Genomic DNA, 113,664 nt, shown 5'->3' on the forward strand with positions numbered 1-113,664 from the left:
GCTGGGTGCGCGCACTCAGCCCACCGTCGACGGAAGAACGCGCATCGCGCCCGCGCTTCATCTACGACCGGGCGGTGGGAGATCCGTCGAATGCGTTGTTGCTGGCGCAGCGAGAATGCGAGCGCCTGATGAGCCTGATCCCGGGCTTGCTGCCCGACCTGGATCAGCCTGACGAAGACCGGCAGTTACGGGTCAAGCAAACGCTGGGGCACGCCGCGATTGCGCTGGAAACCGAGAGCTTCATGGTCGAGCTGATCGACCGGCATCTGCACCGGCAAGACCTGGACACTGCCTTGCAGGTACAGGCAACGCTTGCGCTGCTGCGTTCCTTGCAGCAAGCGCTGACGGACTTTGCAGCGGTGGTGGACAGTTTTTCTCCACCTCCACCGCTGGTGTTCCGTCTGTCGGAATCTCTGCGAACCTTGAGCATGCTGCTGGCCGATGCCAGCCAGCCCTACGCCGATGTTGACGATGCCCGCACGCTGGTTGAGCTGACGTCCGATCGTGGTGATCTGCTCAATCGCATTCGACAGGATTTGGCCGCGTCACGCGAAGAAGGCGAACACATTCGCCGCTTGCTGCTGGCCGCCAGCCTGTTCGAGCGGTCGGTCTGGCTGTTGGGCAGACTGGCGGGATCGCTGATTGTGCGACCTTCCGAGCGTTGATTAACGGAATGCCGCACGCGACAGCAAATACTCAAGACTGCGGTTGAACCACTGCGGTCTTTTCCTTCACATCGAAGCCGAAAATATCACCGATCAGTGGAACAACACCGATACGTGACGCGTAGAGAATCAACACGAAAAGCGCGGTGACGGCGATCGCCAACATATTCGCCACAAGGTTTTCAACAACGGCTTTAGAGAAAGATTTGGATTCTTTCAACTGCCGGACCAGCTCCCTGTTCATCTCGTCCTGAAGCTGTCTGAGCGTGACGTCCAGCACAGCTTCGGAAAAACGTTCCAACAATTGCTCGGCCTCAGTCCGATATGACTCCACTCGGGTGGGCAAGTTTGCCGAGTGAATGAACACGTCCACCTCGGAGGCAGAAGCTGGCCGTTGATGTAAGGCGACGATGGAATCGCAGAATTTAAGCTTGTCTCGCTTGTAAAGCGCATAGGCGACGTGACCAATCATGTCCTCATCGGCATTGACCAATGAGGCATAGGTGGTGTGAGTGTTTAGAGCAAGCGGAGCGGGTTGAGGGCCAGACGTCGTCTGACTACTCATCTTTTCTTATCCAGGGAGCCAGCTCGCATAGCAAATGCACCAGCTGCCGCCACATCACCGCGTACCGGCGAAATGGTTCGACTGGCTATGGTGACAACCTGACCAGTGGACGGTGCGCGAGTGATTACGCGTGCATTAGCTTCGCGTACTGACTGCACGGTCACCCATGTTTTCGTCTTAGATGTAGGCATCGCTTTTCCTCAGCCTGTAGCCGCAGCTTTCGGGAATCTGCTACCCAAGCAGCACTCATGCGCGGAGCGGTCAATTGAAATGATCCACTTGAGTGTCGACGCTCATTGATAACGTTCGTAACAGAAAGTGTTAAACGAGTATATCAACCACAGCAGTGATGGCTTAGGACAAAAACCACTCAACTTCCCCGCAAGACACCCGTCAGCACGTCGCCGAACCGGCGCGCATTCTGGAAACCGATCACCCGGGATTCGTGCAGTTCTCGGCCATTGGCATCGAAGAAGATGATGCCGGGGGGGCCGAACAGGCGGAAACGCTTCAGCAGCTCGCGGTCTTGCGCGTCGTTGGCGGTCACGTCGGCCTGGACCACCCGCATCTGCGCCATCTGCGCGGCGACATTGGGATCGGGGAAGGTGAAGGCTTCCATTTCCTTGCAGGACACGCACCAGTCGGCGTAGAAATCCAGCATTACAGGGCGGTCGGATGCCGCCACGATGGCATCCAGATCGGCTACGGATTTGATGCGGGTGAAGACGGCATGCTGACCGCTGGCGGGCTGCTGACCAGTTGCGGGCTGTGTGGGTGTGCCTTTCAGCAACTGGTCCAGGGTAGGCGCTGCACCTGGGGCGGCACTGGAGGCAGCGCTGTCAGCCGAGGCTGATCCACCCGCCAAGGCTGACGCAAAGGGGCTTGCTTTGGCGCTACCTGCCGCAACGGGCGGCAACGCGGCGACCCGCTCAACCCGCGTCAGATGCACCAGCGGCTGCCACGGATCGCGGCCGCCGCTTGCCAGTCCGACGGCTTGCAACACGCCAAGCAGTGCGAACAGAATGCCCAGGGCCTTGCCCACGCGACGACCAAAACCGGCCTCTGCCGGCAGGCTGTCAAACGCGCGCAGCAAGGTGGCGGACAGAATTGCCAGTGCAGCCCAGCCGCCCATCGCCAGCCATGCGGGCAGTACGGGGGCCAGCATCCACCAGGCTACGGCCAGCAGCAACACGCCGAAGAATCGCTTCACGCCGTCCATCCACGCGCCTGCGCGCGGCAGCAAGGCACCGGCCGATGCACCTGCTACCAGCAGCGGCACACCCATGCCCCAGGCCAACGCAAACAAAGCCGCGCCGCCCAACACCACGTCGCGGGTCTGCGAGATGTACAGCAATGCACCGGCCAAGGGTGCAGCGACGCAGGGGCCTACGATCAAGGCAGATATCGCCCCCATCGCGAACGCGCCGGTGGCGCGTCCACCCGGAATGGCAGACGCCCGTGCCGACAAGGCGGTCTGCCACGATGCGGGCACCTGCAAGGTGAAGACATCGAACATGGCCAGCGCCAACACCACCAGCAACGCGGCAAAGATGCCCAGCACCCAGGGCGTCTGCAGGGCAGCCGCCAAGCCTTCTCCGCTCAAGCCGGCGGCCACGCCGGCAAGCGTGTAGACCAGCGACATGCCCAGCACGTACAGCGCGGCCAAGCCCAGGCCACGCAGACGCGGCCGGCTGCTTTTCACCCGGTCACCCACCAGAATGGCCGACAGGATAGGCATCATCGGCAGCACGCAGGGCGTCAGCGCCAGCAACACGCCGAGCACGAAGAACACCAGGATGGTTTGCGCCGCGCCCTGGCGCGACAAGGCGTCAGACAGGCTGATGTCGTTGGCCCCCAGCAAGCTGCCGAAGGTCGACCACACAGAGCGACCATCGTCCACCTTGCCACCGGCCACCGGCACGCGATAGTCCTGCGGCTGATAGCACAGGCCGGCATCGGCACAGCCTTGACCACGCACCAGCAGCGTGAAGGGCATGGCCGACATATTGACCGGCACCATGATCGTGATGGTGTCGCGCAAGGTCTCGACGTCTTTCTGGAAAGTCTCGTCAAACTTGATCTTGCCGGCAGGAATGCGCGCCGGGCCGGTCATCGCCGCAGCGGGTTCTGTACTGAACGCGAACTGTTCGCGGTACATGTAATACCCGGGCGCGATCTTGAACTGCACTTCGATGTCGCCGCTGGCACCCAATTGGGCCGAGAAACGGAAGGCCTCTTCGGGCGGCAGGAAGTCTTCGGCGCGGGCCAACGATGCGGTCATTACCCCGACCACCAGACACAGCAGCATCAGCGCCGCAGACAGCCGCGCGGCAAGTTGCTGGAACGGTGCCCGCAAAGGGCTGGGGGATGGCAGAAGTATGTCGGGCACTGTCGTCATGCGGCGATATCAAAGTCCGCAAGGCGCACGGACATGAGGTGAGCAGGAAGGTTGACCGGCGATGTCACGGCAACCCACGCCAGCACGCCGGGGACGGTAAAGGTCTGAACGGCGAGAGTCTGAACGGCAAAGGTCCGACCGGCGCGGCGCGAAGAAGTTCGTGGCCGATGATACGCGGAAAGGCCGAGGCGGCTGCCAAATCACGCGCGATGTGCGTGGATGCGCACGTCTGTACGCCGGTCTGCGCGCACTTCCTCGCGCTTATCCCCACGCAGAACTGCGCGTACAAGCTTGCGCACAAGTTCACGCACACGCAGCTACGTTTTACGCGCCTTCGTCCAGCGGCGGCTGGCTCAATTCGTGGCGCACCCAGTCCAGGTACGCAGGCAAACCGTCGGTCACCGGGACCACAATAATCTCGGGTACTTCGTAGGGGTGGAGTTCTTTCAGGCGCTGCATCAGCGCGTCCTTGCGCGCCACGGTGGACTTGATCCACATGGGCACTTCCTCACCGCCTTCGAGCTTGCCCTGCCACGCGTACATGGAGGTGACCGGCGCGCCAATGTTCACACAGGCGGCAAAACGCTCTTCGACCAGGTGATGTGCAATGCGCATGGCCACGAGTTTGTCGGGCGCGTTGCTGAGGACAAGAATAAGGTCGGCGGCGGACGGCGGAGCACTGGCAGGCGAACTGGACATTCGACAATCCCTGAAGCGGCGCGGCGGCAAGCCGCAAGCCCGCCATCTTAGCGCTGACGGATCGGGCGCTTAATGACGTGGCGCAAGCGTCGGCGTTGACACGCTTTCGACAGGCGCTTTGACCTGTATAACCAGCAAGTGTGGCCCCGCCGCCTTGTCGACTGATGTTGACCGTCGATACGGCTTGCCATCCGGGCCACTGATCCGGGCTGCGGTTGCGGCCGACACCGCTGACCACCACTACGGCATACCGGTGCCGCTGATCAGCACCAATGCTATTGCCGATGACCGATCAGGGATATCCGCCGCCCAGTGGGTAGCTCAGTGGACGGCCCAACAGGCGGCGGCTATCTCGGTCAGCGTCAAACGCCGGCTTCTTCCTGCTCGAAGGCCAATGCCACGCCGTAGGCCACACTGGCCGGCACGACCAGGCGTTCGCCGATCTGCTGCACGCCGGTGATGCCACCGTCCTGGAATGCACGCGCGGCATCGGCCAGCGAGCGGGTGCGGATCACCAGCGCCACCTTGCGATCCTTGCCGTTTTCGTCGACGACCACCGTGTCACCAAAGCGCGCCTGAACCGCTTCCGGCGTCAGGAAGTCGATTTCCGTCTCGGAAGCCGTCACGCGTTTGCCGCCTTCGATATCGCTGACCACCGCGTCACCGAAGCTGCGCGCCAGCAAGGCTACCGACTTGGCCGGGTCTTTGGCGGCGATCACGAATTGCGAAATACCGGTCGCGCCATTGGCATGGGTCTGCCACTCCGAGCGCCACACCAAGTCCGGGTCCAGATGCTGGCAGAAGAAGATGCGGCCGTTGTCGATGCCGGCCGGGTCGATCCGAACCGTGCGGAAACGCGCTTCACGTTCGCTGCCGTCGGGCAACTCCACCGGGCGGAAAAACGCCTTGGCTTCGTCGCCGTCCAGCTTTACGCCACGGGCAGCCAGGTCGCGGTACAGCGCGTCAGCGTTGTCGGTCTTGAAGGCCAGGCCGCTCAGGCCGATGGCGTTCAGCTCAGGGCCCCAGCGCTCGGCAGCGCGGTCGGCGTTCTTCGGTTCGTAGCCCAGCAGTTCCAGGTAATCGGTGCCGAAGATCGCCAGGTGATTGCTCGACCCCAGCGAGTGATGGCCGCGCGGCGTGAGCTGGAAACCCAGTTGCCGATAACGGGCCAGCGACTCGTCCAGTTGGTCGGCAACGCTGATCACGATGTGATCCAGGCGGGGGGAAGAAGTGCTCACGGAAACTCCCTGATGAATTTTTTGAAACCGCTGACAGTGAAACTGACGACGGTGCGATCCGCAACGGTGAATACCACGACGGGCAGTGGCCCTGACGCAGTGACCACCGTTGCTATCAGCACCGACAAAACTGCGAAATGATGCGACGGAGTGAAGCTACGAACTGAAGCTGAAAACCGCAGCGACAACGTGAAGCGACGAACTCAAACCATACCCCGTGGCTACCCGTTCAAGCAGCCGCCCGATCCACGGCCGGCGGTTGCCACCCGCGTCCCGGCACTGCCGCCAACAAGGCCTGCGTGTACGGATGACGCGGCGAGCCGAACACCTCGGCCACCGTGCCGGCCTCAACCACCTTGCCGTCTTTCATCACCGCAATGCGGTCGCATATCTGTGCGGCCACCCGCAAGTCATGCGTGATGAACAGCAGGGACAAGCCCAGTTGTACGCGCAGTCGCGCCAGCAGGTCCAGCACCTGGGCCTGCACGGACACATCCAATGCCGACACCGGTTCGTCGGCGACCAGAATCTTCGGTCCCAAAGCCAATGCACGCGCCAGGCCCACCCGCTGGCGTTGACCGCCTGAAAACTCGTGCGGATATCGGTGCAGTGACTGCGGGTCCAGGCCAACCAGTTCGAACAATTCACGCGCGCGGGCCAGCGCCTGTTCACGCGGCACTCCGTGCACGATGGGGCCTTGCGCCACCAGTTCGCCAACGCGCTTGCGCGGGTTCAAAGACCCATACGGGTCTTGAAACACCATCTGCACATCACGGGTGTGCGTACGCTGATCGCGCTTGCCCAGCTTGGCCAGATCGACGCCCTGAAAATCGATGCTGCCCAGGTCGGTCTTCAGCAGGCGCACGATACAGCGCGCCAGTGTCGACTTGCCCGAGCCGCTTTCACCCACGATGCCGAGCGTGCCGCCGACCGGCAGCGACAGGCTGACATCCGACACCGCGTGCGTCACGCGACGCCTGCGCCAGCCACCCGTGCGGTAGGTCTTCGACACATGCTTCAAGTCAAGAATGATGTCTTTGCTGATATCGCGCGCAGGCGGTGGCAGCAAGGGCGGCACGGCAGAAATCAGCGCGCGGGTATACGGGTGCACAGGGTGATTCAACACTGCATCCACGTCGCCCTGTTCCACCAGCACACCATGCTGCATGACCGCCACGCGATCGGCGATCTCGGCGACCACACCGAAGTCGTGCGTGATGAACAGCACCGCTGTGCCCTTGCGCTGTTGCAGGTCGCGGATCAGATGCAGAATCTGCGCCTGGGTGGTGACATCCAGCGCAGTGGTCGGCTCGTCGGCGATCAGCACGGCGGGTTCCAGCGCCAGGGCCATGGCAATCATCGCGCGCTGGCGTTGCCCACCGGACAGTTCGTGCGGATACGCGCGGATCGCCTGTTCCGGCGACGGAATATGCACGTCGGCCAACAAGGCCAGCACACGTTGTTCGATGTCTTTTTTGGACAGCGTGGTGTGCGTGGTGAACATCTCGCCGATCTGATCACCGATGGTGCGCAGCGGGTTCAGCGCGGTCATCGGTTCCTGGAAGATCATGCCGATGCCGGCACCGCGCACGCTGCGCAGCTCGTCGTTCGACAGCGCCAGCAGATTGCGCCCTTGGAAGATTACCTCGCCTGCCGTGGCGTTCACGTGTTCCGGCAGCAGGCCAAGAATGGCCCCGGCGGTCATGGATTTGCCGGACCCGCTTTCGCCCACCACGCACAGAATGCGGCCGGCTTCCAGGTCAAGCGATACGTCGTGCAGCGCATGGCGGCGGTCCGCGTCGGGCGGCAGTTCCACCGTCAAGCCACGCAGGCTGAGGATGCTGTTGCGCACAGTAGGAATCTTGGCATCCAGCACTTTCTGCGGCCCGCTCATCGGTGCCTCAATCGTGGATTGAGCGCGTCGTTCACGCCCTGACCAACCAGTGACACCCCCAGCACCGTGCACAGGATCGCTACGCCGGGAATGGCGCTGACATACCACTGCACGCGCAGCACACCACGCCCACCACCGATCAGGTTGCCCCACGACGGCACGTTGGGATCGGACAGATTCAAAAAGGCCAAGGCGCTTTCCAGCAGGATGGCCACCGACATGATGACGCTGGCATAGACGATCACCGGCGGCAGCGCGTTGGGCAGGATTTCCTGGAAGATCAGGCGAGCGTCGCGCAGGCCCAGCGTGCGGCCGGCTTCCACGAATTCGCGGTTGCGCAAGGACAGAAACTCGGCCCGAGTCAGCCGTGCTGCCGGTGGCCATGACACCACACCAATCGCCACGATCACCGTAGGCAACGTCGATCCGAACACCGCCACCAACACCAGCAGCAACAGGAAATTCGGCAGGATCTGGAAGGCTTCGGTGACTCGCATCAGCATGTCGTCCAGCCAGCCGCCGTAATAGCCGGACAAGGCCCCCACCACCACGCCGATGGCAATCGAGATCACCGTGGCAACCAGCCCGATCACCAGGGACACCCGTGCACCATGAAAGATCTGCGCCGCAATGTCGCGGCCGGTCTGGTCGGTGCCCAGCCACAGGTTGGGGTTGGTGAACGGCCACTGCAAAGGCCGTCCGGCAAGGCTCAGCGGATTGCGCGGGAAGAAGATGTCGGCGGTCAGCGCCAAGCCGATCACGCTCAGCAACAAGACCAATCCGACGACAGCCGCTGGATTGCGTCGATAACGTTTCAGGAAGTCGCGCATGTCAGTCCTGCTCGGCTGCCCGAAGGGAGCGCGTGCGCCTTTGAAAGGCAATGAACAACGTGAACGTGGCGCAGATGCATGCTCAGTGCCCCGCCGTGATGCGCGGGTCCAGCCGCGCGTACAGCATGTCCACGATGAAGTTGATGACGATCACCAGCAACGCAGACACGAACACCACGCCCAGCAAGGTATTCAGGTCGCGCTGTACCACCGATTCATAGGCGAGCCTGCCCAGACCCGGCAGCGCAAACACGCTTTCCACCACGACCGAGCCACCCAGCATGGTGCCGGCTTGCAGGCCGATCAGCGTGACCATCGGCAGCAAGGCGTTGCGCAAGATGTGACGGGTGACCACCTTCGTGTCACGCAGGCCCTTGGCGCGTGCGGTGCGGATGAAATCCAGGTTGGACACTTCCAGCATGGACGTGCGCATGATGCGCAGATAGATCGCCAGGAAGATCAGCGCCAGCGTCAGCGTGGGCAGAATCAGATGCCAGGCGATATCCAGCACCTGGGCAATGCCGGTCAGGCCTGCACCCACCGAGCCGTACCCACCCGCAGGCAACCAGCCCAGGTAGATGGCAAACACAAAGATCCCCATCAGGCCGAACCAGAACGATGGCGTGGCGTAGAACACCAGACCCAGGGTGGAGATCAGCGTGTCGGGCCAGCGATTCACGCGGCGTGCAGCAATCACGCCAAGCGCCATGCCCGCCGCAAATGCAATCGCCAATGACGACCCCATCAACAGCAGCGTGGCCGGCAAGCGTTCCAGAATGACGGCAGCTACCGGCTTGCCGTAGATCGCGGACTGGCCCAGGTCCAGATGCACCAGTCGCCACAGGTAATCGCCCAGCCGCACCGAGGTGGACTGGTCGAGCGCGTAGTGTTTGCGCAGCTGCTCGATCATGGTCGGGTCGCTGCCGCCCATCTGCGCCACCAGTGCATCGACGGTGTCGCCAGGAGCCAGTTGCAGCAACAGGAAAAGCCCTGCCAGGATGATGAACAGGGCGGGCAACGCGGCAGCGAGCCGCCGCGCAGCAAGAGAGAGAATGCGCATGAACTCGGTACTGCCCGTCAGGCACCCACCCAGGTGTCATGCCAGCTGCTGGACGGCCAGCGCGCGGTGTTGTGGGTGTTGTGCACCTTGCGATTCACCACGGAATAGAACTGGCGTTCGGTCACGAACAGAATCGGCAACTGGTCGTTCACTTCGCGCACGAATTCACCGTACAGCGCACGACGCTTGGCCGGATCGATTTCGCTTGCGGCATCGTCGATCAGCTTGTCGACCTTGTCGGATTGCCAGCCGTATTGGTTGGTCCACGGCGCACCTGCCGGGCTGCCCGAACGGAACCACACGGTGGTGGACACGGCAGGGTCGCCCCGGTACTGGTGCCAGCCGGTGGCGATGTCGAACTTGTGTTCCTTGTAGACCGCGCTGAGCGCACCGGCGATGTCGTAGTTGACGATCTCGACCTTGATGCCGACTTCGTCCAGCGATTGCTGAATGAAGGTAGCCAGCAGCGGCACGTCTTCACCATTCTGAATCGGCACCAGCGTCAGCGTGAAGCGCACGCCACCTGCGCCACGCTTGTAGCCGGCTTCGTCCAGCAGCGCTTCCGCACGCTTCTTGTCGAAGGGATACGCCACCTTGCTGCCATCGGGATAGAAAGCGGCAGACGTAGACGGAATCGGGCCGGTGGCGGGCTTGCCCTGGCCATACAGGAAGTTCTCGATGAAGAACGCGGTGTCCAGCGAATGCGCAATGGCGCGGCGCACGCGGATGTCGGCGATTTCCTTGCGACGGAAATTGAACTCCAGCGTGTTGTTGAACTGGTTGGCTTCCAGGCCCTTGCTGGTAACCAGGAAGTCCTTGTTCTTCGACAGGCGGTCCAGGTCGGACAAGGTCAGCTGCGAGTACGAGCTGAGTTGAACCTGTCCGGTTTCCAGGGCGGCAGTCGCTGCCGATTTGTCGGTGATGATGCGCCACACCACGCGGTCCAGATACGGCTGACCGGCACGCCAGTAATTCGGATTGCGCTCGGCAATGATGTGCTGGCCGCGCTGGTATTCCACGAACTTGTACGGGCCGGTGCCGATCGGTGCGGTGTTGGCCGGGTTCTCCAGCACATTGGTGCCTTCGTACACATGGCGCGGCACCACGTAACCCAGATCGACCAGCGCACGCAGCAGCAGATCAAGCGGAATCGGGCGCGAATACTTGAAGACGGCAGTCAGCGGATCGGGCGTGTCCACGGCAGTCAGGTTCAACTGCAACGCGGTGCCGAAGTTCAGATGCTTCTTCCACAATTCCAGCGCGTTGTATTGCACGTCGGCCGAGGTGAAAGGTTTGCCGTCATGCCACTTCACGCCTTCGCGCAGCTTGAAGGTCACCGTCTTGCCGTCGGGTGTGCTGCTCCAGGAGGTAGCCAGCTGCGGCACGATCTTGCCATCGGCATCCAGGTCGACCAGCGATTCGATCAGCTTGCTGGTGACGATGTAGACACCGGTGGACGCGCGCAGCGACGGGTTCAGGATGCGTTGCTCGGAACCCAGGTGGACGGTCAGCGTGCCGCCTTTGACCGGCGTGCCGGTGCTGGCTTGCGCGCGCAGCGCGGGCGGGAAGATCGACGCGACAGCAAGCGCGCCAGCAGACAACAACAGTTCACGACGAGTGACGTTCATGGATGGCTTCCGAGGGGTGTGCGGAGTGTCGGACAAGGACGCGTCAAACACGCAGGGGTGTGCGCGCTGAAACGGCGTCAGCAAAAACCCTTGCATGACAGGTCTCGCATTCTGCGGTGGACGCACGCGCGAACGAACAGCCGATTCCTTATATCCATATGCAGGAAAAAATCGACAGTGCGTGTTGAAACTCGCTTTTTGCACGTGAAGATTGGGCAGTCAGGTGGGGCAGTCAGTGCTTTCGGATACGCCAGCCATGTCTTCCATCCGTCATGTCGGACTGTCACGACCCGGTCAACTACGGCCCGTAGAGTTGCGTTCAAGTGAACCCACCCGTTTTCATTTGAACGTGACATGCCCGCTGCCCACTCTGCTGCCCCATCGCCCGACCAACAGCTGCTCGACCTGATTACCGCCAGTGGTTTTGTCGGCATCGAGGAGTTGGCACGCCGCTTTGAGGTCACCCCGCAGACCATTCGCCGTCGCGTGAATCACCTGTGCGAGCAGGGCTTGCTGCGTCGTGTGCATGGCGGTGTGTCGGTGCCGGCCTTGAACGCGAATGTGCCGTATACCCGCCGCCAGGTGCAGAACCTGGCGGCCAAGCAGCGCATCGCAGCGGCGGTGGCTGAACACATTCCCGATGGCTGTTCCGTGTCGATCGGCCTGGGCACCACGCCCGAGCAAGTGGCACTGGCGCTGCGTGCGCGTCGCGATCTGCGTGTGATCACCAACAACATCAATGTGGTGAACGCGCTGGCCGGACGCAGCGACATCGAGCTGACCATGGCAGGCGGTGCCTTGCGTACTCATGATCTGGACGTGATCGGCAGTGCCGCCGCGCGTTGCTTCAACGCCTTCCGTACCGACTACGCGATCTTCGGCGTGGGTGGCATCGATGAAGACGGCTCACTGCTGGACTTCGAGACCGGCGAGGTTGTCGCACGCCGGGCCATGGTCGACAACTGCCGCCAGGCGCTGCTGGTACTGGACACCAGCAAATTCGGTCGGCGCGCGATTGTGCGGGGCGGGCATGTTGGCGATGTAGGCCATGTGTTTGTCGACGCGAACCCGCCACCGGGATATGCGAGCCTTTTCGCCGGAGCAAAGCCGGTGCTGCATGTCGGGCCGATGCTTGCGGTGTGCAGCACAGAGGCCGGAGTGCAGGCAGGTGGTGCAGAGACAGAAAGTACACAGGCAGGTAGCGCACAGACCGGCGCTGCACGAATCATTGACACTCAGGAATCCACGTCATGAGCCAGATCGTGCTTGACCATGTCAGCAAGCGCTGGAGCGCGGCGGCCGGTGTCGATGACATCTGCCTGCAGGCGGAATCCGGCAGCTTCGTGGCCTTGCTGGGTCCGTCGGGCTGCGGCAAGTCCACCACCTTGCGCTTGATCGCCGGACTGGAACAGGTGGGCAGCGGCCAGATTTTGATCGGCAACAAAGACGTCACCCAGCTGGCTCCCGCGCGCCGTGGCATTGCGATGGTGTTCCAGAGCTATGCCTTGTTCCCCCACCTGACGGTGGCCGAGAACATTGTGTTCGGCCTGTCGGTTCGCGGCGTGCCCAAGGCGGAACGCAAGAAGCGCCTGCTTGATGCCGCCACGCTGCTGGGTTTAGAAACCTTGCTGGATCGCAAGCCTGCGCAGTTGTCCGGTGGCCAGCGTCAGCGTATTGCTCTGGGTCGCGCCATCGTGGCGCAGGCCGACGTGTGCCTGATGGATGAACCGCTGTCGAACCTGGACGCGCAACTGCGTCAACAGATGCGCAGCGAAATCCGCGCCTTGCAGCAGCGTTTGGGCATGACCATGGTCTACGTGACGCACGATCAGACCGAGGCCATGACCATGGCCGACAAGGTGGTGCTGATGCGCGGTGGCCGTATCGAGCAACAGGGCACGCCCGCCGAGCTGTATGAACGCCCGGCCACGCTGTTTGCCGCTGCCTTCATTGGCGCGCCCGCGATGAACCTGTTTGCCAGTGGCCAGGCCGGTGCACAGCAAGGCGTCACGCTGGGCGTGCGGCCTGAACATCTGCGGGTGGTCGCGCCTGGTACGGGGTTGTCGGCAGCAAGTTCGGCGGCAAGTTTGTCCGCAGGCTTGTCCGCACGCGTGGAAGCCGTCGAATACCTGGGTGCCGAGTCGATGCTGGTGTGTTCGCACAACGGCGCGCGCATAGTCGTGCGCCAGGCCGGGCGCACCACGGTATCAGCAGGCGACAACATTGGCCTTGCCTGGCAACCCGGCGACGAACACCGATTCGACAGCGCAGCCGGCCATCGCATCGATGTGCCATTGGCTGCCTGACAGCAGCAATCGCTGAGCGCATCGCTTACTTGCACCACCACGCCTTTGCAATTTCCCCGCCATCCCGGTATCCCCCACCCTGCAAGGAATACGTTGATGACTTCCTGGTTTACTCCCCTGCGCCGCTTCGCAGCCTGCCTGGGCGCCACCACCCTGCTGTCGGCCGCCCTGCCCGCCTCGGCCGTTGAACTGAGCTTCTATTACCCGGTCGCCGTCGGCGGCCCGGTGACCAAGACGCTGGACGACATGGCTGCCAGCTTCGAGAAAGAAAACCCCGGCATCACCATCAAGCCGGTGTACGCAGGCAGCTACCAGGACACCATCGCCAAGGTGCTGACCGCCGCCAAGGGTGGCGCTGCGCCCAACGTGGCCGTGCTGCTGTCGACCGACATGTTCACGCTGATCGACGAGAACGTGATCACACCGTTCGACAAGGTGGCAAATACGCCCGCCGACCAGGAATGGTTCAAGAGCTTCTACCCCGGTTTCATGGCCAACAGCCAGACCGGCGGCAAGACCTGGGGCATTCCGTTCCAGCGTTCCACCGTGGTGATGTACTGGAACAAGGACTTGTTCAAAGAGGCCGGTCTGGACCCCAACCGTGCCCCCAAGGACTGGAACGAGCTGGTCGAATTCGGCAAGAAGCTGACCAAGCGTGACGCCGCTGGCAACGTCACCACGTGGGGCGTGCAAGTGCCGTCTTCGGGCTTCCCGTACTGGCTGTTCCAGTGCTTCACGACCGAGAACGGCGTGGAACTGATGAACTCGGCAGGTACCGAAACGTATTTTGATAAGCCCGCTGTGGTCGAAGCGCTTCAGTACTGGGTTGACCTGTCGCGCAAGCACGCCATCCACCCGCCGGGCGTCGTGGAATGGGGCACCACGCCCAAGGACTTCTTCGAGCGCAAGGCCGCGATCATCTGGACCACCACCGGCAACCTCACCAACATCCGCGCCAATGCCAAGTTCGATTTCGGCGTGGCCATGCTGCCCGCCGGCAAGCAACCGGGTTCGCCCACCGGTGGCGGCAACTTCTATCTGTTCGACAAGAACACGCCGGAACAGAACGCCGCGGCCCTGAAGTTCGTGAAGTGGATGACAGAACCCAAGCGCGCCGCCGAATGGGCAATTGCCACGGGTTATGTCGCTGTGTCGCCGGCTGCCTGGGAAACGCCGGAAATGAAGAAGTACGTGGCCGACTTCCCGGCACCGATCGTCGCGCGTGATCAACTGAAGTACGCCGTGGCCGAGTTGTCTACGCACGAGAATCAGCGCGTCACCAAGGCCTTGAACGACGGCCTGCAAGCGGCGCTGACCGGAGCCAAGACGCCTGAAGCCGCGATGAAGGATTCGCAACGCGAAGCCGATCGCATTCTGCGCAGCTATCGCTGATTCTCAAGTGTTGGTCACCAAGCGCTGAGCACCTGGCAATACGCGCTTGGTGCCTGGCGCTGGTGCCCAACATTTGAGTCCGGCATTTGTGCCTGGTGACGGCAGCTTGATGACCAGCACCTAGCAACCGGCACTCGACACCTGCCCCACGCCCCGACGACAACCGCAACCTGCACCCGTATGAGCAAACTGCTGAATCCATCCCGACGCACGAACATCACGGTCGGCTGGCTATTGCTGCTGCCCTCTGCGGTGCTGCTGGTCGCGTTCACGCACTACCCCGCGCTGGCCACTTTCTGGCATAGCGCGTTTTCCACCCCCAAGGGCATTCGGCCTGCGCGTTTCATTGGTTTCGACCAGTACCGTGCAATGGCAGACGACCCAGTGTTCTGGACAGCGCTGGTCAACAATCTCTGGTATGCAGCGGGCACCATCGTGCCCGCTATTGCGCTCGCGATGTTGATGGCGCTGTGGGTCAACGGCAAACTCGCTGGCCGTGGTTTTTTGCGGCTGGCCTTCTTCACGCCCACAGTGTTGCCGATGATCGCCGTCGCCAACATCTGGCTGTTCTTCTACACGCCCAGCTACGGGCTGCTGGACCAGATTCGCGGCCTGTTCGGACTGTCCGCCTACAACTGGCTGGGCTCGCCCGACACGGTGTTGTGGTGCCTGATGTTCGTGTCCGTCTGGAAGGACGCAGGCTTCTTCATGATCTTCTATCTGGCCGCCTTGCAGCAGATGCCGCCAGAGCTGCGCGAAGCCGCCGAACTGGAAGGAGCCAGTCGCTGGCAGATCTTCCGTCGCGTGACTTTCCCGCTGCTGATGCCGACCACGCTGTTCGTGTTTGTGAACGCCGTGGTGAACGCCTTCCGCCTGGTCGATCACATCGTCGTGATGACGCGTGGCGGGCCGGACAACGCCAGCAACCTGCTGCTGTATTACATCTACGAGACTGGCTTCAAGTTCTGGGATTCGGGCTACGCCGCCGCGCTGACTGTGGTGCTGCTGATGATCCTGGCGCTGGTCGCGCTGTTGCAGTTCACGGTGCTGGAACGTCGCACCCATTACCAGTAGGCCACCATGCAACATTCACGCACTGATTACTGGCTGAATTCCGCAGGTGCCTGGTTGCTGGGCGTGCTGTGGGTGCTGCCGCTGCTGTATGCGATGTGGAGCGCGTTTCACCCCTCGGAATACTCGGCCAACTTCACCTTGTCCGCGCCCTGGACGCTGGATAACTTCCGCGCTGCGTGGGCGGCTGCACCCTTCCCGCAATATTTTTTGAACACCTTCCTGCTGGTCACCAGCATCCTGATCGGGCAACTGGTCTTGTGCACCCTGGGTGCCTACGCATTCGCGCGCTTTCCGTTCCCGGGCAGCAATGTGGTGTTCGGTCTGGTGCTGGTGCAATTGCTGGTCATGCCAGACATCGTCATCGTCGAAAACTACCGCAGCCTGCACTGGCTGGGCATGTCCGACAGCATCGCGGCCATGGCCTTGCCGTACATGGCATCGGCCTTCGGCATCTTCCTGCTGCGACAGACCTTCAAGAGCTTGCCGCGCGAACTGGAAGAAGCCGCGCGCATCGAAGGTTGTGGTCCGCTAGGGGTGTTGTGGCGGGTGTATGTGCCGCTGGCCAAGCCGACGTATGTGGCCTATGCGCTGGTGTCGGTCAGCTACCACTGGAACAATTTCCTGTGGCCGCTGATCGTGTCGAACTCGGTGAACACGCGTCCGCTGACGGTGGGGCTGGCGGTGTTTTCGGGTACCGATCAAGGCATCGACTGGGCGATTATCAACGCGGCCACATTGTTCGCAGCCGCGCCTTTGCTGATCGCATTCCTGCTGTTCCAGCGTCAGTTCGTGCAAAGCTTCCTGCGCGCGGGGATTCGATAAATCCCCGCGCCACCATCACGCCATTTCGTGTTCGCTGACCGGTGCCAGCGGCCATGCCCAATGCTCGGAAGCCGGGTCCGACAAGTTGGCAAAGTGCGCGCTGATCCTGCTGATCAAGGCCGCATCCCTGGTCGCGTCCAGGCCTTGATAGACCTTGCCGTTGTACGGCCCCGACCAGGTCAACACGGCCGCGACTGAACGATCTTTTTCGTACAGTGCCTTGATGCGTTTGCACTCCTCGTCGTCAGGCGTCAGCAGGCGTACCGCGTACAGAATGCCCAGCGCGATGCCGAACTCCAGCATCGGGGTAGGAATGTCGCGTTTGGCCGCCAGGTCGATGCTGCCCAGAATGCGTTCCTTGCGCTGAAGCTTGCGCAGTGGGTCGCGCCCGACGCGATTGCACGGGTCTTTGAACGAAGCCTTGCAGCGCTGGATGAATCGCCCCACGAAGCTGCCGACGTGTGTGGCCAGGCGCGGGCTTTCCAGCAGCATGGCGGGCTTGATTTCATCGTTGATCAGGCGACGTACCAGCGCATTGACCCGGTCGTCACCCATGCCCTGCCCGATGGTCTGATAACCCAGCAGGCTGGAATACCAGGCAATGATCGCGTGCGTGCCGTTCAGCAGCTTGTTCTTGATCGCCTGGATCTCTGTGATGTCTGCCACCGTGTGCACCTGGCGCAGACGCTCCAGAATCTTGCTGCCTTTCTCGGCATACAAAGGCATGTCGGGGCCACTCTGGAACAGGCCCATGTGCAGCTTTTCCAGTGCGTGGGTCAGCCGCGAAGCCTGGCCCAGTCGGTCGGTAATCAGCTTCACGCTCAAGTCAGCCGGCAAGGCTCGTCCGGCTTCGGCCTTGAGCGCGGCGGGATAACCGTTTGCACCCAGTTCATGCTCGAAGGCACCGAAGTTGATGCGCACCTGCTTCAACAAGGTCTCGCGTGGAATCTTCGACACGATGCGATTGACCACGGTTTCGGCAAACACCGTCTTCTGCATGATCTCGTCGGCCAGCTCGGACGACACCCGCTTCAGCAAGGCGTCGTGTACCTGCTTGCGCACGAAGGCCGCGCCCGACACCTTGTTCAACACCACCAGCACGGTCAGCTCGCGTCCATGCCGTTCATGGCGTGCAATCAAGCCTTTGGCGATCACCCCAGCCTGCTGTTTGATGGCAGATTCAGGCAGGCTCAGGCCCACGATTTCCGACACGGCATACATATCGCAGATGGCGGCCTCATCGGCGCTGTCGATGATGCGAACGCGGTCGATGGTCTGGTCAAATGCCAGGTCGCCGTAGTGCACATCGAACTTGCCGAAGGCATTCACCAAGCCACGCAAGGTGGCGTTGCCGGTTACGCCGATGATCTCGGTCGGACGTGTATAGCCGTCCCAGTGGGAGAAGATCTGCGTGAGGTACCCGCCACCGATGGCACCAAAACCGTGGATACCTGCCACCACATCGTTCAGCGCTTGCGGAAACGGTTCGGTCAGTTCAGGGACCGGCAGGTTGGGCGTGAATTCCACCAGGTCGGCCAGGAAACCGGTCATGGCTTCGTAGAACCGGAAGGCCTGCAGCTTGATGTACGGCGCGGGTTCCTTGATGTCGCGGATCAGGATCGGCAAGCCACCGGCCCCGGCTGCAGACAACAAGCCGTTTTCGGAATCTTCGAACATCAGGCACTGCTCGGGCACGCAATTCAATTCGCTGGCAGCCGTCAGGAAGATTTCCGGGTGCGGCTTGCCCTGCGTGACTTCGTCACCGCAGACCGTGATGTCGAAGTACTTCATCACGTTGGCGTTGATCAGGTATTCCTCGGCAATCGCGCGGCGGCTTGATGTCGCCACGGCCATCAGCAAGCCGTTTTTCTTCAGACGTTCAAGCACTTCGCTCAGGCCATCTTTCACGGGCACGCCGTGGGTGCGCACGTGCTGCAACTCCAACTCGTCAGCGCGTTTGCGGATCTCGGCATAAGGGTAGGCCTCGCCATAACGCTGCTTGGCCAGTGCCTCGGCCTTCTTTGCGCTCAGGCCCAAAGAGCCCAGCAAGATGTCTTCGCCGATGGGTTCACCAAAGAGTTCGGTCGACGCCTGTGCCAGCGTTTTGAACCGGAGTCGTTCGGTGTCGAACATGGTGCCGTCCATATCAAAAATGGCGGCCTGGATCTGTCTCTCTTTAAAAATCATATGTGTTCTCCTCCCTTTGCTTTCTCAGTCTGCGAACACGAGGCGCGCAGGCTGTTTACATGCACCCGGGCAGAGGCCCGGGTGCCTTGTCTCGCATTGGCTTGCTTGGCTTGGCTTGCTTGGCTTGCTTGGCTTGGCTTGCTTGCGGTCTGAACGGCCTGCTTACAGCGCGGCTTCGACGCGCTGTGCGACATCCGCAGGCACCCAGGTCTTCCACACGGCACCATGCGTCTTCAGGAAGTACTTGGGCACATCGGCAAGCTCCGCGTTTTCACGATCCAGCCAGCCCAGCGTGTCGTTGATGGCCGCATCCGGGATCGACACCTTGGTGAAGAAGGCGGTCAAGGCGGGAGCCTGCTGGGTGAACTGCGTGTTCAAGCCGGTCACGATCGGATTGGGCTTGTAGTCCGTCGGCGTGGGGCTCGCGCACTCGGGGTCGACCAGGCAGGCATAGGCCTTCTCGTCCAGCGGTGGCATTTCCAGCTTCACCAAGTCGAGTGCGCCCATCAGCGGCGTGGGCGTCCAGTAGTAGAAGACGATGTCTTTCTTGCGCTTGTACGCCGACGTGATCGCGGCTTTCTGCGCGGCGCTGTTGCCGGGCGCGTACATCACGTAGTCCTGATCCAGCTTGAGCGCTTTCATCAGGTTCTCGCTGGATGTTCCGCATACCCAGCCCACCGGGCACCCGTACAAGCGGCCCTTGGCCGGGTCTTCCGGGTCAACGAACTTGTCTTTGAAGCGGCCCAGGTCCGTGGCTTTCTTCAGTTCCGGATAACGCTCGGCGGTGTAGCGCGGGATGTACCAGCCTTCGCGGCCGGTGAACACCTGGCCAACTGCCTTGACCTTGCCGTCGGCCAAGGCCTTCTGCCAGACGTCGCCCATCATGTTGACCCAGATTTCGCTGTTCACATCGACGTCACCGCGTTGCAGCGCGGTCAACATCGGCAACGTCTCGCCAGACTCGACCACCGTCTTGCAGCCGTAGCCCTTTTCCAGAATGAATCGTTCGATACCAACCAAGGTCAGATTCGATTCCCAGTTCATGCCGCCAAACCGGACCGGGCGGTCTAGTTCGCACTGAGGATCGGCAGCCTGTGCCGTGGTGTGCAGCCCTGCGCTCAACGCAAGTGCCATGAAAGTGGTCGAAAGTTTCAGTCTGGAAAGACGATGCATCTACGGGGGGTTCCTTGTGTGGGTGTTGATGTGAGCGTGGATGTGGCGACGACAGTGCTGCACGCACCTGACAGCAGATTCAACCCACCCCGGATCGACACACAATCACGAGCGGAAAACACCGAGCGAGAAGCAGGCCTGCGCAATGCGAAGGCAAAAGTGCGGAGTGGGTGGGCGACTCGATGTCAGAAAGGTGTTGACCTCACTGACTACAAGTGCCGTCGGACAAGAGCAGCTTTTTAGGGTAGCCGATAGATTTGTGCAGCGCAAGATAAAAGCTGGATGAAAGCCATTGATGAACGATGCAATCAAGATGGCAGAAATTGCCGATTATCCCGATATAACAGGGGAATGGCCGGTTTGATACATGCGTTTTTTGGTCAAGATTTCACTGCATCAAAATTCTGTGATTGCGCTATTATTCATATACGTTTTATATATGTTTCGTATAGCAGTTACAGGTAGGTAGTGATGGGCATCGTCAAGATTTCAGACCTCATGCACGAGAATCTTCGGGTGGTTGGCAACGCACTCAGCCGCTCGATCAATGCCCAGGCAGAGCACTGGATGCGCATCGGCATGCTGGCGGAATTGCACCCCGAGCTGTCTCATCAGGACATCAGCAAACTGCTGATTCGTGTCGAACAGGCGGGCGGTTTTGATTTGGCGACGGTAAGTGCGCTGATTGATGCGTCGCCCGCAGCAGCCTCGCAAAACCTGGCCACCCAGCCATGATCGCGGCGGTTCCGCTGCGCACTGCCGCCGAGATCGACAAGTCACGTGCGGCAGGCATGCTGGCCGCAGAGGTGTTGGCCATGATCGCGCCGTTTGTGAAACCCGGCGTCACCACCGAAGCACTGGACAAGCGCTGCTACGACTACATCGTCGACGTGCTGCAGGCCACGCCCGCCAATATCGGCTACCAAGGCTACGAGAAGACCGTGCTGACGTCCGTGAACCATGTGGTGTGCCACGGCATCCCCTCGGCTACCAAAACGCTCAGAGACGGCGATATCGTCAATATCGACGTGGCCTTGATCAAGGACGGCTGGTTCGGCGACACGAGCCGCATGTATTTCGCGGGGGAGCCCAGCGTGCTGGCAAGACGCCTGGTCGACACCAGCTTCGAAGCCTTGCGCGCGGGCATTCGGCAGGTAAAGCCCGGGGCAACACTGGGCGACATCGGTCACGCCATTCAGACCGTTGCCCACCGCGAAGGCTTCAGCGTGGTCCGCGAGTACTGCGGTCACGGCATTGGCCAAACTTATCATGACGAGCCCGAAGTGCTGCACTACGGCCGCCCCGGTCAGGGTCTGCGACTGAAGGCAGGCATGATCTTCACCATAGAGCCGATGATCAACGCCGGCAAACGCGACATCCGGCAGTTGGCCGATGGCTGGACGGTGGTCACCAAGGACCATTCACTGTCGGCGCAGTGGGAACACATGGTGGTGGTGACCGACACGGGGTTCGAGGTACTGACGCCCTGGCCGGATCAGGATGGGACGTATCCGGCGATTGCGTAAGGTCTACCGCTGGAGGCTGATGGATGCGAGCACAGGTGATGTGATGAGCGGGGCAGTGATCCGTCGTCAAGGGGCCGTGAGCCCTTATCTGGTCACGGCCCATCAGATGACCACGAATGAGCACGACCCATCAGCACGCACGCGCCAATAGCCTTGCGGCTGCCTCTCAGGGCGCTGCGCCAGGAAACTGCGGCAGATCGTCTGCGATCGTGTGCCAAGCCGCTTTGCTGGCAGTATGCACATGCATCTGCGGCCGCAGCTCAGGATCGTCATCAAGCAGCCCAAGCGGCAAACCATAGACGTCGGGATAGTCGTCGAAACGACTCAGCACTGGCGAACCGCAGACCTTGCAAAAGACGCGATACGTGCCTGGTGAAGACGCGTAGAACGTAAGCAAGGCCTCGCCTTCAAGCAAGTGGAAGTCTTTCACCGCAACGCCGGCCCGTGCTCGAAAGGCAGATCCCTGCGCCTTCTGGCACATGGTGCAATGGCAATACAGCGCACCAGTAAGCGGCCCGCGAACTTCGTAGCGTATGCCGCCGCACAGGCAGCTTCCTTTTATTGTCATGTTCGGCCTCGCTTTCGAATCGACTGTTGAACGTCCAGACTGTTGAGCTTCAGTTTCCCATGCCGGAAATAGAAAAAGCCCCCGTCTCCGAGGGCTTTCATCTTGTCTTGCCTGCCGCTACGCGCCTTGGCGCGACTGCGGCATCTTTTGCGACAGCTTACTCAGCGTCGACAGCCGATTCAGCATCGGTTTCTTCAGCGCGGTCGGTCAGCGCGATGTAGCACATCGGTGCGTTGTCGCCTTGGCGGAAGCCGGCCTTCAGGATGCGGGTGTAGCCGCCCGGACGGGCTGCGAAACGCGGGCCGATTTCGGCGAACAGCTTCACGACCAGATCGCGGTCGCGCAGACGGGCGAATGCCAGACGCTTGTTGGCAACCGAGTCAACCTTGGCCAGGGTGATCAGCGGCTCGACGATGCGGCGCAGTTCCTTGGCCTTCGGCACGGTGGTCTTGATGACTTCATGGGTCAGCAGAGCGACCGACATGTTGCGGAACAAAGCCTGACGATGGCTGCTGGTGCGATTGAGCTTACGGAGACCGTGACGGTGACGCATGGCAAATCCTTTACTGTGAATCTAATGAATGACAGCCAATATGGCTGCCGAGGGTCCAGCTCTTCGATCGACGCTGAAATAAAAGCGTCGCGGGCCGGTAATCGAGGGGTGCGAGGATACCATCCCCGCCCCGTCTTGCGGGTGCCACGCAATCAAACGCGGCACCGGTACGACAACTTTCTGACTTGCGGCTGGCGCAAGCGTCCTATTACGGACGCTCGAGGCCCAGCGGGGGCCAGTTCTCAAGCTTCATGCCCAGCGTCAGACCACGTGCAGCCAACACTTCCTTGATTTCGTTCAAGGACTTGCGGCCCAGGTTCGGGGTCTTCAGCAGTTCATTTTCGGTACGCTGGATCAGGTCGCCGATGTAGTAGATGTTTTCGGCCTTCAGGCAGTTGGCCGAACGCACCGTCAGTTCCAGATCGTCAACCGGACGCAGCAGGATCGGATCGATCTGCGGCGTGCCACGAGCAGGTGCTTCGATGGTTTCGGTCGAGCCTTCCAGTGCAGCGAACACCGACAGCTGTTCCATCAGGATGCGAGCCGACTGGCGCACGGCTTCCTCGGGCGAAATCACGCCGTTGGTTTCGATGTCCAGAACCAGCTTGTCCAGATCGGTACGCTGCTCGACGCGAGCGCTTTCGACCGAGTAGCTGACGCGGCGGATCGGGCTGTACGAGGCGTCCAGAACGATACGGCCGATTGCACGGCTGTGGTCGTCGGCGAAGCCGCGCAGGTTACCCGGGACGTAGCCACGGCCCTTTTCGATCTTGATCTGCATTTCCAGCTTGCCGCTGTCGGTCAAGGTGGCAATGACGTGATTCGGGTTGATGATCTCGACGTCGTGCGACAGCTCGATGTCGGCAGCGGTGACCGCGCCAGGACCTTGCTTGCGCAGCGTCAGCGAGACTTCTTCACGGTTGTGCAGCTTGAAGACGACGCCCTTCAGGTTCAGCAGGATGTCGACCACGTCTTCACGGACGCCATCGATCGTCGAGTACTCGTGCACGACACCGGTGATCTGCACTTCGGTGGGGGCATAGCCGGCCATCGAAGACAGCAGGATGCGGCGCAGCGCATTGCCGAGCGTGTGGCCGTAGCCGCGCTCGAACGGTTCCATGATCACTTTGGCGTGATTGGGGCCGACGGCTTCGACGTCGATGTTGCGCGGCTTCAAGAAAGCGGCATTCGCCATGAGACAGTTTTCCTTTTCAATACCCTCGGCTCGTTACACCGATAAGGCTGGGGGCAAACTTGGTGTGCAAGATTTTGCGGACTACAAAAACCAACGCCGCGCCCAAAGGCGCGGCGAAGACTAACCGGTTACTGCTTAGCGCGAGTAAAGCTCGACCACCATCGATTCGTTGATGTCGCGGGCGACATCCGAACGATCGGGGTATTGCTTGAACTTGCCTTCGAGCTTGTTAGCGTCCAGCTCGATCCACTGGGGCAGGCCTTGGCCGATTGCCAGTTGCAGCGATTCCTGGATGCGAGCTTGCTTCTTAGCCTTTTCACGCACGGCGATGATATCGCCCGGCTTGATCTGGATCGAAGCGACGTTGGCGGTGTGACCGTTCAACTGGATCGAGCGGTGGCTCACCAGCTGACGCGCTTCAGCGCGGGTCGAACCGAAGCCCAAGCGATACACGACGTTGTCCAGACGCGATTCGAGAATCTTGATCAGGTTTTCGCCGGTGTTGCCCTTCTGGGCATCAGCTTGTTCGAAGTACTTGCGGAACTGCTTTTCCATCAAGCCGTACATGCGCTTCAGCTTTTGCTTTTCGCGCAGTTGCAGGCCGTAGTCAGAAGTACGGGCACCCGAGGTGCGGCCGTGCTGACCGGGCTTGCTGTCCAGCTTGCACTTGGATTCCAGCGAACGACGCGAGCTCTTCAGGAAGAGGTCGGTGCCTTCGCGGCGGGAGAGCTTGCATTTCGGGCCAATGTAGCGTGCCACAATTTTTCCTTTCTCTGTCAGGTCCGGGGCGGCTCTTGCGCCGGACGAGGAGTCTGCCCGCAACATGCATCAAACGTACGTTGATTACGTACGCGGCAGACGGTGGTCTTAGACGATCAGGAAGCACCACCAGGGCGGTACGACCAAGATTACGTATAGAACGTGACTTACTGGTCTTGCGTGTCCTGCGCAACCGGGTTACTTGCCACATCGCGCCAGGCGCGACGAGGCAGGAAACTCAGATGCGACGACGCTTCGGCGGACGGCAGCCGTTGTGCGGCACGGGGGTGATGTCAGCGATGCTGGCGATCTTGATACCCAGTGCGTTCAACGCGCGGACCGACGATTCGCGACCCGGGCCAGGGCCCTTGATGCGAACTTCGAGGGTCTTGATACCGTACTCGATCGCCACGCGACCAGCGGCTTCCGCTGCAACCTGAGCTGCGAACGGCGTCGACTTGCGCGAGCCCTTGAAGCCAGCGCCGCCCGACGTTGCCCACGACAGAGCATTGCCCTGACGGTCGGTGATCGTGATGATCGTGTTGTTGAACGAAGCGTGGACGTGTGCGATACCGTCCGAAACGTTCTTTTTGACTTTCTTGCGAACGCGCTGCGAAGCGCTGTTGTTCTGTGCCTTAGCCATGTCTGAGTCCTTGCCTGGTCAGCCGATTACTTCTTCTGCGCCACGCCGGCCTTACGGGGGCCTTTGCGGGTGCGAGCGTTCGTGCGGGTACGTTGACCGCGCACCGGCAGACCGCGCTTGTGACGCAGACCACGGTAAGTTCCCAGGTCGATCAAACGCTTGATCGACAACTGGATTTCGCGACGCAGATCGCCTTCAACAGCGAAGGCGTTCACGTGTTCACGGATGCGCTCGAGCTCAGCGTCATTCAGCTCACGAACTTTCTTGTTAGCGGCGACGCCAGCGGCTTCACAAATCTGAAGCGCGCGGGTGCGACCGATACCGAAGATAGCCGTCAGACCGATAGCGGTGTGCTGTTGCGGCGGGATGTTGATGCCAGCGATACGGGCCATTACCTGTCCTTGTATTCCAAACGCGAGGGCTTAGCCCTGGCGTTGCTTGTGGCGCGGATCCGTGCAGATCACCCGCACGACACCCTTGCGCTTGATGACCTTGCAATTACGGCAAATGCGCTTGACCGATGCCATTACTTTCATGATTGACTCCTAAACTTCCACCCGGCGGGCCGGGCTCACTTCGAGCGGAACACGATACTTGCTCGGGAGAAATCGCGAGAGGTCGATTCGACCTTCACACGACTCTCCCGGCAGGATCCGAAATAACGTCGTCTTTGGACATGCCTTCACGCTCATCGAGCCGGAAGTTTGCCACCCTTGAAATTAGCTTTCTTGAGCAGCGAATCGTATTGATGCGACATCACGTAGGCCTGAACCTGCGCCATGAAGTCCATCGTTACTACCACCAGGATCAGCAAGGAAGTGCCACCGAAGTAGAACGGCACGTTCCAGCGCAGAACCAGAAACTCGGGCAGCAGACACACGAGAGTGATGTAAATCGCTCCCGACAAGGTCAACCGCGTGAGAATCTTGTCGATATAACGCGAAGTCTGTTCACCAGGACGAATCCCCGGCACGAATGCCCCGCTTTTCTTCAGGTTGTCCGCAGTCTCGCGACTGTTGAAGACAAGCGCTGTGTAGAAAAAGCAGAAGAACACGATAGCGACGGCGTACAGCGCGATATACAGCGGCTGTCCCGGCGACAACGCGGCTGCGATGTCTCGCAACCAACGCGTGCTGTCACCTGTCGAGAACCAGCTTGTCACCGTTGCCGGGAACAAGATGATCGACGACGCGAAGATCGGAGGAATCACACCGGCCATGTTGAGCTTCAAGGGCAGATGCGAGCTTTGCCCGCCATACACCTTGTTGCCCACCTGACGCTTGGCGTAATTCACCACGATCTTGCGTTGACCCCGCTCGACGAACACGACGAAAGCGGTCACGAGAACCACCAACACCATGATCACCAGCGCCGACAACACTGCCATCGCACCCGTGTTGACCAGCTCGAAGAGCCCCGCCATCGCGCTCGGGAGACCCGCTGCGATACCGGAGAAAATCAGGATCGAGATGCCGTTACCCAGCCCACGCTCCGTGATTTGCTCGCCAAGCCACATCAAAAACATCGTACCGGTCAGCAGCGACACCACGGTCGTCACGCGGAAGATCACACCCGGGTCGATGACCAGACCAGGTTGCGATTCCAGTGCGACAGAGATACCTACTGCCTGAACCAGACCCAGCAACAACGTGCCGTAGCGCGTGTATTGCGTAATCCGTCGACGACCAGCCTCGCCCTCTTTCTTGATCGCTTCGAGCGACGGCACGACTACCGTCATCAGCTGCATGATGATCGATGCCGAAATGTACGGCATGATCCCCAGCGCGAAGATGGAGAAGCGCGACAACGCCCCGCCCGAGAACATATTGAACAGACCGAGAATACCGCCCTGATTCTGGCGAAACAGGGCAGTCAACTCGTTCGGATCGATTCCCGGGACCGGGATGTGTGTGCCGAGGCGATAGACCACGAGGGCGAGCAGCAGGAAGACCAGCCGGCGCTTCAGATCGCCGAACTTGTTGCCAGTCTTACCCAGTGCGTTCGCAGTAGCCAAAGCGTCAGTCCCCGATTCAGGCTACGGAGCCGCCAGCGGCTTCGATCGCCGCCTTGGCACCAGCCGTCGCCGAAATACCCTTGAGGGCAACCTTGCGCGACAGTTCACCCGACAGGATGACCTTGACGTAGCGCACGGGCTGGCCGATCACGCCGGCTTGCTTCAGTGCTTGCACATCGACTTCGTCGACGGGCAGCGCTTGAAGGTCCGAGAGACGGATTTGAGCGGAAAGATGACCACCCAGGGGCTTGAAACCACGCTTCGGCAGGCGACGTTGCAGCGGCATTTGACCGCCTTCGAAGCCAACCTTGTGGAAGCCGCCCGAACGGGACTTCTGACCTTTGTGACCACGGCCCGAGGTCTTGCCCAGGCCAGAGCCGATACCGCGGCCAACACGACGCTTAGCGTGCGTTGCGCCTTCGGCGGGCTTGATCGTATTGAGTTGCATGATGTGTTCCTCAGGCTTCCGCTACGGTGAGCAGATAGATCACCTTGCGGATCATCCCGCGCACTTCCGGCGTGTCTTCGAGTACGCGGCTGGTGTTGATGCCGCGCAGTCCGAGGCCACGGACCGTGGCGCGGTGCGATTCGGGCGTCCCGATCGGGGAACGCACGAGCGTCACTTTAATGCGCTTGTCTGCCATGATTTACCCCAGAATTTCTTCAACGGACTTGCCGCGCTTGGCTGCGATATCAGCCGGCGTCGACACGTTCTTCAGACCGTTGAGGGTGGCGCGGACCAGGTTGTAAGGGTTGGTCGAGCCGAGGCTCTTCGCAACCACGTTACGCACACCCAGCACGTCGAAAATCGCGCGCATCGGGCCGCCGGCGATAACGCCAGTACCTTCAGCGGCCGGCGACATCAGCACCGTCGAGGCGCCATGCTTGCCGATCACGGTGTGATGCAGCGTGCCGTTCTTCAGGGGCACCTTGATCAGACCGCGACGGGCCTGTTCCATTGCCTTCTGAACAGCGACAGGCACTTCACGCGACTTGCCCTTGCCCATGCCCACGCGGCCGTCACCGTCGCCAACCACGGTCAGTGCAGCGAAGCCGAGGATACGGCCGCCCTTCACGACTTTGGTCACGCGGTTCACGGCGATCATCTTCTCGCGAAGACCGTCGTCGTTTTGTTCCGCTTGAGCGTTCTTGTTACCTTGCATCTTGGCCATTTGATCCTCGCTTAGAACTTCAGGCCGGCTTCGCGGGCAGCGTCAGCAACAGCTTTGACGCGACCGTGATAGCGGAAACCGGAACGGTCAAACGCAACCGTCTCGATGCCTGCAGCCTTGGCTTTTTCGGCCACGCGCTTGCCCACCAGGGTCGCTGCAGCGACGTTGCCGCCCTTGCCCGACTCGCTGGAGAGTTGCGAACGCACATCGGCCTCGACGGTCGACGCGCTCACCAGCACCTTGTCGCCTTCCGGCGAGATGATGTTTGCGTAGATGTGCGTGTTGGTGCGGAACACCGCCAGGCGATGAACGCGCAACTCGGCGATCTTGCGGCGGGTTGCCTGCGCACGGCGCAGACGACTTTGCTTCTTGTCCATGATTCGTCCCGGCCTTATTTCTTCTTGGTCTCTTTGATGATGACCTTTTCACCGGCGTAACGGACACCCTTGCCCTTGTAGGGTTCGGGTTCACGATACGCGCGGATCTCGGCCGCCACCTGACCAACACGTTGCTTGTCGGCGCCCTTCAGAACGACTTCGGTCTGCGTCGGCGTTGCCACCGTCACGCCAGCAGGCATCTGATGCACGATGTCGTGCGAGAAGCCCAGCTGCAATTTGACCGAGTCACCTTGGGCGGTAGCACGGTAGCCCACGCCAACCAGCGTCAGCTTGCGCTCGAAACCCTTGCTGACACCGGTGACCATGTTCGCGACCAGCGCGCGCACGGTACCCGACATCGCCTTGGCTTCCCGCGAGTCGTTGGCTGCAGCGAAAGTCAGCTTGCCGTCGGCTTCGGTGATCGTGACCTGGCCGGTGAGCGGCTGGGTCAGCGAACCCTGGGGGCCCTTGACGACGATCTGGCTGTCGGTGACAGTGGCCTCGATGCCCTTGGGCAGCTCGACCGGATACTTGGCAATACGTGACATCGTTGTCCCCTTATGCCACGTAGGCGATGACTTCGCCGCCCACGCCATTGGCGCGTGCTTTGCGATCGGTCATCACGCCACGCGAGGTGGACACAATGGTCACGCCAAGGCCGTTCATCACTTGAGGGATGTCGTGACGTCCCTTGTAGATGCGCAGGCCAGGCTTCGAGACGCGGTCGATGCGCTCGATGACCGGACGACCGGCGTAATACTTCAGCGAGATTTCGAGTTCGGGCTTCGCGCCATTGGCGTTGACCTTGAAATCGTCGATGTAACCTTCTTCTTTCAGCACGGCGACAATAGCCACCTTCAGCTTGGAAGAGGGCATCGTCACTGATACTTTTTCGACGCGTTGCGCATTACGAATGCGCGTCAGCAGGTCGGCGATCGGATCGCTCATGCTCATATGAAGTGCCTCTCTTACCAGCTTGCCTTGGTCATACCGGGGATCTCGCCGCGCATAGCCATCTCGCGCAGTTTCATCCGGGACAGACCGAACTTGCTAAACACGCCACGCGGGCGACCAGTCACCATGCAGCGGTTACGCTGACGGGTGGGGTTTGCGTTACGCGGCAGTTGCTGAATCTTCAGACGTGCCTGATAACGCTCTTCGTCCGTCTTGGACGAATCGTCTACGATCGCCTGGAGCTCAGCACGCTTGGGAGCGTACTTGGCAGCCAGTTTGGCGCGCTTGGCGTCGCGATTGATGAGTGAGAGCTTAGCCACTACATCACCCCTTAGTTACGGAACGGGAAGCGGAAGGCGGTCAACAGTGCCTTGGCTTCTTCGTCGGTCTTGGCGGTGGTCGTGATGCTGATGTTCAGCCCACGAAGCGTGTCGATCTTGTCGTATTCGATTTCGGGGAAGATGATCTGTTCCTTCACACCGACGTTGTAGTTCCCGCGGCCATCGAAGGCACGGCCGGAAATACCACGGAAATCTCGTACGCGCGGCAGAGCCACGTTCACCAGGCGATCGAGGAATTCATACATGCGTTGACCACGCAGCGTAACCATCACGCCGATCGGGTAGTTTTCGCGAATCTTGAAACCTGCGATTGCCTTGCGGGTCTTCGTCACAACCGGCTTCTGGCCGGCAATCTTCGTCAGATCGCCAGTAGCGTGCTCGATTACTTTCTTGTCAGCGACGGCTTCCGAGACACCCATGTTCAGGGTGATCTTGGTGATGCGCGGCACTTCCATGACACTCTTGTACCCGAACTTGGTAGCCAGTTCCGGTGCGATGGTGTCGCGATAAACGTCTTGGAGACGAGCCATTTATGTTGCCCCTTACGCCTTCGAACCGACGGCTTCGCCGTTGGAACGGAAAACGCGAACATTCTTGCCGTCGACGAGCTTGAAGCCAACGCGATCGGCCTTGCCGGTCACCTTGTTGAACACAGCCACGTTCGAGATGTGGATGGGCAGGGTCTTTTCGACGATGCCACCGGTCTCGTTCTTGGCCGGATTCGGCTTCTGGTGCTTCTTGACGACGTTGATACCTTCGACCAGCACGTGGTCGGCATCAACGCGAGCAAGCACAACACCGCGCTTGGTCTTGTCACGGCCCGTCAGGACGATGACTTCGTCACCCTTGATAATCTTGCTAGGCATCTTTGGCTCCTTACAGCACTTCAGGAGCCAGAGACACGATCTTCATGAACTTTTCGGTACGCAGCTCGCGCGTGACCGGTCCGAAGATGCGCGTGCCGATGGGCTCGAGCTTGGCGTTGAGCAGAACGGCAGCGTTCGTGCCGAACTTGATGAGCGAACCGTCTTTGCGGCGCACGCCCTTGGCGGTACGAACCACCACAGCGTTATAGATCTCGCCTTTCTTGACGCGTCCGCGCGGGGCCGCATCCTTGACCGTGACTTTGATCACGTCACCGATGCTGGCATAGCGTCGCTTGGAGCCACCGAGAACCTTAATGCACTGCACATGGCGCGCACCAGTATTGTCGGCCACGTCCAGCGTGGTCTGCATTTGAATCATGATTGGCCTTGTCCAACTTAAACGAAAGCCGCGAAGTTCACGGTACCCGCCCTTAGAACGGGGCCAGCCAAATCTGGCTTTCGATCAGTTTTGGTCCCGTCAGAAGCTTTTTTTGAGGCTTCCTGGGGTGGTACCCCGAAACTCGCGTCCCGGGTCGGCGGCGAACACCTCGAACTGTGACCAGCCCAAAGTCTTCCCCGTGAATTTTGCGTCTTGCCAGGGGTATTGCTTATCAGTGCTTTCAGTACCAGACACATGGTGCCGGACACTTTTCTTACCGTCTTGCCTTGCTCTGAAGGAGATCTGCAGAAGAACCAAGCTTTCGAAAGGCCTTAAGTTTTCCCTTGCCCCAAAGCACTGCAAGGCTTGCGTTTAGGCAAGCCTTGCATACTAACCGGTCAGGTCTGACGATGCAAGTGGCACGCACGAATGCATGCCACTAAACAACATCAGATAACGCGGGAAGCTTCGATCAGGCGAGTCACCGCCCAGGACTTGGTCTTCGACACGGGACGAGTCTCAACGATCTCGACCAGGTCGCCTTCCTTGTACTGGTTGGTTTCATCGTGTGCGGCGTACTTACCCGAACGGACGATGATCTTGCCGTACAGCGGATGCTTCACACGACGCTCGACCAATACGGTCACCGTCTTGTTGGCCTTGTCGCTGACAACGCGACCGGACAACGTGCGCTTGCGCTTAGTTTCGCTCATGATTACTTCCCTGCCTTCTGACGCAGCACGGTGCGGACGCGCGCGATGTCGCGACGCACCTTGCCGAGCTGGCTGGTATTGCTCAGCTGCTGGGTGCCCAGCTGCATGCGCAGGCTGAACTGCGCCTTCAGCAGGCTTTCGAGCTCCTTGCCGAGCTCGGCTTCATCTTTCGAAACGAGTTCGCTCGTTTTGATTGCCATGTCGATCCCCTTTACGCGCCGATGAGACGCGTCACGAAGACGGTCGAGATCGGAAGCTTGGCTGCAGCAAGACGGAACGCCTCACGTGCAAGTTCTTCGTTGACCCCGTCCATCTCGTAAAGCACCTTGCCCGGCTGGATCTCGGCGACCCAATACTCCGGATTGCCCTTACCGTTACCCATCCGAACTTCGGCGGGCTTCTGCGAGATCGGCTTGTCGGGGAACACACGGATCCAGATACGACCGCCACGCTTGATGTGACGGGAGATGGCACGACGTGCCGACTCGATCTGGCGTGCGGTCAAACGACCGCGGCCGGTGGCCTTCAGGCCGAATTCGCCGAACGAAACGGCGGCGCCGCGCGTAGCCAGACCGGTGTTACGGCCCTTCTGCTCTTTGCGGTACTTTCTGCGTGCTGGTTGCAGCATGCTTATTCTCCGTCTTTAGCAGGCGCTGCCGCTTCAGCAGCGGGCTTGCGCGCGCCACGCTTAGCAGCGTCGCCAGCCGGCGCCGGACGACCACGACCCGCACCCGGAGCGCCAGGACGTGCACCGCCCGGACGTTCGTTACGGTCATTACGGGGACCACGACGCGGCTTGCGATCGTCTTCCTTCGTAGTGTCCGGGGTCGAGTTCAGATCGTTGGTGCCGAGGTTGTCGCCCTTGTAGACCCACACCTTGATGCCGATCAGGCCATACGTGGTGCTGGCTTCCGAGGTGCCGTAATCGATGTTCGCGCGCAGGGTATGCAACGGCACGCGGCCTTCGCGGTACCACTCGGTGCGAGCGATTTCGATGCCGTTCAAACGGCCGGCGCTCATGATCTTGATGCCTTGGGCACCCAGACGCATCGCGTTTTGCATCGCGCGCTTCATTGCGCGACGGAACATGATGCGCTTTTCGAGCTGTTGCGAGATCGAGTCGGCGATCAGTTGAGCGTCGGTCTCCGGCTTGCGGATTTCCTCGATGTTGACGTGCACAGGCACGCCCATCAAACGCTGCAGATCTGCCTTCAGGACTTCGATGTCTTCGCCCTTCTTGCCGATCACGACACCCGGACGAGCCGAGTAGACGGTGATGCGGGCATTCTTGGCGGGACGCTCGATGACAACGCGACCGACGGACGCGCCCTTGAGTTTCTTCTTCAGATACTCACGGACTTTGATGTCCTGGGCAAGCATGTCGGCGAAAGCGTTGCCATTGGCGAACCAACGCGAGGCCCAGTTGCGGCTGACCGCAAGACGGAACCCGGTAGGGTGAATTTTCTGACCCATCGCCGCTCCTTAAACCCCGACCTTGACCACAATGTGGCAGGTCTGTTTCTCGATCTTCACGCCGCGGCCCTTGGCCCGTGCATCGAAGCGCTTCAGCGACTCACCCTTGTCGACGTAGATGGTTTTCACCTTCAGTTCGTCGATGTCGGCACCGTCGTTGTGCTCAGCATTCGCGATGGCGCTTTCCAGTGCCTTCTTGATGATGCCGGCAGACTTCTTGGGCGTGAAAGTCAGAATGTTGATAGCGTGGGCAACCGGCTTGCCGCGGACGAGATCCGCAACCAGACGTGCCTTCTGGGCCGAGACGCGAACGCCGCGGACAATCGATGTGGTATCAGCCATTCCTTACCTCTTGGCCTTTTTGTCCGCAGCATGGCCCTTGAACGTACGGGTCATGGCGAACTCGCCGAGCTTGTGACCAACCATGTTCTCGTTGACGTACACGGGCACATGTTGGCGGCCGTTGTGAACCGCAATCGTCAGACCGATGAAATCGGGCAGGATCGTGGAACGGCGCGACCAGGTCTTGATCGGCTTCTTGTCTTTTCCGGCCGTTGCCGCCTCGACCTTCTTCAGAAGGTGCAGGTCGACGAACGGGCCTTTCTTGATAGAACGTGACATGGTCGCCCCTTACTTCTTCTTGCGTCGCGAGACGATCATATTGCTCGTCCGCTTGTTGCGACGGGTCTTGAAGCCCTTGGTCGGCGTGCCCCACGGGGACACGGGCTCACGAGCTTCACCGGTACGGCCTTCACCACCACCGTGCGGGTGATCAACCGGGTTCATGGCAACGCCACGAACGGTCGGACGAATACCGCGCCAACGAGTTGCACCGGCCTTGCCGATTTGGCGCAGACCATGCTCTTCGTTGCTGACTTCGCCGAGGGTGGCGCGGCACTCGATGTGCACGCGGCGCACTTCGCCGGAGCGCAGGCGGACTTGGGCGTAGGTGCCTTCACGGGCCAACAGCACGGCAGAGGTACCTGCCGAACGGACCATCTGTGCACCCTTGCCGGGGGTCAGCTCGACGTTGTGGATGGTGCTACCGACCGGGATGTTGCGAATCGGAAGGGTATTACCAGCACGGATCGGCGCTTCGATACCGGACAGCAGGGTTGCGCCCACTGCCAGACCACGCGGCGCAATGATGTACCGGCGTTCGCCATCGGCGTAAACGACCAGTGCAATGTGCGCGGTGCGGTTCGGATCGTATTCAATGCGTTCAACCTTGGCCGGAATTCCGTCCTTGTTGCGCTTGAAATCGACGACGCGGTAATGATGCTTGTGGCCACCGCCGCGATGACGCGTCGTGATGTGACCATTGTTGTTGCGGCCAGCATTCTGGAATTGCTTTTCCAGCAGCGGCGCAAACGGTTCGCCCTTGTGCAGGTGGGGGTGAACCACCTTCACCATCCCGCGGCGACCCGGGGAGGTCGGCTTCAGCTTGACGATGGGCATTTACTTGATCTCCTGCGCAAAGTCGATTTCCTGACCCGGCGCGAGCGAGACATATGCCTTGCGCTCGTTACGACGGCGGCCGTTGAAACGACCAAAGCGCTTAGCCTTGCCCTTGGTGTTCAAGACACGCACGGCCTCGACCTGCACTTTGAAGAGCAGTTCGACCGCGGCCTTGATTTCCGGCTTGGTAGCGTCTTGCAGGATACGGAAAGTCACTTGCTGGTTCTTGTCGGCGATGAACGTGCTCTTTTCAGAGACGATCGGCGCCAGCAGCACTTTCATCAGACGGTCATTGCTCATCCCAGCAACTCCTCGAACTGAGCGATCGCGTTCTTCGTGATCAACACATTCTTGTAGTGGATCAGGGACAACGGATCAGCGTAACGGGTCTCGACCACTGCCACGTTCGGCAGGTTGCGAGTCGCCAGGTACAGGTTCTCGTCGACCGAGTCCGTGATGATCAGGACGGATTCCAGACCCATTGCCTTCAGCTTGTCAGCTGCGAGCTTGGTCTTCGGCTCGGCAAGGGTGAAACCATCAACGATCGAGATACGGTCTTCGCGAGCCAACTGCGAGAGGATCGAGCGGATACCCGCGCGATGCATCTTCTTGTTGACCTTCTGCGAGAAGTTTTCGTCGGGCGAGTTCGGGAAAGTACGACCACCACCACGCCACAGGGGCGACGACGACATACCGGCACGAGCGCGGCCCGTACCCTTCTGGCGCCACGGCTTCTTCGTGGTGTGCTTGACCTGCTCACGGTCTTTCTGCGCGCGATTGCCGCTACGTGCGTTGGCTTGATAAGCCACGACGATCTGGTGGATCAGCGCTTCGTTGTATTCGCGGCCGAACACGGTGTCCGGAGCGGTAACGGTTGCAGAGGACTGGCCCTGGTCATTCAGGAGCTTGAGTTCCATCTTCAGGCTCCTTTGATGGCGGGACGTACGATGATGTTCGCGCCAGCGTGGCCGGGGACTGCGCCCTTGACCAACAGCAGGCCGCGTTCAGCATCAACGCGAACCACATCGAGATTTTGCACGGTACGCTGCACGTCACCGAGGTGACCTGCCATGCGCTTACCGGGGAACACACGACCCGGATCTTGCGCCATACCGATCGAGCCGGGAACGCGGTGCGAACGGCTGTTACCGTGCGAAGCGCGTTGCGACTTGAAGTGGTGACGCTTGATGGTACCGGCGAAGCCTTTACCGATCGTGGTGCCGGTCACGTCCACTTTCTGGCCAGCAGTGAACAGGCTCTCGACGGCGATAACGGCACCGGGAGCAAATTCTGCGGCTTTCGAGGGGGCGAGACGGAATTCTTTGAGCAGGCTACCCGCTTCAACACCCGCTTTCGCGAAGTGTCCGGTTTGGGGAGCTGCAACACGCGAGGCACGACGAGTGCCATACGTGACCTGAACGGCTGCATAGCCGTCAGATTCGGGGGCCTTGACCTGGGTCACACGGTTGTTCGACACGTCCAGCACGGTCACGGGAATGCTTTCGCCTTCTTCCGTGAAAATGCGGGTCATGCCAACCTTGCGACCCACCAGGCCCAGCCGGAATGCGGCAGGCGTGGTGGCCGACGATTGGGTCGACATCGTTTTCTCCATTCCCGACTACGATTGGCCGGGGCTAATTTAAGTTACTGCGGGCTACTTGCCAGGCTCGCCGCGAGACACGCGGGTAGTCACTGGGCGGTCAGCACCGGAATTGAACACTGCCCCCACAGCAAAACGCAGCGGCGGGCAATATCCAACAGCTCCAGCACCGAAGGGAATCCTTCTCGGGATTCCCTTGCAGCCGATCAACTTGCCGGTAAAGGCTGGCAAGCCAAAGAGTATAGCCCCCATGCTGCTTAAATAACAAGCAGCAATGGGGGCTACGTCTTAATTCAGCGCGATTTCCACATCCACACCAGCCGGCAGATCGAGGCGCATCAGTGCGTCAACGGTCTTGTCGGTCGGATCCACGATGTCCATCAGGCGCTGATGGGTGCGGATCTCGAACTGGTCGCGCGACGTCTTGTTGACGTGCGGCGAACGCAGGATGTCGTAGCGACGGATACGGGTGGGCAGCGGCACGGGACCACGGACCACAGCACCAGTGCGCTTGGCGGTTTCGACGATTTCGGCTGCCGATTGATCGATCAGCTTGTAGTCGAAAGCCTTCAGACGGATGCGGATTTTTTGCTTTTTCATGAAAGCGATTCCAAAGAACGAGTAAAGAACGAGCGTCGGGGATCATCCCCGACGCAAAGCAGCCTGAAAATTAGGCCAGGATCTTGGCAACGACGCCGGCGCCGACGGTACGACCGCCTTCACGGATGGCGAAGCGCAGACCTTCTTCCATGGCGATGGGGTTGATCAGCTTGACGGTGATCGACACGTTGTCGCCGGGCAGAACCATTTCCTTGCCTTCGGGCAGGGTGATCGAACCGGTCACGTCCGTGGTACGGAAGTAGAACTGGGGACGATAGCCTTGGAAGAACGGGGTGTGACGGCCGCCCTCGTCCTTCGACAAGATGTACACCTCGGCGGTGAAGTCGGTGTGCGGCTTGATCGAACCGGGCTTCGACAGCACTTGGCCGCGTTCGACGTCTTCGCGCTTGGTGCCGCGCAGCAAGATGCCGACGTTGTCGCCTGCTTGACCTTGGTCGAGCAGCTTGCGGAACATTTCGACGCCGGTGCAAGTGGTCTTGACGGTGTCTTTGATACCGACGATTTCGATTTCTTCGCCGACCTTGACGATACCGCGCTCGATACGGCCGGTCACGACGGTGCCGCGGCCAGAGATCGAGAACACGTCTTCGACGGGCATCAGGAAGGTGCCGTCAACTGCGCGCTCGGGCAGGGGGATGTACGAGTCCAGGGCGTCGGCCAGGCGGAAGATGGCGGGTTCGCCGTTTTCCGATTGGTCGCCTTCCAGGGCCAGACGTGCCGAGCCGGTGATGATCGGGGTGTCGTCGCCGGGGAAGTCGTACTTCGACAGAAGTTCGCGAACTTCCATTTCGACGAGTTCCAGCAGTTCAGCGTCGTCCACCAGGTCAGCCTTGTTCAGGAAGACGATGATGTACGGCACGCCGACCTGGCGGGACAGCAGGATGTGTTCACGGGTTTGGGGCATCGGGCCGTCAGCGGCCGAGCAAACCAGGATAGCGCCGTCCATTTGAGCGGCACCGGTGATCATGTTCTTCACATAGTCAGCGTGGCCCGGGCAATCAACGTGAGCGTAGTGGCGGGTAGCCGTTTCGTACTCGACGTGGGCGGTGTTGATCGTGATGCCGCGTGCCTTTTCTTCGGGCGCTGCGTCGATCTGGTCGTAGCCCTTGGCTTCGCCGCCGAACTTGCGCGACAGAACCGTGGTGATTGCTGCGGTCAGCGTGGTCTTGCCGTGGTCAACGTGACCGATGGTACCGACGTTGACGTGCGGCTTGGTACGTTCGAATTTGCTTTTTGCCATGATTTATCTCTATTCCTGTCTATTTCTGGTTTACCGGGAGAACGACCAGCGCCCTCCCGAACGCCGTATTACTTGGCGCGCGCGGTAATGATCGCGTCCGCGACGTTCTTGGGCGCTTCAGCGTAGTGCTTGAATTCCATCGTGTACGTCGCACGACCTTGGGTCTGCGAACGCAGCGTGGTCGAGTAGCCGAACATTTCTGCCAGCGGAACTTCGGCCTTGATGACCTTGCCGCCGCCAACCATGTCGTCCATACCTTGGACCATACCGCGACGCGAGGACAGATCGCCCATCACGTTACCGGCGTAGTCTTCCGGAGTCTCGACTTCCACGGCCATCATGGGCTCGAGCAGCACGGGGCTGGCCTTGCGCATGCCGTCCTTGAAAGCCATCGAAGCTGCCATCTTGAACGCGTTTTCGTTCGAGTCCACATCGTGGTACGAACCGAAGAACAGCGTGACCTTGATGTCAACGATCGGGTAGCCAGCCATCACGCCCGAGGTCAGGGTTTCGATACAACCCTTTTCCACGGCCGGGATGAATTCGCGAGGAACCACACCGCCCTTGATGGCGTCGACGAATTCGAAGCCCTTGCCGGCTTCTTGCGGCTCGACCTTCAGAACCACGTGACCGTACTGACCGCGACCGCCGGACTGCTTGACGAACTTGCCTTCCGACTCTTCGCAGGTCTTGCGGATCGTTTCGCGGTAGGCAACCTGGGGCTTGCCCACGTTGGCTTCCACATTGAATTCACGCTTCATGCGATCGACCAGAATTTCCAGATGGAGCTCGCCCATGCCGGAAATGATGGTCTGACCCGATTCTTCGTCGGTGCGAACGCGGAACGACGGATCTTCCTGAGCCAGACGGCCCAGAGCAATACCCATGCGCTCTTGGTCAGCCTTGGTCTTCGGTTCGACAGCCTGCGAAATCACGGGCTCCGGGAACACCATGCGTTCCAGGGTGATGATCGCTTCCGGATCGCACAGCGTTTCGCCGGTGATCACTTCTTTCAGGCCGACCGCAGCAGCGATGTCGCCGGCACGGACTTCCTTGATTTCTTCGCGCTGGTTCGCGTGCATTTGCAGCAGACGACCGACACGATCCTTCTTGTGCTTGATCGGGTTGTACACGGTGTCACCCGAGTTCAACACGCCCGAGTACACACGGATGAAGGTCAGCTGACCGACGAACGGGTCCGTCATCAACTTGAACGCCAGAGCGGAGAACTTCGCCTTGTCGTCAGCTTCGCGGGTGGTCGGGGCTTCGTCGTCGTCGATACCGTCAACGGCAGGAATGTCCACCGGCGAGGGCAGATATTCGATGACCGCGTCGAGCATGGCCTGCACGCCCTTGTTCTTGAAGGCGGTGCCACACAGCATCGGCTGAATTTCGCCGGCGATGGTACGCGTACGGATGGCGAGCTTGATCTCGGCTTCCGACAGCTCACCCTCTTCCAGGTACTTGTTCATCAGGTCTTCAGACGACTCTGCAGCCGCTTCGACCAGCTTCTCGCGCCATTCGGCAGCGGTGTCAGCCAGCTCGGCCGGGATATCGGCGTATTCGAACTTGATGCCCTGGCTGGCTTCGTCCCAGAAGATAGCCTTCATCTTGACCAGGTCGACCACACCCTTGAAGGTGTCTTCGGCGCCGATCGGGATCTGCAGAGCCAACGGGTTGGCCTTCAGACGCAGACGCATCTGCTCGTAGACCTTGAAGAAGTTGGCACCGGTACGGTCCATCTTGTTCACGAAGGCCAGACGCGGGACCTTGTACTTGTTGGCCTGACGCCACACGGTTTCCGACTGGGGCTGAACGCCGCCCACAGCGCAGTAGACCATGCAAGCACCGTCGAGCACGCGCATCGAGCGTTCAACTTCAATGGTGAAGTCAACGTGACCCGGGGTGTCGATGATGTTGATGTGATGTTCAGCAAAGTTACCCGCCATGCCCTTCCAGAAGCAGGTGGTAGCAGCCGAGGTAATGGTAATGCCGCGCTCTTGCTCTTGCTCCATCCAGTCCATGGTGGCTGCGCCATCATGAACTTCGCCCAACTTGTGGTTGACGCCGGTATAGAACAGGATACGTTCGGTCGTGGTGGTCTTCCCTGCGTCGATGTGCGCAGAGATACCGATGTTGCGGTAGCGCTCGATCGGGGTCTTGCGGGCCATGATCGGTTCCTTCGTGACTTGATGCTATTGGTTCGCCGCACACAGGCGGCGAACCGAGGGAATGCAAACGCGCAAACGCGCTGGCTTACCAGCGGAAGTGGCTGAATGCCTTGTTGGCTTCGGCCATCTTGTGGGTGTCGTCACGCTTCTTGACGGCACCACCGCGGTTTTCGGCCGCGTCGAGCAATTCACCTGCCAAACGCAGGTCCATCGACTTCTCACCGCGCTTCTTTGCGGCTTCACGCAACCAACGCATGGCCAGTGCCACGCGACGGACCGGGCGGACTTCAACCGGGACCTGGTAGTTGGCACCACCAACGCGGCGGCTCTTCACTTCGACGATCGGCTTCACATTGCCCATCGCTTGCTGGAACACTTCAATAGCGTCCTTGCCGGTCTTGGTCGAGATTTGCTCGAGCGCGCCGTAAACGATCCGCTCAGCGACGGCCTTCTTGCCGGCGAGCATGATCACGTTCATGAATTTGGCGAGATCGACGCTACCGAACTTGGGATCCGGCAGGATTTCGCGCTTGGGTACTTCGCGACGACGGGGCATTTCAACACTTCCTTGTGTCAGTTCAGTTGAACCATGTGGGTTCGCTACAACGAATCATTGTGACTCGGGCGATCACCACACAGCCGCGGCGGCACCAACCGGTCTTGGCCGGGAGCCGCCCCTTACTCGTTGTCGCCAGAAATCTGGCAACCACGGGACCATTTCGCGCGCACGGGGCTTGGGCCACAGGGGCGCGTAACGTTGGGCATAACAGTAGAGCGATATTGCTTGCGGGCTGATCGATGAAGACCGTGCCCAGTGCCGGCGAACCGGCTGGCCAGAATTACTTGGCCTTCGGACGCTTCGCGCCGTACTTCGAACGCGACTGGCGACGATCCTTCACGCCTTGCAGATCGAGCGATCCGCGGACGATGTGGTAACGCACACCCGGCAAATCCTTCACACGGCCGCCGCGAACCAGAACCACCGAGTGTTCCTGGAGGTTGTGGCCTTCGCCGCCGATGTAGGAGATGACTTCGAAGCCGTTGGTCAGGCGAACCTTTGCAACTTTCCGCAGTGCGGAGTTCGGCTTCTTCGGGGTCGTGGTGTAAACACGGGTGCACACGCCGCGACGCTGCGGGCAGCTTTCGAGCGCGGGGCTCTTGCTCTTGGCATGGCTGGATTCGCGCGGCTTGCGCACGAGCTGGCTGATAGTAGGCATGACCTCTTCCGTAACCTTGCGGTCGGTGGGTTTCGGTGGTGGCCGAGCGGTAGTCCGGCTCCGTACACGAAGCCGCCACCCCCGATAAGGGTCACGCCTGCTTGCACGGGCCGCACGATCGCGCGGCATGTAGAACGCACCCTGCGCCAGCCAAGCCTGAATTCGAGAATTCAGCGTGACGCCGCATGGTGCATAAAAAACAACTTAAGGAAGACGAGAACGTTCAGGACAAGTGCGAAAGACAGGTCGCGCGAGGAAAAAAGCGATGCAGGAACACACACTGCAAAGAACTTTTTCAGTCACACGACACGCAAGGCACATGAATGCGCGTGCCTTTGTCCGATGACCACCCTGGGCACATGACAACAAGCCATGGCAAAGGGCTTTCCGGGTATGCACTACGCCCCGCTAGAGGAGAACAGAGTTTTCACCCTGTGCAGCACCTATATATAGGCACCCGTAGAAGAGAGCTTTTCAGCTCAGCGGCAAGAGCTTGTAAGCCATAAAAGCCTGTAAACCCCTACCCTTTTCAGCCCCGGCGGGCCATCTTCAAATCAAAGAACGCGCGGCCCGAGCGAGCCAACTCCAGAAGAGCCTTAGATATTAGCTTGCACAAATCTGCGCGTCAAACCCCACAAGCTCGATTTTTGTTGTAGTATTCGGCCTCGCCTCAAACGACTGACTGCGGCGCGAGCCGACTGGAACTCCCCAAACAAGGGAACGGAACAGAAGTTTGATGGGATAGGCGGTTGACTCGCTTATCCGAGAGCCTCATAATGCGAGGCTCCCTGCGGAGGGGTGCCCGAGTGGTTAAAGGGGGCAGACTGTAAATCTGTTGGCCTTGCGCCTACATTGGTTCGAATCCAATCTCCTCCACCAGTTTTATAAGGCGTTGATCTGTTTTAAGCCGCATTACGGTGCAGCAAAAAATAATCGGCGTCGCGAGGTGAAGTCAGCACGAAAGTCAGGCAGAATGCGGCCTCGCTGGAAATGTTGGCGGATCTGAGTTGTTGGCAGGGCGGGTGTAGCTCAATGGTAGAGCTGAAGCCTTCCAAGCTTATGACGAGGGTTCGATTCCCTTCACCCGCTCCAGTAAGTAGTACGACAAGTACTAGCAAGATCGATTGCAATACAGATTGGCTAGCCTCTCGGCAGCGAGTCTGAAGCATCAAGGTTTGCCCATTTGGCTCAGTGGTAGAGCACTCCCTTGGTAAGGGAGAGGTCACGTGTTCGATCCACGTAATGGGCACCATTCTTCCAAAGTTCCAGTAGTTCAAGCAGGCATCCAGTCGGGAGTCAGCCATGGCAAAAAGCAAATTCGAACGTACCAAGCCGCACGTCAACGTCGGTACCATCGGTCACGTTGACCACGGCAAGACCACGCTGACCGCAGCAATCACCACGGTTCTGTCGCGCAAGTTCGGCGGCGAAGCCAAGGGCTACGACCAGATCGACGCAGCGCCCGAAGAAAAGGCACGCGGCATCACGATCAACACCGCCCACGTCGAGTACGAAACGGCTACCCGCCACTACGCTCACGTTGATTGCCCGGGCCACGCTGACTATGTGAAGAACATGATCACCGGCGCCGCTCAAATGGACGGCGCTATCCTGGTTTGCTCGGCCGCTGACGGCCCGATGCCCCAAACCCGTGAACACATCTTGCTGTCGCGCCAAGTCGGCGTGCCGTACATCATCGTCTTCCTGAACAAGGCTGACCTGGTGGACGACGCTGAACTGCTGGAACTCGTCGAAATGGAAGTTCGCGAACTTCTGTCGAAGTACGACTTCCCCGGCGACGACACCCCGATCATCACCGGCTCGGCTCGTCTGGCCCTGGAAGGCGACCAATCGGAAAACGGCGAACCCGCCATCTTCCGCCTGGCCGACGCCCTGGACTCGTACATCCCCCTGCCCGAGCGCGCAGTTGACGGCACCTTCCTGATGCCCGTCGAAGACGTGTTCTCGATCTCTGGCCGCGGCACCGTCGTGACCGGCCGTATCGAGCGCGGTATCGTCAAGGTCGGCGAAGAAATCGAAATCGTCGGTATCAAAGACACCGTCAAGACCACTTGCACCGGCGTCGAAATGTTCCGCAAGCTGCTCGACCAAGGTCAAGCAGGCGACAACGTCGGCATCTTGCTGCGCGGCACCAAGCGCGAAGACGTCGAACGCGGCCAAGTGCTGTCGAAGCCCGGTTCGATCAAGCCGCACACCGACTTCACCGCCGAGGTGTACATCTTGTCGAAGGACGAGGGCGGCCGTCACACCCCGTTCTTCCAAGGCTATCGTCCCCAGTTCTACTTCCGTACCACGGACGTGACCGGTTCGATCACCCTGCCCGAAGGCAAGGAAATGGTTCTGCCCGGCGACAACGTGTCGATCACCGTCAAGCTGATCAACCCCATCGCCATGGAAGAAGGTCTGCGCTTCGCCATCCGTGAAGGCGGTCGTACCGTCGGCGCCGGCGTCGTCGCCAAGATCCTGGCCTAAGCAAGACTGTTGTTTCTACATTCCGGGAAAGCCAATTTTCCCGGAATTTGTTTGTCTCACACGAGGCAGACTTAAAGTGCACGTGACGGCGTAGCAATACGCTGTTAGAATTATGGGTTCGGAACGTATCGAAGCCATAGCAGTAGGGGCATAGCTCAATTGGCAGAGCGTCGGTCTCCAAAACCGAAGGTTGTAGGTTCGATTCCTACTGCCCCTGCCAAAATTTTCCCGGTGCTCGCGGGGCTACCCCGCGGGTAACCCGCTGCGGGTCCGGGGCACTATCTCAGTCACCGCCGCTTGCCGATTCAGGCGCGGCCCGGACGAATTGATGTCGAATCCAAACGTCGAAACCGTTACAAGCGCCTCCGACCGCGTCAAGGTCGGTTTGGCGCTGGCGTGCGTAGTTGCTGGTATTGCCGGCTATTATGCGCTGCCGACCAGCCCGACGATCGCTCGCGTCGGCGTGATTTTCCTTGGGCTGGCATTGGCTATTGCCATCGCCATGTTCAGCGAACCCGGCCGACGTTTCATCTCGTTTGGTCGCGATGCCTATTCGGAAACGCGCAAGGTGGTCTGGCCCACCCGCAAGGAAACTGTCACCACTACCGCTGCAGTGTTCGCATTCGCGGTAATCATGGCCCTCTTCCTGTGGATTACCGATAAATCGATCGAGTGGGTGCTGTACGACCTGATACTCGGCTGGAAATAAGCATGAGCAAGCGTTGGTACGTCGTCCATGTCTACTCGGGCATGGAAAAGAGCGTGCAGAAGGCGCTCACCGAGCGCCTCGAGCGGGCCGAGCTGCAAAATTCCTTCGGTCGCATCCTGGTGCCGACCGAGGAAGTCGTCGAAGTCAAGGGTGGCCAGAAGTCGATCACCGAGCGCCGGTTCTTCCCGGGCTACGTGCTGGTCGAGATGGACCTGACGGACGAGACCTGGCATTTGGTGAAGAGCACCAACAAGGTCACGGGCTTCATCGGTGGATCGGGTAACCGCCCCACCCCGATTTCCGAAAAGGAAGTCGAGAAGATCCTGTCGCAGATGGAAGAAGGCGTGGAAAAGCCGCGTCCGAAGATCCTGTTCGAAGTGGGCGAAATGGTCCGCGTCAAGGAAGGTCCGTTCACCGACTTCAACGGCAACGTGGAAGACGTGAACTACGAGAAGAGCAAGCTGCGCGTCTCGGTCACCATCTTCGGTCGCTCCACCCCGGTCGAGCTCGACTTCAGTCAGGTCGAAAAGTCCTGATCTCCAGGACGCTGTCCTGAGTCGGGCAACACGCCCGACAGCTTTCCAAAAGAATATTTGCCGGATGACGCGCTGTAGCCAGCCTCATCCGGTGGTCCGTGATGGAAACGTCACTGGCCAAAGCAGGGGTTCTGCCCCATCCGGCTGCAAACACTGGGGAGCACCTGCAAGTGCAGTGTGCGTCAATACCCGTTAGGAGCTAAACATGGCGAAAAAAATCGTCGGCTTCATCAAGCTGCAAGTGCCAGCTGGTAAAGCCAACCCGTCCCCCCCGATTGGCCCGGCTCTGGGTCAACGCGGCCTGAACATCATGGAATTCTGCAAGGCGTTCAACGCCAAGACCCAGGGTATGGAACCCGGTCTGCCGATTCCGGTGGTGATCACCGCCTTCGCGGACAAGAGCTTCACCTTCATCATGAAGTCGCCCCCGGCGACCATCCTGATCAAGAAGGCTGCTGGCATCACCAAGGGTTCGCCGAAGCCGCATACCGACAAGGTCGGCTCGCTGACCCGTGCCCAAGTCGAAGAAATCGTCAAGACCAAGCAACCTGATCTGACCGCGTCGGACATGGATGCAGCTGTCCGTACGATCGCTGGTAGCGCCCGCAGCATGGGCATCACGGTAGAGGGTCTGTAATGGCTAAGCAATCGAAGCGTCTCGCGGCCCTGGCTGCCAAGATCGACCGCACCAAGCTGTACCCGGTTGCCGAAGCTCTGGCCCTGGTGAAAGAAACCGCAACCGCCAAGTTCGATGAGTCCATCGACCTGGCCGTGCAACTCGGCATCGACGCCAAGAAGTCGGACCAGTTGGTTCGCGGCTCGGTCGTGCTGCCCGCAGGTACCGGCAAGTCGGTTCGCGTCGCCGTGTTCGCTCAAGGCGACAAGGCTGAAGCGGCCAAGGCTGCTGGTGCTGACATCGTCGGCATGGAAGACCTGGCCGACCGCATCAAGGCTGGTCAGATCGACTTCGACGTCGTGATCGCTTCGCCCGACACGATGCGCGTCGTCGGTGCCCTGGGCCAGGTCCTGGGTCCCCGTGGTCTGATGCCCAACCCCAAGGTTGGCACCGTGACCCCGGACGTCGCCACTGCAGTGAAGAACGCCAAGGCTGGTCAGGTTCAGTACCGTACCGACAAGGCCGGCATCATCCACGCAACCATCGGCCGTGCATCGTTCGGCGTCGAGCAGCTGCAGAGCAATCTGTTGGCACTCGTCGACGCACTGCAAAAGGCTCGTCCCGCAAGCGCCAAGGGTGTTTACCTGCGCAAGCTGGCCGTGTCCTCGACCATGGGCGGCGGTGTTCGCGTCGACCAGTCGTCGCTGACTGCCTAAGTTTGAACCAGCGTGTCGGCCTGCCGATGCGCTGATCAAACGGTAAGAAATAGCTGTACCAAACTTTGGGCTGCGCCGTGCAGCCAGTCGATTCGGCAAACCGATCGGCGGGCAAACGGCGCTGCTGTCAAAGACCGCTGGAGAACCTGGAATACGACCATTCGGAACGGTATCGAATGGCAGGTTTCAGGATCTTAATCCCGGCAACGCCTGATCGACGCCTTGCGAGTCAGAAAGATCGCAACAAGCAGTTCAGGTGCCCGGATCCAGCGCAGACGGCGGTCCCAGGAAGAATTCTTTTTGAAGAACTCGACCAGGTCGCCGCGTTCGGTTGACGCACGGGGATTTCCCAAGCGTCTCATGATGGAGTGTTCAAACCGTGAGTCTCAATCGTCAAGAGAAGTCGGTGGTCATCGAGGAAGTCTCGGCTCAAGTAGCCAAGGCTCAATCGATCATCGTCGCAGAGTACCGGGGTCTGGACGTCGCCTCTGTCACCGTACTGCGCCAAAAAGCGCGCGAGTCGGGTGTGTATCTGCGAGTTCTGAAGAACTCGCTGGTGCGCCGCGCAGTTGCTGGCACGCCTTTCGAGGCACTGTCGGCTCAGCTGACCGGTCCGCTGATCTACGGCGTTGCCGCTGATCCGGTCTCGGCAGCCAAGCTGTTGTCCGATTTTGCCAAAACCAACGACAAGCTCGTTCTGAAGGCCGGCGCTCTCCCGGGCGGCCTGCTGAACGTTGATGGCGTGAAGGCCCTGGCCTCCCTGCCCTCGCGCGAAGAGTTGCTGGCAAAGCTGTTGGGCACCATGCAAGCCCCGATCGCAACCTTTGCACGTACGCTCAACGAAGTCCCGACCAAGTTCGTCCGCGGCCTCGCAGCCGTTCGCGATCAAAAGTCGGAACAGGCCGCTTAATAAGCCCTGTTCGACTCGTTGGACAAGCGACACCAAATACCTGGCATTAAAAAATACCTGGAGTTCTAAGAAATGGCACTGAACAAAGCTGAAATCATCGAAGCAATCGCTGGCCTGACCGTTCTCGAACTGTCGGAACTGATCAAAGACCTGGAAGAAAAGTTCGGCGTGTCGGCTGCTGCCGCTGCTGTCGCTGTGGCCGCTCCGGCTGCTGGCGGTGCCGCTGCTGCTGCTGAAGAGCAGACCGAATTCAACGTCGTTCTGGTCGAAGCTGGCACCAGCAAGGTCAACGTCATCAAGGCCGTGCGCGAACTGACCGGCCTGGGTCTGAAGGAAGCCAAGGACCTGGTTGACGGCGCCCCGAAGAACGTGAAGGAAGGCGTGTCGAAGGCTGACGCCGAAGCCGCCAAGAAGAAGCTGGAAGAAGCCGGCGCCAAGGCTGAACTGAAGTAATTTCGGCCTAGCAAGTGCCCGGGGGTCGATAAATCGACCACCGGGTTTTTGCGTTTCTGGAACCGGTGTTTTATTGCCGGTTCCAGGAAACGCAAAGATGCAGAATCATTGCATTTGTAACAGACAGACGCGTCGAACTGTTGAAGCCTTGAAGATTTAATGTCGGGCTTTGCGGCAAGGCAGGTTTGTCGACCGGTTTGTCAGCATTACGTGATCCGCGTCGCACGGTGGATAGTCCGCCATGTCGACGGAACTCGACGGATTTTCGGTGCGCAGGGGGAAATGTCCCCACCGCCTGCGGACCCGAAATCCGTGCCGGGGTCCCGGCCGCCCGGAATGTACGCACCTGGTACGTTCCGTCTCGAAGAAGTCGTATTTTGGGCTGCTGCCCGCAGCCCGCGCAACCTGAGTCGGAGTGCTCATGCCCTACTCGTTCACCGAAAAGAAGCGCATCCGCAAGAGCTTCGCCAAGCGTGAGGACGTTCAAGCCGTTCCTTTCCTGCTGGCGACGCAGCTTGCCTCTTATCTCACTTTCCTGCAAGCCGACACCGGCCCCCTGCAGCGTAAGAGCGAAGGCCTGCAGGCCGCGTTCAGTTCAATTTTCCCGATTGTCAGCCATAACCAGATGGCGCGTCTTGAGTTCGTCAGCTACGTGCTGGGCGAGCCTGCTTTCGACGTGAAAGAGTGTCAGCAGCGTGGTCTGACCTTCGCATCTCCGTTGCGCGCCAAGGTTCGCCTGGTGCTGCTTGACCGCGAGGCAAGCAAGCCGACCGTCAAGGAAGTGAAGGAACAGGAAGTCTACATGGGCGAAATGCCGCTCATGACGACCACCGGTTCGTTCGTCATCAACGGTACCGAGCGCGTCATCGTGTCGCAGCTCCACCGTTCGCCTGGCGTGTTCTTCGAACACGATCGCGGCAAGACCCACAGCTCCGGCAAGCTCCTGTTCTCGGCACGCGTGATTCCTTACCGCGGCTCGTGGCTGGACTTCGAGTTCGACCCGAAGGACATTCTGTTCTTCCGCGTCGACCGCCGCCGCAAGATGCCCGTCACGATCCTGCTGAAGGCCATCGGCATGACGCCGGAGACCATCCTGTCGCACTTCTTCAAGTTCGATGCATTCGAACTGATGAACGAAGGCGGCCAGATGGAATTCGTGCCGGAACGCTGGAAGGGTGAAGTTGCTCGCTTCGACATCAACGACAAGTCGGGCAACACCATCGTCGGCAAGGACAAGCGCATCAACGCGAAGAACATTCGCGACCTGGTGTCGGCCGGCACCGAACGTATCTCGGTCCCCGAAGACTTCTTGCTGGGCCGTGCGCTCGCCAAGAACGCCATCGATCCGGATACGGGCGAAGTCGTGGCCAACGCCAACGACGAACTGACCGAATCGCTGCTGGAGCGCCTGCGCGCTGCCGGCGTTCGTCAGATCCAGACGCTGTACACGAACGACCTGGACCAGGGTCCGTACATTTCGCAGACCCTGCGTACCGACGAAACCACCGATCAGACCGCTGCGCGCGTGGCGATCTATCGCATGATGCGCCCGGGTGAGCCCCCGACCGAAGATGCGGTCGAGGCACTGTTCCATCGTCTGTTCTTCAACGAAGAGACGTATGACCTGTCGCGCGTTGGCCGCATGAAGGTCAACAGCCGCCTGGGTCGCGGCAACGACATCACCGGCTCGATGACGCTGGACAACGAAGACATCCTCGAAACCATCAAGGTTCTCGTTGAGCTTCGTAACGGCCGTGGCGAAATCGATGACATCGATCACTTGGGCAACCGTCGTGTTCGTTGCGTTGGCGAACTGGCCGAAAACCAGTTCCGCGCCGGTTTGGTGCGTGTTGAGCGTGCCGTCAAGGAACGTCTGGGCCAGGCCGAAGCCGAAAACCTGATGCCGCACGACCTGATCAACTCCAAGCCGATTTCGGCCGCAATCAAGGAGTTCTTCGGTTCGAGCCAGCTGTCGCAGTTCATGGACCAGACCAACCCGCTGTCGGAAATCACGCACAAGCGTCGTGTTTCCGCACTGGGCCCGGGCGGTCTGACCCGCGAACGCGCAGGCTTCGAAGTCCGCGACGTGCACCCGACCCACTACGGCCGCGTGTGCCCGATCGAAACGCCTGAAGGTCCGAACATCGGTCTGATCAACTCGATGGCGCTGTACGCACGCCTGAACGAGTACGGTTTCCTGGAAACGCCTTATCGCAAGGTGATCGAGGGTGCCGTGACCGACCAGATCGACTATCTGTCGGCCATCGAAGAAAGCAACTACGTGATCGCCCAGGCAAATGCTGCCCTGGACGACAACGGCCGCTTCTCCGACGACCTGGTTGCATCGCGCGAAGCCGGTGAAACCATGTTGACCGCACCGGAAAACGTGCACTACATGGACGTTGCCCCGTCGCAGATCGTGTCGGTTGCTGCCTCGCTGATTCCGTTCCTGGAACACGATGACGCGAACCGTGCACTGATGGGCGCCAACATGCAGCGTCAGGCCGTGCCTTGCCTGCGTCCGGAAAAGCCTGTCGTCGGTACCGGTATCGAACGTACCGTGGCCGTTGACTCGGGCACCACCGTGCAGGCACTGCGTGGCGGTCTGGTCGACTTCGTCGATGCCGACCGTGTCGTGATCCGTGTGAACGACGAAGAAAATATCGCCGGCGAAGTTGGCGTCGATATCTACAACCTGATCAAGTACACGCGTTCGAACCAGAACACGAACATCAATCAGCGTCCGATCGTCAAACGCGGCGACATCATCGCCAAGGGCGACGTGCTGGCTGACGGCGCATCGACCGACCTGGGCGAACTGGCCCTGGGTCAGAACATGCTGGTCGCGTTCATGCCGTGGAACGGCTACAACTTCGAAGACTCGATGTTGATCTCCGAGCGTGTGGTGTCGAACGACCGCTACACCTCGATCCACATCGAGGAACTGACGGTTGTTGCTCGTGACACCAAGCTGGGCTCGGAAGAAATCACGCGCGACATCTCGAACCTGTCGGAAGGCCAGCTTGGCCGTCTGGACGAGTCGGGCATCGTGTACATCGGTGCTGAAGTCGAAGCCGGTGACGTGCTGGTCGGCAAGGTCACGCCCAAGGGCGAAACCCAGCTGACGCCTGAAGAAAAGCTGCTGCGTGCGATCTTCGGTGAAAAAGCGTCGGACGTGAAAGACACCTCGCTGCGCGTGCCCTCGGGCATGATCGGCACGGTGATCGACGTCCAGGTGTTCACGCGTGAAGGCATCGTGCGTGACAAGCGCGCGCAGGCCATCATCGACGACGAACTCAAGCGTTATCGCCAAGACCTGAACGACCAGCTTCGCATTGTCGAAAACGATACCTTCCATCGTATCGAGAAGACCCTGCTGAACAAGGTTGTCAACGGTGGCCCGCGCAAGCTGGCCAAGGGCGCGACCCTGACCGCTGAATACTTGAACGAAGTCGATCGTTGGCAGTGGTTCGACATTCGCCTGGCTGACGAAGCCGGTGCGACTGCACTCGAACAAGCCAAGGAATCGATCGAAGCCAAGCGTCACCAGTTCGACCTGGCCTTCGAAGAAAAGCGCAAGAAGCTGACGCAAGGCGACGAGCTGCCCCCGGGCGTGCTGAAGATGGTCAAGGTCTATCTGGCCGTGAAGCGTCGTCTGCAGCCTGGCGACAAGATGGCAGGTCGTCACGGCAACAAGGGTGTGGTCTCCAAGATCACCCCGATCGAAGACATGCCGCACATGGCTGACGGTACCCCTGCCGACATCGTGCTGAACCCGCTGGGCGTGCCCTCGCGGATGAACGTCGGTCAGGTGCTGGAAGTCCACTTGGGCTGGGCTGCGAAGGGCCTCGGCCTGCGCGTGGCTGAAATGCTGAAAGACGCCCAGAAGATCGAAGTCCAGAAGATTCGTGAATTCCTGGCCAAGCTGTACAACTCGACCGGCACGCCCGCGCGCCTGGAAGAGCTGAGCGATGACGACATCATCGAACTGGCGAACAACCTGCGTAACGGCGTGCCGTTCGCAACGCCGGTGTTCGACGGTGCGTCGGAAGACGAAATCCGCCTGATGCTGGATCTCGCCTACCCCGACGACCTGGCTGAACGTCTGCATCTGCACAACTCGAAGACCCAGGCCTTCCTGTTCGACGGTCGTACCGGCGAGCAGTTCGAGCGCCCCGTGACCGTTGGCTACATGCACATGCTGAAGCTGCATCACCTGGTTGACGACAAGATGCACGCTCGCTCGACCGGCCCGTACTCGCTTGTTACCCAGCAGCCGCTGGGTGGTAAGGCGCAGTTCGGTGGTCAGCGCTTCGGTGAGATGGAAGTGTGGGCACTGGAAGCGTACGGCGCGGCTTACGTGCTGCAAGAAATGCTGACCGTGAAGTCCGATGACGTGAATGGCCGTACCAAGGTGTACGAGAACATCGTCAAGGGCGACCACGTGATCGAAGCCGGCATGCCGGAATCGTTCAACGTGCTGGTCAAAGAAATCCGGTCACTCGGGATCGACATGGATCTCGAGCGGAACTGATCGGATAACGGAATTTAGGAGTCGCCATGAAAGCCTTACTGGATCTGTTCAGGCAAGTCACGCAGGACGAGCAGTTCGACGCCATCCGTATCGGGATCGCGTCGCCGGAGAAAATCCGCTCGTGGTCGTTCGGCGAAGTGAAGAAGCCGGAGACCATCAACTACCGGACTTTCAAGCCGGAACGCGATGGCTTGTTCTGCGCCAAGATCTTTGGTCCGATCAAGGACTATGAGTGCCTGTGCGGCAAGTACAAGCGCCTGAAGCATCGCGGCGTGATCTGCGAGAAGTGCGGCGTTGAAGTCACGCTGGCCAAGGTGCGTCGCGAACGGATGGGCCACATCGAGCTGGCCAGCCCGGTTGCGCACATCTGGTTCCTGAAGTCGCTGCCGTCGCGTCTGGGCATGGTCCTGGACATGACGCTGCGGGACATCGAACGCGTCCTGTACTTCGAAGCCTATTGCGTGATCGACGCCGGCATGACCCCGCTCAAGCGCGGCCAGATCATGTCGGAAGACGATTTCCTCGCGAAGACCGAGGAATACGGCGATGACTTCCGTGCCGTGATGGGCGCGGAAGCCGTGCGCGAACTGCTGCGCTCGATCGAAATCGATCGCGAAGTGGAAAAGCTGCGCGGTGAACTGAACGCGACCAGCTCGGACGCCAAGATCAAGAAGCTGTCGAAGCGCCTGAAGGTGCTGGAAGGCTTCCAGAAGTCGGGCATCAAGCCTGACTGGATGATCATGGAAGTGCTGCCGGTGCTGCCGCCGGAACTCCGTCCGCTGGTGCCGCTGGACGGCGGTCGTTTCGCGACCTCCGACCTGAACGACCTGTACCGTCGCGTGATCAACCGCAACAACCGTCTGAAGCGCCTGCTGGAGCTGAAGGCCCCTGAAATCATCGTGCGCAACGAAAAGCGCATGCTGCAGGAAGCCGTCGACTCGCTGCTGGACAACGGTCGTCGCGGCAAGGCGATGACGGGCGCCAACAAGCGTCCGCTGAAGTCGCTCGCCGACATGATCAAGGGCAAGGGCGGTCGTTTCCGTCAGAACTTGCTGGGCAAGCGCGTGGACTACTCGGGCCGTTCGGTCATCGTGGTGGGCCCGCAGCTGAAGCTGCATCAGTGCGGCTTGCCGAAACTGATGGCGCTGGAACTGTTCAAGCCCTTCATCTTCAACCGTCTGGAAATGATGGGTCTGGCCACGACCATCAAGGCCGCGAAGAAGCTGGTGGAAACGCAGGAACCGGTGGTGTGGGACATCTTGGAAGAGGTGATCCGCGAGCATCCGATCATGCTGAACCGCGCACCGACGCTGCACCGTCTGGGTATCCAGGCGTTCGAGCCGGTGCTGATCGAAGGCAAGGCCATCCAGCTGCACCCGCTCGTCTGCTCGGCGTTCAATGCCGACTTCGACGGCGACCAGATGGCTGTCCACGTCCCGCTGTCGATCGAAGCCCAGTTGGAAGCCCGCACGCTGATGCTGGCCTCGAACAACATCTTGTTCCCGGCCAACGGCGAACCGTCGATCGTGCCGTCGCAAGACATCGTGTTGGGCCTGTACTACGCCTCGCGCGAGCGCATCAACGGCCGTGGTGAAGGCGCGTACTTCATCGACGTGTCGGAAGCCCTGCGCGCGTACGAGAACAAGGAAGTCGAACTGCAGACGCGCATCACCGTGCGTCTGACGGAGTGGGAACTGGATGAGAACGAACAGTTCCAGCCGTTCGTGCGCCGTCACGAAACCACGGTTGGCCGTGCGATCCTGTCCGAGATCCTGCCGAAGGGCCTTCCCTTCTCGGTGCTGAACAAGCCCCTGAAGAAGAAGGAAATCTCGCGCCTGATCAACCAGTCGTTCCGTCGTTGCGGCCTGCGTGCCACGGTGATCTTCGCTGACCAGCTGATGCAGTCGGGCTTCCGCCTCGCAACGCGCGGCGGTATCTCGATCTGCATGGACGACATGCTGATCCCGGAAGCCAAGGTCGGCATCCTGGACGAAGCCAGCCGCGAAGTGAAAGAGATCGACAAGCAGTACTCGTCGGGTCTGGTTACCTCGCAAGAGCGCTACAACAACGTGGTGGACATCTGGGGCAAGGCTGGCGATCGCGTCGGCAAGGCCATGATGGAGCAGTTGGCAACCGAGCCGGTCATCGACCGTCACGGCAACCCGACGCGCCAGGAATCGTTCAACTCGATCTACATGATGGCCGACTCGGGCGCGCGCGGTTCCGCTGCGCAGATCCGTCAGCTGGCCGGCATGCGCGGTCTGATGGCAAAGCCTGACGGCTCCATCATCGAGACCCCGATCACGGCTAACTTCCGTGAAGGTCTGAACGTGTTGCAGTACTTCATCTCGACCCACGGTGCACGTAAGGGCCTGGCCGACACCGCACTGAAGACCGCGAACTCGGGTTACCTGACCCGTCGTCTGGTCGACGTGACGCAGGATCTGGTGATCATCGAGGAAGATTGCGGCAGCTCGCAGGGCTTCTTCATGAAGGCCCTGGTGGAAGGCGGTGAAGTCATCGAACCGCTGCGCGACCGTATTCTGGGCCGCGTGACCGCACTCGACATCGTCGATCCGGACACCCAGGAAACCGTGTTCGAAGCCGGTACCCTGCTGGACGAAGATGCTGTCGAAACCATCGAGCGTCGCGGCATCGACGAAGTCAAGATGCGCAGCCCGCTGTCTTGCGAAACCCGTCACGGTCTGTGCGCCAAGTGCTACGGCCGCGATCTGGGCCGCGGCATGCTGGTCAACGTCGGCGAAGCAGTGGGCGTGATCGCTGCACAGTCGATCGGTGAGCCGGGCACGCAGCTGACCATGCGTACCTTCCACATCGGTGGTGCCGCATCGCGTAACGCGTTGGCTTCCGCCGTGGAAACGAAGTCGAACGGTATCGTTCGCTTCACCAGCACGATGCGCTACGTCACGAACGGCAAGGGTGAGCAGATCGCCATTTCCCGTTCCGGCGAAATCATCGTGGTGGACGACGCTGGTCGCGAGCGCGAACGTCACAAGGTGCCGTACGGTGCAACCGTGCTGCACGGCGACGGTTCGTCGGTCAAGGCTGGTACGCAGCTGGCCACCTGGGATCCGCTGACCCGCCCGATCATCACGGAATACGCCGGTACGGTGCGTTTCGAGAACGTCGAAGAAGGCGTCACCGTGGCTCGCCAAGTGGACGATGTGACGGGTCTGTCGACCTTGGTTGCGATCACGCCGAAGACGCGTGGTACATCCAAGCAGACGGTTCGTCCGCAGGTCAAGCTGATGAACGAGCAAGGCGAGGACGTCAAGATCGCCGGCACCGATCACTCGGTGAACATCTCGTTCCCGGTTGGCGCGCTGATCACCGTGCGCGATGCGCAGCACGTGGGTGTGGGTGAAGTGCTGGCCCGTATCCCGCAGGAATCGCAGAAGACCCGCGACATTACCGGGGGTCTGCCGCGTGTGGCCGAACTGTTCGAAGCACGTTCGCCGAAGGACGCCGGCATGTTGGCCGACGTCACCGGTACCGTCTCGTTCGGCAAGGACACCAAGGGCAAGCAACGTCTGGTCATCACCGACCTGGACGGCGTGAGCCACGAGTTCCTGATCCCGAAGGAAAAGCAGGTTCTGGTGCACGACGGTCAAGTCGTGAACAAGGGCGAAATGATCGTGGACGGCCCGGCCGATCCGCACGACATTCTGCGTCTGCAAGGCATCGAGAAGCTGGCTGGCTACATCGTTGACGAAGTGCAGGACGTTTACCGTCTGCAAGGCGTGAAGATCAACGACAAGCACATTGAGGTGATCGTTCGCCAGATGCTGCGTCGCGTGACCATCGTCGACAACGGCGAAACCGGCTTCATCCCGGGTGAACAAGTCGAGCGTGCCGAGCTGTACAACGCCAACGACCTGGCCACCACGGAAAACCGTCGCCACGCTACCTACGACAACGTGTTGTTGGGTATCACGAAGGCATCGCTGTCGACCGACTCGTTCATCTCGGCCGCATCGTTCCAGGAGACCACGCGTGTCCTGACCGAAGCAGCCATCATGGGCAAGCGCGACGACCTGCGCGGTTTGAAGGAAAACGTCATTGTGGGTCGCCTGATTCCGGCTGGTACCGGTATGGCCTTCCACATTGCCCGCAAGGAAAAGGAAGCGCAGGAAGCCGCGGAACGCGAAGTCGTGTTCACGGATACCTTCGCCGAGCCGGGCGTCGAGAGCCTGTTCGTCTCGACGCTGGACGAAGCGGAAGCTGCTGCGCCGGGCGCTGGCAACAGCGACGACGCGCAAGCGTAATGGCAGAACGGCAATGCGGCTTTCGGGCCGTATTGCTGGTAAGTCCGGCTGGGGTGTCAGACGCGCAAGCGGCCGGCAAACCAGCCAGGCGATCTGGCAGGCATCGTCAAACGCCTGCCGCATGAATGCAATCCCCGCGACATCCTGATGTCGTGGGGATTTTTTTTGACGTGCATTGCTGATATCGGGTCAGGTCTGTGCCGCCACGACTCGGAGCCAGCAGTGGCGACGAATCTGTCCCGCGTATGCTGCGTGTCATCCCCCACCACCGACTGGAAGACCCATGACCACCGCCTACGACTTTTCCGCCCGTGCCATCGACGGCAGCGAGCAGCCTCTGGAGGCCTATCGCGGCAAGGTGCTGCTGGTAGTCAATGTGGCATCCAAATGCGGCTTCACGCCCCAATACACGGGTCTGGAAGCGCTGTACAAGCGCTATCGGGATCAGGGCCTGGTGGTGCTGGGCTTTCCCTGCGACCAGTTCCGTCAGCAGGAGCCAGGCGACGATGCGGAAATCGCCAATTTCTGCTCGCTGCACTACGCAGTGACCTTCCCGATGTTCAGCAAGATCGAAGTCAACGGCAAGCAGGCCCATCCGTTCTACCAATGGCTGCGCCACGAGCGGCCCGGCATCTTCGGCACCGAAGGGATCAAGTGGAACTTCACCAAGTTCCTGGTGAATCGTCAGGGTCAGGCCATCAAACGTTATGCACCATCAACGGCGCCTGAATCACTTTCAGATGACATCGAGGCGGTGCTGACAAGCTGAAAAACGGCGATATATAGCCGTTTTCGTGGAATCCTCGGCTTGATTGAGCAGGGGTTTCCGCACCAGAGCAGTGCGAAATAATGCTCTAGAGAATGTAAGTCTGCGTAACTACTAGGGAAAACCATTTGCCTATCTATCTGGTAGTAGATAAGATTCATCCATCGACGCAGCACACACAAACAAGCGCTGCAGCGAATAGCAAGAAGCAAGTCCAAGCACACGCAGGAAAACGCAAGAGAACAAGCACCACCGCCGATTTCGGCGTTTTTATTTCCCGACGCATCTACCTAGTAGTAGATACTGGAACGGCCAATATGGTCATAACCATCAACGCACACTGGAGTCTCACCATGAACCGCATTTTCGCCGCACTGATTCTTTCCACCGCTGCCATTGGCGCCGCCCAAGCAGGTGAACTGGGCTATCGCGATGCACCGACCATCCAAAGCGTGGCTACCCGTGCCGACGTACAAAAGGCCCTGGATGCCGATCGCGCGAACGTTCAAGCCTTCCAAGGCCAATTGGACCCCAGCGTGACCAACGCACCGGCCGGCACTGCTACCCGCGCCCAGATCGCTCAGCAAGAAAAGTTCGCCAAGGTGTCGAACCCCGCTGGCGGCGCATTCGTGAACGGCTGATCACAGCCGATAGCGGCTGATTTTTTTCTTCGCCGCCTGACCTACACGTAGATAACTTTGCAATCTTGATCGAACAGATCCCCCATCCTCAAGGAATCATCATGAACCGCATCCTCGCCGCACTCGTCCTGTCCACCGCTGCCATTGGCGCTGCCCAAGCTGGCGAAGTCGGCTACGTCGACAATCCCGGTGCCAAAGTCCAAAGCTCGCAACCGTCGCTGAGCCGCGCCCAGGTGCAAAACGCACTGAACGCTGATCGCGCCAATGTCGATGCCTTCCAAGGCCAGCTCAACCCGAGCCGTACCGACGTCCGCACCGGCACTGAGAACCGCACACAAGCTGCTCATCAGAACCAGTTTGCCAAGGCTGTAAACCCCGCCGGTGGTGCATTCGTCAACGGTTGATCCGACCTGATTGAAGACAGGTCGCTAAGACAAGCACTGAAAAACGTCTGCTGACGAACCCGTTTCACTTACCGGTCTCACGTACCTGTTTCACCTACCCCTCTCATCACGCATTTCAAGGAAACCATCATGAACCGCATTCTCGCCGCCCTGATCCTGTCGACCGCTGCCGTTGGCGCTGCCCAAGCCGGTGAAATCGGCTACCTGGACAACCCGGGTGCCCAGACGCAAAGCAGCGTCAGCCGTGCTCAAGTCCAGAACGAATTGAACGCCGACCGTGCCAACGCCCATGCCTTCCAAGGCGAACTGAACCCAGCCGCTGGTCAGGTCAAGTCGACATCGGTCAAACAAGCCTCGCTGGACAACACCGTGCTGATCGCCAAGGGCGACGGCAACACGGATGACATCAGCACCGCATTTGCGTTCATCAACGGGTGATGTTTTTTCCCCTCTGGTCTATCTACACGTAGATAACAGTCACAAAACTCCGCTATAAAGGAATTGTTGTCATGAAAGCCCTTCTCTCTGCATTGGTACTGTCGATGGCTGCCATGGGTGCTGCTCAGGCTGGCGAACTCGGTTATCCTCCGGCCCCGCAAAGCGGCGGCGCACTCAGCCATCAGCAGGTACAGAACGAGCTGATTCAGGCACGTGCGCAAGGTCTTACGGGTAATGGCGAACTGGTCAATGTGGCGAACACGTCGCCGGCAAGCGCTTCCCAACTGAGCCGCAATCAAGTACAGCAAGAACTGAACGTTGCACGTAGCCAGCCCAATCTGTCGGGCAATGGTGAACTGGATTCGCCGGTGTTCGCAGGATGAAGTCGCACGTTGCAGTAGATGAGAGCCACCGGACGGCATTTGTTGCGCCGTCTCGGTCTCCGCCCGCCGGAACGCCTGGGTGACGCCTGGCGACTCGCGCGCCGATTCACCCGTTTCGCAGGTACCATTCCGTTATGAACACGACCCCGCAAACGACTCGCGATCAAATTCTGGACTACGCGCAGAAGCTCATTCGCCTGCGTGGGTGCAACGGTTTCAGCTATCGCGATCTGGCCGAGCACGTAGGTGTAAAGACCTCTTCCATCCATTACTACTTCCCCAGCAAGGACGACCTGCTGTATGAGGCCGTGTGTGCCTACAGCACGCGTACGCTTGCTGCGTTGCGCGCCATCGACGCGAAGTTGCCCGCCGATGTGAAGCTCGACCGCTACGTTGATTTCTTGGAAGAAATGAGCGAAGGCGAAGAAATCTGTCTGTGCGGCATGCTGGCCGCCGACCTGGCGTCTGTGCCCGATCGCGTGGCGCAACAGATACAGGGTTTTGTGCACGCCCACGAGGTGTGGCTGAGCAATGTACTGATCGAAGGCCGTGCCCAGGGCACGCTTCACGTGCATGGCTGCCCCGAGACTGCCGGACGTGCGCTGTTTGCGACGCTTCAGGGCAGCGGTCTGGTGTGCCGCCTGTTCAAGACCACGTCACGCTTGCGCGACATTGTGGGTGCCATGCGCGTACAGCCCGCCAACGCCTGAGCGCGAACACCTTGTCGCAGCATCGTCGCTGCCTTGAGAACCCCGCATACCGCCACCGGATGCGGGGTTTTTTCCACTAGCCGGTACCCGGCAAAAAATCTTCGATTCGACGCGCCGGTTTTTTTCTACAATGCGCCTTCTCGTCGGTCACCGACGTATCAGCCGGCCCGAGGAGGCCTTTGCATGAGCCAGCCGTTCACGCCGTGGGACAACCCCCTGGGAGTCGCCGGGTTTGCGTTTATCGAATATGCCGCGACTGATCTTGCTGACCTCGATCACGTCTTTACGCAATTGGGCTTTGGCAGCGCCGGTGGGGCTGCGCTCGGTCAGACCAGGCGCTATCACCAGGCTGACATCGATCTGCTGGTCGATGCCCGCCCGGACAGCTTTGGTCAGCGCTACGCGCAAAGCCACGGAGTGTCGATCTGCGGTGTTGGCATCCGGGTTGCCAACGCACAGGCAGCCCTGGCGCATGCCTTGGCGCAAGGGGCCAAGCAGGTAGCAGCGTCGCTGGCTATCGATGCCCCGGCGATCCACGGGATTGGCGACACGGTAATCTATCTGGTGGATACAGCTCCGGATACGACAGCGGATACCACCGACACCTCGACAAGCACCGGCCTGCGCAGCATCGACCACTTGACCTGCCAGGTACGCCGCGGGCAACTGGACAGCTACGTCGATTTCTTTGCGCGGGTGTTCAACTTCCGCGAACGCGCGGTCACCGCCGGGTCGTCCGATGCAGCGCAGATCGTGGCGCGCGTGCTGGAATCGCCCTGCGGCAAGCTGTGCATCACGCTTGCAGAGACCAATACGGTCGGCAATGAAATCGGCCAGGATGCCGCTGACGAAGCCCGGGATGTGCGCGAAGGCGATCACATCCGCCATCTGGCCTTGCAAAGCGATGACCTGTACGCAAGCGTAGAAACACTGCGCGCGCGCGGCATGGGCTTTCTCGATGCGCCGCAGACCTACTACGAACTGCTGGACAGCCGCCTGCCGGGCCACGGCGAGGATACGGAACGCCTGGCAGCAACCCGCATTTTGGTCGACAGCTCGCTTGATGGCGGCGTGCTGCTGCAGATTTTCACCACCACCTTGCTTGGCGGCCTGTTCTTCGAACTGGTTCAGCGCAAGGGCGATAACGGCTTTGGACACGGCAATTTCGCCGCGCTGTTTGAATCCATCGAACTGGATCGTCAGCGCGATCCGAGTTCGGCGGGGTATTGATCGGTACGGAAAGGACCTTGCATACGCAGACAGCGGCAGGCCTTCAATAAGCGCCAAGCGCTTGACCCGGACAAAGCACGCATGAAAAAGGCGGCATCCACTTCAGGACGCCGCCTTTTTTACGTCACGACCGATCAGAAGATCGCGTGTGCTTTGAGCAAGGGCAACAATTCTTGCTCGTAGACCTGGAAGCGGTCACGCAGATCGGCGATATTTTCTTCTGCGGTCTGCAGAACGGTATCGCCCTTCTTCAAGCGCTGGTTGGACGCCGCCAATGCGCTCCAAGCGAACGCAACAATGTCCTTATGCTTGTTGATGCGAGCCAGCAAGAACAGCTTGCTGATGCGGTCCACGTTAAGCGCACCACCGGTGACCGGTGAGGCCAGCACCGCAATGTTCTCGTGATAGAAGGCGTGCTGCAACAGACTTTCGTTGAGCTTCTGCGCGCTTTTTCGCCGAGTTGAGGTTTCTGCATCGGTCTGGCACGGCGACACGACGCCCATGCCGACCAGCACGGTGACGGCTTCGGTTGCCTGAACCGCGCTGATCGACGCCGACTCAAGAATGTCGACGATTTCACGCAGCGATTTGGGAGCGTAGGCATTGGACGCCAGCACATCCACAACCGGCTTGTAGATGGCCTGGTTGAGTTCGGCTGAACCGCCGCCGACCTGCACCGTCCACGTCACCTTGTTCGCAGGCACCACCAGGGCGAAGCGTTGTGCCAGCAACGCCGCCTGACGCTCGGCCGCGCTGAGACGACGTGCGCCGCGCACGAACAAGTCGCGTCGGAACTGCTGATTCACAAAGTAATCCCGCGCCTGCTCACGCATGGTGGGATTCGTGATCTTGTTCAGGAAGGCAATACCTTCGCTGCCAATGTGCAGGGCATCCATGCCGTCAATCGGTTGCGCTGGTCCGGCGTATTCGACTTTCGCATCTGCCAGGGCGTCGACCACATCGGTGAAATAACCAATGTGCCACTCGCCGTTGAAGTATTCGTGCGCCAGATAATGACGGTCCTGGCCGGCAATTTGTTTCAAGCGCTCATCAAGACCGGGAGTGGCCGCCGCGTATTTCGGCTTGGCAGCCAGCAGTTGCGTCGCGAATCCAATGGCGTCACCGACACGGTCGGTGGCTGACCGCTCTGATGAACCGACAAAACGGTCATGCATTGCAAACAGATGTCGCAACGGGGCAGCATGAGACCAGCCCGGCAGGCAGTTGTAGCTGACGTACAAAGAGCCACCGGGTTTCAGGTACTTCTTCACGAACTCGACGATGATCTGGCGATTCTCGTGGCTGATCCAGCTCCAGATCCCGTGCAACGAGATCGAGTCGAATTGCGGCAGATCATCACGCGCCAGCAGTTCTGCAAAACTGTTGTCGTACAGCCGGGCCTGGCTGCCGGCTGCTTGGGCGAAGTTGATGGCCGATGCAGCTTGTTCAGGATTGAAGTCGGTACCGACGAAAACCCCGGGCGTGGTGGCCGCGTGCACATTGATCGACACACCTTGGCCAAAACCAAGCTCGCAATGTGCGGGCGATTCGCTTTGCAGGGGCGCGATACCGCGCAACAGCAGGCAATAGCGTTGAAGAGCCGGGGACAACTCGCGGTAGTAACCGTGGGTATAACCAACTTCGGTGAAATAGCCGTCAGACCAATTTGCGCGCATGGAAAAAGGAAGATGAAGTGTGGCGGGCCGGTGCGAAAACAGCCTTCGCAAACGGGCAGTCAGTGCGGGTTACCGTCCAGCAGGACGACGAGCGCCTGCCAGCGTAACATCGCCGCCGCCATACTTCAGTCATTTTTCAGGTGATCGCGTACGCCCAAGAATGATCAGCAGGACCGGGCACATGCCAGACAGCCCGGCCTTATTCTTTTATGCCGTCGAACTTGGTCTGTCTTATTTCCAGAATGGCTTTGCGGCCGCCAAGGTCTTCGCTTTGCCCTGGGCATCACGCAGCAAGGATTCCAGTCTCAAGGTGATCCAGCCCATGCCGAACCAGGCCTGCGGATGCGCATCGCGCAACGCGGACAAGCTATCGCGGGCGACCACCAGATCGTTGACTTCGCCCAGCACATCCTGGAATTCGGCCAGACGCTTGCGATAGGCCTTCACGCGTTTGCCGGGCAACACCGATTCACTCAGGCTGATGCCATAACGCAGGCGCTTCGCCCGCTTGCGCAGTTCGTGGCGCTGCTCATCTTCAAGGTCTGCGATGCGACGCGCATCGGCCAGCACTCGCTTGTGCCACTTGTGCAGTCGCTTGGCCAGGCTGACGGCGATTTTCACGGGTTTTTCCGACGCTTCTTCAGATACCTCGGGCACCGCCGCAAGCACCGACTGCGGTGCATTGGCACTGGCCCGGATGGCGCTGCTGCCCGAGATCGCAGGCGGCAACTTCGGCACCGCGCGCACCCCTGCCGACCAGGCAGACATGCTCAACAACCAGCGTTGGAACGCCACGCCACCAGCCAGTTCGCTCACATCGATGGCCTCGCTGACCGCTTGCGGCAAGGGCGGCATGCCGGCTTCGGTCAATTGGGGCAACACGGTACCGGCCAGCACGTCCTGGTCGCGGGCAACACCAAACGCACCGAACTGCTCGCGTGCGCCATCTTGCAGCGAGCCTTCGGGCAAGTCCGCCAACCCATCAAACAGACGCCAGGCAGATCGCAGACGACGAATGCCCACACGCAATTGATGCACCGCTTCGGTTTCACAAGCGTGGCCTGCCGGTACGTCCAGACCCGTGGCCAGCACGGCGTTGCGGGCGATCTGATCCAGACACTCGACCGTGACGGCATCGAGTGCATCACTGGCGTCACCATGTTTATCGAGCGTGACCGCCCGCTGATTGCGCGGGCGCGCAAAACGCGACAAGGCATCCTGACGCACGCCAGGCTGACGATCGGGCGAGGCCTCAGCGATCGCCTGCGCAATACCTGCGAGCGCATCGCCGCGTTCGGCTTTGCTGCGCACATCCAGCACCAGTGAATGCGCCCGCAGCCAACGATCCGCACAGGTGAAGATGGCTTCGACCCGGCCTGACACGCGTTCGATTTCAAGCTCGTACAGCGGCAATTCCAGGTCACCGGCGCGGATGTGACCCGTGTCGTAGGCCAGTTCGACCACACCGGTACGCAGGCGCACCTGGCGCAGCACACGACGCACATCGGTCTCATATCGCACGGCCAGCGTATCTTCAAGCCCTGCCAGCACCGCTTCGGCGGGTGTGCCGGCGTAGACCGACAGATCGAGTTCGGCACGCGGGCGCGCATGATTCAGTTCAATACGTGACAGCGCATCCTGCCCAGCCATCTTGAAGGTCTGGATCCAGCGACGCCCTTCAAGCCGCAGGCGGATGGCGGCGCGTTGGCGTGCAAGTTGCCGGTCCGGGGTGTCGAAGTACATGGCCCGCAGACGGATGCGTTCGGCACGCGCTGGCGTATCCATGGCCGCCAATACCGCCCGGCGCGATGCGGGCGGTACGTGCAATTTGATTTCTTGTTCGAGCATGGACAAGCGACTCCGGAAGATGATGCGGTCTGCACGAGCCCCCCGCAGGTACCCGTGCCACCGTTAATAAGCCATCCTACATCGTCGCTCATCCTGAAATGATGACCAGTCATCTGGCCGTCACATTCAAACGAACCTATCGGTAACGCCCCGCTCAGTTGGGCATCAATACCGTGTCCACCACGTTGATCACCCCATTGGACTGGTAGACGTCGTAGGTGCTGATATTGGCCATGCCGCCCTTCTCGTCCTTCAGCACGATGTTGTGCGCGCCGTTCTGCATGGCCCACAGTTTGCCGCCACTGGCGGTCTTCAGCTCGGCCGTGCCCTTGCCTTTCTGAATGGCGGTGGCAAGCGCCTTGAAGTCGTATTTGCCGGGCACCACGTGATAGGTCAGCACCTTGGTCAGCGTGGGTTTGTTCTCTGCTTTCAGCAAGGTGTCGACCGTGCCTGCCGGCAGCTTCATGAATGCGGCATTGGTCGGTGCAAAGACAGTGAACGGGCCTTTGCCCTTCAGCGTGTCGACCAGACCGGCTGCCTTGACTGCAGCGACCAGCGTGGTGTGATCGGCAGAATTGACGGCGTTATCGACGATATCCTTGGTGGGCAACATCGGTTGGCCACCCACGTTGACCATGTCTTTTGCGTAGGCATTGGCAGCCAGCATGGTGGCGGCGACGAGTACAGCGGAAGCGATTTTTTTCACGGTGATCTCCTGGGTTGGCTTGCCCAATGAGATACGTTCGCTACTGATCGGTAGATGCAATTATTTATTGGTAGATGCAGTTGGCGACCGATCCGCTCAGCAAGTCTGCCAAGCGGATCGGTCATCGTGCTTTACAAGCCCAGCACCTTGCCCGAATACAGCACGGGGCCGGTTGGTGCGCCGGTCGGCGACCCGCCCGGCGGCTCCAGGCTGACCGCGAGTGCCGGGGCGTCGCTGATGGCCGGATCGCTTGCGAGTATCGTGCGACCTTCGGCAGCAACCAAGCCCAGCGAACGAGGCTGACCCCCTGCAGGCAAGGCCCACAGTTCCAGTGCCCGGCTGCCCGCCGTGGTGCGCAGATCGGCCACGGCCTTGATGGTCAGGCGACCATCGCGTGCGGCGCTGACGATCAGCGTCGTCTGTGCCTGGCTATCTTGCAGCACCGCCAGATAACGGGCTTCGGCAGCACGCTGCACCTGCGTCGGATAGACCAGCAACACGGCCAGCAAGGCCGTTGCCATGCCACCCGCAATGGTGCGCCACAAGGCCACGCCATCCCAGCTCCAACGCGATACCGGCCGCAGCGCATGCACGCGTTTGCGAATGTTGCGCCAGACGTGAGCGGGCGGCCGCTCAGGTGGCAATGACAAGGCAAGCGGCAACAGCCGGGCTTCCCATTCACGGACCTCACGCCGCAAGCCGGCGTCGGCCACCATCAGTTGTTCAAAGCGGCGACGCGCACCGCCGCGCAGCAGGCCGACGACGTAGTCGGCGGCCAACCGCGCCTGCAATTCAGGGTCGCGGTAGTTCATCCCATGCACCTCTTGAGGCTGTCCAATCCGCGCCGTACCCAACTCTTGACCGTGCCAAGCGGAGCAGCCAGTTTTTCAGCCACTTCGCTATGACTCAGCTCATCGAAAAATGCCAGTGCAACGGCCACGCGCTGATTCTCGGCGAGACCTTTCATGCACTCGGCAAGTTGCCGGCCCGATTCCGTTTCGAGCAGACGGGCCAGCGGACCCGGAGCGTCGTCAGCCCAGGCCTCGATGATGTCGCCTTCGGGGTCGGGCACTTCGATATCCGGTCGTCTGAGCCAGTCGATACAACGATTGCGTACGATGCGTGTCATCCAAGTCATCGGCTGGCTGCGCGATTCGGTAAAGGTCGATGCGTGCTGCCAGAACTTGACGAAACATTCCTGCAGGACCTCCTCGGCCCAGTCTCGTCTACGCAATATACGGAGCGCAGTGGCAAACAGACGCGACGATGTCGCGTCATATAAATCCTTGAGGGCTGCTTCGTCGCCCCGACCGCATGCCGCCAGCAGTCGGGCTAGTTCTTCCGAATCGGTCATACGCGACATCCTGTGGCTAGAACCGCGTGGTGCGCGTCACTGACCAACGCGCAGAGAATGCTCCCAGAAGAGTAACGACCATTACAAACCCGAGCAACCACGAGGGCGGGGGCAATTGAATGAAAAATTCGACGCCGTAGCTTTTGGCCAGATCCGCCAGCGCGCCATTGAGCGGTCCCATGGCCAATGCACTGGCTGCAATCGCCACGCCGGCGGCCACTGCACAGGTCAATGCGCCCAGATACAGGAAGGGACGGCGCACAAAGGACTCGGTGGCACCCACCAGTCGGGCAGCGGTGATTTCCTCACGCTGGGACAAGGCCTGCATGCGCACGGTATTGAAGACGGCCGCCAAGACCGATACCGCCACAACCGCCGCCAGCAAGCCCAGCGCGGTATTGCCAAAGCGCAGCAAGGCCTCCATGCGCTGCACCCAGGCGCTGTCCAACTGCACCATGTCGACGCCTTCCCACTTGCGCCAAGTGTCTGCCAGCTCCGGGCTGCGGCGGGCCAGATCGGCTCCCCGCAGGGTGACCACGATGGCGTCGGGCAAGGGATTACCGGGCAGCACGGCCAACACATCGGCATAACTGGGATTGCGTTTCAGCGCAGCGAGCGCTTCCTCACGGGTGATGACACGCACATTCGATACTTCGCTGCGGTATTCACGCTCGATCCGCTGCGCCATGCTGCGCGCAATGTCGGTGCTGGTGCCCACGCGCGTGAACACCGTCAATTCGGGATCGGTGCTGAGCTGACGCGCCACCGGCTGCAAGGACAGCAAGGTGGCTGACACCAGCAAGGGAATCGCCAGGGCCAGCGCGATCACCATCACATTGGCAAGCGAAGAAAAAGGTTGCAGGGCAATGCGGCGCAGCGTGACGCCGAGCGCATAACGATGGGGCTGGAGCGACAGGCTCATGGTTTTCTTTCCGTCACCTGGCCTGCAGCAACGTGCAGGACCCGGTTGGCATACGCGGCGATCAAGGCCTGGTCGTGGGTGGCGATCAAGGTAGTGACGCCAACCCGGTTGAAGTCGCGGAAGACCTCGACAATGCGCACCGCGCTGTCGTGATCCAGATTGGCGGTGGGTTCGTCGGCAATCAGAATGGCCGGACGGTTGACGATGGCACGCGCAATCGCCAGGCGCTGCTGGTCGCCGCCCGACAAGGCGATGGGCCGCAGGCTTTCCTTGCCAGACAGACCCACCTTGTCGATGGCGGCGCGGGCCCGCGAACTGGCCTGCGCCGGGCTGTGGCCAGTCACGATCAGCGGCAGCAAGACGTTTTCGAAGGCACTGCGGTCGTTCAGCAAGTGCGCGTCCTGCAAGATCACGCCAATGGCGCGACGCAGATAGGGGCGCGCGCGCGGCGGCAGCTTGCCGACATCCTGGCCGTTGACCTGGACGACACCGCGCGAAGGCGTATCAAGCCCGCCGATCAGTTTGAGCAAGGTGGACTTGCCCGCACCCGACGCACCGGACACGAACAGGAACTCACCAGCCGCCACCCGGAAGTTGACGTCGGTCAGCGCGTTCACGCCGCGACCGTAGGATTTGAAGACGTGCTGGAATTCGATCATGGCGAGACGGACGGGGCTCCTGGCGCGTGGGCCGGCGCAGGGCGGCAGGCAGGCGGTATCCCACAACCATCATGATAAGCGGCCATGACGGGTCATAACCGCCGATGACCACTCATAACCGGCCGCGACGTGGAATGCCAGTGATTTGGCTTGCGCTGCCCACCGGGACTATAGGCCAGCCAGCACCCGACCGCGCCCCGCCTGACTCGCGCATCTGTTTCAGAGTTTTGCCCGGCTCGCAGGTCGATGCACAATGGCGTCATGCAGCCGCCCTCTTCCCGCCCCTTGCGCGCCTCTCGCTGGCACCAGCCTGCCGTGCGCGGCATCGTCTACCAGGTGCTTGCCGTCGGCGCAGTCGGGCTGCTGGCCTGGTTTCTGATTTCCAATACGCTGGCCAATCTGCACAGCCGCAATATTGCGTCGGGTTTCGGTTTCCTGCAGGGCGAGGCGGGCTTTGCGATCGGTGAGTCCGTCATTGCCTACACCCCGCAGGACAGCGTGGCGCGGGCGATTCTGGTGGGTTTGCTCAACACCTTGAAGATCGCGGCGGTCGGCATTGTGCTGTCGACGATCCTGGGCACCCTGGTGGGCATTGCCCGATTGTCGAAGAACGTGCTGGTGGCCAAGCTGGCGGCGGCTTATGTCGAGCTGGTTCGCAATGTGCCACTGCTGCTGCAATTGTTCTTCTGGTATGCGCTGGTGACTGAGCACCTGCCCGGGCCGCGCCAGGCGCTCAATCCCTTGCCTGGGGTGTTCCTGTCGAACCGGGGCATGAAGATACCCACGCCGGTCGATCACATTGCGCTGGATTTTGCGCTGGCGGGCTTGTTCATTGCGATTGCACTGTGGCTGCTGGTCGCCAATTTTGCACGGCGACGGCAGGCCGCGACCGGCCAGCGCTTGCCGGTATTGCGGGTGGGCATTGCCATGCTGATCGGGTTGCCCGTGCTGGGCTGGGCCATCGGCGGCGCGCCGCTGGCGCTCGATGTGCCACGCTTGCAAGGCTTCAACTTCACCGGCGGGGCCACCTTGTCGCCGGAATTCGCCGCCTTGCTGGCGGGCCTGGTGTTCTACACCACGGCATTCACCGCTGAAGTGGTGCGCGCCGGCATTCAGTCGGTCAGCACCGGCCAGTGGGAAGCGGCCGGGTCGATCGGCCTGCCACGCGGGCTGGCGCTGCGGCTGGTGGTGTTGCCGCAGGCCTTGCGGGTGATCGTGCCGCCGATGACCAGCCAGTTCCTGAACCTGACCAAGAACAGCTCGCTGGCAATTGCCATCGGGTATCCCGACCTGGTGTCGGTGGTGAACACCACCATGAATCAGTCCGGTCAGGCGATCGAGAGCATCCTGATCATCATGGGTGCGTATCTGGTCGTGAGCCTGAGCATTTCGCTGGCCATGAATGCATACAACCGACGCATTGCGCTGACGGAACGTTAGGAATCGGCCTTACCCGCCCTGTATCGCCTGCGCCACCTGAGCGCGCCACTGCGCCACGATCAGCGTCTCGATGTCATGCACACGGCGTCCGGTCGCCTGGGCCACCGCATCTCGATACGGCGGCATGTTGGTACATTCGAGCACGATATCTTCCACCGACGGGTGATGCGCCACCAGGTGGCAGGCTGCCTCCACCACGTTGCGGCTGGCCTCGTCCAGATCAAGCTGCTGCTCGTTGTTCAGAATGCGTCGGTGAAATTCACATCCCGGTTCGACCCCTTGGACGGGGGTAGACGCTGGCACACCGGCCGCAGCCAGAATCCCGGGCGTCAGCGACGCGGCATCGAAGGTCACGATGCCAGGGTGCACAAACTGTCGGCAGGCCAGAAGGCTGGAGGTCAGAACCGGCACCGGCACGGCCGCCGCCAGCACGTCCTGGTAGGACGCCAGAAAACCGCAGCTGGTGGTGATCATCGCCGCGCCTTCCGCGACGAACTGCCTGGCGGCATCGACAAAAGGCTGCAAGAGCGCCGGATCGGCTTCCTTGACGATGCGCTGCGGCGACGCGCCCCGTATCACTGTGAAACGAACCGGAATGCCGTGGCGAAGAAAGGTTTCTTCGTTGCCGACATCACCCGGTGGCCGGGGAAACTGCGTGTCGAGCATCAACACGCCCAGGAATTTGGCGGAACGGTTCGTCATGGGGAAATGAGTCAGACTTGCTGAAGATGTCGCCAGCCGCCGAGCGCAACGCGCATCGACGGCGGCCTGCACACTTAACCGGCGGCAGTGGCCTGCGCGGCTTCCGATGCCTTGAATCGGCCCAGGAACGCGCGGGTCGATTCCTGTTGCGGGTTGTCGATGACCACGCTGGGTGGCCCGCTTTCGGCCACCACCCCATCGCGCATGAAAATGACCTGATCGGCCACTTCACGCGCAAACGCGATTTCGTGGGTCACCAGAATCATGGTCATGCCTTCCGCAGCCAGGCCCTTGATGACGTTGAGCACTTCGCCCACCAGTTCCGGGTCCAGTGCAGACGTTGCCTCGTCGAACAGCATGACGGCAGGCTTCATCGCCAGCGCGCGCGCAATCGCCACGCGTTGCTTCTGGCCACCGGACAGTTTGTCGGGGTAGTAGCCAGCGCGTTCCAGCAGACCGACCTTTGCCAACAGCGCACGCGCCTCGGCTTCGGCCTGCGCCTTGGGCGTCTTCAGCACGGTAACCGGGCCTTCCATGACGTTTTGCAAGGCCGTCATGTGCGGGAACAGGTTGAAGTGCTGGAACACCATGCCGGTCGATGCCCGGAAGCGCGCCAGCGTGCGCTCGGGCGGCAAACGGGTATGCGCGCCCTTGAACTCGATGGTTTGTTCGCCAACCCGGATGGCACCACCATCGGGCACCGACAAGAGGTTGATGCAACGCAGCAGCGTTGATTTCCCCGAGCCAGACGGGCCGATCATCGCCAGCACCTTGCCCTTTTCGAGCTGCAAGGTGATGTCCTTCAAGACCACGTTCTGGCCGAACGCTTTCTTGAGCTGGGAAATGTCGATCAAGGGTTGTACTGACACTGACGGCTGTACTGACGGGTGTACTGACACTCAAGCCTCCTTCCGAACGACACCGTATTCCATGCGCTTGGCCCACATCGTGACGGGCAGCAGCACCAGGAAATAGGCAACGGCGATGAACGTATAGACCTCAAGCGGGCGGTAGGTATCGTGGGCGATCAGCTGACCCTGGTAAAGCAGGTCGGGCACCGCCAGCACCGACAGCAGCGAGGTGTTCTTCAACTGCATGATGGATTGGTTCATCAGCGGCGGCACCATCTTCTTGAATGCCTGCGGCAAGATGATGCGCCTGAGCGCCTGCAGGCGCGTCATGCCCAGCGCCATTGCCGCTTCGCTCTGCCCCGACTCGATTGCGATGATCCCGCCGCGCACGATTTCCGAATAGAACGCGCCGCCATACAAGGCCAGGCAGACCGTGGCTGCCGTCATCGCGCTCATCTCAATGCCCGTCAGCACCGGCAAGGCGTAGTAGAACCACACCAACTGCACCAGTACCGGCGTGCACCGGAACACCTCGATGTACGCCCGCAAGGGCGCAGTGATCAAGGGGTTGCTGGACAGGCGACCCAGCCCGGTGACCAGGCCCACCAGCAATCCGAGCAGCACGCAGATGACCGTGAACAGCAGCGTGTACAACAAGCCGCTGACCAGCAGGCTGCGGTATTTCCACAGCACGCCGAAGTCCCAGTCATAACCCGGCGCGGCCCCGCCGAAGTGCTTGATCGCCGCCCACACACCAACCAGGGCAAGCAAGACCAGCACAGCCTTGCCGAGCCGGGAGCGGCCCGTGGGCTGCGCCCGCCAATCGGAAAAATCCATTACCAACCGCCTTTAAAACCTGATGCTTTAGCGCTTTTTTCTGCTTAGAACTTGATCTCGGCAGGGAAGGAACTAGCCGGCACGCCCGCCAGGTTTTCCATGTTCTTCAGAATCACGCCACGCACCTGATCCTTGGCACGGAAGTCCGCCAGCCAGGTGTTGACTGCCGTCTGCATGCCGGTGTCGGTTTCCTTGCGCAGCCCGATGCTCACCGGCGCGGTGTACATCGGTTGCGGGATGTACATGGTGCCGACCGATGCGCGCTTGACCAGCAGCGGCTGCGCCAGCAGAACCACCAGAATCTGGCAATCCGAGCGTCCGGACTGCAGCGACATGGTGGCCGCACCCGAGCTTTCCAGACGGGCGACGTCCGCCTTCGTCAGAATGCGCGAGGCGAGCTGGTCATGGCTTGAACCCACGTCGACCGCGATCTTCATGTTCGGTGCATTGAGCTCTTCCCAGGTCTTGGGAGCCACGCCCTTCTTGCACACGGCGGTATAGGTGTTCTCGAACAGCGTGTCCGAGAAATTCACCATTTCCTTGCGGGCTGGCGTGGGTGCCATGCCGAACATCGCGTCGATCCGGTTGGCCTGCAGGTCCAGGACCGCGTTGCCCCAGGTGGTTTCAACGTATTCGACCTTTGCGCCCAGGCTCTTGGCCAGGCTTTCAGAGAAGTCGGGGCCGAAACCTTCCCATTTCTTGGTGACGATGTCTTTGCTGAAGTAGGGGATGGCACCCGCCACCGCGCCGACGCGCAGGACTTTGGTACGTTGCACGCGGGCCAATGAGGTCTCGGCCTCTTGCGCGAATGCGAAGCCCGAGGCAGTGATACCGACTACGGCGGCAAGTGCGCAAAGAAAAGTTCGTTTGGTAGACATGGTCACTCCCAGCAAGAAGCCGGCATTGTATGAAAAGAAAAAGACACGTCTTTCCGGCAGGCAGAAAGTCTGGACATCCGCGCGGCCGTCGCCAGGCAAAATCATGGAAACGGCCCGAGATCATACTGGTGCAATCGAGACGTCCCACCAGCAGGGCCATCGGTCAGCACACCGGCACCGGGTGGTAAAGTCCGCCCCCGAAGGCACATGACCCTGCGATGCGCCCCGCAGACAGCCTGCGTCGCCCAGTTTCCCCATCCCCTCGCGTCTTTCCTCGATGAATCAGAAAATCGCCATTCTCGGTGCCGGCATGGTCGGCGTGTCGTGCGCGCTTGAGCTGCAACGACGCGGCTTTGACGTCACGCTTTTCGACCGCACGGCACCGGGACGCGAGACGTCCTACGGCAATGCCGGCGTGATCGCCCGCAGCTCGCTGGTCCCGTTCAACAATCCCACGCTGTGGAAGTCGCTGCCGACCTTGCTGAAGAACAATTCGGCAAGTTTTCGCTACGACCCGCTGTTCATGGCGAAGAATCTGCCTTGGGCACTGCGTTTTCTGTCCAAGACGCGCCAGCGCACCTTCGAGGAAACCACGACGGCACTTGATTCCCTGATCCGACTGTCGGCGGGCGAGCATCGACGATTGATGATCGAAGCCGGCACGGCGCATCGGTGCCGGGACAGTGGCTGGATCTTTCTGTATCGCAGCGAACAGGCGTTCGCGGGCAGCCAGTTGTCGCGCAATACCTTTGAGAAATTCGGCATTGCCACGCAGGTACTGGATGCAGGCGGTATTGCGGAGCTGGAGCCGGGGCTGAACCCGATCTTTCCGCGTGGACTGTGGATCAAGGATGCGTCGTCCGTCGACAGCCCCGGCAAGGTGGTTGAAGCCTATGCCAAGCTGTTTGTCAGCCGTGGGGGAGCAATTCGCCAGGCCAAGATCACCGGCATCACCAAGCTGGCCAGCGGTTCATGGCACCTGACGCAGTCAGACGGTGCAACGCACGAGACCGCACATGCCGTGCTTGCCCTCGGTCCGTGGACCCGTGAGTTCGCGGCGCAAACCCTGGGACTGTCGGTGCCAATGGCCTTCGAGCGCGGTTATCACATGCACTACGACGCCATCGGTGACGCGGCACTCACGCGCCCGGTCTACGACACGGGCGGTGCCTACGTGATGTCGCCGATGGAACAAGGCCTGCGCTTGTCTACCGGGGTGCAACTGACCGCCCGCGACGCACCGCCAAACTTGGTGCAACTGGACCTTGCCGAACGCGCGGCCCGGCAGGCTTTCCCGCTGGCAGACAGACGGCAGGCCGAGCCCTGGCTGGGCAGCCGACCCACGCTGCCCGACAGCCGACCGATCATCGACGCATGCCCTGGCCATCCCGGTCTATGGCTGGCCTTTGGCCATCAACATATCGGCTTCAGCACCGGGCCGGGAACGGCATCTCTGCTGGGAGCCATGATCGCCGGGGAAAAGTGCCAGGTCGATCCAACCCCGTTCAGAGCGGGCCGGTTTCTGTAGAAGACCACGTGCATGCCGGGTGACGAACACCGGTTTACTTATGGAAGGTCTTGCCCAAGGCCTCCAGGCGGCCAGTGATCGACGGCAGTCGCTGACTGCTGGTAGCCAACGCCCCTACATCGTCCGCAGTGCCCTGCGCAATTTCCTGAACCGATTGCAGACGGCCGACGATATCCAGACTGGCGGCAGATTGTTCCCGGGTGGTGGATACGATGCGCCCATTGAGCTGATCGATATGCGCAATATCGGCCCCCACCGCCTGGAACATCGCTGAGGCCTGCCGGCTGTCTTCGACACAGCGCTCGACCCCCGCCCGACTTGCATGCATGGCCTCGGCGGCCTTTCGGCTGCCCAGTTGCAAGGCCGCGATCAGCGATTCGATCTCTTTAGTGGACGCGGCCGTCCGTTCCGCCAGGGTGCGCACTTCGTCAGCCACCACCGCAAACCCCCTGCCCTGCTCACCCGCCCGGGCGGCTTCGATGGCCGCGTTGAGCGCCAGCAGATTGGTCTGGTCTGCCACGCTGCCAATGACCTCCAGCACCTTGCCGATCCGCTCTGCCTGCGCTGCCAGGTCTTGCACGGTCTGGTCGGTGCCGGCCAAGTGCGTGGCCAGCTGCGTAATCTCGTGCTGTGCACGGTTCACGCTTTCCTGTCCACGCGCAATCTGCGCGCTGGCTTGATCGGCACGTTGCACGGCATTTTCGACGTGTTCAGCGATGTCCCCCATCGCCTCGCCCATGCGTTGCATCGATCCGGTCATCTGGGTGATTTCCGACAATTGGTGCGTGGCCCCCTTTTCCAGCGTGTTGCTGGTGCGGGCCAGCTCGCGTCCCAGATCGCCCAAGCCCTGCGTGTCGCGCACGACGCCATCGACCAAGGTGGTGATCTGCTGCACAAAGCGCTCGAAACGGGTGGAAAGCGATACCCGCACGCTGGCGGCATCACCGGCATCACTGCTGAACTGGGCCGTGGTGACCAGCATCTTGTCCAGCATCTCCTGGCTTTCGACCGCCTCGGCCTGGCTGCGAACCGCCAGGTAAAGCAAGATGCCGGTCTCCACCACCACGTACAGAGCGTGGATGAAGATCATGTTCCAGCCGCCCTGGTGTTCCATCACGAACACCGGGAACCCGTGGTGTTGCAGGATATGGAAACCCACGTGATGCACGGCGATGGTGGCCGCCCCCACCAGGATCGGCAGCCAATCCCGATAAAACGTCAGCGCGGCCAACAGCACAAAGATGCCGAAGTGGACTTCGATCACCCCCTTGGCCTGATTGATATGCAAGGCCGCCATGACCATGAAGCCGACTGCGATGCAGCATCGCAGCAGGCGGGTGCCCCCCGCCACACGGTAGAGCACGGTCAGCAGCGCGGGGACACCGCCACCTATCACCAGAGCCTGGATAAACGTGTCGTGCCAGAACGCCAGTCCAAGTGCGTAGATGAACGCCAGCCAGGCCAAGCCGATCATGATGCGATCGGCCTTGCGGTAATGCTCAAGAAAACCAGGGGAATGGGCCATACGCACTTATTCCAAGGATTGAGTCAGACGACAGAGGGCGGCGAACCCGGGTTCACCCCGCATGACATTGCATCAATTCCCCGACGCGTCTCAAACATGGATTAGCGAGACTTTTCATCGAGCTGTAAGGATATTGGGCGCATCGCGCCAGCTTGATTGCGCAGGCGCACAGCGACGCACCCTGCGCAGATCAGACGCAGCGGTGCCTGCGATCGGAAATACGTGATTGACCGGCTGAACGTGCGGATCAGTGGGGGCTGCGCATCACCGGTTGTGGGTGGCCCTTCCCCAGCACTTCCAGGCGGATGGTGAGCATCTTGTCCAGCATCTCCTGGCTGACAACGGCCTCGGTACGGCTGCGCACGGCCAGATAAAGCAGGATGGCGGATTCCAGCACCACGTAAAAAGCGTGGATCAGAATCATGTGCCACCCGGCGTGATGCTGCTCCATCACAAAAACCGGCAGGCCCTTGTGCTGCAACACATGGAAAATCGCGTGATGCGCGATGATGACCACCGCACCCACCAGAATGGGCAGCCAGTCGCGATAGAAAGTCAGCGCCGCCAGCAGTACAAAAATGCCGAAGTGAAACTCGATGACGCCTTTTGTCTGGTTGATATGCAATGCCGCCAGCACCATGAAGGCGACCGCGATGCAGCAACGCAGCAGGCGGGTTCCGCTGGCCACGCGATACAACAATGTCAGCAGCACAGAGGCACCGCCCCCCACCACCACCGCCTGGATGAAGGTGTCATACCAGAGCGCCAAGCCCAAGGCGTAGAAAAACATCAGCCAGACCAGGCTGATCATGATGCGATCAGCTTTGCGGTAATACTCAATGAACATCGGTGCAGCGGCCATTCACGCTTACTCCAGCAATTAAGTCGACACAACGCGCAATGACGCCTGGGCGGCAATTGGCCTTGAGCAAGAGCAGTACACGCATAAGCGGCATGGAACGGCATGGGCATGCCAGGCGCAGGGACTGTCATTCATTCTGCCCCACATCACATGGATTTTGCATAGAAACCATGGGGGTAATTCTGACGATTTCTGTCAAATCAGTTTCGGGTAAAGGCTGCATCCTGGACAGCATCTGCCCGGACAGAAATTGCTTCGATCATCACCACCAGACGGGTGGCTTGGTTCCCGGCAGACGTGTATGCCGGTAAAGTCGCAGCATGCACGCGCCCCACGCCTCTCCCCCGCTTGAATCGTCCCGACCGCCGCCACCGGCAAGCGCTTCGTACTGGCGCACCTTATGGCGGCATCTGTTCGGCACACCCATGAATGCGGTGCTGACGATTCTGGTGGGATGGCTGCTGGTCATGGCCGTACCCGCCATCGTCGAATGGGCGTTCCTGAGCGCAAGCTTCACCGCGCCCGACGCAGCGGCCTGCCGGGCTGCAGGCGGTGCGTGCTGGGCATTCATTGCCGAGAAACATCGGCTGATCCTGTTTGGCCTGTACCCCTATGACGAACAATGGCGACCGCTGATTGCCGCAGCCATTCTGATCGCGCTGGTGGTGGCAACGTGCCGGCCGCAGTGGTGGCAGCCGAAGTTGGCCTGGGCCTGGATCGCGGGCATGGTGGTGTCAGCCGTGCTGATGTGGGGCGGTGTCCTGGGCCTGAGTTTTGTCGAGAACAGCCGCTGGGGCGGCCTGCCGCTGACCTTGATGCTGGCCACTTTCGGCGTGGGCCTGGCGTTTCCGCTGGGCGTGTTGCTGGCACTGGGCCGACGCTCGCGCCTGCCGGCGATCAAGGCCATGTCGGTTGCCTATATAGAGTTGATTCGCGGCGTGCCGCTGATCAGCCTGCTGTTCATGTCATCGGTCATGCTGCCGTTGTTCCTGCCCACCGGCATGAATATCGACAAGCTGCTGCGTGCGCAGCTGGCCATCGTGCTGTTTGCGGCGGCCTACATCGCGGAAGTGGTGCGCGGCGGTTTGCAGGCGATCCCCAAAGGACAGTTCGAAGGGGCCGCCTCGATCGGCTTGAGCTACTGGCAGGAAATGCGGCTGGTGGTGCTGCCGCAGGCACTGCGCATCGTGATTCCGCCGCTGGTAAGCCTGTTCATCTCCGTATTCAAGGACACCTCGCTGGTGGTGGTGATCGGCATCTTCGACCTGACACAATCGACCAAGGCAGCGCTGGCCGATGCCGCCTGGCGCGGTTTCGCGGTTGAAGCCTACGTGTTCGTGTCTTTGATTTATTTTGTATTTTGTTATGCGATTTCGCGATATAGCCGGGGGCTGGAAGCCCGGCTTGCCAGCGAGCGGGCGCGATGATCGCGGGTGTCGGTGACTGGGTCGTGCCGGGGTGCGCAGCACGCCTTTCGCGGGCAGCGCAGTCGTGCGGCGGCAAGTGTGGGGACATTTCTTGGAAACTTCGATGAGCAACAGTTCTTCCGCCTCGCTTGCGGTCACCGGCCAGCCCATCGTCGAGATGGAAAAAGTCAGCAAGTGGTATGGCGACTTCCAGGTGCTGCGTGACATCGACCTGCAGGTCGCACGCGGCGAACGCATCGTCATCTGTGGGCCGTCAGGCTCGGGAAAATCCACGCTGATCCGCTGCCTGAACCGGCTGGAAACCCATCAACAGGGCCGCATTGCCATCGACGGCATGGAACTGACCGACGACCTGCGCCAGGTGGATCGGGTACGGCGCGACGTGGGCATGGTGTTCCAGCACTTCAACCTGTTCCCGCACCTGACCGTGCTGGAGAACCTGACGCTGGGGCCGATCTGGGTCTTGAAGCAGCCGCGTGCCGAAGCGGAAGCTACGGCAATGAAATACCTGACGCGGGTGCGCATTCCAGAACAGGCACACAAATTCCCGGGGCAGTTGTCAGGCGGGCAGCAGCAACGCGTGGCAATTGCCCGGTCGCTGTGCATGGCCCCCAAGGTCATGTTGTTCGACGAACCGACTTCCGCGCTGGACCCGGAAATGGTCAAGGAAGTGCTGGATGTGATGGTGGGCCTGGCCGAAGAAGGCGGCATGACCATGCTGTGCGTGACACACGAGATGGCGTTTGCGCGTCAGGTGGCAGACCGGGTGATTTTCATGGACGCCGGGCAGATCGTGGAGCAGAACGACCCGGAAAGCTTCTTTGCATCGCCGCAGCATCCACGCACGCAGCAATTTCTGGCGCAGATTCTGCATTGAGGGTTTAGCGGGTTCTCGCTGGTTTCATGGGTGCAGGCTATGGCTGGATGCTGTGATTGGCTTGTTGGGACACGGTGCGTGTGAAGTCAGGGTTTGTAGAGAAATCGCCTGCGGGCTATCGCACTAAAAATCACGAAAAATCGTGCGGAATCGCGAAAAAGCTTATGCAAACAAAAGGCCAGCGTTCTTTCGAACACTGGCCTTTTGTTTTCTTCATGCCTGTTGAAGGCATCCTTGTTGACGGTTTCCCTATCGACTGACTAGAACAGCAGTCAGGCCGTCAGCAGACGTCAACTCGTCATGCCCAGCAGCGCGCCGGCGAATTCGTCGGCCACGAAGGGTTGCAGGTCATCGATGCCCTCGCCCACACCGATCCAGTAGACCGGGACAGGACGCACGCCGTTGCGACCTGCCGCCACCGCAGCCAGGATGCCGCCCTTTGCCGTGCCATCGAGCTTGGTCACGATCAGCCCGGTCAAGCCGATGGCATCGTCGAAGGCCTTGATCTGCTGCAGCGCGTTCTGGCCCGTGTTGCCGTCGATCACCAACAGCACTTCGTGCGGCGCGGTGTTGTCGGCCTTGGCGATCACGCGACGGATCTTCTTCAGTTCTTCCATCAGATGCGTCTGGGTCGGCAGGCGGCCGGCCGTATCCACCATCACCACACCCATGTTGCGAGCGCGGCCGGATTGCACGGCGTCGAACGCCACCGCAGCGGGATCACCGCCGTCCTGGGCGATGACAGTCACGTTGTTGCGACGGCCCCATTCGACCAGTTGCTCACGCGCGGCGGCGCGGAAGGTGTCGCCTGCGGCCAGCAGCACGGGTTTGCCGTTCTGCTGGAAGTGGCGCGCCAGCTTGCCGATGGACGTGGTTTTGCCTGCACCGTTCACACCCGTGATCATGGTGACCACCGGCGTGCTGCGGCTCAGATCGAAGGTGCGCTCAAGCGGTTTCAAATGGGCAGCGATCAGTTCACGCAATACCACCTTCACCCGTTCGCCGTCTTCGATGCGCTCTTTCTTCACCCGGGCGCGCAGCGCGGTCAGCAGCGAGGTCGCGGCTTCGACACCGGCATCAGACATGATCAGCGCGGTTTCCAGTTCGTCGAAGAGGTTTTCATCGACTTTGACGCCGATGAAGAGCGTCGTGATGCTCTGGCCGGTCTTCGACAAGCCATTGCGCAGACGGGTCATCCACGAGGCTTTGGGCGACTCGGCTGCCGCAGGCTCGCTTGCCGTTGCCGGTTCCGCGCTGGGTGTGGGTGCCGGGGCGGGTACGGGTGCCGGTGCAGCGGAAGGTACGAAGCGGGAAAGCCAGGATGACTTTGCGGGCTCGGGAGCTGGGGCCGGTGCGGGTGCGAGCACCGGCGTAGGCGCAGCCACAGGCGCGGGCGCGGCCGGCGGCGCAGCGAAGACTGCCGGGGCCGACACGGGCGGAATCGCTGGCGACACCGGTGCCACGGCAGGAGCCGTATCGACAACCGGAGCCGGTGCAGGCGGTGCGTAGGCAGCCGGGGCGACGGGAGCGGCAGGTGCGGCGACCGGAGCAATGATCGCTGACGGAGCCGGTGAGATCGGTGCCTGCACAGGGGTAGCCGTCGCAGCCGAAGACGCCGGGAACGTTGTCTGAGCTGCCGATGGAGCTGCTGACGAAGCCGCTGGCGTCGGCGTTGCAAACGGCGGCGTCGCGATCACAGGTGACTGGGCTTGCGGCGTAGCACCCGCTGGTGCGTTCGGACTCACCACCACTGCGGGCGCGGGCGTCGCCACCGGAGAAGGTGCAGCAACTCCACCCGACAAGGCTTGCAAAGACGCAAGCGGGGGATTGGTCACCGACGGCGTAGCGACAGAAGGCGTGACCACCGGCGACGTGATGACTGCGGGGTTCACGGCAGCAGAATTGCCCGCAGTAGAGCTGCCCGCAGCAGGAGAAGCAACCTGCGCCGGCTCGGTCTGGGGAGGCGCAAACGGCGGCACCGCGATTGCAGGCGCACTCACCGAAGGCGCAGCAGCGGCAGGAACAGCCGGCACAGAGACTGGCGTCTTTACAGACGCGGCTTGTACCGGTGCTGTTGATGTCGGTGTCGGTGTCGGTGTCGGTGTCGGTGCAAGTGTTGCAGGTGTCGCTGGCGCAGGTGCTGCTACTGGGGCGGCTGGTGCCGACACGGCTCCACTTCCAGGCGTCGCGACAAACCCGGTCGGCTGCGTAGCCTCACTTGTCGACGCAGGACGCCCACCAAAACGTGACGGCAGCGAAATCGGCGGGTGCGGGACGCCAGAGGACAATGTTCCGGGTGGCGTGGATGCAACGGTCGAGCCGCTGCCGGGTGCAATGCTCGGGGACGCGACAAACGGTGTCGACGCGGGCGCGGCTGACGGCGGCGTCGACACTCCTGGCGAAGCAGCGGGTGCGGCGGCAGGCACCACGGCAGGCGCGGCCGCTGGCGTCACGGGCGCAGCCGGACTGGGCGCAGGTGCCGTCGGCGGCACGTAAACGGGGACGGGGGCCGGTGCGGATGCGGGAGCCGGAGCCGGTGGCGGCGCAGGAATAGGCGCAGAAACAGGCGCTGGTGCGGGCGCAGCGACGGGAGCGGGGGCGGGCGTCGGCTCGGGCGCGCGCTTCTTTTTGAAGAAACTGAACATGAAAGCCTGCTGAGGACTCGTGCGGGGGACGCGCGACGTAGAATCCCGGATTCTACCGGTGAGTGATAAATGCCCCGAGCCCCACGTAAGCAAGCCCCCCGTATTGGCCCTCAAAGCGTCCGCATCATTGGCGGCCAATTCCGCCGCACGCCCATTACGGTGGTCGATGCCCCGGGGCTGCGCCCGACACCCGATCGCGTGCGCGAAACGGTCTTCAACTGGCTGTCACACCTGTGGGACACGAATTTCGACGACAAATCGGTGCTCGACCCCTTCGCCGGCAGCGGTGCCATGGGCTTCGAAGCAGCGTCGCGCGGTGCGTCACGCATCGTGATGGTCGAAACCGAGCGCCGCGCCATCTTTGCGATGACTACGCTGCGCGACAAGCTGGACGCGACCAACATCGAACTCATCCATGGCGACGGGCTGGCTGCCATGCGTCGCCTGACGGGTGCCAAGTTTGACGTGATCTTCCTGGATCCGCCCTTCGGTGAAGGCAAACTCGACAAGGTATGGCCGTTGCTCCCCGGCGTATTGGCACAGGACGGCTTGGTCTACGTCGAGTCCGAAGCTGCCGTCAATGTGCCGGAAGGCTTTGCGCTGGTTCGCCAGGACACGGCCGGTGCCGTACATTTTGCCCTGCTGGAACGTATCCCTGCCGCCACATAAACAGGCGGCTGGGCGCTACCCGGGGAAACTCCGGGGCCATGCACTGGCAGGGGCGGTTATGCTGCGCTGCAAAAATAGTAAATAATTCCAGTAACGCCCCTTTGCCCCCAACGCCCCGATCACTCGGGGCCAACATCGCCGGCGCGGCCTGAACGTGGCCAATGACTCACCGGCGCGGAGCCCATGCATGATCACTGCCGTCTACCCAGGTACCTTCGACCCCATGACCCGCGGTCACGAGGACCTCGTGCGTCGCGCCGCCGGTTTGTTCGACCGCCTGGTGGTCGGTGTGGCGCACAGCCGCAACAAGCAACCGTTCTTCAGCGTGCACGAGCGCGTTGAAATCGCCCGCGAAATCCTCAGCCACTACCCCAACGTCGAAGTGCACAGCTTCGCCGGCCTGCTGAAAGACTTCGTGCGCAAGCAAGACGCCCGGGTGATCGTGCGTGGCCTGCGTGCCGTATCGGACTTCGAATACGAATTCCAGATGGCCGGCATGAACCGATATCTGTTGCCCGATGTCGAAACCATGTTCCTCACGCCGTCCGACCAGTACCAGTTCATTTCCGGTTCGATCGTGCGGGAAATCGCGCAATTGGGCGGCGATGTGAGTAAATTCGTCTTTCCCTCGGTCGAACGCTGGCTGCAGACCAAGGTCTCGCAGTTGGGCGGCCGGGATGTACCCGAGCTTTAAGCGCTCCGAGTGGCCGCGTGCAGCACGCACGCCGGCCACCTGCCTGACGAAGGAAAATTGCCGTCATGGCTTTATTGATTACCGACGAATGCATCAACTGTGATGTGTGCGAGCCCGAGTGCCCCAACGACGCCATCAGCATGGGCGAGGAGTACTACGTCATCGAGCCGACCAAATGCACCGAGTGCGTCGGCCACCACGAAGAAGCCCAGTGCAAGGTCGTCTGTCCGGTCGAGTGCATCGAACTGAATCCGTCGTGGCACGAAGATCAGGATGCACTCATGGCGAAATACCGCCAACTGACGGCGCGTCTGCAGCAGGCCTGACACGCGCGCTCGCGCCCGCCATTGAGCGGCAGAGCAGCGCCACCATACGGCACAACAGGGGTGACGCAGCCGGCTAAAGTGGTACCTTCCACCGCCTCAGGAGAGGCACACCATGCTGCAGCAAACCAAGTCCCCCGTATCCGAGCAGGCTTTGCTCGACAGTCTGCGCGCCATCGTAGGCGTGCAAGCCGTGGCCACCGGCCGACGGAAAACCCAGCGATACGTGAAGGGGTTCCGTGAAGGCGGCGGAGACGCGCAGGCCGTGGTGTTTCCCAGCACGCTGCTGCAACTGTGGCAGGTGCTGCAAGCCTGCGTGGCGGCTGACCGGGTGGTCATCATGCAAGCGGCCAACACCGGGCTGACGGGCGGGTCCACCCCCACTGCTGAGGGCTACGATCGCGCAGCAGTCGTGATCAACACGCTGCGCATGAACACCATCCGCCTGCTCGATGGCGGCAAGCAGATCGTGAGCTTCCCGGGCGGCACGCTGTATCAGCTGGAACGCCTGCTGAAACCCCTGGGCCGTGAACCGCATTCGGTGATCGGGTCATCGTGCATCGGCGCGTCCATTGTCGGCGGCGTGTGCAACAACTCGGGCGGCTCGCTGGTGCATCGCGGGCCTGCCTACACGGAACTGGCGCTGTATGCGCAGATCGACGCGGCGGGCAATCTCAAGCTGGTGAACCACCTGGGCATCGACCTGGGCACCACCCCCGAAGAGATTCTGACGAATCTGGAAAACGGCACCTATACCGATGCCGATGTGCGCCACGACGAACGCCGCGCCTCGGGGGCCGACTACACTGACCGCATGCGCGACGTCGATGCCGACACCCCCGCCCGCTACAACGCCGATCCCAGCAAGCTGTACGAGGCCTCGGGCTGCGCGGGCAAACTGGCGGTCTTCGCCGTGCGCCTGGACACCTTCGGTGCAGAAACCAAGACCCAGGTTTATTACATCGGCACCAACGACACCGCCGTGCTGACCGAACTGCGTCGCCGTCTGCTGGGCAGCGGCGGCCACCTACCGATTGCGGGTGAATACATGCACCGCGACATCTACGACGTGTCGGCGGTCTACGGCAAAGACACCTTCTGGCTGATCAAGAAATACGGCACTCAGGTGATGCCAGGCTTCTTTGCGCTCAAAAGCCGGGTCGATGCCACCCTGGCCAACTGGTCGTGGGCACCGCGAAACCTGAGCGATCGCATCGCCCAGTTTTTCTCCAAGCTGCTGCCCAAACAACTGCCCGATCGCCTGAATGAATACCGCGACCGCTATGAGCATCACCTGATGCTGAAGATGGCCGGCCCCGGCATCTCTGAGGCTGAAGCCCTGCTGACGGAAATGTTTGCTGATTCGACGCAAGGTGGCTGGTTCACCTGCACCCCGGAAGAAGGTTCAAAAGCCTTCCTGCACCGCTTTGCGGCCGCAGGCGCGGCTATCCGTTATCAGGCCGTGCACTCGGACGAAGTGGAAGACATCCTGGCGCTGGACATCGCCTTGAAGCGCAGCGAGCGCCAGTGGTTCGAAACCTTGCCGCCGGAAGTCGAATCGCAATTGGTGTCCAAGCTGTATTACGGCCACTTCCTGTGCCACGTGTTCCACCAGGACTACATCGTCAAGAAGGGTGCGGACGCCAAGGCGCTGAAGGTGAAGATGCTGGAAATCCTGGACAGCAAGGGTGCGGAATACCCGGCCGAGCACAACGTGGGGCACCTGTATTACGCCAAGCCCGCGCTGGCGGCGTTCTATCGGGAAGTCGATCCGACGAATACGCTGAACCCGGGGCTGGGGAAGCTGCCGCGCGGGAAGTTCTACGCGGAAGAGGTTTGAGTTTGGCCCAGCACGGCCATCATGCGTCGCCCACCACACATGCTTTACCCCACACCGCCTCATGAAGATTTACAAGTACGGCTAATAACCGTACCCTGATAACTCACTGCAGGAGATCGGCATGGGCACACTCGCCATCAAAGACGCACGACTGGAACTCAAGACCACCAAGGAAACCAAGGAGTTGCTGACCAAGGCCGCACTCTTGGACGGTATGGACTTGTCCTCCTTTATGCTTGCCTCTGCGATGAAGCAGGCACGCGCCACGTTGCAGAATCACAGCATCATCACGCTCTCCGCTGAAGGACAGGCGCGGCTCGTTGAATTGCTTCACGCCCAACCCGAGCCGACCGAGGCAATGAAAGCACTGCGCAAGCTACCCCGCCTGAAAACGCGCGCCGAATGAGCTTTGAAATTGCTCGCTTCGACCCAAGCGCAAGCTATACAGGCTTCAGACAGTTTGATTGCGGCCACCGGCAGATCAACAAATTTGTCCAGGACTCGCTTAAGAAACAGGTGAAGCAGGGCTTGAGCGTTGCTTATGCCGTGCTGGAGGCCGACGCCCTCCAGGGAGCGCCGGATCGCTTTGCGGGTTTCTACACGATTTCGAATCACTTGATCGCGGCAACGGCGATCAGCGCACTCCAATTGGGCTCTTTGCCCAAAACCATTCCTTGCGTCCGACTTACCATGCTCGGCATCAATCTCGGTGATGCCAAAAAAGGGCTAGGCACACAATTGATTGCCCATGCTTTGGACGTCACCAAGGCAAATGCCGCAAACATTGGCTGCTTCGGGATGTATCTAGATGCCGATGCCGGCGCGATTCCGTTTTATCAAAAGCTGGGTTTTCATCTGCTGAACGGTGATTGCAGCCCTGCACCATCGCCAATGTTCATCACCTTGTCCGCAACCCTGTGAGCCTCACAGCAGGTAGCACACGCAGTGACCCTAAAAAACATACGCCATTGATTGGCGCTTTTTTTGGCTCACACCCACATTGGATTGCGACATCCGCGTCAGAAATTCAACGCCGCTTCCACGCTGTCACCCACCTTCAACACCGCACCGGCAGGCGCGCTGACCACTGCATTCACGCCGTAGGTGATGCCGATGTCATGCGAGCGGAAACCAGACAGCGTGCCCATCGGCTCCACCCCGACATCACCCGTGTGTTGATCGGTATTCGGCACTTCACAACGCGTGCACGGCTTCACCAGCGCCAGTGACACGTCGCCGATGGTGAGGCGCACCACGTAATCTTCATCAAAGGCATCCAAACCGTTCAACACGATGTTCGGGCGGAAGCGGTCATGGGCAATCGGGGCGTGGCCGCCGTCGCGCAGGCGGCCGTTCAGGTCTTCCAGCGATTGCTGGTTCGCAACCAGGATCGGGAAGCCATCGGCGAATGCGTAGACGTTCTCACGCGCAATACCTTCTGCTTCTTCGGGATGCGCCTCAAGCCAGGCGTCCACCCGCGCCACGTCTGCAATGCGACGCGCATCGGGGTGAATCTTCACCAGTCGGCAAGGCTCGCCCAGGAAGGTACTGAACCAATGCGCGGCCAGGTCGCCCTCGTCCACCGCATCGACTTCATCGCGCCAGACCTTCACGCGCACTTTCACGCTGTCGTCGTCTTCGATCACGTCACGCAGGATGTCCAGGCGCAGCATGCCGGGGGCGCGGATCACCAGTTCCGAGAACTTCAGTTCGGTACGCACCAGCGCCATTTTCGGGTGGCTGCGCTGCGTCAGGAACTTGCCGTCGGCGTCGACCACCATCCAGTTGCGGTCGTAGCGCAGGCCACCTTCGCCCAGCTCGGATTCACGCAGCGACACACCGCCGCAAGACTTGATGGGATAGACGAACAAGCCGGAAATGGTGATGGACATGTAGCAGTACCTATCGCGCGCGGGCGGGTGGCATGGATAAAAAGGGGGCGTAAATGCTGCTCAGCGGCCCAACAGGCCTTTCAGCCGTTCGCCTACCGAGTCTTTCAATCGTTCTTCAAGCTTTTCCTGGCCGCCGCCTGTGCTGCCGCCCAGGCGTTTCTCGATGGCTTCCTGCACGGCGTTCTTCAATACGGCACCACCGATGTCTGCCCACATGATGCGATACGCGGGGGCTTCGATCGGACCTGTCAGATGCACCGGCACGGTCACTTCGCGCAAGGCATCGAGATCGGCACCGCCCTGTCCCTTGGATGTATTGACGACGTTGGTGTTGACCACCAGGTCGAACTGGTTAGCGGCCAGATCGATGCGTGCAGGTTTGCCCGGCGACAGACGCAGCAAGGGCGCGCGCAGATCGAGCTGGTTCAGCGTGCCCACGCCCTGCGCAATATCAAGCCGCGCATCCAGCTGCGAGAAGTCGGTGGACTGGCTGCGGTTGTTCTGCTGCGCATCGTCTTGCTTGCGGCCGATCATCGCCTTGAAATCGCGCAGCGATTGCGCCAGGTTGATGCCCTTGACCGCACCGTCACGCAAAGCAACCTGCACATTGCCATCCAGGCGTTTTTTCATGGTGTCGGTGGACTGGCCCGAGGTCTGCAAGGCCAGTGACAGACGGCCCCGGCCACTGAGCAGATCCTTGTTCGCCAGATCCACCAGCAGGGGCTGGATCGACACATCGGCCAGCACGGCATTGATGCCCAGACGATTGCCGTTGGCATCGGCAAACGCGCTGCCCGTCAGACGACCGTCGTACAAGGCGGCTTGCATGCCGCTCAGATCGACCCGGCCATCGGCGACCTTGATGACCACGGACACATCACGTGCCTTGATGTTGCGCGCCACCAGGCTGCCGACCCGCACCGTACCGCTGGCCGTAATGCCGTGCAGCGGGGAGAAGTCGACCGCAGCCGGAGCGGCGGGCACGGCGGGCGCAGGAGCAGGCGTACCGGCCGGCGTCGCGGCCGGTGCAACCGGCGGCACGATGGGTGCGGGCACGGTCATCACGGGTTTGGGCGGCACCAGCTTGTCCAGATCCAGCTTGTCGGCCACCAGACTGAACACCACGCGCGGAGCCGAGAAGGAATTGGCGTCCAGCGTGGCGTCGAGCTTGCTGCCCTCGAGGGTCGCGCCCAGTTTGGCTTCCACATGCTGCTTCTGGGTATCCACCCGCAGCATGCCATTGGCCGGCACCTGCACAGACTTGTTGGGCAATGCGGGATCATCGATGCGCAGGTCGGCCACCAGCGTGTCCAACGCCACCGTGCCAGCGCGCCAGTTAGCCGATACCGGCGTGGCCACCTTGAACTGGATGCTGCGTGCAGCCTGCTTGTAGCTGCCTTCGAGCGTGAACGGATCGGCGGTGAGCACATCGGCGGCGGTGCGCAGCCCAGCCAAGGTGAACTTGGCATCCAGCGCGCGCGAACCGCTGATCTTCACCCGGCCGTTGATTGAATCGCCGCTGGCATTGCCACCGGTCACACGCACGCCAGGAGCCTCGACCGTCAGATCGAAAGCATCGGCCGCAGCCTTGCCCGATGCCGCCATGGTCAGGCGATCGATGGTCAGCTTGCCATCGGCCGGTGCAGCCGACAGCGTCTGTGCCTCGATCCGGGCATCGATGCCCGTCAGCGGGGTACGGCCAGCCACGTCGCCCTGGAACGCCACCGACAGATTGGTCGCATCGAACGCGCTCTTGGTCACGTCATACCCAAAGCTGCCGCGCACCGACAAGGCGTTGGCACGCACGTCCGGCACGCTGCCAGCCAGTTTGAAGTCCAGCTTGCGCGCGGCAAATGTCTTGAACCCGGCATCGAACTCGACATTGGTCTGCAATTGCAGGGTGGCATCCACCTTGGGCGCTTGGCCGAGCACCCGTGCCGACAGGTTCACATCGAAGGGACGCCCAGGCGCAATGCGGCCCGTGGTGGCCTGCAACTTCTCGATCAGCAGTTGAGTGCCCGCCTGATCGTCACGCCATGCCACCTCGCCCGCGATCGACACGCCTGCAATGTCGATCTGCAGCGGCGTCTTTTCCTTGCCGCCCGGCACGGGTACCGGCACAGGCGTGGTGGCAGGGGCAGCGGTCTGCCCCATCAAATCGGCGAAACTCAGGCGGCCATCACGATTGCGGACCAGGTTGGCCTTCAGGCCGGTCACATCCACGTGATCGATCACCACCTCGCGGCTCAGCAAAGGCCACAAGGCGACCGACACCTTGGCCGAATCCAGCGCGGCAAATACCTGATCGCTTGCGGGCTCGGTCAGCGACGCGCGGCCAATACTCAACCCCAGGCGGGGGAAAACGGCCAGCTTCAGGTCGCCATCAATACGCAGCGTGCGGTTGTAGCGTTGCTTGACCTGCTCGGCCAGCGGCGCTTTGTACGCGTTGGGATCGACGGCAAACAACAGGATCGCGATGCCGACGCCCAGCAGCAGCCCCAGCGCGAGCACGGCAATCAGAATGCGCTTGAACCACTTCATGGAATCGGTCTCCGGTAAGGACGGCATGGCCAGACAGGCCGGGAAAAGCAACACCCGCGCACGCCGGGCTGTCACCAGGGCATTGTAGGCGCTCGGGGCACGGCCGACACGCCAGGACACGTGCAGCAACCGATTTGTCGCCGCTCCCCGTGCAATGGGCACGTGGGTTGCTTGATGACGCCGCATTGCCTCCTCAATTCAAGTCGCCGGAACCCATCCATGAAGCTCCCTTCTCTTACTGTCATCGCCATGCTGATGGCCAGTGCAACGCTGCCCGCGCTGGCGCAACAAGGCGACGGCACGCAGACCAGCGTGACCGCCAACACCTTCAAACCGGCCAAGGTGCCGCTCAGTGCCGAACGGATGGCAGCCTTGCAGGCCCCGGCAGGTTTCAGCGTCTCGACCTTTGCCACCGGCCTGAAAAACGCCCGCATGCTGGCCGTTGCGCCGAACGGCACGGTGTATCTCAGCCGTCGCGATCAAGGCGACATCCTGATGCTGCGTGATACCGACGGTGATGGCCGCGCAGATGGCATGCCCGTGCAGGTGGCCAATCGCCCTGGCGCACACGGACTGGCGATAAAGGACAACAAGCTATACGTCGCGACGGTGAAGGAAATCTATGTGGCCGACATGCAGGCCGATGGATCGCTCGGGCCCATGACCATGCTGATCGGTGACCTGCCCGACAGCGGCCAGCACCCGAACCGCACCATCTCCTTTGGTCCGGACGGCATGCTCTACATCAGCGTGGGGTCCACCTGCAATGCCTGCAACGAGAGCAACCCCGAGAACGCCACCATGCTGCGTGCTTCGCCCGACGGCAAGCAGCGCAGCATCTTTGCATCGGGCTTGCGCAACACCATCGGCTTTGGCTGGCATCCGGCCACCGGTGAACTGTGGGGGCTGGACCATGGCATCGACTACCTGGGCGATGACGTGCAACCCGAAGAGCTGAACAAGATCGAACTGGGCAAGCAGTACGGCTGGCCCCACGTATGGGGTGTGGATGGCATCAATCCGCAGAGCACACCCGTAGGCGACATCACCAAGGCCCAGTGGCTCGCCAACAGCACGCCGATGATCATGGGCTACACCGCCCATGCCGCTCCGATGCAGATGGTTTTCTATCCCCAGGGCGGCTCCTTCCCCGCCAACTACAGGGGTGACGCATTCGCCACCATGCGTGGCTCGTGGAACCGCATGCCGGCATCGGGCTATGAGATCGTGCGAATCCGTTTCAACAACGGTCAGCCCGTGGGCATCGAGCCTTTTGTGACGGGCTTCCTGACTGACGGCGGCACCACCCATATCGCACGCCCGGTGGGCTTGGCGGTGACACCAGACGGTTCACTGCTGATGGCTGACGACGCCAACGGCACGATTTTCCGCATCTCGTATGACGGCGGGCGCGCCGCAGTCAATGCCGCCTCGCCCGCACCGACACCCAGCGGCCCGACGCTGGCCCAGGTCAACCAAGGCAACCAGGTTCCGCTTGCCAATACCCGCCCGGAAACCGCCGCACGCAGCGCTGCGCCGCTCACGGTGCAGTCCTACAGCTTCGAGCAAGGCGCAGGCATCCCCGTGCGCCACAGCGAGTACGCTGATGGCGTGTCGCCCGCACTGCGCTGGAGCGCCGTGCCTGGGGCAGTGTCGTATGCCATCGTGATGGAAGATCCTGATTCCCGCCCGATCACGCCATTCGTGCATTGGGTGGCCTGGAACATTCCTGGCAACGTCACCATGCTGCCCGAAGGTTTGCAGGAACAAGGCCGACTGACCGAACCGGACGGCGTCATGCAAGGCAAGACCACCCGCGGTTCGCTGGGCTATTACGGACCACGCCCGCCGGTTGGCGACGCACCGCATGCCTATCACTTCCAGGTGTTGGCGCTCGACACCATGCTTGCGCTGCCGGCCGGTGCCAACCGCGATGAAGTGCTGGCTGCTGCACGGGGTCACGTGATCGGCAAAGGTGAACTGGTCGGGCGCTATCAACAGACTGTTGCGCCGCTGAAGTAAATATCGGCACCGGCGTGACTCGACAGGTTACGCTGGCTGCCCTTGCTTCTTGTTCAGCGGATGTTCAGCGAATGTTCATCCCAATGGCCGATATACGGCATCTTGGCCGCTGGTTCCCTGCCAGCGCGCCATCACATGGCACCCAGAACACCACCTTGTGCCAGCGGTGATAGAGTCCGCCTTTACCGCCGTTTGCCTGTCCCCTCCCCGTGCCTCTTCATTATTTCCTCGCCCCGCTCGGTGCCGTCCTGATCTGGGCTGGCAACATGGTGATCAACAAACTCGCTGCCGACGCCATTGCACCCAGTGCAATCGCGTTCTATCGCTGGGTGTTGGCCATTCTGTTGATGACACCGTTTGTCGCGCCCCAGGTGTGGCGTGCACGTGCTGACATCCGACCCGTACTGGGCAAACTGGCTGCCCTAGGCCTGCTTGGCCTGGCCGCCTGGCAAGGGCTTGCCTACTACGCTGCGCTCACCACCACGGCCACCAACATGGGCATCATCGCAGCCATGCTGCCGCTGGTGACCATGGTGTTGAGCGCCCTGGTGCTGCGCGAACCGCCCACGCTTGGCATGGTGCTGGGCAGTGCGCTGGCGTTCTCGGGACTAATCATTCTGCTCAGCCATGGCAGCCCGGCCAACGTGTTGAAAGACGGCGTGAACTTGGGCGATCTGCTGATGGTGATGGCCTGCATATCGTATGCGGCGTATGGCATATTGCTGCGCCGCTGGAAGCTGACGCTGGACCCGTGGACGTCCATCTACGTGCAGGCATGTTTTGCTGCGCTGGCGCTGTTGCTGCCCTTCCTCATTGGCCCATGGTCGCCCATCAATGCGCAGAACATCGGGCTGATCGTCTACGCAGCCATTCCTGCATCGCTGTTCTCGACCTTCCTGTGGATGCGGTCGATCAGACTGCTGGGGGCCAATCGCTCCAGCATCATGCTGAATCTGATGCCACCCCTGTCGGCGCTGCTGGCCTTCATTTTCCTGGGTGAACGCCTGCAGTCGTATCACATCATCGGTGGCCTGGTGGCGATTGCGGGGGTGGTGCTGTCGCAGTTGCTGACCCGCCGCCTGGGCCAGTCCAAGGCGCAATCCACGCAACCAGGTTAGAAGTACGAGTGGTGCGGTGGCAGCACATCGTTCAAGTAGTAGTTGCCCACCGCGTGATACTTCCAGCGCACCGGGTCGTACAAGGTCAGGGTGCGCGCATTGCGCCAGTGACGGTCCAGGTCCAGTTCAGACGCAAGCGACTGGGTGCCGGCCAGCTCGAACAACTTGTTGGTGGCCGCCAGCGCAATCTCGGTCGACAGTATCTTGGCTTCGGCTACCGCCAAAGACACCAGCGCAGATTCCTGCGGCGTCGACACCGGTGCGGTGGCATCAAGCAGACGCGCCGCGCGTTCAATCATGGCTTCCGCCGCATGCAGTTGCACCTGCAGATGCCCCATTTCATTGACCGTCAGCGGGTCGTCGCTGGCCTGCATGACCTTGCTGTCGATCCACGGTCTTGACCGATCACGCACCAGGTCATGGGTGTCAGCCAATGCCGCGCGCGCAATGCCTGCCCCGATGGCCGCCTGCAGAATCTGCGACAGCGCACCCGCCTGCGTCGGCCGGCTGAAACGGCGCGACGGCACGATCTGCCACGGCAATACCGGAACATCGTCCAGAATCACCGTGCCGCTGGCGGTGGTGCGCAAGCCGAAACCTGCCCAGTCATCACGCACCGATACCCCCGACGCGTTATGCGGCACGATGGCCAGCACCCGCTCGCCCTCGTCATCAATCGCCGACACCGCCACCCAGTCTGCAAACAGCACACCGATCGAATAGGCTTTGCGCCCGTTCAAACGGAATGCGGAACCTGCGGCGGTGATGCGCGTCAGGCCCTCTTTCAAGCTGGGGTTGGCGCTTTCCGATGCAGCATTGCCCAGCCGCAACCCGCGCAACACCTCGGCGAAGAAGAAGCGTTGTTGCGCCTCGGTGCCATCAAGCGCAATCGCATTGACGACACTGAAGTGGTTCTGCGGAATCTGCGCAATGGATGGGTCAGCCTGCGCAATCGTCTTGAAAATCTCGGTCAAGGTCACTTGGCTGACCTCCGCACCGCCGTGTTGCTGCGGCACGGTCAGCGCCCACAGGCCGCTCTGGGAAAACGCATCCACTTCATCCACCGGCATATGCCGCTCACGGTCGCGTGAACTGGCACCAGCCGCAAATGCACTCGCCAAGTCGCGCGCCACGACCAGCGCTTCCGTGTCCTTGTGAATGACATGCGCTGCCGGACGATCGACCGTCAGTGAAACAGGTAGGGCCTGAAGCATGACGTGCACCTTTTGAAGTGGATTCGCATGCACGATGCAACGCGATGGGGCAATGGTCTGGCACCTGGCTGACGAAGCGCGCGATGAAGGCTCAGTGTTTTGTTTTGTTGATGGTTGGCGTAATCGATAAGGGTGTTGTTGAAGGTTCAGTGCGCTACTCGATCAGGCAGCGCGCTTGCGTGTAGATGACGCCGCAGATTTCTTGGGCGACGCAGTCGCCGCCGTTTTTTTCACGGTTTTCTTGGCACCTGAAGACGCCAAAGTGGGACCGCTGGCAGCGCTACGCGACGAGGTCTTTTTGGCGGGTGCCTTGGTCGATTTCTGGCTGGATGCAGATGCCGTTTTTGCAGTGGATTTGGTGGCGGATTTTCCAGTGGACTGGGCGGATTTCGCAGACGCTTTCCCACCCGCTGTCTTCATAGCTTTCCGGCTTGGCTTGTCCTCGTCTTCCGCATCGCCCTCATCATCATTGGCCGCCGCCCGCTTGCCGCCCCCCGCACCGCCCCCCTTGCCCAGGCTGCGCTTGAGCAAGGCAGTCAGATCGATCACGTTCGAGCCGTGGTCCACGTCTTCTTCAAGCGGTTCCACCGCCTCGACCTTTCCGGACTTCTGCTTCTTGTCGATCAAGGTCATGATCGCGTCGCGGAAACTGTCGGAATACGCGCTGGGATCCCAGTCCTGGCTCATATCGTCGACCAGCAACTTGGCCATGCGCAACTCGCCTGCGTTCAGTGACGACTTCTTGTCCGCAGGCAGTTCCAGGTCGTCCACGCCGCGCACTTCATTGTTCCAACGCAGTGTGTGCAACATCAGTGCCGGCCCCACCGGCATCAGCGCAGCCAAATGCTGCTTGGTCTGGATCACAACCTTTGCAATGCCCACCTTGCCGCTGGCAATCAGCGTTTCCCGCAGCAGCGTATACACCTTCGCGGCATTGCCCTGCGGGCCAAGGTAGTACGGGCGATCCAGATAGATGAACGGAATGTCGGCAGCGTCGACAAAGGCTTCGATCTCGATAGTCTTGGTGGTCTTCGGATACGCCGCACGAATCTCGTCGTCGCTCAGCAGGACGTAATCGCCGCTGCCCACCTTCACGCCCTTGACGATATTTTCCTTGTCGATTTCGCGACCGGTGCGCTTGTTGATGCGCTTGTAGCCCACCGGGTCCATGGAGCGTTTATCCAGCCAATCGAAGTCGATCGACTCGTCTTTCGAGGCCGGGTAAAGACTGACCGGGATGTGCACCAGACCAAAACTGATAGCACCGTTCCAAAGCGTTCGAGGCATGTGCGTTGCGGATGGGCATGACCCACATCCGTCCAGGGCGTGGAGGTGATTACCTGCAGCAGCTTGCGTGCCCGTCCGCGCGCTTATTCATCGCACGTACTCCTCGCACTTTTGTAGACAAAATTTTCTAGACAAACTATTCTAGATACGCCTTTTGTCTTCAGTACTTTCATTCATGACCAATAGCCACGCCACCATCGCCAAGCCGACCAGCGCCGAACTCGATGTGCTGCAAACGCTTTGGGAGACGGGCCCCGCCACCGTCAAGCAGGCCCACGCCAGCATGGCTGCGCGACGCGATGGTCTGACCTACGCAAACGTGCTGAGACTGATGCAGATCATGCATGCCAAGGGCCTGTTGACGCGCGACGAGAGCCAACGCTCCCACGTTTATGCCGCTGCCCAAAGCCAGAAAGCGACCCAGGGCGGCCTGATCAAGGATCTGATCGGCAAGGCGTTCGCGGGCTCGGGCATGGCACTGGTGGTGGCCGCCTTGCGCGACGGCCACGTCAGCAAGAAAGACCGCGCTGAAATCGAAGCCCTGCTGCGCGACGACAAGCTGTGAGCGAAATCTTGCTTGCCGGGGTCTGGGCCATCGGCAGCGGCCTGCCCGCATTGGCCTGGAAAATTCTGTGTTTGCATGCCGCCACGCTGGCCTTGCTGGCGCTGACACGGTCAAGTGACGCAAAGCTGCGTTATGCGCTGCTGGGCCTCGCGTTGTTCACCAGCTTGGGCATCGGCATCACAGAGATTGCATCGGCATGGAACGGGCTACCGGCGACCAGCGCTGCCTCCCCGCTTTCACCAGGCACCGTGACATCGGCATGGCCGGTGTGGCTGGCGCTGGCATGGCTGGCCGGCAGTGCACTGGCGGCGTTGCGCGTGTGGTTCGGACTGGTGTGGTTGCGGGGCGTAATACGCGTCAGCCGCTCGTGGGACGATCCTGTCTGGCAGGCACGCGCGGCCGACATGGCGCGTCGCCTGCGGCTTTCGCGCACGGTTGACATTCGGGTCGTGCAACACCTGTCCACACCCATTACCGCAGGGTGGCTCAAGCCAGTCATTCTGGTGCCGGCCTCGCTCATCACCGGCATGCCGCCTGATCTGCTGACGGCGTTGCTGGCGCATGAGCTGGCCCACGTTCGGCGTCATGACTATCTGGTCAATCTGCTTCAACACGCAGCGGAAATACTGCTGTGCTTCCATCCGTCCATCTGGTGGCTGTCGCGTCGGCTGCGTATCGAGCGCGAACACATTGCCGACCAGATGGCGGCGGCGTTGATCGGCAGTCCCATGCCGCTGGCACGTGCGCTTTATGCATTGAAGGACACGGGGGCTGACATGTCAGTGCCGGTGGCACCCGCCGCGCAAGACGGTGAGCTGCTCGACCGTATCCGTCGCCTGGTGCGTCCAGATACGCTAGGCACGCGGCGCTTGGCAATGCTACCTGTCATGGCAATGTCGTTTGCGCTGGCGGGCGTTGGTACCTGGTCCGCACTGACGTCAACGCTGACGTCGATGCTGAAAATCGGTCCGGCGCAGCCCTTATCCAGACAAGAGGCGCAACACCTGATGGCGCGTTTGCCAGGCATCCAGACCCTGATCGAAGCAAGCGGCGCGTCCCATGTGCTGGTGCTGGATACCAACTCGGGCACTACCCTGCTTGGTCAAGCTGAAAACGATGCCGTTCCGATCGCCTCATTGACCAAACTCATGACCGCCATGGTGGTTCTGGACGCCGCGCCGGATCTGTCGCGCCACATCTTGATCGACGAACGCGATGCAAACGCCACCGCCATGGGTGCAGCCTCGCCGCTGCCGGTAGGTGCCAGTGTGCCGCTGGACACCGTGCTCAAGCTGGCGTTGATGGCGTCGGACAACCGCGCGGCCCACGCGCTTGCACGCACCTACCCCGGCGGCGAGACGGCATTCGCACAGGCCCTGCAGCGCAAGACGGCAGCGCTGCACCTTGAACACACCACACTGGAAGAACCGACCGGCCTGTCCACCGCCAACCGCGCCAGCGCTGCCGACGTTGGCAAGATCGTCAGCGCAGCCACGTCCTACCCGCAGATCGTGCGCAGCACCACCACCGTCGCCGAGACCCTGGACGCGGCAGGCAAGCAGCTCCGATATCGCAACACCAACCCCCTGGTCGGTGCACAAGGGTGGGACATCCGCCTGTCCAAGACCGGTACCTCAACCGAGGCCGGACGCTGCCTGGTGATGCGCGTCCATATCGACGACCGCGACCTGACCCTCGTCTTGCTTAACGGCCGCGCCAGCAGCGCCTGACTTCCCTCCGTTTCCCCCCCCCCCCCCGGTTCTTCAAACATGACTATCCGACTCTCTGCGTGCGCCCTCGGCGCAGCACTTTCCTTGTCCGCACTGACACGCGTCTCAGCGCAAGCTACCGTTTTGTGCACCGTTGTTGCGGATGCCGCAGACGGCAGCATCGTGTATCAGCAAGGTACGCAGCAGGCCTGTGCGGCACGCTACACGCCCGCCTCAAGCTTCAAAATACCCCTGGCCTTGATGGGTGCGGATGCAGGCATCCTGCAAGGCCCCAACACGCCGACATGGAACTTCCAACCCGGCTATCCCGATTGGGCCGGCGATGCCTGGCGCCAACCCACAGACCCTGAACGCTGGATCAAATACTCGGTCGTCTGGTATTCACAGCTGACCGCCAAAACCCTTGGTCAGGAACGCCTCCAGCGCTATGCCTCGGCGTTTCACTATGGCAACGAAGACGTCTCTGGAGAACCCGGCAAGCGCAACGGCATGGAAGGCGCATGGATCATCTCATCGCTGCGCATTTCTCCGCTGGAACAAGTGGCTTTCTGCGCAAGATCGTCAATCGGCAGTTGACGCTCAAGCCCGCAGCCTACGACTTGGCAGACACACTGTTCAAGGCTGGTGAAGCCGGCGGCTGGCGTGTGTATGGCAAAACCGGCACGGGGTCGCCCGGCAACAACGGCGTCTACACCGCAAACAACGCCTACGGATGGTTCGTCGGCTGGGCACGCAAAGACGGCCGCCAATTGGTGTTCGCAAGCCTCATTCAAGACGAACGTGCAACCAAGCCGAATGCAGGTCTGCGTGCCCGCGACGATCTGATGCACAACCTGGCTACCAGGGTGGACTTATCGCGTCAGTGAGAAATCAACCTCTACCAACACTGGTGGACCGATTCCAAAGCGTTCAAGGCATGTGAATTGCGGCTGGGTGCGCTTGCCCCCCGGATAATTCAAACACTCGCGTGAGACTGTCATGCCTGATGCCTTGCAACGCTATCGCGACAAGCGCGATTTTTCGCTGACCAGCGAACCCCAGGGCGGCCGTGCGAAAAAGGGCGCACCGCTGTCATTCGTGGTGCAGAAACACGCGGCGCGCAATTTGCACTATGACTTCCGCCTGGAACTCGATGGCAGCCTGAAAAGCTGGGCCGTGCCCAAAGGCCCCAGCCTGGACCCAGCCGACAAACGCATGGCAGTTCACGTGGAAGATCACCCGCTGGACTACGGCAGTTTTGAAGGCACGATTCCGCCCGGGCAGTACGGTGCGGGCACGGTGATCGTGTGGGACCGGGGCACCTGGACACCCGTCGGTGACGCGCGGGAGGGGTACGCCGCTGGCAAGCTCAAGTTCGCGCTCGACGGTGAAAAACTGCGCGGACACTGGACCCTGGTGCGAATGCGTCCGCGCGCCGGGGAAAAGCAGGAAGCCTGGCTGCTGATCAAGGAAAAGGACGACGAGGCCAAGGCAGCCAGTGCGTTCAATGTGGTCGATGCTTTGCCGGATAGTGTGTTGAATGGGTCGACGGTTGAGAGGCCCGCAACGTCTGCGCAAACCGGCGCAAAGAAGGCAACCAAGAAGTCAGCGAAACAAGCTGCACCTGCCGCGACGAGCGCGGCAAAAAAACCATCAACGAAGAAAGCCGCTGCCACATCACAAGCAGACACACCGCTGCCCGCCAAGGCCGTCCGTGCCGAACAACGCGCAGCGAAGGCGGCTGCCAGTGCCGACAGCACTCGCACGACGACGGCACCATCAAAGACAAAACCCAACACCGCTACCCTGCCCGCTGGCGCGACCAAAGCGAAACTTCCGCTGACCCTGTCACCCCAGCTTGCCACCTTGGTGGACCGTGCACCCGCCGATACCGGCTGGATCTACGAAATGAAGTTCGATGGCTACCGTCTGCTCGCCCGCGTCGATGCAGATGGGGTGCGCCTGTTCACGCGCAATGGGCACGACTGGACCAGCAAGCTACGGCGCGTGGCGGCGGCAGTGAAAGCCTTGGGGTTGCCGTCCGGCTGGCTCGACGGCGAGATCGTGGTCCCCGATGCGCATGGCGTGCCCGACTTCCAACTGCTGCAAAACGCACTCGATGCAGCGCGCGGCGACGTGATCCAGTATTACCTGTTCGACCTGCCTTTCTTCAACGGCCTGGACCTTCGCCAAAGCCCCTTGAGCGAGCGACGCGCCCTGCTTGGCAAGCTACTTGAAGACGCCCCCGACCCGCGCGTGCGATTCAGCGAAAGCTTCGACGCCACGCCCCAAAGCCTGCTGCACAGCGCCTGCTCGCTGCACATGGAAGGCGTGATCGGCAAACGGGCAGACGCGCACTACAGCACCGGGCGCTCAAGCAACTGGATCAAGCTCAAGTGCACGCAGCGTCAGGAATTTGTGGTCATCGGCTACACCGATCCGCAAGGCAGCAGACTTGGCCTGGGTGCCTTGGCGCTGGGGGTCTACGATGCGGCCGGAAAATTGCACTACATGGGCAATGTCGGCACCGGTTTCACGCAGGACGTGTTGAAAGACCTGAAGACACGCCTGGAAAAATTGCACGTCGACAAGACGCCTGCGGTGAATGCGGCGCGCAACCTGCGTGTGAACTGGGTCAAACCCACGCTGGTGGCAGAGGTGTCCTTTGCCGGATGGACGCGTGACAAGAAAATTCGTCAGGGCGTCTATCACGGCCTGCGCAACGACAAACCCGCCAAGGCAATTGTGCTGGAAAAATCGGCCACCGTAGATGCAGACGGCCATGTGAGCAAGCAAGCTCAGGCAGATGGAGACGTGGATATGACCCAGGCATCAACTACCACCCGAGCCAGTAAAACTGCGAAGAAGACAGCCAGCGAGACGGTTGAACGCCCCGCTGTCAAAAAGAACACACCGGCCGAATCTGCCACAGAAAAACCAGCGGCCAAAAAGTCTGCCACGAAGCAATCCCGCTCGAAGCAAGCTGCCACCAAACAAGCAGCCTCCGCCGACAGCGCCGTCCCCACCACCGTCAAGATCACCCACCCCGACCGTGTGGTCGACCCCAGCAGCGGCATCACCAAACGTGAAGTGGTCGAGTACTACGCCCGCGCCTCGGCGGCGATCCTGCCGCACTTGCAGCGTCGCCCGGTATCCCTGGTCCGTGCGCCAGACGGCGTGGGCGGCCAGCAGTTCTTCCAGAAGCACGACGACAAACTCAGCATTCCCGGCATCAAACAGTTGAACCCGGACTTCGACCCCGACCACGCCCCCTTGATGGAAGTCGCTACTCTGAAAGCACTGCTGGGCGCAGCACAGATGAACGTGCTGGAATTCCACACCTGGAACGCCACCACCCGCAGCATCGAAAAACCCGACCGCATGACCTTCGACCTGGACCCGGGCGATGGCCTGGCATGGAAGCACATGGTGGAAGGCGCGCAACTGGTGCGGGCCTTGTTGAACGAGCTGGAACTGACCAGCTTCCTGAAAACCAGTGGCGGCAAGGGCTTGCACGTGGTGGTGCCGATCAAGCCCAGCCTGGGCTGGGATGCGGTCAAAGACCTGTCGCAAACTATCGTTGCTCATTTGGCGCGCACCATTCCCGCACGCTTTGTCGCCAAAAGCGGGCCGAAAAACCGCGTTGGCAAAATCTTTGCCGATTACCTGCGCAACGGTCGTGGTGCCACCACGGCCAGCGCGTGGTCGGCACGGGCACGCCCGGGCATGGGAATCTCTGTACCGCTGTCTTGGGACGAACTTCCCGAACTCCGGTCCAGTGACCAATGGACGATCCGCAACGCAGACGAGCGGCTGGAACTCCCCGACCCATGGGCCGACTACGATGCGCATCGCAATGATGTCCGTCCGGCAATTCGCGCATTGACATGAGCTTGCAGGCACTGCTTCAAGCACTGCCACGGATAACCCGAATCGGGAAATTCCCAACTGCCCATATACGAATTTTTACAAGACACTGAATTGGTCAGACAGTTTTACCCCTTGTCCAATTCAGGTGCGCTTGCATGCCACTCCACGCCATCGAACCGCGACGGCTGTACCGACAGATTGCCGACCAGCTTCGGCAACTGATCGAGCAAGGCGAGTATCCGGTCGGCGCACGCATGCCACCGGAACGCGATCTGGCCAGCCAGATGGGCGTGTCCCGGCCGTCCTTGCGCGAAGCCATGATCGCGCTGGAAATCGAAGGGCTGGTCGAAGTGCGTACCGGCTCTGGCGTCTATGTGCTGGCGCGCGATCAGAACCTGTCTGATGGCCCCGTCACCGCCGAAGGCCCCCTGGAAATCATCCGTGCACGCCAGACCCTGGAAAGCGAGCTGGCCGCCCAGGCGGCGCGCAATCCCAGCGCCGCACACCTTGCCGCGCTGCACCACAGCCTGCGCCTGATGCAGCAGGAAGCCGATATCGGCGGTTCATCCGTGCAGGGCGACCGCCTGCTCCACCTGACGATTGCTGAAGCCGCCGACAACTCGGTGCTGCTGCGCATCGTCACCGAGCTGTTCGACGAACGCAGCAATCCGCTTTTTGCGCAGCTGACCAACTACTTCGAGACGCCCGCGATCTGGGCGGTGGCGATTTCCGAGCATCGCGCCATCGTGGCCGCCATCGAGCGGCGCGACCCGGCCGGTGCGCGTCAGGCCATGCACGACCACCTTGACCGTTCCTTCGACCGCCTGAGCGCCAACTGGACGCAGGCCGAAGGCGTGGCAGCTAGTCGCAGCAGCAAGGCCCCATTGACCAGCCAGTGATTGCAGTTACGCCTGGCGCTCACCCAGCCAGGCTTGCCACGTTCTACTTCGCACTTTCTTCACCCGATTTCACGCTAGACCCCGCAGTTTTTCCGCAGTTTTTGATCGAACCGGCAGCACCAGATTGCCTCTCGGTCCGGGTTTCGCGGCCCTGACCGATTCACAGTGTCGACCCAGGAGATGCACGATGAAAAACACCCTGCCCTACCGCGCCCTGCTGGCCGCGGTTGCCCTGTCCGCCTGCACCGGCGCATTTGCCCAGACCAAGCTCAAATGGGCCCACGTCTATGAAACCTCGGAACCCTTCCATACCGAATCGGTGTGGGCGGCAGAAGAGATCAAGAAGCGTACCAACGGACGCTATACGGCCGATGTCTATCCGGCGTCCCAGCTGGGCAAGGAAAACGACATCAACCAGGGCCTGACACTGGGCACGGTGGACATGATCATCTCGGGGTCCAGCTTTGCCGCCAAGGCCTTCCCGCGCATCGGGGTCACTTACTACCCCTACATTTTCCGCAACCCGGAACACCTGATCGCCTACACCAAAAGCGACATCTACAAAGAGCTGACCGCCGGCTACAACAAGGCCAGTGGCAACACCATTCTTGCCACGACCTACTACGGCACGCGTCACACGACCTCGAACAAACCCATCACCAAATGCGACGACTTGAAGGGTTTGAAGATGCGTGTTCCCGACGTGCCGGCCTACCTGGCCATGCCGCGCGCCTGCGGAGCGAACACATCACCCATCGCGTTCGCCGAGGTCTATCTGGCCTTGCAGAACGGCACCGTGGAAGCACAGGAAAATCCGCTGCCCACCATCGAAGCCAAGAAGTTCTTCGAAGTGCAGAAGAACATCGTGCTGACCGGACACATCGTCGATCACCTGAACACCGTGGTGTCGGGAGCCTTGTGGAAAAAGCTGTCGGATGAAGACAAGAAGATCTTCCAGCAAGTGGCCCAGGAAGCGTCCGAACGCGCCGGCAAGATCGTGATCGCACGTGAAAAGGAACTGGTCGAAACCTTCCGCGCCAAGAAGATCACTGTGGCCGAAGTCGACACCAACGAGTTCCGCGACCGTGTGCTGAAGACCGTGCCTTTTGAGACCTACGGTTATCAGAAAGCGGACTGGGAAAAAGTCCAGGCCATCAAATAATGCCCTGAGACCCACTCCCCCCAGGCGGCCCGCTGCGCATCATGCGGGTGGCCGCCTCACCCACGTTGATACATAGGTGAACCATGTCCGTTGACTTGCCCACCGGGGCACACGCGCGCCCGGTCGGTGCGGAGGAAGACCGCACCGACGCCATCATCCACAGCTTCGAAGACAGCGGGCCGCAAGACGTCGACCTGAACGGCTACGCCGTCGAGGACTGGATTGCCATGCTGCTGTTCTGGGTGATGGCCTTGTTTGTCTTCCTGCAATTCTTCACGCGCTACGTGTTGAACGACTCCTTTGCCTGGACCGAAGAACTCGCCGTGTACTGCCTGATCGGCGTGGTCTTCATCGGCTCGTCGATGTGCGTGCGCACCAATCGCCATATTCAGGTCGATGTGCTGTATCGCTGGTTACCCAAGTCGGCGGGCCGGGTGCTGTCGACCCTGGTGGATATCGCGCGTGTGGCGTTCTTCGCCTACGGCACCGTGCTGGTCTGGCGCTACGTGAACCTGGTGGGCAATGAGCCCATGACCACCATCAACTGGAACAAGAGCCATGTGTACTGGGTGGTGTTGGTCGCCTTTGTGCTGATGCTGCTGCGGTCCTTGCAAGTGGCGTGGCAGCACTGGAAACAGGGCTACTCGATTCTCGAACGCCCTGAAGCCTACGACGTCGTCTAAGACACCAAGGACACTCAACATGACCCTCCTGCTCAGTTCCTTTGTGATTCTGATGCTGCTCGGCCTGCCGGTGGCACTTGCCATGGCCGGCTCGTCGCTGCTGTTCCTGGTGGTGTCGGGCACCATTCCCGACGTGGTGGTCGCGCAGCGCATGATCGCGGGCATCGAATCCTTCCCGCTCTTGGCCGTGCCCTTCTTCATTCTGGCCGGCAACCTGATGAACATTGCCGGCATCACCAGCCGCATCTACAACTTCGCCATCGCCCTGGTGGGCTGGATGCGCGGCGGCCTGGGCCAGGTCAACATCATGGGCTCGGTGATCTTCTCGGGCATGTCGGGCACCGCCATTGCAGATGCGGCCGGCCTGGGCACCATCGAAATCAAGGCCATGAAGGAACACGGCTACAACACCGAATTCGCCGTCGGGGTAACGGCTGCATCGGCCACGGTCGGCCCGATCTTCCCGCCGTCTTTGCCCTTCGTGATCTACGGCATGATGGCCAACGTGTCGATCGGCGCGCTGTTCCTGGCAGGCATTCTGCCCGGCATCGTGATGACGTTGCTGATGATGCTCACGGTTGCCTACATCGCACGTCGCAACAACTGGGGCGGCGACGTGCCCTTCAACCTGCGCCGACTGGGCCAGGCAGGCATCGAGATCATGGTCGTGCTGGCCTTCCCGATGGCGATCTGGCTGATGACCGAGGTGGGGGTGTCGGTGAACGTGGCCGTGGGCATTGCGTTCGTGGCGCTGATCGCACTCGACTGGTATTTCGACTGGTCGGCCGTGATGGCGTTGATGGCACCGGTGATCCTGATCGGCGGCATGACCATGGGCTGGTTCACACCCACTGAAGCCGCCGTGGCGGCCGTGCTGTGGGCGCTGTTCCTGGGTCTGATCCGTTACCGCTCGATGACCTTCAAAGCACTTGCCAAGGCCAGTTTCGACACACTGGAAACCACCGCATCGGTGCTGTTCATCATCACGGCGGCATCGATCTTCGCGTGGCTGCTGACCACCACCCAGGCCGCACAGGCCATGGCCGATGCGATTCTGGGTTTCACCGACAACAAGTGGGTATTCCTGTTCCTGGTGAACCTGCTGATCCTGTTCGTCGGCTGCTTCATCGACACGATTGCCGCCATCACCATCATGGTGCCGATCCTGTTGCCGATCGCGTTGAAGCTGGGCGTAGACCCGCTGCATCTGGGCGTGATCATCACGCTGAACCTGATGATCGGCTTGCTGACACCGCCGCTGGGCATGATCACCTTTGTGTTGGCCCGGATCGCCAAGATATCGGTGGAACGCACCTTCGCCGCCATCATCCCCTGGCTGATCCCGCTGTTCGGCGCGCTGATTCTGATCACCTATATCGAACCGCTGACGCTGTGGTTGCCGCGTGTGATGGGTCTGACCCGATAAGGATGCACTCATGAGCAATACCCCACCCTTCATTCGCATCCACCCCGCCGACAACGTGGTGATCGCACGCAAGCAGTTGCTGGGTGGCACGCACCTGGCCGGCGAAAACATGGTCGTTGTCGGCCTGGTGCCCCCGGGCCACAAAGTGGCCACCCGCGCGATTGCTCAGGGCGAAGCAGTGCGTCGCTACAACCAGATCATCGGGGTGGCGACGCAGGACATCGCGGCCGGCCAACACGTGCACACCCAGAACCTGCGCTTCTCGGATTTCGAGCGCGACTATCAGGTGTCGCAAGGCGCACAGCCTACCGAGTTCGACCCGGTGCCCGCCACCTTCCAGGGCATCGTCCGGGCCGATGGGCGGGTTGCCACGCGCAACTACATCGGCATCCTGACCTCGGTGAACTGTTCGGCCACGGTGGCGCGCGCGATTGCCGATCACTTCCGACGCGACGTGCGCCCGGAAGCCCTGGCGGCCTATCCGAATGTAGATGGCGTGGTCGCGCTGACCCACGGCGCAGGCTGTGCGATGGGGTCCGAGGGCGAACCCATGCAGGTGCTGCGACGCACCCTGGGCGGCTACGCCCGGCACGCCAACTTCGCCGCCCTGCTGATCGTGGGTCTAGGCTGTGAAACCAACCAGATCAGCGGTGTGGTGGCCGACCAGGGCCTGCACGAAGGCCCGCATCTGCACACCTACAACATCCAGGAAACCGGGGGCACCCGCAAGGCGGTGGAACGTGGCATTGCCCTGGTCGAAGGCATGCTCGCAGACGCCAACCAGGTGCAGCGCGAACCGGTGTCGGCCAGCCACCTGACAGTGGGTTTGCAATGCGGCGGTTCGGACGGATATTCCGGTCTGTCGGCCAACCCGGCACTGGGCGCGGCAGTAGACCGGCTGGTGCGCCACGGCGGGACGGCCATCTTGTCGGAGACACCGGAAATCTATGGCGGCGAACACCTGCTGACCCGCCGTGCCGTGTCACCTGAAGTTTCCGACAAACTGCTGGCCCGCATTCGCTGGTGGGAGGACTACACCACGCGCAATCAGGGCGAGATGGACAACAACCCCTCGGCCGGCAACAAGGCGGGCGGGCTGACCACCATTCTGGAGAAGTCGCTGGGTGCCATCGCCAAGAGCGGCACCACCAACCTGGTAGACGTCTACGAATACGCAGAACCCGTCGTGGCGCGTGGCCTGGTGTTCATGGACACCCCGGGCTACGACCCGGTGTCTGCCACCGGGCAGGTGGCAGGCGGAGCCAACCTGATCGTGTTCACCACCGGCCGTGGCTCGGCCTACGGCTGTGCCCCGTCGCCCTCGCTCAAGCTCGCCACCAACAGTGCCTTGTGGGCGCGGCAAGAGGACGACATGGACCTGAACTGCGGCGCGATCATCGACGGTGAACTCAGCATCGACGAAATGGGCGAACGCATTTTCCGGCACATGCTGGCGACGGCATCCGGTGAAGCCACCAAGAGCGAACGCCACGGTTACGGACAGAACGAGTTTGTGCCCTGGCAGTTGGGTGCGGTGATGTGATGTGATGTGCGTGGGTAGCTCATGAAAGGCTGTCCGAACGCGTGATTGCCCACTTTGCAGCTGGGCAGTCACGCGTCAACTACCGTGCGTATCTTCCCGTAAACCGATTGGCGCATGACGGGACCGTGTGGCATTGGTAAGGTGCGTGCAGACGCACCTACTTCAAGGAATCGACGCCCCATGCAACGCCTGTCTCCCGAGACCCTGTCCACCCTGCCCGACCACGTCAAACGCCCGGGCTACGACCGCAGCCAGTTGAAGGCCGGCATCGTGCACCTGGGCATTGGCGCATTCCATCGCGGTCATCAGGCGGTGGTCAACGACGCGGCCATGGCAAGCAGCGGTGACTTGCGATGGGGCATCGTGGGCGTGTCCTTGCGCAGCCCCGACACCCGCGATGCACTACAAGCACAATCCGGTCTGTACACGGTGTCGGTGCTGGATGTGGACGAAGAAGGTGCGCCGGCCGAACACCTGCAAGTGGTGGGCGGCCTGTTGAAAGTGTTGGTGGCATCGGAAGACATCACCGCGGTGCTGGAACAGATCGCGCACGAAGACACCCGCATCGTCAGCCTGACCGTGACCGAGAAGGGCTACAACCGCGAACCTGCAACCGGCGCACTGCGCACAGGCGATGCCGAGATCGTGCACGACCTGGCCCATGCCAATGCGCCGCGCAGCGCGCTGGGCGTCATCGTGCGCAGCCTGGACCTGCGCCGCCAGCGTGGTCTGCCGCCCGTGACCTTGCTGTCCTGCGACAACCTGCCCTCCAACGGTGACACCTTGCGCGGTCTGGTGCTGGCACTGGCCGAGCAGATCGACCCGGCGCTTGCCAGCTGGATCAGCGCACAGTGCAGCTTCCCGAACGCGATGGTCGATCGCATCGTGCCCCGCACCACCGATGCCGACCGTGCCCGTATCTCGGAGGCGCTCGGCGTGGAAGACGCATGGCCGGTGGTTGGCGAATCCTTTCTGGAATGGGTGGTGGAAGACCACTTCGTCGCCGGGCGGCCCGACTGGCACCTGGGCGGCGCGCGCTTTGTCGAATCGGCCGAACCCTTCGAGCGACTGAAACTGCGCTTCGTGAACGCACCGCAATCCACCCTGGCATACCTGGGTGCCTCGTCAGGCATCGAGACCAACAACAAGGTGATTGCGCACGCCCCGTTCCGCCGTTTTGTCGACCGCATGATGCGCGAGGAAATCGCCCCCACCCTGGGTACGATTCCGGGTGTGGATCTGGATGGATTCCGTGCCCGCTTGCTGGCACGTGTGGCCAATCCGGCCTTGCCGCATCGCACGCAGCAAGTGGCCATGGACGGCACGCAGAAGATTCCGCAACGCCTGCTGGGCACCATCGCCGACCGGCTGCGCGCCAACCAGCCGATCACCTGCCTGAGCCTGGCCGTGGCGGCGTGGATTCATTATCTGCGTGGTGGTGATGCTGGGGTGACGGGGTATTCGATCAACGACCCGCTGGCTGCCGAGCTGGCGCAGCGCATTGCCGACGGCGATCGCCAAGCCGCCGAGCTGAGCAACCCGGCCGACGCAGAGCGTTGCCGGGTGGCGGTGTTCACCGCCTACACCGCCCTGTTCGGTGACCTGGGTCGCGCGCCGCGTTTCATCGACGCCGTGGCACGCCACACCCGCACGCTGCGCGAACTGGGCGTGGACGAAACCGTGTCATCGTTGATGACGGAACAGGAATAGATCGCGGGCAGGTTTTCGCGGCTTTTTCTGCACGTTTTTTCGCCCTGCGCGCATGACATCATCAGACGCAGGGTGCAACACACCAAAGGAATTTCCGATGAGTCTTCAGCCCGTCGCGGCCGATGCCCTGCCCTATGCCGCCGAGTCCCTGCGCAACTGGGGTGCGGCCTGCCTGCGTGCCCTGAATGTGCCGGACGAGGCTGCCGACGAAGTCGCCCGCAGCCTGGTGCAGACCAGCCTGCGCGGCATCGATTCGCACGGCATTGCACGCTTGCCGCACTACCTGGACCGCATCGCCCACGGCTCGATCCGCCCGCAACCCGCAATCACCACCACACGAAGCGGCCCGTCCACCGCCCAGGTCCACGGTGACCAGGGCCTGGGCATTGTCGTGTCGCACCACGCCAATCGCGAAGCCATCACCATTGCGCGCGAGCAAGGCGTGGCCGCCGTGGGCGTCAGTGACTCATCCCATTGCGGTGCAGTCGGGCTGTATTCACGCGAAGCCGCCCGACAGGGAATGATCGGTATCGCCTTCACCCACTCGGACAAGATCGCCGCGCCACATGGCGGCTACCAGGCGTTTCTGGGCACCAACCCGATCTCGATCGCGTTTCCGCGCGGCGACGGCGAGCCGGTATGCCTGGACATGGCGACCACCTCGATCCCGTGGAACCAGGTGATGAATGCACGGCGCGAAGGGCAACCCCTGCCCGACGGCGTGGCGGTCGATGCCACGGGCGATGTCACCACTGATGCCCAACAGACCCGTGCGCTCAGCCCGCTGGGCGGTCAGCGTTACGGGCACAAGGGCTATGCACTGGCGCTGATGATCGAACTGCTGTGCGGGCCGCTCAATGGCAATCCATATGGTCCGCAGATCGGCCCGATGTACGAGGAACTGACCCGCCCGCGTCATATCGGAGCGTTTTTCATCGTCATCGACCCGCAGCGTTTCGCCGGCGGTGCCACCTTGGCGGCGACCATCGAACACCTGGCAACAGCGCTGCTGGCCGAGCCGGGATCACCAAAGATGCCAGGTGACCCGGAAATAGAAGTGGCGGCCGAACGCACGCTGGCAGGCATTCCGATCGAGCCTGTTTTGCGGGCGCAGATTGCCGCGTGGAGCGAACGGTTGGGGGTGGTGGTGCCGGTGGGGCTGGGCTGAACTTTCTTGGCTTTCGGAAGTGCCGTTGGTGCTTCCGACGCCCGTGCATTGGCTGCCACGGAATCACACATCACTCACAATCGCTTGCGTGAGGGAACCTTACGGCTTCGCACAAGCGCTGGAAACTGCGGCAAAGTTAGGGGCTTGACTCTCCCAAGGGGTTCGCATGCCGATAAATCGTCGAGAGCTTTTGATCAGTGCTGGCGCGGGTGCATTGGTTGCCGCTGCCGGTGCAGCACGGGCGCAGAATCGTGCAGCCCCTGATGCTGCACCCCTGGGTACTACGGGGGGCATCTCCGCTGCACCCACTGGCGAACCCATCCGCAAGACCATCCCTGCCACGGGCGAAACCATGGTGCCGGTGGGCATCGGCACCGCGCGACGCTACCAGGGTGCAGCCAGCCCGGAACAGTTGGCACCCCTGCGTGCAGCAATCCAGACATTCCATCGTGCTGGCGGCACGGTGATCGACACAGCACCTTCCTACGGTGACGCCGAAGCAGTCGTAGGCCGACTGTTGGCAGACTTGGGATTACGCAAGGAATTGTTCCTGGCCACCAAGGTAGGGGCCAGCGGCCGCGATGCGGGCCTGCTTGAAATCGAGCAATCTTTCGACAATCTGCGCACCGACAAGATCGACCTGATCGCCGTCCACAATCTGCGCGACACCGCCACGCAGCTGGAAACGCTGCGCGATCTTAAGGCAGCAGAACGCATCCGTTATGTGGGCGTCACCACCTCGTTCGAAAACCAGCATGCCGACATGGCTGCGCTGATTGCCCAGGCCAAGCTCGACTTCGTGCAGGTCGATTACGCCATCGACAATCGTGCGGCGGCTGATACGGTGTTGCGCGCTGCACGTGACTACGGCGCTGCCGTGATGATCAACCTACCCTTCGGTCGTGGGCGTGTCTTCGAGGCAGTGAAAGACCGGCCATTACCAGACTGGGCAGCCGAATTCGACTGCAAGAGCTGGGCGCAGTTTTTCCTGAAATACGTGATCTCGCACGAAGCCGTCACCTGCGTCATTCCCGGCACCGCCAACGCCCGCTACGCCGCCGACAATATTGGTGCCGCATACGGGCGGCTGCCTGACCCGGTACTGCGCAAGCGCATGGAAGTGTTCATCGACGGCGTGTAAGAACGTGGCTTGCAGAACGCGGCTTGCGCGTCGCCCAATCAGCGCGACGCTTCCTGAAGCATGTCACGCAGATACCAATCTTGGGTAAAGGTGTTGAGATCACCAATTTGCTTTCCCAGTACGCCCAGCCACCCACCTGTCCACGTGGCATATGCGGACGAACCATCAAGCTTGAGCATGTTCTGGGGCAGTGTTCGCATGGTGTAGACCGGATTCTGGGTCTGTAGATCCTCGCCTATGGTCCGGAAATAGTTGCCCTCCATCATGAGTTTTGCACTGCCTCGATAGGCCAGTAACACCCGTTCGAACTTGGTGTCCTTCAAGCTCTCAGCGCTTTGGAAGAGCGCCCGAAGCACGTCAGCCGCAGCGACCTCACCACCCACGCTACGCAGGTCAATGACAAGTACCGACGGCACAAGCCCATATTGGTGGTAGGCCCAAAGCGAAATGTTGGCGTTGCGCGCATCTTCTGCCAGACGAGACGCAACCGGCTGGCTGACGCGAACAACGTTCCAGGCGCTGACGCCAACGATCACGGCAACAATACCTACACCCAGCTTCACTGCAACTTTCAAGGTCATGCTCCTTTCAACCACCAGGACAAAGCGAGCACGTGATCGTGCTCTGCCGAGAACATCAAAGCAGGCGTTTTTGCTTCGCAACCACGCCGATGGCAAGCAGCACCAATACCGCCAGAACCAGATAGATCTGCTGGCTTGCCACCAGCGTGGCTTGCGCACCGGCGTGGCTTCCTCCGCCTAATCCTGCTTGCACGGAATCCGCGCGTGCATGCACCAATACCGTTGCCACCGCCGTGGACATCGAAATGGCAATCTGGCGCATCAGGTTCTTGGCCTGATAAGCCTGGGCGAAACGGTCTTCACCCAATTCCCGGAAGCTCAAACCCGCCACCGGCAACACCATCAGCACGCCAAAACATCCCTTGGCGATGATGCCCGGCCACAGCGCGTAGGCAGAGGAACCAGCCGGCACAAAGGCGAACCACAGCGCCGCCAGGAACATCGCGCCCAGTCCAGCCAGCATCAAGGGCTTTTTGTTCGGCAGCAGCTTGGACCAGCGCAGGTAGGCCAGTGCCATGCACCACCCCGCCAGGCCACCCAGCGAACTGAGCCAGCCCGTGGTTCCCAGGCTGAATGCCAGGCCGTGTTCGGCGTAGACCGGGAACAGCGCATTGCCGAAGTTGGTCAACAGGTAATACAGGAAATACAGGCCCAGGCCGGTCAGATACACGGGGCTGTTCAACTGGCGAAAATGCAGCAGCGGCGACGCATGACGCCATTGCTGCACGGCGAAGGCTCCCATCAGTACCAACGCCACCAGGCACAGCGCAGCAACCTGCCAGGGGTGCGCAAACAAGCCGTAGCTTGCTTCGCTCAGACCCATCTGCAAGCCCACGGCGGCGATGCCGAACAGTAGTAATCCGCCCCATGCCCACGGCATAGGTGCACGGCCAGGATGCGCGTCAGGCAATAGCCACGCGCACCCGGCCAGCGCCAGCAAAGCGGGCGGCACGATGCCCAGGAAAATCCATGACCAGTTTCCGTGCGCCAGCAAGAAGGCCGACAAGACCGGGCCGATAGCACCGGCCGCGAATACAAAGATGATGAAGCGCCGCACCGCGGGGGCACGCTCGGCAGGCGGGAAACTCATGTTCACCAAGACCCGGCTGCTGGTGAACAAGGCACCGCCCCCAAGGCCTTGAAGGAAGCGCGCGGCGGTCAGTCCGTCGAGCGTGGTGCTGAACGCACAGGCCAATGCACCCGCGACAAACAGCGCCAATGCGCCGCACAGGTAGCGCCGGTAGCCAAGCTGTTCGGCCAGCCAGTGCTGCTTG

Annotated in this window: 112 protein-coding genes, 4 tRNA genes and 1 pseudogene (2 of these 117 cut by a window edge); 54 read left to right on the forward strand and 63 right to left on the reverse strand. The window is 61.1% G+C overall.

Annotated elements, in window-relative coordinates:
• On the forward strand, positions 1–665 hold the end of the coding sequence (locus FXN63_RS25000; RefSeq protein ID WP_148818211.1) for a Na/Pi symporter. The gene continues 922 nt to the left of window position 1, outside the view; 665 of the gene's 1,587 nt are visible here — the last part of the coding sequence; the start codon falls outside the window, past its left edge; its stop codon occupies positions 663–665.
• Between the two features lie 31 nt (positions 666–696).
• Here the strand turns inward: FXN63_RS25000 and FXN63_RS25005 are convergent, their stop codons facing one another.
• The 8 genes from FXN63_RS25005 to FXN63_RS25040 all read right to left on the reverse strand — a co-directional run bounded on the left by FXN63_RS25005 (position 697) and on the right by FXN63_RS25040 (position 10,977).
• Positions 697–1,230, reverse strand: coding sequence for a hypothetical protein (locus FXN63_RS25005; protein ID WP_148818212.1), 534 nt, complete (start codon positions 1,228–1,230; stop codon positions 697–699).
• A 370-nt stretch (positions 1,231–1,600) separates the two neighbouring features.
• Positions 1,601–3,628, reverse strand: coding sequence for a protein-disulfide reductase DsbD (gene dsbD / locus FXN63_RS25010; protein WP_148818213.1), 2,028 nt, complete (start codon positions 3,626–3,628; stop codon positions 1,601–1,603).
• Positions 3,629–3,952: 324 nt separating this feature from the next.
• Positions 3,953–4,327 (reverse strand): divalent-cation tolerance protein CutA, encoded by a 375-nt coding sequence (gene cutA, locus FXN63_RS25015; RefSeq protein ID WP_148818214.1) that lies wholly within the window; start codon positions 4,325–4,327, stop codon positions 3,953–3,955.
• Between the two features lie 362 nt (positions 4,328–4,689).
• The gene (locus FXN63_RS25020) at positions 4,690–5,565 is read right to left on the reverse strand and encodes a VOC family protein (RefSeq protein WP_148818215.1); all 876 of its coding nucleotides are present in this window, start codon (positions 5,563–5,565) and stop codon (positions 4,690–4,692) included.
• Between the two features lie 229 nt (positions 5,566–5,794).
• Complete coding sequence (locus FXN63_RS25025; RefSeq protein ID WP_148818216.1) at positions 5,795–7,459, reverse strand: ABC transporter ATP-binding protein; 1,665 nt, start codon at positions 7,457–7,459, stop codon at positions 5,795–5,797.
• Entirely contained in the window at positions 7,456–8,289 is an 834-nt protein-coding gene (locus FXN63_RS25030; protein ID WP_148818217.1) for an ABC transporter permease, read from the reverse strand. The genes FXN63_RS25025 and FXN63_RS25030 overlap by 4 nt, the downstream gene beginning before the upstream one ends.
• 82 nt (positions 8,290–8,371) lie before the next feature.
• Positions 8,372–9,349 (reverse strand): ABC transporter permease, encoded by a 978-nt coding sequence (locus FXN63_RS25035; protein ID WP_148818218.1) that lies wholly within the window; start codon positions 9,347–9,349, stop codon positions 8,372–8,374.
• Positions 9,350–9,366: 17 nt separating this feature from the next.
• Complete coding sequence (locus FXN63_RS25040) at positions 9,367–10,977, reverse strand: ABC transporter substrate-binding protein (protein WP_148818219.1); 1,611 nt, start codon at positions 10,975–10,977, stop codon at positions 9,367–9,369.
• A 354-nt stretch (positions 10,978–11,331) separates the two neighbouring features.
• Between FXN63_RS25040 and FXN63_RS25045 the strand changes: the two genes are divergently transcribed.
• The 5 genes from FXN63_RS25045 to FXN63_RS25065 all read left to right on the forward strand — a co-directional run bounded on the left by FXN63_RS25045 (position 11,332) and on the right by FXN63_RS25065 (position 16,571).
• A complete protein-coding gene (locus FXN63_RS25045) occupies positions 11,332–12,231 on the forward strand; it encodes a DeoR/GlpR family DNA-binding transcription regulator (RefSeq protein ID WP_148818220.1) in 900 nt (299 codons plus the stop codon).
• A complete protein-coding gene (locus FXN63_RS25050) occupies positions 12,228–13,283 on the forward strand; it encodes an ABC transporter ATP-binding protein (protein WP_148818221.1) in 1,056 nt (351 codons plus the stop codon). The genes FXN63_RS25045 and FXN63_RS25050 overlap by 4 nt, the downstream gene beginning before the upstream one ends.
• A gap of 117 nt (positions 13,284–13,400) precedes the next feature.
• The gene (locus tag FXN63_RS25055) at positions 13,401–14,675 is read left to right on the forward strand and encodes an ABC transporter substrate-binding protein (protein ID WP_425468752.1); all 1,275 of its coding nucleotides are present in this window, start codon (positions 13,401–13,403) and stop codon (positions 14,673–14,675) included.
• Positions 14,676–14,855: 180 nt separating this feature from the next.
• Entirely contained in the window at positions 14,856–15,749 is an 894-nt protein-coding gene (locus tag FXN63_RS25060) for a carbohydrate ABC transporter permease (protein WP_148818223.1), read from the forward strand.
• A 6-nt stretch (positions 15,750–15,755) separates the two neighbouring features.
• Positions 15,756–16,571, forward strand: a complete 816-nt coding sequence (locus FXN63_RS25065) for a carbohydrate ABC transporter permease (RefSeq protein ID WP_148818224.1) — start codon at positions 15,756–15,758, stop codon at positions 16,569–16,571.
• Positions 16,572–16,586: 15 nt separating this feature from the next.
• On the opposite strand, the gene mtlD is transcribed toward FXN63_RS25065, so the two are convergent.
• Together mtlD and FXN63_RS25075 are read right to left on the reverse strand one after the other, a co-directional pair.
• Positions 16,587–18,758, reverse strand: a complete 2,172-nt coding sequence (gene mtlD / locus FXN63_RS25070; protein WP_148818225.1) for a bifunctional mannitol-1-phosphate dehydrogenase/phosphatase — start codon at positions 18,756–18,758, stop codon at positions 16,587–16,589.
• A gap of 162 nt (positions 18,759–18,920) precedes the next feature.
• Positions 18,921–19,892: an ABC transporter substrate-binding protein gene (locus FXN63_RS25075; protein ID WP_425468635.1), complete on the reverse strand. Its 972-nt coding sequence runs from the start codon at positions 19,890–19,892 to the stop codon at positions 18,921–18,923.
• A gap of 510 nt (positions 19,893–20,402) precedes the next feature.
• Between FXN63_RS25075 and FXN63_RS25080 the strand changes: the two genes are divergently transcribed.
• Together FXN63_RS25080 and map are read left to right on the forward strand one after the other, a co-directional pair.
• Positions 20,403–20,666 (forward strand): ParD-like family protein, encoded by a 264-nt coding sequence (locus FXN63_RS25080; protein ID WP_148818227.1) that lies wholly within the window; start codon positions 20,403–20,405, stop codon positions 20,664–20,666.
• Complete coding sequence (map, locus tag FXN63_RS25085; protein WP_148818228.1) at positions 20,663–21,457, forward strand: type I methionyl aminopeptidase; 795 nt, start codon at positions 20,663–20,665, stop codon at positions 21,455–21,457. Before FXN63_RS25080 ends, map begins: the two co-directional genes overlap by 4 nt.
• Positions 21,458–21,623: 166 nt before the next feature.
• Here the strand turns inward: map and FXN63_RS25090 are convergent, their stop codons facing one another.
• The 33 genes from FXN63_RS25090 to rpsL all read right to left on the reverse strand — a co-directional run bounded on the left by FXN63_RS25090 (position 21,624) and on the right by rpsL (position 41,771).
• Positions 21,624–22,025, reverse strand: coding sequence for a GFA family protein (locus FXN63_RS25090; protein ID WP_148818229.1), 402 nt, complete (start codon positions 22,023–22,025; stop codon positions 21,624–21,626).
• Positions 22,026–22,182: 157 nt separating this feature from the next.
• Positions 22,183–22,578: a 50S ribosomal protein L17 gene (gene rplQ / locus FXN63_RS25095; RefSeq protein WP_148818230.1), complete on the reverse strand. Its 396-nt coding sequence runs from the start codon at positions 22,576–22,578 to the stop codon at positions 22,183–22,185.
• Positions 22,579–22,786: 208 nt separating this feature from the next.
• A complete protein-coding gene (locus FXN63_RS25100; RefSeq protein ID WP_148818231.1) occupies positions 22,787–23,773 on the reverse strand; it encodes a DNA-directed RNA polymerase subunit alpha in 987 nt (328 codons plus the stop codon).
• Positions 23,774–23,908: 135 nt separating this feature from the next.
• Positions 23,909–24,532, reverse strand: a complete 624-nt coding sequence (gene rpsD / locus FXN63_RS25105) for a 30S ribosomal protein S4 (RefSeq protein WP_148818232.1) — start codon at positions 24,530–24,532, stop codon at positions 23,909–23,911.
• Between the two features lie 238 nt (positions 24,533–24,770).
• The gene (gene rpsK, locus FXN63_RS25110; protein ID WP_148818233.1) at positions 24,771–25,175 is read right to left on the reverse strand and encodes a 30S ribosomal protein S11; all 405 of its coding nucleotides are present in this window, start codon (positions 25,173–25,175) and stop codon (positions 24,771–24,773) included.
• Positions 25,176–25,201: 26 nt separating this feature from the next.
• The gene (gene rpsM / locus FXN63_RS25115) at positions 25,202–25,567 is read right to left on the reverse strand and encodes a 30S ribosomal protein S13 (protein WP_148818234.1); all 366 of its coding nucleotides are present in this window, start codon (positions 25,565–25,567) and stop codon (positions 25,202–25,204) included.
• 30 nt (positions 25,568–25,597) lie between these two features.
• Complete coding sequence (rpmJ, locus tag FXN63_RS25120; RefSeq protein ID WP_148818235.1) at positions 25,598–25,711, reverse strand: 50S ribosomal protein L36; 114 nt, start codon at positions 25,709–25,711, stop codon at positions 25,598–25,600.
• 152 nt (positions 25,712–25,863) lie between these two features.
• Positions 25,864–27,189: a preprotein translocase subunit SecY gene (gene secY / locus FXN63_RS25125; RefSeq protein ID WP_148818236.1), complete on the reverse strand. Its 1,326-nt coding sequence runs from the start codon at positions 27,187–27,189 to the stop codon at positions 25,864–25,866.
• 16 nt (positions 27,190–27,205) lie between these two features.
• Positions 27,206–27,637 (reverse strand): 50S ribosomal protein L15, encoded by a 432-nt coding sequence (gene rplO / locus FXN63_RS25130; protein WP_148818237.1) that lies wholly within the window; start codon positions 27,635–27,637, stop codon positions 27,206–27,208.
• 10 nt (positions 27,638–27,647) lie between these two features.
• Positions 27,648–27,833: a 50S ribosomal protein L30 gene (gene rpmD, locus FXN63_RS25135; protein ID WP_148818238.1), complete on the reverse strand. Its 186-nt coding sequence runs from the start codon at positions 27,831–27,833 to the stop codon at positions 27,648–27,650.
• A 3-nt stretch (positions 27,834–27,836) separates the two neighbouring features.
• Positions 27,837–28,361 carry a 30S ribosomal protein S5 gene (rpsE, locus tag FXN63_RS25140; RefSeq protein ID WP_148818239.1) on the reverse strand — a complete coding sequence of 175 codons (525 nt, stop codon included), beginning with the start codon at positions 28,359–28,361 and terminating at the stop codon, positions 27,837–27,839.
• An 11-nt stretch (positions 28,362–28,372) separates the two neighbouring features.
• Positions 28,373–28,738 carry a 50S ribosomal protein L18 gene (gene rplR / locus FXN63_RS25145; RefSeq protein WP_148818240.1) on the reverse strand — a complete coding sequence of 122 codons (366 nt, stop codon included), beginning with the start codon at positions 28,736–28,738 and terminating at the stop codon, positions 28,373–28,375.
• A 14-nt stretch (positions 28,739–28,752) separates the two neighbouring features.
• Positions 28,753–29,286: a 50S ribosomal protein L6 gene (gene rplF, locus FXN63_RS25150; protein WP_148818241.1), complete on the reverse strand. Its 534-nt coding sequence runs from the start codon at positions 29,284–29,286 to the stop codon at positions 28,753–28,755.
• Between the two features lie 10 nt (positions 29,287–29,296).
• Positions 29,297–29,692, reverse strand: a complete 396-nt coding sequence (gene rpsH, locus FXN63_RS25155) for a 30S ribosomal protein S8 (protein WP_148818242.1) — start codon at positions 29,690–29,692, stop codon at positions 29,297–29,299.
• A 14-nt stretch (positions 29,693–29,706) separates the two neighbouring features.
• Positions 29,707–30,012 (reverse strand): 30S ribosomal protein S14, encoded by a 306-nt coding sequence (gene rpsN / locus FXN63_RS25160; RefSeq protein WP_148818243.1) that lies wholly within the window; start codon positions 30,010–30,012, stop codon positions 29,707–29,709.
• Between the two features lie 11 nt (positions 30,013–30,023).
• Complete coding sequence (rplE, locus tag FXN63_RS25165) at positions 30,024–30,563, reverse strand: 50S ribosomal protein L5 (protein ID WP_148818244.1); 540 nt, start codon at positions 30,561–30,563, stop codon at positions 30,024–30,026.
• A 12-nt stretch (positions 30,564–30,575) separates the two neighbouring features.
• Positions 30,576–30,899, reverse strand: coding sequence for a 50S ribosomal protein L24 (rplX, locus tag FXN63_RS25170; RefSeq protein WP_148818245.1), 324 nt, complete (start codon positions 30,897–30,899; stop codon positions 30,576–30,578).
• Between the two features lie 10 nt (positions 30,900–30,909).
• On the reverse strand, positions 30,910–31,278 hold the full coding sequence (gene rplN / locus FXN63_RS25175; protein WP_148818246.1) for a 50S ribosomal protein L14: 369 nt from the start codon (positions 31,276–31,278) through the stop codon (positions 30,910–30,912).
• A gap of 449 nt (positions 31,279–31,727) precedes the next feature.
• On the reverse strand, positions 31,728–31,991 hold the full coding sequence (gene rpsQ / locus FXN63_RS25180) for a 30S ribosomal protein S17 (protein WP_148818247.1): 264 nt from the start codon (positions 31,989–31,991) through the stop codon (positions 31,728–31,730).
• A gap of 2 nt (positions 31,992–31,993) precedes the next feature.
• Complete coding sequence (gene rpmC, locus FXN63_RS25185) at positions 31,994–32,185, reverse strand: 50S ribosomal protein L29 (RefSeq protein ID WP_148819817.1); 192 nt, start codon at positions 32,183–32,185, stop codon at positions 31,994–31,996.
• 17 nt (positions 32,186–32,202) lie between these two features.
• A complete protein-coding gene (gene rplP, locus FXN63_RS25190) occupies positions 32,203–32,619 on the reverse strand; it encodes a 50S ribosomal protein L16 (protein ID WP_148818248.1) in 417 nt (138 codons plus the stop codon).
• A 2-nt stretch (positions 32,620–32,621) separates the two neighbouring features.
• A complete protein-coding gene (rpsC, locus tag FXN63_RS25195; RefSeq protein ID WP_148818249.1) occupies positions 32,622–33,464 on the reverse strand; it encodes a 30S ribosomal protein S3 in 843 nt (280 codons plus the stop codon).
• A 9-nt stretch (positions 33,465–33,473) separates the two neighbouring features.
• Positions 33,474–33,806 carry a 50S ribosomal protein L22 gene (gene rplV, locus FXN63_RS25200; protein WP_148818250.1) on the reverse strand — a complete coding sequence of 111 codons (333 nt, stop codon included), beginning with the start codon at positions 33,804–33,806 and terminating at the stop codon, positions 33,474–33,476.
• Between the two features lie 3 nt (positions 33,807–33,809).
• Entirely contained in the window at positions 33,810–34,085 is a 276-nt protein-coding gene (gene rpsS / locus FXN63_RS25205) for a 30S ribosomal protein S19 (protein WP_148818251.1), read from the reverse strand.
• Between the two features lie 9 nt (positions 34,086–34,094).
• Positions 34,095–34,922 (reverse strand): 50S ribosomal protein L2, encoded by an 828-nt coding sequence (gene rplB / locus FXN63_RS25210; protein ID WP_148818252.1) that lies wholly within the window; start codon positions 34,920–34,922, stop codon positions 34,095–34,097.
• Entirely contained in the window at positions 34,923–35,222 is a 300-nt protein-coding gene (gene rplW, locus FXN63_RS25215) for a 50S ribosomal protein L23 (protein ID WP_148818253.1), read from the reverse strand.
• The gene (gene rplD / locus FXN63_RS25220) at positions 35,219–35,839 is read right to left on the reverse strand and encodes a 50S ribosomal protein L4 (protein ID WP_148818254.1); all 621 of its coding nucleotides are present in this window, start codon (positions 35,837–35,839) and stop codon (positions 35,219–35,221) included. Before rplD ends, rplW begins: the two co-directional genes overlap by 4 nt.
• Before the next feature lie 2 nt (positions 35,840–35,841).
• Positions 35,842–36,534, reverse strand: a complete 693-nt coding sequence (rplC, locus tag FXN63_RS25225) for a 50S ribosomal protein L3 (RefSeq protein WP_148818255.1) — start codon at positions 36,532–36,534, stop codon at positions 35,842–35,844.
• Positions 36,535–36,810: 276 nt separating this feature from the next.
• A complete protein-coding gene (gene rpsJ, locus FXN63_RS25230; RefSeq protein WP_148818256.1) occupies positions 36,811–37,122 on the reverse strand; it encodes a 30S ribosomal protein S10 in 312 nt (103 codons plus the stop codon).
• Positions 37,123–37,192: 70 nt separating this feature from the next.
• Positions 37,193–38,383, reverse strand: coding sequence for an elongation factor Tu (gene tuf, locus FXN63_RS25235; RefSeq protein ID WP_148818257.1), 1,191 nt, complete (start codon positions 38,381–38,383; stop codon positions 37,193–37,195).
• A 68-nt stretch (positions 38,384–38,451) separates the two neighbouring features.
• On the reverse strand, positions 38,452–40,554 hold the full coding sequence (gene fusA / locus FXN63_RS25240; RefSeq protein ID WP_148818259.1) for an elongation factor G: 2,103 nt from the start codon (positions 40,552–40,554) through the stop codon (positions 38,452–38,454).
• Between the two features lie 85 nt (positions 40,555–40,639).
• A complete protein-coding gene (gene rpsG / locus FXN63_RS25245; RefSeq protein WP_148818261.1) occupies positions 40,640–41,110 on the reverse strand; it encodes a 30S ribosomal protein S7 in 471 nt (156 codons plus the stop codon).
• Positions 41,111–41,393: 283 nt separating this feature from the next.
• Positions 41,394–41,771, reverse strand: coding sequence for a 30S ribosomal protein S12 (gene rpsL / locus FXN63_RS25250; protein WP_148818263.1), 378 nt, complete (start codon positions 41,769–41,771; stop codon positions 41,394–41,396).
• A 792-nt stretch (positions 41,772–42,563) separates the two neighbouring features.
• Here rpsL and FXN63_RS25255 point away from each other — a divergent pair.
• From FXN63_RS25255 to FXN63_RS25350, 20 genes are all read left to right on the forward strand, one after another.
• Positions 42,564–42,650: transfer RNA gene (locus tag FXN63_RS25255), tRNA-Tyr, on the forward strand.
• A 139-nt stretch (positions 42,651–42,789) separates the two neighbouring features.
• Positions 42,790–42,863: transfer RNA gene (locus FXN63_RS25260), tRNA-Gly, on the forward strand.
• An 85-nt stretch (positions 42,864–42,948) separates the two neighbouring features.
• A tRNA-Thr gene (locus tag FXN63_RS25265) sits at positions 42,949–43,023 on the forward strand.
• A 50-nt stretch (positions 43,024–43,073) separates the two neighbouring features.
• Entirely contained in the window at positions 43,074–44,264 is a 1,191-nt protein-coding gene (gene tuf / locus FXN63_RS25270; RefSeq protein ID WP_148818257.1) for an elongation factor Tu, read from the forward strand.
• A gap of 144 nt (positions 44,265–44,408) precedes the next feature.
• Positions 44,409–44,484, forward strand: a tRNA-Trp gene (locus FXN63_RS25275).
• A 108-nt stretch (positions 44,485–44,592) separates the two neighbouring features.
• A complete protein-coding gene (gene secE / locus FXN63_RS25280) occupies positions 44,593–44,973 on the forward strand; it encodes a preprotein translocase subunit SecE (protein WP_148818265.1) in 381 nt (126 codons plus the stop codon).
• Between the two features lie 2 nt (positions 44,974–44,975).
• Complete coding sequence (gene nusG / locus FXN63_RS25285; RefSeq protein ID WP_148818267.1) at positions 44,976–45,509, forward strand: transcription termination/antitermination protein NusG; 534 nt, start codon at positions 44,976–44,978, stop codon at positions 45,507–45,509.
• Between the two features lie 205 nt (positions 45,510–45,714).
• The gene (gene rplK / locus FXN63_RS25290; protein WP_148818269.1) at positions 45,715–46,146 is read left to right on the forward strand and encodes a 50S ribosomal protein L11; all 432 of its coding nucleotides are present in this window, start codon (positions 45,715–45,717) and stop codon (positions 46,144–46,146) included.
• Positions 46,146–46,841 carry a 50S ribosomal protein L1 gene (gene rplA / locus FXN63_RS25295; protein ID WP_148818271.1) on the forward strand — a complete coding sequence of 232 codons (696 nt, stop codon included), beginning with the start codon at positions 46,146–46,148 and terminating at the stop codon, positions 46,839–46,841. Before rplK ends, rplA begins: the two co-directional genes overlap by 1 nt.
• 379 nt (positions 46,842–47,220) lie before the next feature.
• Positions 47,221–47,751 (forward strand): 50S ribosomal protein L10, encoded by a 531-nt coding sequence (rplJ, locus tag FXN63_RS25300; protein WP_148818273.1) that lies wholly within the window; start codon positions 47,221–47,223, stop codon positions 47,749–47,751.
• A 72-nt stretch (positions 47,752–47,823) separates the two neighbouring features.
• Positions 47,824–48,204, forward strand: coding sequence for a 50S ribosomal protein L7/L12 (gene rplL / locus FXN63_RS25305; protein WP_148818275.1), 381 nt, complete (start codon positions 47,824–47,826; stop codon positions 48,202–48,204).
• Between the two features lie 421 nt (positions 48,205–48,625).
• Complete coding sequence (rpoB, locus tag FXN63_RS25310; protein ID WP_148818277.1) at positions 48,626–52,738, forward strand: DNA-directed RNA polymerase subunit beta; 4,113 nt, start codon at positions 48,626–48,628, stop codon at positions 52,736–52,738.
• Positions 52,739–52,764: 26 nt separating this feature from the next.
• A complete protein-coding gene (rpoC, locus tag FXN63_RS25315) occupies positions 52,765–57,024 on the forward strand; it encodes a DNA-directed RNA polymerase subunit beta' (protein WP_148818279.1) in 4,260 nt (1,419 codons plus the stop codon).
• Between the two features lie 283 nt (positions 57,025–57,307).
• Positions 57,308–57,793: a glutathione peroxidase gene (locus tag FXN63_RS25320; protein WP_148818281.1), complete on the forward strand. Its 486-nt coding sequence runs from the start codon at positions 57,308–57,310 to the stop codon at positions 57,791–57,793.
• A gap of 350 nt (positions 57,794–58,143) precedes the next feature.
• Entirely contained in the window at positions 58,144–58,431 is a 288-nt protein-coding gene (locus tag FXN63_RS25325) for a DUF4148 domain-containing protein (protein ID WP_148818283.1), read from the forward strand.
• Between the two features lie 101 nt (positions 58,432–58,532).
• Positions 58,533–58,835 carry a hypothetical protein gene (locus FXN63_RS25330; RefSeq protein WP_148818285.1) on the forward strand — a complete coding sequence of 101 codons (303 nt, stop codon included), beginning with the start codon at positions 58,533–58,535 and terminating at the stop codon, positions 58,833–58,835.
• Between the two features lie 129 nt (positions 58,836–58,964).
• The gene (locus FXN63_RS25335) at positions 58,965–59,273 is read left to right on the forward strand and encodes a DUF4148 domain-containing protein (protein WP_148818287.1); all 309 of its coding nucleotides are present in this window, start codon (positions 58,965–58,967) and stop codon (positions 59,271–59,273) included.
• A gap of 71 nt (positions 59,274–59,344) precedes the next feature.
• Complete coding sequence (locus FXN63_RS25340; protein ID WP_148818289.1) at positions 59,345–59,656, forward strand: DUF4148 domain-containing protein; 312 nt, start codon at positions 59,345–59,347, stop codon at positions 59,654–59,656.
• Between the two features lie 134 nt (positions 59,657–59,790).
• Entirely contained in the window at positions 59,791–60,366 is a 576-nt protein-coding gene (locus FXN63_RS25345) for a TetR/AcrR family transcriptional regulator (protein WP_148818291.1), read from the forward strand.
• Positions 60,367–60,549: 183 nt separating this feature from the next.
• On the forward strand, positions 60,550–61,596 hold the full coding sequence (locus FXN63_RS25350) for a 4-hydroxyphenylpyruvate dioxygenase family protein (protein WP_148818293.1): 1,047 nt from the start codon (positions 60,550–60,552) through the stop codon (positions 61,594–61,596).
• A 134-nt stretch (positions 61,597–61,730) separates the two neighbouring features.
• Here the strand turns inward: FXN63_RS25350 and FXN63_RS25355 are convergent, their stop codons facing one another.
• The 7 genes from FXN63_RS25355 to FXN63_RS25385 all read right to left on the reverse strand — a co-directional run bounded on the left by FXN63_RS25355 (position 61,731) and on the right by FXN63_RS25385 (position 68,761).
• Complete coding sequence (locus tag FXN63_RS25355; RefSeq protein WP_148818296.1) at positions 61,731–63,272, reverse strand: class I SAM-dependent methyltransferase; 1,542 nt, start codon at positions 63,270–63,272, stop codon at positions 61,731–61,733.
• Positions 63,273–63,503: 231 nt separating this feature from the next.
• Complete coding sequence (locus FXN63_RS25360; protein WP_148818298.1) at positions 63,504–65,120, reverse strand: CYTH and CHAD domain-containing protein; 1,617 nt, start codon at positions 65,118–65,120, stop codon at positions 63,504–63,506.
• Positions 65,121–65,274: 154 nt separating this feature from the next.
• Positions 65,275–65,787: a fasciclin domain-containing protein gene (locus FXN63_RS25365; protein WP_148819819.1), complete on the reverse strand. Its 513-nt coding sequence runs from the start codon at positions 65,785–65,787 to the stop codon at positions 65,275–65,277.
• 170 nt (positions 65,788–65,957) lie between these two features.
• Positions 65,958–66,638 carry an anti-sigma factor gene (locus FXN63_RS25370; RefSeq protein ID WP_148818300.1) on the reverse strand — a complete coding sequence of 227 codons (681 nt, stop codon included), beginning with the start codon at positions 66,636–66,638 and terminating at the stop codon, positions 65,958–65,960.
• Positions 66,635–67,180 carry an RNA polymerase sigma factor gene (locus FXN63_RS25375; RefSeq protein ID WP_148818302.1) on the reverse strand — a complete coding sequence of 182 codons (546 nt, stop codon included), beginning with the start codon at positions 67,178–67,180 and terminating at the stop codon, positions 66,635–66,637. Before FXN63_RS25375 ends, FXN63_RS25370 begins: the two co-directional genes overlap by 4 nt.
• Positions 67,181–67,196: 16 nt before the next feature.
• The gene (locus FXN63_RS25380; RefSeq protein WP_148818304.1) at positions 67,197–68,102 is read right to left on the reverse strand and encodes a cell division protein FtsX; all 906 of its coding nucleotides are present in this window, start codon (positions 68,100–68,102) and stop codon (positions 67,197–67,199) included.
• Positions 68,099–68,761 (reverse strand): cell division ATP-binding protein FtsE, encoded by a 663-nt coding sequence (locus FXN63_RS25385; protein WP_148818306.1) that lies wholly within the window; start codon positions 68,759–68,761, stop codon positions 68,099–68,101. The genes FXN63_RS25380 and FXN63_RS25385 overlap by 4 nt, the downstream gene beginning before the upstream one ends.
• A 261-nt stretch (positions 68,762–69,022) precedes the next feature.
• On the opposite strand from FXN63_RS25385, the gene FXN63_RS25390 reads away from it, so the two are divergent.
• Positions 69,023–70,201, forward strand: coding sequence for an amino acid ABC transporter permease (locus FXN63_RS25390; RefSeq protein ID WP_246164967.1), 1,179 nt, complete (start codon positions 69,023–69,025; stop codon positions 70,199–70,201).
• A 9-nt stretch (positions 70,202–70,210) separates the two neighbouring features.
• On the opposite strand, the gene FXN63_RS25395 is transcribed toward FXN63_RS25390, so the two are convergent.
• The 4 genes from FXN63_RS25395 to FXN63_RS25410 all read right to left on the reverse strand — a co-directional run bounded on the left by FXN63_RS25395 (position 70,211) and on the right by FXN63_RS25410 (position 73,469).
• Complete coding sequence (locus FXN63_RS25395) at positions 70,211–70,903, reverse strand: aspartate/glutamate racemase family protein (RefSeq protein WP_148818310.1); 693 nt, start codon at positions 70,901–70,903, stop codon at positions 70,211–70,213.
• Between the two features lie 74 nt (positions 70,904–70,977).
• A complete protein-coding gene (locus tag FXN63_RS25400) occupies positions 70,978–71,757 on the reverse strand; it encodes an amino acid ABC transporter ATP-binding protein (RefSeq protein WP_187395029.1) in 780 nt (259 codons plus the stop codon).
• 45 nt (positions 71,758–71,802) lie between these two features.
• Positions 71,803–72,591, reverse strand: a complete 789-nt coding sequence (locus FXN63_RS25405) for an amino acid ABC transporter permease (protein WP_148818314.1) — start codon at positions 72,589–72,591, stop codon at positions 71,803–71,805.
• Positions 72,592–72,635: 44 nt separating this feature from the next.
• On the reverse strand, positions 72,636–73,469 hold the full coding sequence (locus tag FXN63_RS25410) for a transporter substrate-binding domain-containing protein (protein WP_148818316.1): 834 nt from the start codon (positions 73,467–73,469) through the stop codon (positions 72,636–72,638).
• A gap of 277 nt (positions 73,470–73,746) precedes the next feature.
• Here FXN63_RS25410 and FXN63_RS25415 point away from each other — a divergent pair, with 277 nt between their 5' ends.
• Positions 73,747–74,997, forward strand: a complete 1,251-nt coding sequence (locus FXN63_RS25415; protein ID WP_148818318.1) for an NAD(P)/FAD-dependent oxidoreductase — start codon at positions 73,747–73,749, stop codon at positions 74,995–74,997.
• 34 nt (positions 74,998–75,031) lie between these two features.
• Here the strand turns inward: FXN63_RS25415 and FXN63_RS25420 are convergent, their stop codons facing one another.
• Together FXN63_RS25420 and FXN63_RS25425 are read right to left on the reverse strand one after the other, a co-directional pair.
• Complete coding sequence (locus tag FXN63_RS25420) at positions 75,032–76,522, reverse strand: methyl-accepting chemotaxis protein (RefSeq protein ID WP_148818320.1); 1,491 nt, start codon at positions 76,520–76,522, stop codon at positions 75,032–75,034.
• Positions 76,523–76,769: 247 nt separating this feature from the next.
• Positions 76,770–77,384: a hypothetical protein gene (locus FXN63_RS25425; RefSeq protein ID WP_148818322.1), complete on the reverse strand. Its 615-nt coding sequence runs from the start codon at positions 77,382–77,384 to the stop codon at positions 76,770–76,772.
• 320 nt (positions 77,385–77,704) lie between these two features.
• Here FXN63_RS25425 and FXN63_RS25430 point away from each other — a divergent pair, with 320 nt between their 5' ends.
• Together FXN63_RS25430 and FXN63_RS25435 are read left to right on the forward strand one after the other, a co-directional pair.
• Positions 77,705–78,811, forward strand: a complete 1,107-nt coding sequence (locus FXN63_RS25430) for an amino acid ABC transporter permease (RefSeq protein WP_148818324.1) — start codon at positions 77,705–77,707, stop codon at positions 78,809–78,811.
• A gap of 157 nt (positions 78,812–78,968) precedes the next feature.
• The gene (locus tag FXN63_RS25435; RefSeq protein WP_425468753.1) at positions 78,969–79,688 is read left to right on the forward strand and encodes an amino acid ABC transporter ATP-binding protein; all 720 of its coding nucleotides are present in this window, start codon (positions 78,969–78,971) and stop codon (positions 79,686–79,688) included.
• Positions 79,689–79,978: 290 nt separating this feature from the next.
• On the opposite strand, the gene ftsY is transcribed toward FXN63_RS25435, so the two are convergent.
• A complete protein-coding gene (ftsY, locus tag FXN63_RS25440; protein WP_425468754.1) occupies positions 79,979–81,151 on the reverse strand; it encodes a signal recognition particle-docking protein FtsY in 1,173 nt (390 codons plus the stop codon).
• Between the two features lie 605 nt (positions 81,152–81,756).
• On the opposite strand from ftsY, the gene FXN63_RS26845 reads away from it, so the two are divergent.
• The 8 genes from FXN63_RS26845 (at position 81,757) to FXN63_RS25470 (ending at position 86,780) form a co-directional block, all read left to right on the forward strand.
• A complete protein-coding gene (locus FXN63_RS26845; RefSeq protein WP_187395030.1) occupies positions 81,757–81,900 on the forward strand; it encodes a hypothetical protein in 144 nt (47 codons plus the stop codon).
• Between the two features lie 89 nt (positions 81,901–81,989).
• On the forward strand, positions 81,990–82,184 hold the full coding sequence (locus FXN63_RS26850; RefSeq protein ID WP_187395031.1) for a hypothetical protein: 195 nt from the start codon (positions 81,990–81,992) through the stop codon (positions 82,182–82,184).
• A gap of 218 nt (positions 82,185–82,402) precedes the next feature.
• Positions 82,403–83,002: a 16S rRNA (guanine(966)-N(2))-methyltransferase RsmD gene (gene rsmD / locus FXN63_RS25445; RefSeq protein ID WP_148818329.1), complete on the forward strand. Its 600-nt coding sequence runs from the start codon at positions 82,403–82,405 to the stop codon at positions 83,000–83,002.
• A gap of 187 nt (positions 83,003–83,189) precedes the next feature.
• Positions 83,190–83,696 (forward strand): pantetheine-phosphate adenylyltransferase, encoded by a 507-nt coding sequence (coaD, locus tag FXN63_RS25450; protein WP_148818331.1) that lies wholly within the window; start codon positions 83,190–83,192, stop codon positions 83,694–83,696.
• Between the two features lie 65 nt (positions 83,697–83,761).
• A complete protein-coding gene (locus FXN63_RS25455; RefSeq protein ID WP_148818333.1) occupies positions 83,762–84,022 on the forward strand; it encodes a YfhL family 4Fe-4S dicluster ferredoxin in 261 nt (86 codons plus the stop codon).
• A 112-nt stretch (positions 84,023–84,134) separates the two neighbouring features.
• Positions 84,135–85,859: a D-lactate dehydrogenase gene (gene dld / locus FXN63_RS25460; RefSeq protein WP_148818335.1), complete on the forward strand. Its 1,725-nt coding sequence runs from the start codon at positions 84,135–84,137 to the stop codon at positions 85,857–85,859.
• 121 nt (positions 85,860–85,980) lie between these two features.
• Positions 85,981–86,265 (forward strand): type II toxin-antitoxin system TacA family antitoxin, encoded by a 285-nt coding sequence (locus FXN63_RS25465; protein ID WP_148818337.1) that lies wholly within the window; start codon positions 85,981–85,983, stop codon positions 86,263–86,265.
• Entirely contained in the window at positions 86,262–86,780 is a 519-nt protein-coding gene (locus FXN63_RS25470) for a GNAT family N-acetyltransferase (protein WP_148818339.1), read from the forward strand. The genes FXN63_RS25465 and FXN63_RS25470 overlap by 4 nt, the downstream gene beginning before the upstream one ends.
• A gap of 98 nt (positions 86,781–86,878) precedes the next feature.
• Here the strand turns inward: FXN63_RS25470 and FXN63_RS25475 are convergent, their stop codons facing one another.
• The gene (locus tag FXN63_RS25475; RefSeq protein WP_148818341.1) at positions 86,879–87,751 is read right to left on the reverse strand and encodes an MOSC domain-containing protein; all 873 of its coding nucleotides are present in this window, start codon (positions 87,749–87,751) and stop codon (positions 86,879–86,881) included.
• A 60-nt stretch (positions 87,752–87,811) separates the two neighbouring features.
• Positions 87,812–90,292 carry an AsmA family protein gene (locus FXN63_RS25480; protein WP_187395032.1) on the reverse strand — a complete coding sequence of 827 codons (2,481 nt, stop codon included), beginning with the start codon at positions 90,290–90,292 and terminating at the stop codon, positions 87,812–87,814.
• 219 nt (positions 90,293–90,511) lie between these two features.
• Here FXN63_RS25480 and FXN63_RS25485 point away from each other — a divergent pair, with 219 nt between their 5' ends.
• On the forward strand, positions 90,512–92,314 hold the full coding sequence (locus tag FXN63_RS25485) for a YbhB/YbcL family Raf kinase inhibitor-like protein (protein WP_148818345.1): 1,803 nt from the start codon (positions 90,512–90,514) through the stop codon (positions 92,312–92,314).
• A 209-nt stretch (positions 92,315–92,523) separates the two neighbouring features.
• On the forward strand, positions 92,524–93,432 hold the full coding sequence (locus FXN63_RS25490) for a DMT family transporter (RefSeq protein ID WP_148818347.1): 909 nt from the start codon (positions 92,524–92,526) through the stop codon (positions 93,430–93,432).
• Here the strand turns inward: FXN63_RS25490 and FXN63_RS25495 are convergent.
• Both FXN63_RS25495 and ku read right to left on the reverse strand, forming a co-directional pair.
• Complete coding sequence (locus FXN63_RS25495; RefSeq protein ID WP_148818349.1) at positions 93,429–94,646, reverse strand: SfnB family sulfur acquisition oxidoreductase; 1,218 nt, start codon at positions 94,644–94,646, stop codon at positions 93,429–93,431. The genes FXN63_RS25490 and FXN63_RS25495 overlap by 4 nt on opposite strands.
• Positions 94,647–94,808: 162 nt before the next feature.
• Positions 94,809–95,933 carry a non-homologous end joining protein Ku gene (ku, locus tag FXN63_RS25500; protein WP_148818351.1) on the reverse strand — a complete coding sequence of 375 codons (1,125 nt, stop codon included), beginning with the start codon at positions 95,931–95,933 and terminating at the stop codon, positions 94,809–94,811.
• 175 nt (positions 95,934–96,108) lie between these two features.
• Between ku and FXN63_RS25505 the strand changes: the two genes are divergently transcribed.
• From FXN63_RS25505 to FXN63_RS25560, 12 genes and pseudogenes are all read left to right on the forward strand, one after another.
• The gene (locus FXN63_RS25505; RefSeq protein WP_148818353.1) at positions 96,109–96,498 is read left to right on the forward strand and encodes a BlaI/MecI/CopY family transcriptional regulator; all 390 of its coding nucleotides are present in this window, start codon (positions 96,109–96,111) and stop codon (positions 96,496–96,498) included.
• Entirely contained in the window at positions 96,495–98,228 is a 1,734-nt protein-coding gene (locus FXN63_RS25510; protein WP_148818355.1) for a M56 family metallopeptidase, read from the forward strand. Before FXN63_RS25505 ends, FXN63_RS25510 begins: the two co-directional genes overlap by 4 nt.
• A gap of 39 nt (positions 98,229–98,267) precedes the next feature.
• A pseudogene (blaOXA, locus tag FXN63_RS25515) lies at positions 98,268–99,094 on the forward strand (class D beta-lactamase).
• Between the two features lie 112 nt (positions 99,095–99,206).
• Positions 99,207–102,098 carry a non-homologous end-joining DNA ligase gene (ligD, locus tag FXN63_RS27220; protein WP_148818357.1) on the forward strand — a complete coding sequence of 964 codons (2,892 nt, stop codon included), beginning with the start codon at positions 99,207–99,209 and terminating at the stop codon, positions 102,096–102,098.
• A gap of 134 nt (positions 102,099–102,232) precedes the next feature.
• On the forward strand, positions 102,233–102,976 hold the full coding sequence (locus tag FXN63_RS25525; RefSeq protein WP_148818359.1) for a FadR/GntR family transcriptional regulator: 744 nt from the start codon (positions 102,233–102,235) through the stop codon (positions 102,974–102,976).
• Between the two features lie 187 nt (positions 102,977–103,163).
• Positions 103,164–104,138 (forward strand): sialic acid TRAP transporter substrate-binding protein SiaP, encoded by a 975-nt coding sequence (locus FXN63_RS25530; protein WP_148818361.1) that lies wholly within the window; start codon positions 103,164–103,166, stop codon positions 104,136–104,138.
• An 83-nt stretch (positions 104,139–104,221) separates the two neighbouring features.
• Positions 104,222–104,821: a TRAP transporter small permease gene (locus FXN63_RS25535; RefSeq protein WP_148818363.1), complete on the forward strand. Its 600-nt coding sequence runs from the start codon at positions 104,222–104,224 to the stop codon at positions 104,819–104,821.
• 19 nt (positions 104,822–104,840) lie between these two features.
• The gene (locus FXN63_RS25540; protein ID WP_148818365.1) at positions 104,841–106,247 is read left to right on the forward strand and encodes a TRAP transporter large permease; all 1,407 of its coding nucleotides are present in this window, start codon (positions 104,841–104,843) and stop codon (positions 106,245–106,247) included.
• Positions 106,248–106,257: 10 nt separating this feature from the next.
• Complete coding sequence (locus FXN63_RS25545; protein WP_148818368.1) at positions 106,258–107,790, forward strand: UxaA family hydrolase; 1,533 nt, start codon at positions 106,258–106,260, stop codon at positions 107,788–107,790.
• Between the two features lie 180 nt (positions 107,791–107,970).
• Positions 107,971–109,500, forward strand: coding sequence for a mannitol dehydrogenase family protein (locus FXN63_RS25550; protein ID WP_148818370.1), 1,530 nt, complete (start codon positions 107,971–107,973; stop codon positions 109,498–109,500).
• A 97-nt stretch (positions 109,501–109,597) separates the two neighbouring features.
• Positions 109,598–110,668 (forward strand): Ldh family oxidoreductase, encoded by a 1,071-nt coding sequence (locus tag FXN63_RS25555; RefSeq protein ID WP_148818372.1) that lies wholly within the window; start codon positions 109,598–109,600, stop codon positions 110,666–110,668.
• A 166-nt stretch (positions 110,669–110,834) separates the two neighbouring features.
• Positions 110,835–111,809 (forward strand): aldo/keto reductase, encoded by a 975-nt coding sequence (locus FXN63_RS25560; RefSeq protein ID WP_148818374.1) that lies wholly within the window; start codon positions 110,835–110,837, stop codon positions 111,807–111,809.
• Between the two features lie 38 nt (positions 111,810–111,847).
• On the opposite strand, the gene FXN63_RS25565 is transcribed toward FXN63_RS25560, so the two are convergent.
• Positions 111,848–112,390, reverse strand: a complete 543-nt coding sequence (locus tag FXN63_RS25565) for a hypothetical protein (protein ID WP_148818376.1) — start codon at positions 112,388–112,390, stop codon at positions 111,848–111,850.
• A gap of 55 nt (positions 112,391–112,445) precedes the next feature.
• Positions 112,446–113,664 carry the 3' portion of an MFS transporter gene (locus tag FXN63_RS25570; RefSeq protein WP_148818378.1) on the reverse strand. It continues 194 nt past the right edge of the window, so only the last 1,219 of its 1,413 coding nucleotides appear in the window; the start codon falls outside the window, past its right edge; its stop codon occupies positions 112,446–112,448.

This window comes from Pigmentiphaga aceris, from assembly GCF_008119665.1.
GTDB lineage: Bacteria > Pseudomonadota > Gammaproteobacteria > Burkholderiales > Burkholderiaceae_B > Pigmentiphaga > Pigmentiphaga aceris.

What these genes read in the sequence shown, in the direction of transcription:
- FXN63_RS25480 (WP_187395032.1), bottom strand. Translation starts at nt 90,292, where the DNA reads ATGAAGTGGTTCAAGCGCATTCTGATTGCCGTGCTCGCGCTGGGGCTG.
- rpsE (WP_148818239.1), bottom strand. Translation starts at nt 28,361, where the DNA reads ATGGCCAAGATGCAAGGTAACAAGAACGCTCAAGCGGAACAAAACGAC.
- rplR (WP_148818240.1), bottom strand. Translation starts at nt 28,738, where the DNA reads ATGGACAAGAAGCAAAGTCGTCTGCGCCGTGCGCAGGCAACCCGCCGC.
- FXN63_RS25080 (WP_148818227.1), top strand. Translation starts at nt 20,403, where the DNA reads ATGGGCATCGTCAAGATTTCAGACCTCATGCACGAGAATCTTCGGGTG.
- FXN63_RS25565 (WP_148818376.1), bottom strand. Translation starts at nt 112,390, where the DNA reads ATGACCTTGAAAGTTGCAGTGAAGCTGGGTGTAGGTATTGTTGCCGTG.
- FXN63_RS25540 (WP_148818365.1), top strand. Translation starts at nt 104,841, where the DNA reads ATGACCCTCCTGCTCAGTTCCTTTGTGATTCTGATGCTGCTCGGCCTG.
- rpmD (WP_148818238.1), bottom strand. Translation starts at nt 27,833, where the DNA reads ATGGCAGACAAGCGCATTAAAGTGACGCTCGTGCGTTCCCCGATCGGG.
- rplL (WP_148818275.1), top strand. Translation starts at nt 47,824, where the DNA reads ATGGCACTGAACAAAGCTGAAATCATCGAAGCAATCGCTGGCCTGACC.
- FXN63_RS25065 (WP_148818224.1), top strand. Translation starts at nt 15,756, where the DNA reads ATGCAACATTCACGCACTGATTACTGGCTGAATTCCGCAGGTGCCTGG.
- FXN63_RS25375 (WP_148818302.1), bottom strand. Translation starts at nt 67,180, where the DNA reads ATGACCGATTCGGAAGAACTAGCCCGACTGCTGGCGGCATGCGGTCGG.
- nusG (WP_148818267.1), top strand. Translation starts at nt 44,976, where the DNA reads ATGAGCAAGCGTTGGTACGTCGTCCATGTCTACTCGGGCATGGAAAAG.
- rplN (WP_148818246.1), bottom strand. Translation starts at nt 31,278, where the DNA reads ATGATTCAAATGCAGACCACGCTGGACGTGGCCGACAATACTGGTGCG.
- rplC (WP_148818255.1), bottom strand. Translation starts at nt 36,534, where the DNA reads ATGGAGAAAACGATGTCGACCCAATCGTCGGCCACCACGCCTGCCGCA.
- rplF (WP_148818241.1), bottom strand. Translation starts at nt 29,286, where the DNA reads ATGTCACGTATTGCCAAGTATCCGGTCGAGCTGCCCAAGGGCATCGAG.
- FXN63_RS25380 (WP_148818304.1), bottom strand. Translation starts at nt 68,102, where the DNA reads ATGAGCCTGTCGCTCCAGCCCCATCGTTATGCGCTCGGCGTCACGCTG.
- rpsH (WP_148818242.1), bottom strand. Translation starts at nt 29,692, where the DNA reads ATGAGCATGAGCGATCCGATCGCCGACCTGCTGACGCGCATTCGTAAT.
- rpoB (WP_148818277.1), top strand. Translation starts at nt 48,626, where the DNA reads ATGCCCTACTCGTTCACCGAAAAGAAGCGCATCCGCAAGAGCTTCGCC.
- FXN63_RS25335 (WP_148818287.1), top strand. Translation starts at nt 58,965, where the DNA reads ATGAACCGCATTCTCGCCGCCCTGATCCTGTCGACCGCTGCCGTTGGC.
- rpsS (WP_148818251.1), bottom strand. Translation starts at nt 34,085, where the DNA reads ATGTCACGTTCTATCAAGAAAGGCCCGTTCGTCGACCTGCACCTTCTG.
- FXN63_RS25030 (WP_148818217.1), bottom strand. Translation starts at nt 8,289, where the DNA reads ATGCGCGACTTCCTGAAACGTTATCGACGCAATCCAGCGGCTGTCGTC.
- FXN63_RS25550 (WP_148818370.1), top strand. Translation starts at nt 107,971, where the DNA reads ATGCAACGCCTGTCTCCCGAGACCCTGTCCACCCTGCCCGACCACGTC.
- FXN63_RS25050 (WP_148818221.1), top strand. Translation starts at nt 12,228, where the DNA reads ATGAGCCAGATCGTGCTTGACCATGTCAGCAAGCGCTGGAGCGCGGCG.
- rpsL (WP_148818263.1), bottom strand. Translation starts at nt 41,771, where the DNA reads ATGCCTACTATCAGCCAGCTCGTGCGCAAGCCGCGCGAATCCAGCCAT.
- FXN63_RS25555 (WP_148818372.1), top strand. Translation starts at nt 109,598, where the DNA reads ATGAGTCTTCAGCCCGTCGCGGCCGATGCCCTGCCCTATGCCGCCGAG.
- rplE (WP_148818244.1), bottom strand. Translation starts at nt 30,563, where the DNA reads ATGGCTCGTCTCCAAGACGTTTATCGCGACACCATCGCACCGGAACTG.
- FXN63_RS25385 (WP_148818306.1), bottom strand. Translation starts at nt 68,761, where the DNA reads ATGATCGAATTCCAGCACGTCTTCAAATCCTACGGTCGCGGCGTGAAC.
- FXN63_RS25370 (WP_148818300.1), bottom strand. Translation starts at nt 66,638, where the DNA reads ATGAACTACCGCGACCCTGAATTGCAGGCGCGGTTGGCCGCCGACTAC.
- rplK (WP_148818269.1), top strand. Translation starts at nt 45,715, where the DNA reads ATGGCGAAAAAAATCGTCGGCTTCATCAAGCTGCAAGTGCCAGCTGGT.
- FXN63_RS25435 (WP_425468753.1), top strand. Translation starts at nt 78,969, where the DNA reads ATGGAAAAAGTCAGCAAGTGGTATGGCGACTTCCAGGTGCTGCGTGAC.
- rpmJ (WP_148818235.1), bottom strand. Translation starts at nt 25,711, where the DNA reads ATGAAAGTAATGGCATCGGTCAAGCGCATTTGCCGTAATTGCAAGGTC.
- mtlD (WP_148818225.1), bottom strand. Translation starts at nt 18,758, where the DNA reads ATGATTTTTAAAGAGAGACAGATCCAGGCCGCCATTTTTGATATGGAC.
- ku (WP_148818351.1), bottom strand. Translation starts at nt 95,933, where the DNA reads ATGCCTCGAACGCTTTGGAACGGTGCTATCAGTTTTGGTCTGGTGCAC.
- FXN63_RS25075 (WP_425468635.1), bottom strand. Translation starts at nt 19,892, where the DNA reads ATGGCACTTGCGTTGAGCGCAGGGCTGCACACCACGGCACAGGCTGCC.
- coaD (WP_148818331.1), top strand. Translation starts at nt 83,190, where the DNA reads ATGATCACTGCCGTCTACCCAGGTACCTTCGACCCCATGACCCGCGGT.
- rplW (WP_148818253.1), bottom strand. Translation starts at nt 35,222, where the DNA reads ATGAGCAATGACCGTCTGATGAAAGTGCTGCTGGCGCCGATCGTCTCT.
- FXN63_RS25040 (WP_148818219.1), bottom strand. Translation starts at nt 10,977, where the DNA reads ATGAACGTCACTCGTCGTGAACTGTTGTTGTCTGCTGGCGCGCTTGCT.
- rplD (WP_148818254.1), bottom strand. Translation starts at nt 35,839, where the DNA reads ATGGAACTCAAGCTCCTGAATGACCAGGGCCAGTCCTCTGCAACCGTT.
- FXN63_RS25485 (WP_148818345.1), top strand. Translation starts at nt 90,512, where the DNA reads ATGAAGCTCCCTTCTCTTACTGTCATCGCCATGCTGATGGCCAGTGCA.
- FXN63_RS25090 (WP_148818229.1), bottom strand. Translation starts at nt 22,025, where the DNA reads ATGACAATAAAAGGAAGCTGCCTGTGCGGCGGCATACGCTACGAAGTT.
- rpsM (WP_148818234.1), bottom strand. Translation starts at nt 25,567, where the DNA reads ATGGCCCGTATCGCTGGCATCAACATCCCGCCGCAACAGCACACCGCT.
- FXN63_RS25360 (WP_148818298.1), bottom strand. Translation starts at nt 65,120, where the DNA reads ATGCTCGAACAAGAAATCAAATTGCACGTACCGCCCGCATCGCGCCGG.
- rpoC (WP_148818279.1), top strand. Translation starts at nt 52,765, where the DNA reads ATGAAAGCCTTACTGGATCTGTTCAGGCAAGTCACGCAGGACGAGCAG.
- FXN63_RS25505 (WP_148818353.1), top strand. Translation starts at nt 96,109, where the DNA reads ATGACCAATAGCCACGCCACCATCGCCAAGCCGACCAGCGCCGAACTC.
- rplX (WP_148818245.1), bottom strand. Translation starts at nt 30,899, where the DNA reads ATGCCTAGCAAGATTATCAAGGGTGACGAAGTCATCGTCCTGACGGGC.
- tuf (WP_148818257.1), top strand. Translation starts at nt 43,074, where the DNA reads ATGGCAAAAAGCAAATTCGAACGTACCAAGCCGCACGTCAACGTCGGT.
- rplP (WP_148818248.1), bottom strand. Translation starts at nt 32,619, where the DNA reads ATGCTGCAACCAGCACGCAGAAAGTACCGCAAAGAGCAGAAGGGCCGT.
- dld (WP_148818335.1), top strand. Translation starts at nt 84,135, where the DNA reads ATGCTGCAGCAAACCAAGTCCCCCGTATCCGAGCAGGCTTTGCTCGAC.
- FXN63_RS25405 (WP_148818314.1), bottom strand. Translation starts at nt 72,591, where the DNA reads ATGGATTTTTCCGATTGGCGGGCGCAGCCCACGGGCCGCTCCCGGCTC.
- FXN63_RS25345 (WP_148818291.1), top strand. Translation starts at nt 59,791, where the DNA reads ATGAACACGACCCCGCAAACGACTCGCGATCAAATTCTGGACTACGCG.
- rpsG (WP_148818261.1), bottom strand. Translation starts at nt 41,110, where the DNA reads ATGCCCCGTCGTCGCGAAGTACCCAAGCGCGAAATCCTGCCGGATCCC.
- FXN63_RS25530 (WP_148818361.1), top strand. Translation starts at nt 103,164, where the DNA reads ATGAAAAACACCCTGCCCTACCGCGCCCTGCTGGCCGCGGTTGCCCTG.
- FXN63_RS25350 (WP_148818293.1), top strand. Translation starts at nt 60,550, where the DNA reads ATGAGCCAGCCGTTCACGCCGTGGGACAACCCCCTGGGAGTCGCCGGG.
- rpsQ (WP_148818247.1), bottom strand. Translation starts at nt 31,991, where the DNA reads ATGAGCGAAACTAAGCGCAAGCGCACGTTGTCCGGTCGCGTTGTCAGC.
- FXN63_RS25545 (WP_148818368.1), top strand. Translation starts at nt 106,258, where the DNA reads ATGAGCAATACCCCACCCTTCATTCGCATCCACCCCGCCGACAACGTG.
- dsbD (WP_148818213.1), bottom strand. Translation starts at nt 3,628, where the DNA reads ATGACGACAGTGCCCGACATACTTCTGCCATCCCCCAGCCCTTTGCGG.
- rsmD (WP_148818329.1), top strand. Translation starts at nt 82,403, where the DNA reads ATGCCCCGAGCCCCACGTAAGCAAGCCCCCCGTATTGGCCCTCAAAGC.
- FXN63_RS25465 (WP_148818337.1), top strand. Translation starts at nt 85,981, where the DNA reads ATGGGCACACTCGCCATCAAAGACGCACGACTGGAACTCAAGACCACC.
- FXN63_RS25100 (WP_148818231.1), bottom strand. Translation starts at nt 23,773, where the DNA reads ATGGCGAATGCCGCTTTCTTGAAGCCGCGCAACATCGACGTCGAAGCC.
- rplB (WP_148818252.1), bottom strand. Translation starts at nt 34,922, where the DNA reads ATGCCCATCGTCAAGCTGAAGCCGACCTCCCCGGGTCGCCGCGGGATG.
- FXN63_RS25060 (WP_148818223.1), top strand. Translation starts at nt 14,856, where the DNA reads ATGAGCAAACTGCTGAATCCATCCCGACGCACGAACATCACGGTCGGC.
- FXN63_RS25415 (WP_148818318.1), top strand. Translation starts at nt 73,747, where the DNA reads ATGAATCAGAAAATCGCCATTCTCGGTGCCGGCATGGTCGGCGTGTCG.
- FXN63_RS25410 (WP_148818316.1), bottom strand. Translation starts at nt 73,469, where the DNA reads ATGTCTACCAAACGAACTTTTCTTTGCGCACTTGCCGCCGTAGTCGGT.
- FXN63_RS25035 (WP_148818218.1), bottom strand. Translation starts at nt 9,349, where the DNA reads ATGCGCATTCTCTCTCTTGCTGCGCGGCGGCTCGCTGCCGCGTTGCCC.
- FXN63_RS25395 (WP_148818310.1), bottom strand. Translation starts at nt 70,903, where the DNA reads ATGACGAACCGTTCCGCCAAATTCCTGGGCGTGTTGATGCTCGACACG.
- FXN63_RS25390 (WP_246164967.1), top strand. Translation starts at nt 69,023, where the DNA reads ATGCAGCCGCCCTCTTCCCGCCCCTTGCGCGCCTCTCGCTGGCACCAG.
- FXN63_RS25365 (WP_148819819.1), bottom strand. Translation starts at nt 65,787, where the DNA reads ATGCTGGCTGCCAATGCCTACGCAAAAGACATGGTCAACGTGGGTGGC.
- FXN63_RS25525 (WP_148818359.1), top strand. Translation starts at nt 102,233, where the DNA reads ATGCCACTCCACGCCATCGAACCGCGACGGCTGTACCGACAGATTGCC.
- FXN63_RS25320 (WP_148818281.1), top strand. Translation starts at nt 57,308, where the DNA reads ATGACCACCGCCTACGACTTTTCCGCCCGTGCCATCGACGGCAGCGAG.
- secE (WP_148818265.1), top strand. Translation starts at nt 44,593, where the DNA reads ATGTCGAATCCAAACGTCGAAACCGTTACAAGCGCCTCCGACCGCGTC.
- rpsJ (WP_148818256.1), bottom strand. Translation starts at nt 37,122, where the DNA reads ATGAAAAAGCAAAAAATCCGCATCCGTCTGAAGGCTTTCGACTACAAG.
- FXN63_RS25430 (WP_148818324.1), top strand. Translation starts at nt 77,705, where the DNA reads ATGCACGCGCCCCACGCCTCTCCCCCGCTTGAATCGTCCCGACCGCCG.
- FXN63_RS25340 (WP_148818289.1), top strand. Translation starts at nt 59,345, where the DNA reads ATGAAAGCCCTTCTCTCTGCATTGGTACTGTCGATGGCTGCCATGGGT.
- cutA (WP_148818214.1), bottom strand. Translation starts at nt 4,327, where the DNA reads ATGTCCAGTTCGCCTGCCAGTGCTCCGCCGTCCGCCGCCGACCTTATT.
- rplQ (WP_148818230.1), bottom strand. Translation starts at nt 22,578, where the DNA reads ATGCGTCACCGTCACGGTCTCCGTAAGCTCAATCGCACCAGCAGCCAT.
- FXN63_RS25045 (WP_148818220.1), top strand. Translation starts at nt 11,332, where the DNA reads ATGCCCGCTGCCCACTCTGCTGCCCCATCGCCCGACCAACAGCTGCTC.
- FXN63_RS25455 (WP_148818333.1), top strand. Translation starts at nt 83,762, where the DNA reads ATGGCTTTATTGATTACCGACGAATGCATCAACTGTGATGTGTGCGAG.
- rplA (WP_148818271.1), top strand. Translation starts at nt 46,146, where the DNA reads ATGGCTAAGCAATCGAAGCGTCTCGCGGCCCTGGCTGCCAAGATCGAC.
- FXN63_RS25425 (WP_148818322.1), bottom strand. Translation starts at nt 77,384, where the DNA reads ATGGCCGCTGCACCGATGTTCATTGAGTATTACCGCAAAGCTGATCGC.
- rpsK (WP_148818233.1), bottom strand. Translation starts at nt 25,175, where the DNA reads ATGGCTAAGGCACAGAACAACAGCGCTTCGCAGCGCGTTCGCAAGAAA.
- FXN63_RS25535 (WP_148818363.1), top strand. Translation starts at nt 104,222, where the DNA reads ATGTCCGTTGACTTGCCCACCGGGGCACACGCGCGCCCGGTCGGTGCG.
- FXN63_RS25025 (WP_148818216.1), bottom strand. Translation starts at nt 7,459, where the DNA reads ATGAGCGGGCCGCAGAAAGTGCTGGATGCCAAGATTCCTACTGTGCGC.
- tuf (WP_148818257.1), bottom strand. Translation starts at nt 38,383, where the DNA reads ATGGCAAAAAGCAAATTCGAACGTACCAAGCCGCACGTCAACGTCGGT.
- FXN63_RS25005 (WP_148818212.1), bottom strand. Translation starts at nt 1,230, where the DNA reads ATGAGTAGTCAGACGACGTCTGGCCCTCAACCCGCTCCGCTTGCTCTA.
- ligD (WP_148818357.1), top strand. Translation starts at nt 99,207, where the DNA reads ATGCCTGATGCCTTGCAACGCTATCGCGACAAGCGCGATTTTTCGCTG.
- FXN63_RS25495 (WP_148818349.1), bottom strand. Translation starts at nt 94,646, where the DNA reads ATGCTTCAGGCCCTACCTGTTTCACTGACGGTCGATCGTCCGGCAGCG.
- FXN63_RS25355 (WP_148818296.1), bottom strand. Translation starts at nt 63,272, where the DNA reads ATGCGCGCAAATTGGTCTGACGGCTATTTCACCGAAGTTGGTTATACC.
- FXN63_RS25325 (WP_148818283.1), top strand. Translation starts at nt 58,144, where the DNA reads ATGAACCGCATTTTCGCCGCACTGATTCTTTCCACCGCTGCCATTGGC.
- fusA (WP_148818259.1), bottom strand. Translation starts at nt 40,554, where the DNA reads ATGGCCCGCAAGACCCCGATCGAGCGCTACCGCAACATCGGTATCTCT.
- rpsC (WP_148818249.1), bottom strand. Translation starts at nt 33,464, where the DNA reads ATGGGTCAGAAAATTCACCCTACCGGGTTCCGTCTTGCGGTCAGCCGC.
- rplV (WP_148818250.1), bottom strand. Translation starts at nt 33,806, where the DNA reads ATGGCTGATACCACATCGATTGTCCGCGGCGTTCGCGTCTCGGCCCAG.
- FXN63_RS25470 (WP_148818339.1), top strand. Translation starts at nt 86,262, where the DNA reads ATGAGCTTTGAAATTGCTCGCTTCGACCCAAGCGCAAGCTATACAGGC.
- rplO (WP_148818237.1), bottom strand. Translation starts at nt 27,637, where the DNA reads ATGCAACTCAATACGATCAAGCCCGCCGAAGGCGCAACGCACGCTAAG.
- FXN63_RS25475 (WP_148818341.1), bottom strand. Translation starts at nt 87,751, where the DNA reads ATGTCCATCACCATTTCCGGCTTGTTCGTCTATCCCATCAAGTCTTGC.
- FXN63_RS25560 (WP_148818374.1), top strand. Translation starts at nt 110,835, where the DNA reads ATGCCGATAAATCGTCGAGAGCTTTTGATCAGTGCTGGCGCGGGTGCA.
- map (WP_148818228.1), top strand. Translation starts at nt 20,663, where the DNA reads ATGATCGCGGCGGTTCCGCTGCGCACTGCCGCCGAGATCGACAAGTCA.
- FXN63_RS25420 (WP_148818320.1), bottom strand. Translation starts at nt 76,522, where the DNA reads ATGGCCCATTCCCCTGGTTTTCTTGAGCATTACCGCAAGGCCGATCGC.
- FXN63_RS25330 (WP_148818285.1), top strand. Translation starts at nt 58,533, where the DNA reads ATGAACCGCATCCTCGCCGCACTCGTCCTGTCCACCGCTGCCATTGGC.